This is a genomic window from Janibacter limosus NBRC 16128 (assembly GCF_001570985.1).
GTDB classification, from domain to species: domain Bacteria; phylum Actinomycetota; class Actinomycetes; order Actinomycetales; family Dermatophilaceae; genus Janibacter; species Janibacter limosus.
The window spans coordinates 1-114,079 of the sequence record NZ_BCSS01000002.1 but is presented as its reverse complement, the minus strand read 5'-3'; the positions used below and the strand labels follow the sequence as shown (position 1 = coordinate 114,079).

General features: G+C 69.5%; 104 protein-coding genes and 1 pseudogene. 48 read left to right on the top strand and 57 right to left on the bottom strand.

Annotation, left to right across the window (positions count from 1 at the left end; all coding sequences use genetic code 11):
- Positions 1-28: 28 nt before the first annotated feature.
- Positions 29-2,917 carry an aminomethyl-transferring glycine dehydrogenase gene (gene gcvP / locus JLI01S_RS01330; protein ID WP_068258796.1) on the top strand — a complete coding sequence of 963 codons (2,889 nt, stop codon included), beginning with the start codon at positions 29-31 and terminating at the stop codon, positions 2,915-2,917.
- 115 nt (positions 2,918-3,032) lie between these two features.
- Here gcvP and JLI01S_RS01325 read toward each other — a convergent pair whose 3' ends face one another.
- Both JLI01S_RS01325 and JLI01S_RS01320 read right to left on the bottom strand, forming a co-directional pair.
- Positions 3,033-6,209: an AAA family ATPase gene (locus tag JLI01S_RS01325; protein ID WP_068258794.1), complete on the bottom strand. Its 3,177-nt coding sequence runs from the start codon at positions 6,207-6,209 to the stop codon at positions 3,033-3,035.
- Entirely contained in the window at positions 6,206-7,381 is a 1,176-nt protein-coding gene (locus JLI01S_RS01320; protein ID WP_068258792.1) for an exonuclease SbcCD subunit D, read from the bottom strand. Before JLI01S_RS01320 ends, JLI01S_RS01325 begins: the two co-directional genes overlap by 4 nt.
- A 390-nt stretch (positions 7,382-7,771) precedes the next feature.
- Between JLI01S_RS01320 and JLI01S_RS01310 the strand changes: the two genes are divergently transcribed.
- On the top strand, positions 7,772-9,253 hold the full coding sequence (locus JLI01S_RS01310; RefSeq protein ID WP_068258788.1) for a glutamate-cysteine ligase family protein: 1,482 nt from the start codon (positions 7,772-7,774) through the stop codon (positions 9,251-9,253).
- Between the two features lie 6 nt (positions 9,254-9,259).
- On the opposite strand, the gene JLI01S_RS01305 is transcribed toward JLI01S_RS01310, so the two are convergent.
- Positions 9,260-9,856: a histidine phosphatase family protein gene (locus JLI01S_RS01305; protein WP_068258786.1), complete on the bottom strand. Its 597-nt coding sequence runs from the start codon at positions 9,854-9,856 to the stop codon at positions 9,260-9,262.
- A gap of 82 nt (positions 9,857-9,938) precedes the next feature.
- On the opposite strand from JLI01S_RS01305, the gene JLI01S_RS01300 reads away from it, so the two are divergent.
- From JLI01S_RS01300 to JLI01S_RS01290, 3 genes are read left to right on the top strand one after another with little or no spacing between them, the layout of a single operon-like run.
- Positions 9,939-10,394 carry an OsmC family protein gene (locus JLI01S_RS01300; protein ID WP_068258784.1) on the top strand — a complete coding sequence of 152 codons (456 nt, stop codon included), beginning with the start codon at positions 9,939-9,941 and terminating at the stop codon, positions 10,392-10,394.
- A gap of 6 nt (positions 10,395-10,400) precedes the next feature.
- Positions 10,401-11,453: an ArsO family NAD(P)H-dependent flavin-containing monooxygenase gene (locus tag JLI01S_RS01295; RefSeq protein ID WP_068258782.1), complete on the top strand. Its 1,053-nt coding sequence runs from the start codon at positions 10,401-10,403 to the stop codon at positions 11,451-11,453.
- 18 nt (positions 11,454-11,471) lie between these two features.
- Positions 11,472-12,092 (top strand): L-threonylcarbamoyladenylate synthase, encoded by a 621-nt coding sequence (locus JLI01S_RS01290; protein ID WP_068258780.1) that lies wholly within the window; start codon positions 11,472-11,474, stop codon positions 12,090-12,092.
- Positions 12,093-12,113: 21 nt separating this feature from the next.
- Here JLI01S_RS01290 and JLI01S_RS01285 read toward each other — a convergent pair whose 3' ends face one another.
- Positions 12,114-13,307 carry a glycine C-acetyltransferase gene (locus JLI01S_RS01285; protein WP_068258777.1) on the bottom strand — a complete coding sequence of 398 codons (1,194 nt, stop codon included), beginning with the start codon at positions 13,305-13,307 and terminating at the stop codon, positions 12,114-12,116.
- Positions 13,308-13,310: 3 nt separating this feature from the next.
- On the bottom strand, positions 13,311-14,351 hold the full coding sequence (gene tdh / locus JLI01S_RS01280; protein WP_068258775.1) for an L-threonine 3-dehydrogenase: 1,041 nt from the start codon (positions 14,349-14,351) through the stop codon (positions 13,311-13,313).
- A 298-nt stretch (positions 14,352-14,649) separates the two neighbouring features.
- Here tdh and JLI01S_RS01275 point away from each other — a divergent pair, with 298 nt between their 5' ends.
- From JLI01S_RS01275 to JLI01S_RS01265, 3 genes are read left to right on the top strand one after another with little or no spacing between them, the layout of a single operon-like run.
- Entirely contained in the window at positions 14,650-14,853 is a 204-nt protein-coding gene (locus JLI01S_RS01275; protein WP_068258773.1) for a hypothetical protein, read from the top strand.
- Positions 14,854-14,865: 12 nt separating this feature from the next.
- Complete coding sequence (locus JLI01S_RS01270) at positions 14,866-15,186, top strand: DUF4190 domain-containing protein (protein WP_068258771.1); 321 nt, start codon at positions 14,866-14,868, stop codon at positions 15,184-15,186.
- Positions 15,187-15,237: 51 nt separating this feature from the next.
- A complete protein-coding gene (locus tag JLI01S_RS01265; RefSeq protein ID WP_084349092.1) occupies positions 15,238-16,410 on the top strand; it encodes a glycerophosphodiester phosphodiesterase family protein in 1,173 nt (390 codons plus the stop codon).
- Here JLI01S_RS01265 and JLI01S_RS01260 read toward each other — a convergent pair.
- A complete protein-coding gene (locus tag JLI01S_RS01260; RefSeq protein ID WP_068258769.1) occupies positions 16,407-17,531 on the bottom strand; it encodes a methyltransferase domain-containing protein in 1,125 nt (374 codons plus the stop codon). The genes JLI01S_RS01265 and JLI01S_RS01260 overlap by 4 nt on opposite strands.
- Before the next feature lie 147 nt (positions 17,532-17,678).
- Between JLI01S_RS01260 and JLI01S_RS01255 the strand changes: the two genes are divergently transcribed.
- The gene (locus JLI01S_RS01255) at positions 17,679-19,010 is read left to right on the top strand and encodes a mechanosensitive ion channel (protein WP_068258766.1); all 1,332 of its coding nucleotides are present in this window, start codon (positions 17,679-17,681) and stop codon (positions 19,008-19,010) included.
- A gap of 66 nt (positions 19,011-19,076) precedes the next feature.
- On the opposite strand, the gene JLI01S_RS01250 is transcribed toward JLI01S_RS01255, so the two are convergent.
- The 4 genes from JLI01S_RS01250 to JLI01S_RS01235 all read right to left on the bottom strand — a co-directional run bounded on the left by JLI01S_RS01250 (position 19,077) and on the right by JLI01S_RS01235 (position 26,163).
- Positions 19,077-20,705: an AMP-binding protein gene (locus JLI01S_RS01250; RefSeq protein ID WP_068258764.1), complete on the bottom strand. Its 1,629-nt coding sequence runs from the start codon at positions 20,703-20,705 to the stop codon at positions 19,077-19,079.
- Between the two features lie 144 nt (positions 20,706-20,849).
- Positions 20,850-22,865, bottom strand: coding sequence for a choline BCCT transporter BetT (gene betT, locus JLI01S_RS01245; protein WP_068258882.1), 2,016 nt, complete (start codon positions 22,863-22,865; stop codon positions 20,850-20,852).
- A complete protein-coding gene (gene betA, locus JLI01S_RS01240) occupies positions 22,862-24,622 on the bottom strand; it encodes a choline dehydrogenase (protein WP_068258762.1) in 1,761 nt (586 codons plus the stop codon). The genes betT and betA overlap by 4 nt, the downstream gene beginning before the upstream one ends.
- A 47-nt stretch (positions 24,623-24,669) precedes the next feature.
- Positions 24,670-26,163: an aldehyde dehydrogenase family protein gene (locus JLI01S_RS01235; protein ID WP_068258761.1), complete on the bottom strand. Its 1,494-nt coding sequence runs from the start codon at positions 26,161-26,163 to the stop codon at positions 24,670-24,672.
- Positions 26,164-26,251: 88 nt separating this feature from the next.
- On the opposite strand from JLI01S_RS01235, the gene JLI01S_RS01230 reads away from it, so the two are divergent.
- Positions 26,252-26,836: a TetR/AcrR family transcriptional regulator gene (locus JLI01S_RS01230; RefSeq protein WP_068258758.1), complete on the top strand. Its 585-nt coding sequence runs from the start codon at positions 26,252-26,254 to the stop codon at positions 26,834-26,836.
- Positions 26,837-26,904: 68 nt separating this feature from the next.
- A complete protein-coding gene (locus JLI01S_RS01225) occupies positions 26,905-29,262 on the top strand; it encodes an ATP-binding cassette domain-containing protein (protein WP_068258756.1) in 2,358 nt (785 codons plus the stop codon).
- Here the strand turns inward: JLI01S_RS01225 and JLI01S_RS01220 are convergent.
- The 4 genes from JLI01S_RS01220 to JLI01S_RS01205 all read right to left on the bottom strand — a co-directional run bounded on the left by JLI01S_RS01220 (position 29,225) and on the right by JLI01S_RS01205 (position 33,810).
- On the bottom strand, positions 29,225-30,094 hold the full coding sequence (locus JLI01S_RS01220; protein ID WP_068258754.1) for an SDR family oxidoreductase: 870 nt from the start codon (positions 30,092-30,094) through the stop codon (positions 29,225-29,227). The genes JLI01S_RS01225 and JLI01S_RS01220 overlap by 38 nt on opposite strands.
- Positions 30,091-31,224, bottom strand: a complete 1,134-nt coding sequence (locus JLI01S_RS01215; RefSeq protein WP_068258752.1) for an MBL fold metallo-hydrolase — start codon at positions 31,222-31,224, stop codon at positions 30,091-30,093. The genes JLI01S_RS01220 and JLI01S_RS01215 overlap by 4 nt, the downstream gene beginning before the upstream one ends.
- Positions 31,225-31,298: 74 nt before the next feature.
- Positions 31,299-32,351: an AraC family transcriptional regulator gene (locus JLI01S_RS01210; protein ID WP_068258750.1), complete on the bottom strand. Its 1,053-nt coding sequence runs from the start codon at positions 32,349-32,351 to the stop codon at positions 31,299-31,301.
- 43 nt (positions 32,352-32,394) lie between these two features.
- On the bottom strand, positions 32,395-33,810 hold the full coding sequence (locus tag JLI01S_RS01205; RefSeq protein ID WP_068258748.1) for an FAD-binding oxidoreductase: 1,416 nt from the start codon (positions 33,808-33,810) through the stop codon (positions 32,395-32,397).
- A 172-nt stretch (positions 33,811-33,982) separates the two neighbouring features.
- Here JLI01S_RS01205 and JLI01S_RS01200 point away from each other — a divergent pair, with 172 nt between their 5' ends.
- Positions 33,983-34,315 (top strand): single-stranded DNA-binding protein, encoded by a 333-nt coding sequence (locus tag JLI01S_RS01200; protein WP_068258746.1) that lies wholly within the window; start codon positions 33,983-33,985, stop codon positions 34,313-34,315.
- A gap of 15 nt (positions 34,316-34,330) precedes the next feature.
- On the opposite strand, the gene JLI01S_RS01195 is transcribed toward JLI01S_RS01200, so the two are convergent.
- Positions 34,331-35,506 (bottom strand): cytochrome P450, encoded by a 1,176-nt coding sequence (locus JLI01S_RS01195; protein ID WP_068258744.1) that lies wholly within the window; start codon positions 35,504-35,506, stop codon positions 34,331-34,333.
- A gap of 84 nt (positions 35,507-35,590) precedes the next feature.
- Between JLI01S_RS01195 and JLI01S_RS01190 the strand changes: the two genes are divergently transcribed.
- From JLI01S_RS01190 to JLI01S_RS01170, 5 genes are all read left to right on the top strand, one after another.
- A complete protein-coding gene (locus tag JLI01S_RS01190; RefSeq protein ID WP_068258742.1) occupies positions 35,591-36,109 on the top strand; it encodes a putative immunity protein in 519 nt (172 codons plus the stop codon).
- A 55-nt stretch (positions 36,110-36,164) separates the two neighbouring features.
- A complete protein-coding gene (locus JLI01S_RS01185; RefSeq protein WP_068258740.1) occupies positions 36,165-37,028 on the top strand; it encodes a GNAT family N-acetyltransferase in 864 nt (287 codons plus the stop codon).
- A gap of 52 nt (positions 37,029-37,080) precedes the next feature.
- Positions 37,081-37,317, top strand: a complete 237-nt coding sequence (locus JLI01S_RS01180; RefSeq protein ID WP_130629261.1) for a FitA-like ribbon-helix-helix domain-containing protein — start codon at positions 37,081-37,083, stop codon at positions 37,315-37,317.
- A 160-nt stretch (positions 37,318-37,477) separates the two neighbouring features.
- Entirely contained in the window at positions 37,478-37,873 is a 396-nt protein-coding gene (locus JLI01S_RS01175; protein ID WP_068258880.1) for a VOC family protein, read from the top strand.
- Between the two features lie 383 nt (positions 37,874-38,256).
- The gene (locus tag JLI01S_RS01170; protein WP_068258736.1) at positions 38,257-38,460 is read left to right on the top strand and encodes a hypothetical protein; all 204 of its coding nucleotides are present in this window, start codon (positions 38,257-38,259) and stop codon (positions 38,458-38,460) included.
- A 12-nt stretch (positions 38,461-38,472) separates the two neighbouring features.
- Here the strand turns inward: JLI01S_RS01170 and JLI01S_RS01165 are convergent, their stop codons facing one another.
- From JLI01S_RS01165 to JLI01S_RS01155, 3 genes are all read right to left on the bottom strand, one after another.
- Positions 38,473-38,934: a DUF8821 family protein gene (locus JLI01S_RS01165; protein WP_068258734.1), complete on the bottom strand. Its 462-nt coding sequence runs from the start codon at positions 38,932-38,934 to the stop codon at positions 38,473-38,475.
- Between the two features lie 606 nt (positions 38,935-39,540).
- Complete coding sequence (locus JLI01S_RS01160; protein ID WP_068258731.1) at positions 39,541-40,245, bottom strand: 4a-hydroxytetrahydrobiopterin dehydratase; 705 nt, start codon at positions 40,243-40,245, stop codon at positions 39,541-39,543.
- 30 nt (positions 40,246-40,275) lie between these two features.
- Positions 40,276-41,319, bottom strand: coding sequence for an FUSC family protein (locus JLI01S_RS01155; RefSeq protein WP_068258729.1), 1,044 nt, complete (start codon positions 41,317-41,319; stop codon positions 40,276-40,278).
- A 185-nt stretch (positions 41,320-41,504) separates the two neighbouring features.
- Between JLI01S_RS01155 and JLI01S_RS01150 the strand changes: the two genes are divergently transcribed.
- A complete protein-coding gene (locus tag JLI01S_RS01150; protein WP_157074772.1) occupies positions 41,505-42,410 on the top strand; it encodes a ketopantoate reductase family protein in 906 nt (301 codons plus the stop codon).
- Here the strand turns inward: JLI01S_RS01150 and JLI01S_RS16825 are convergent.
- The gene (locus JLI01S_RS16825) at positions 42,377-42,769 is read right to left on the bottom strand and encodes a hypothetical protein (protein ID WP_157074771.1); all 393 of its coding nucleotides are present in this window, start codon (positions 42,767-42,769) and stop codon (positions 42,377-42,379) included. The two genes, JLI01S_RS01150 and JLI01S_RS16825, sit on opposite strands and share 34 nt — an antisense overlap.
- An 80-nt stretch (positions 42,770-42,849) precedes the next feature.
- Between JLI01S_RS16825 and arfB the strand changes: the two genes are divergently transcribed.
- The 6 genes from arfB to JLI01S_RS01115 all read left to right on the top strand — a co-directional run bounded on the left by arfB (position 42,850) and on the right by JLI01S_RS01115 (position 48,379).
- Positions 42,850-43,296: an alternative ribosome rescue aminoacyl-tRNA hydrolase ArfB gene (arfB, locus tag JLI01S_RS01140; RefSeq protein ID WP_068258725.1), complete on the top strand. Its 447-nt coding sequence runs from the start codon at positions 42,850-42,852 to the stop codon at positions 43,294-43,296.
- Between the two features lie 130 nt (positions 43,297-43,426).
- Positions 43,427-44,803, top strand: coding sequence for an APC family permease (locus JLI01S_RS01135; protein ID WP_068258723.1), 1,377 nt, complete (start codon positions 43,427-43,429; stop codon positions 44,801-44,803).
- 1 nt (position 44,804) lies between these two features.
- Positions 44,805-45,284, top strand: a complete 480-nt coding sequence (locus tag JLI01S_RS01130; protein ID WP_068258721.1) for a universal stress protein — start codon at positions 44,805-44,807, stop codon at positions 45,282-45,284.
- A 1-nt stretch (position 45,285) separates the two neighbouring features.
- The gene (locus JLI01S_RS01125) at positions 45,286-46,029 is read left to right on the top strand and encodes an SDR family oxidoreductase (RefSeq protein WP_068258719.1); all 744 of its coding nucleotides are present in this window, start codon (positions 45,286-45,288) and stop codon (positions 46,027-46,029) included.
- Between the two features lie 30 nt (positions 46,030-46,059).
- Entirely contained in the window at positions 46,060-46,914 is an 855-nt protein-coding gene (locus JLI01S_RS01120; protein ID WP_068258717.1) for an NYN domain-containing protein, read from the top strand.
- A gap of 106 nt (positions 46,915-47,020) precedes the next feature.
- Complete coding sequence (locus JLI01S_RS01115) at positions 47,021-48,379, top strand: M15 family metallopeptidase (RefSeq protein WP_068258715.1); 1,359 nt, start codon at positions 47,021-47,023, stop codon at positions 48,377-48,379.
- 1 nt (position 48,380) lies between these two features.
- On the opposite strand, the gene JLI01S_RS01110 is transcribed toward JLI01S_RS01115, so the two are convergent.
- On the bottom strand, positions 48,381-49,736 hold the full coding sequence (locus tag JLI01S_RS01110) for an MFS transporter (protein WP_245634481.1): 1,356 nt from the start codon (positions 49,734-49,736) through the stop codon (positions 48,381-48,383).
- Positions 49,737-49,986: 250 nt separating this feature from the next.
- On the opposite strand from JLI01S_RS01110, the gene JLI01S_RS01105 reads away from it, so the two are divergent.
- A complete protein-coding gene (locus tag JLI01S_RS01105) occupies positions 49,987-50,343 on the top strand; it encodes an RNA polymerase-binding protein RbpA (RefSeq protein WP_068258713.1) in 357 nt (118 codons plus the stop codon).
- A 115-nt stretch (positions 50,344-50,458) separates the two neighbouring features.
- On the opposite strand, the gene JLI01S_RS01100 is transcribed toward JLI01S_RS01105, so the two are convergent.
- Genes JLI01S_RS01100 through JLI01S_RS01085 form a run of 4 tightly spaced genes read right to left on the bottom strand, consistent with a single transcriptional unit; the run spans position 50,459 to position 53,733 of the window.
- Positions 50,459-50,914 carry an FxsA family protein gene (locus JLI01S_RS01100; protein ID WP_245634480.1) on the bottom strand — a complete coding sequence of 152 codons (456 nt, stop codon included), beginning with the start codon at positions 50,912-50,914 and terminating at the stop codon, positions 50,459-50,461.
- A gap of 44 nt (positions 50,915-50,958) precedes the next feature.
- Complete coding sequence (locus tag JLI01S_RS01095; protein WP_068258709.1) at positions 50,959-51,744, bottom strand: polyprenol monophosphomannose synthase; 786 nt, start codon at positions 51,742-51,744, stop codon at positions 50,959-50,961.
- Positions 51,737-53,302, bottom strand: a complete 1,566-nt coding sequence (lnt, locus tag JLI01S_RS01090; RefSeq protein WP_245634479.1) for an apolipoprotein N-acyltransferase — start codon at positions 53,300-53,302, stop codon at positions 51,737-51,739. Before lnt ends, JLI01S_RS01095 begins: the two co-directional genes overlap by 8 nt.
- 8 nt (positions 53,303-53,310) lie before the next feature.
- Positions 53,311-53,733: an Lrp/AsnC family transcriptional regulator gene (locus JLI01S_RS01085; protein ID WP_068258705.1), complete on the bottom strand. Its 423-nt coding sequence runs from the start codon at positions 53,731-53,733 to the stop codon at positions 53,311-53,313.
- A gap of 38 nt (positions 53,734-53,771) precedes the next feature.
- On the opposite strand from JLI01S_RS01085, the gene JLI01S_RS01080 reads away from it, so the two are divergent.
- Positions 53,772-54,707: a 5'-3' exonuclease gene (locus tag JLI01S_RS01080; protein ID WP_068258703.1), complete on the top strand. Its 936-nt coding sequence runs from the start codon at positions 53,772-53,774 to the stop codon at positions 54,705-54,707.
- Positions 54,708-54,716: 9 nt separating this feature from the next.
- Here the strand turns inward: JLI01S_RS01080 and JLI01S_RS01075 are convergent, their stop codons facing one another.
- The 5 genes from JLI01S_RS01075 to JLI01S_RS01055 all read right to left on the bottom strand — a co-directional run bounded on the left by JLI01S_RS01075 (position 54,717) and on the right by JLI01S_RS01055 (position 60,775).
- Positions 54,717-57,563 (bottom strand): DEAD/DEAH box helicase, encoded by a 2,847-nt coding sequence (locus tag JLI01S_RS01075; protein WP_068258700.1) that lies wholly within the window; start codon positions 57,561-57,563, stop codon positions 54,717-54,719.
- A gap of 40 nt (positions 57,564-57,603) precedes the next feature.
- Entirely contained in the window at positions 57,604-58,461 is an 858-nt protein-coding gene (tatC, locus tag JLI01S_RS01070) for a twin-arginine translocase subunit TatC (RefSeq protein WP_245634478.1), read from the bottom strand.
- A gap of 25 nt (positions 58,462-58,486) precedes the next feature.
- A complete protein-coding gene (tatA, locus tag JLI01S_RS01065; protein ID WP_068258874.1) occupies positions 58,487-58,738 on the bottom strand; it encodes a Sec-independent protein translocase subunit TatA in 252 nt (83 codons plus the stop codon).
- Positions 58,739-58,826: 88 nt separating this feature from the next.
- Positions 58,827-59,789 (bottom strand): helix-turn-helix transcriptional regulator, encoded by a 963-nt coding sequence (locus JLI01S_RS01060; RefSeq protein ID WP_068258696.1) that lies wholly within the window; start codon positions 59,787-59,789, stop codon positions 58,827-58,829.
- A complete protein-coding gene (locus tag JLI01S_RS01055; protein WP_068258694.1) occupies positions 59,786-60,775 on the bottom strand; it encodes a helix-turn-helix transcriptional regulator in 990 nt (329 codons plus the stop codon). Before JLI01S_RS01055 ends, JLI01S_RS01060 begins: the two co-directional genes overlap by 4 nt.
- 38 nt (positions 60,776-60,813) lie before the next feature.
- Here JLI01S_RS01055 and JLI01S_RS01050 point away from each other — a divergent pair, with 38 nt between their 5' ends.
- Complete coding sequence (locus tag JLI01S_RS01050) at positions 60,814-61,911, top strand: DUF3866 family protein (protein WP_068258692.1); 1,098 nt, start codon at positions 60,814-60,816, stop codon at positions 61,909-61,911.
- A 3-nt stretch (positions 61,912-61,914) separates the two neighbouring features.
- On the opposite strand, the gene JLI01S_RS01045 is transcribed toward JLI01S_RS01050, so the two are convergent.
- The 7 genes from JLI01S_RS01045 to dop form a co-directional block, all read right to left on the bottom strand.
- A complete protein-coding gene (locus JLI01S_RS01045; RefSeq protein WP_068258690.1) occupies positions 61,915-62,301 on the bottom strand; it encodes an FKBP-type peptidyl-prolyl cis-trans isomerase in 387 nt (128 codons plus the stop codon).
- A gap of 35 nt (positions 62,302-62,336) precedes the next feature.
- Entirely contained in the window at positions 62,337-63,380 is a 1,044-nt protein-coding gene (locus JLI01S_RS01040; protein WP_068258688.1) for an FKBP-type peptidyl-prolyl cis-trans isomerase, read from the bottom strand.
- Between the two features lie 70 nt (positions 63,381-63,450).
- A complete protein-coding gene (gene pafA / locus JLI01S_RS01035; RefSeq protein ID WP_068258686.1) occupies positions 63,451-64,842 on the bottom strand; it encodes a Pup--protein ligase in 1,392 nt (463 codons plus the stop codon).
- 9 nt (positions 64,843-64,851) lie between these two features.
- Positions 64,852-65,547, bottom strand: a complete 696-nt coding sequence (gene prcA / locus JLI01S_RS01030; RefSeq protein WP_084349087.1) for a proteasome subunit alpha — start codon at positions 65,545-65,547, stop codon at positions 64,852-64,854.
- Entirely contained in the window at positions 65,544-66,368 is an 825-nt protein-coding gene (gene prcB / locus JLI01S_RS01025; RefSeq protein WP_068258684.1) for a proteasome subunit beta, read from the bottom strand. The genes prcA and prcB overlap by 4 nt, the downstream gene beginning before the upstream one ends.
- Positions 66,365-66,562 carry a ubiquitin-like protein Pup gene (locus JLI01S_RS01020; protein WP_068258682.1) on the bottom strand — a complete coding sequence of 66 codons (198 nt, stop codon included), beginning with the start codon at positions 66,560-66,562 and terminating at the stop codon, positions 66,365-66,367. Before JLI01S_RS01020 ends, prcB begins: the two co-directional genes overlap by 4 nt.
- 34 nt (positions 66,563-66,596) lie before the next feature.
- Positions 66,597-68,093: a depupylase/deamidase Dop gene (gene dop / locus JLI01S_RS01015; RefSeq protein ID WP_068258680.1), complete on the bottom strand. Its 1,497-nt coding sequence runs from the start codon at positions 68,091-68,093 to the stop codon at positions 66,597-66,599.
- Between the two features lie 161 nt (positions 68,094-68,254).
- Between dop and JLI01S_RS01010 the strand changes: the two genes are divergently transcribed.
- The 4 genes from JLI01S_RS01010 to JLI01S_RS00995 all read left to right on the top strand — a co-directional run bounded on the left by JLI01S_RS01010 (position 68,255) and on the right by JLI01S_RS00995 (position 71,273).
- The gene (locus tag JLI01S_RS01010; protein WP_157074770.1) at positions 68,255-69,226 is read left to right on the top strand and encodes an alpha/beta hydrolase; all 972 of its coding nucleotides are present in this window, start codon (positions 68,255-68,257) and stop codon (positions 69,224-69,226) included.
- Positions 69,223-70,218, top strand: a complete 996-nt coding sequence (locus tag JLI01S_RS01005; protein ID WP_068258677.1) for an alpha/beta hydrolase — start codon at positions 69,223-69,225, stop codon at positions 70,216-70,218. The genes JLI01S_RS01010 and JLI01S_RS01005 overlap by 4 nt, the downstream gene beginning before the upstream one ends.
- A 1-nt stretch (position 70,219) precedes the next feature.
- Complete coding sequence (locus JLI01S_RS16540) at positions 70,220-70,819, top strand: DUF3054 domain-containing protein (protein ID WP_169797267.1); 600 nt, start codon at positions 70,220-70,222, stop codon at positions 70,817-70,819.
- A 70-nt stretch (positions 70,820-70,889) separates the two neighbouring features.
- Positions 70,890-71,273 carry a hypothetical protein gene (locus JLI01S_RS00995; protein WP_068258675.1) on the top strand — a complete coding sequence of 128 codons (384 nt, stop codon included), beginning with the start codon at positions 70,890-70,892 and terminating at the stop codon, positions 71,271-71,273.
- 339 nt (positions 71,274-71,612) lie between these two features.
- Here the strand turns inward: JLI01S_RS00995 and arc are convergent, their stop codons facing one another.
- Genes arc through JLI01S_RS00975 form a run of 3 tightly spaced genes read right to left on the bottom strand, consistent with a single transcriptional unit; the run spans position 71,613 to position 75,477 of the window.
- On the bottom strand, positions 71,613-73,274 hold the full coding sequence (gene arc, locus JLI01S_RS00985; protein WP_068258671.1) for a proteasome ATPase: 1,662 nt from the start codon (positions 73,272-73,274) through the stop codon (positions 71,613-71,615).
- Positions 73,275-73,333: 59 nt separating this feature from the next.
- Entirely contained in the window at positions 73,334-74,356 is a 1,023-nt protein-coding gene (locus JLI01S_RS00980) for a tRNA (adenine-N1)-methyltransferase (RefSeq protein ID WP_068258668.1), read from the bottom strand.
- Positions 74,357-74,367: 11 nt separating this feature from the next.
- Entirely contained in the window at positions 74,368-75,477 is a 1,110-nt protein-coding gene (locus JLI01S_RS00975; protein WP_068258666.1) for a site-2 protease family protein, read from the bottom strand.
- Positions 75,478-75,513: 36 nt separating this feature from the next.
- Here JLI01S_RS00975 and metH point away from each other — a divergent pair, with 36 nt between their 5' ends.
- Positions 75,514-79,275 carry a methionine synthase gene (metH, locus tag JLI01S_RS00970; protein ID WP_068258664.1) on the top strand — a complete coding sequence of 1,254 codons (3,762 nt, stop codon included), beginning with the start codon at positions 75,514-75,516 and terminating at the stop codon, positions 79,273-79,275.
- Positions 79,272-80,111 (top strand): RecB family exonuclease, encoded by an 840-nt coding sequence (locus JLI01S_RS00965; protein WP_068258662.1) that lies wholly within the window; start codon positions 79,272-79,274, stop codon positions 80,109-80,111. The genes metH and JLI01S_RS00965 overlap by 4 nt, the downstream gene beginning before the upstream one ends.
- Here JLI01S_RS00965 and JLI01S_RS00960 read toward each other — a convergent pair.
- Complete coding sequence (locus tag JLI01S_RS00960) at positions 80,108-80,812, bottom strand: HAD family hydrolase (RefSeq protein WP_068258660.1); 705 nt, start codon at positions 80,810-80,812, stop codon at positions 80,108-80,110. The two genes, JLI01S_RS00965 and JLI01S_RS00960, sit on opposite strands and share 4 nt — an antisense overlap.
- Before the next feature lie 35 nt (positions 80,813-80,847).
- Here JLI01S_RS00960 and JLI01S_RS00955 point away from each other — a divergent pair, with 35 nt between their 5' ends.
- On the top strand, positions 80,848-81,705 hold the full coding sequence (locus JLI01S_RS00955; RefSeq protein WP_068258658.1) for a PAC2 family protein: 858 nt from the start codon (positions 80,848-80,850) through the stop codon (positions 81,703-81,705).
- A gap of 30 nt (positions 81,706-81,735) precedes the next feature.
- On the opposite strand, the gene mshC is transcribed toward JLI01S_RS00955, so the two are convergent.
- From mshC to JLI01S_RS00935, 4 genes are read right to left on the bottom strand one after another with little or no spacing between them, the layout of a single operon-like run.
- A complete protein-coding gene (gene mshC, locus JLI01S_RS00950) occupies positions 81,736-82,977 on the bottom strand; it encodes a cysteine--1-D-myo-inosityl 2-amino-2-deoxy-alpha-D-glucopyranoside ligase (protein ID WP_068258656.1) in 1,242 nt (413 codons plus the stop codon).
- A gap of 23 nt (positions 82,978-83,000) precedes the next feature.
- Positions 83,001-83,789: an SCO1664 family protein gene (locus JLI01S_RS00945; protein ID WP_068258654.1), complete on the bottom strand. Its 789-nt coding sequence runs from the start codon at positions 83,787-83,789 to the stop codon at positions 83,001-83,003.
- A 3-nt stretch (positions 83,790-83,792) separates the two neighbouring features.
- Complete coding sequence (locus tag JLI01S_RS00940; RefSeq protein ID WP_068258652.1) at positions 83,793-84,320, bottom strand: DUF3090 domain-containing protein; 528 nt, start codon at positions 84,318-84,320, stop codon at positions 83,793-83,795.
- Positions 84,317-85,033 (bottom strand): MSMEG_4193 family putative phosphomutase, encoded by a 717-nt coding sequence (locus tag JLI01S_RS00935; protein ID WP_068258650.1) that lies wholly within the window; start codon positions 85,031-85,033, stop codon positions 84,317-84,319. The genes JLI01S_RS00940 and JLI01S_RS00935 overlap by 4 nt, the downstream gene beginning before the upstream one ends.
- A gap of 50 nt (positions 85,034-85,083) precedes the next feature.
- Here JLI01S_RS00935 and JLI01S_RS00930 point away from each other — a divergent pair, with 50 nt between their 5' ends.
- Positions 85,084-86,088: a magnesium and cobalt transport protein CorA gene (locus JLI01S_RS00930; RefSeq protein WP_068258648.1), complete on the top strand. Its 1,005-nt coding sequence runs from the start codon at positions 85,084-85,086 to the stop codon at positions 86,086-86,088.
- A 10-nt stretch (positions 86,089-86,098) separates the two neighbouring features.
- On the opposite strand, the gene JLI01S_RS00925 is transcribed toward JLI01S_RS00930, so the two are convergent.
- A complete protein-coding gene (locus tag JLI01S_RS00925) occupies positions 86,099-86,422 on the bottom strand; it encodes a primosomal protein (protein ID WP_068258646.1) in 324 nt (107 codons plus the stop codon).
- Between the two features lie 38 nt (positions 86,423-86,460).
- Between JLI01S_RS00925 and JLI01S_RS00920 the strand changes: the two genes are divergently transcribed.
- Positions 86,461-86,661 carry a DUF5703 family protein gene (locus JLI01S_RS00920; RefSeq protein ID WP_439645557.1) on the top strand — a complete coding sequence of 67 codons (201 nt, stop codon included), beginning with the start codon at positions 86,461-86,463 and terminating at the stop codon, positions 86,659-86,661.
- Between the two features lie 6 nt (positions 86,662-86,667).
- Here the strand turns inward: JLI01S_RS00920 and JLI01S_RS00915 are convergent, their stop codons facing one another.
- Positions 86,668-87,993, bottom strand: coding sequence for a M20/M25/M40 family metallo-hydrolase (locus JLI01S_RS00915; RefSeq protein WP_068258642.1), 1,326 nt, complete (start codon positions 87,991-87,993; stop codon positions 86,668-86,670).
- Positions 87,994-88,027: 34 nt separating this feature from the next.
- On the opposite strand from JLI01S_RS00915, the gene JLI01S_RS00910 reads away from it, so the two are divergent.
- A complete protein-coding gene (locus tag JLI01S_RS00910; RefSeq protein ID WP_068258640.1) occupies positions 88,028-88,762 on the top strand; it encodes an MOSC domain-containing protein in 735 nt (244 codons plus the stop codon).
- Here the strand turns inward: JLI01S_RS00910 and JLI01S_RS00905 are convergent.
- Entirely contained in the window at positions 88,735-89,100 is a 366-nt protein-coding gene (locus tag JLI01S_RS00905) for a VOC family protein (RefSeq protein ID WP_068258870.1), read from the bottom strand. The two genes, JLI01S_RS00910 and JLI01S_RS00905, sit on opposite strands and share 28 nt — an antisense overlap.
- Positions 89,101-89,169: 69 nt before the next feature.
- Between JLI01S_RS00905 and JLI01S_RS17265 the strand changes: the two genes are divergently transcribed.
- The gene (locus tag JLI01S_RS17265) at positions 89,170-90,450 is read left to right on the top strand and encodes an MFS transporter (protein WP_068258638.1); all 1,281 of its coding nucleotides are present in this window, start codon (positions 89,170-89,172) and stop codon (positions 90,448-90,450) included.
- A 9-nt stretch (positions 90,451-90,459) separates the two neighbouring features.
- Positions 90,460-91,842, top strand: coding sequence for a GH1 family beta-glucosidase (locus tag JLI01S_RS17260; protein ID WP_068258636.1), 1,383 nt, complete (start codon positions 90,460-90,462; stop codon positions 91,840-91,842).
- 89 nt (positions 91,843-91,931) lie between these two features.
- Here the strand turns inward: JLI01S_RS17260 and JLI01S_RS00890 are convergent, their stop codons facing one another.
- Genes JLI01S_RS00890 through JLI01S_RS00880 form a run of 3 tightly spaced genes read right to left on the bottom strand, consistent with a single transcriptional unit; the run spans position 91,932 to position 95,435 of the window.
- Positions 91,932-92,777: a MaoC/PaaZ C-terminal domain-containing protein gene (locus JLI01S_RS00890; protein WP_068258634.1), complete on the bottom strand. Its 846-nt coding sequence runs from the start codon at positions 92,775-92,777 to the stop codon at positions 91,932-91,934.
- Positions 92,777-94,114, bottom strand: a complete 1,338-nt coding sequence (locus JLI01S_RS00885; RefSeq protein ID WP_068258632.1) for a 3-oxoacyl-ACP reductase — start codon at positions 94,112-94,114, stop codon at positions 92,777-92,779. The genes JLI01S_RS00890 and JLI01S_RS00885 overlap by 1 nt, the downstream gene beginning before the upstream one ends.
- Positions 94,115-94,145: 31 nt before the next feature.
- Complete coding sequence (locus JLI01S_RS00880) at positions 94,146-95,435, bottom strand: acetyl-CoA C-acetyltransferase (RefSeq protein ID WP_068258868.1); 1,290 nt, start codon at positions 95,433-95,435, stop codon at positions 94,146-94,148.
- A gap of 126 nt (positions 95,436-95,561) precedes the next feature.
- On the opposite strand from JLI01S_RS00880, the gene JLI01S_RS00875 reads away from it, so the two are divergent.
- The 3 genes from JLI01S_RS00875 to JLI01S_RS00865 are packed head-to-tail and all read left to right on the top strand — an operon-like array spanning position 95,562 to position 99,051.
- Entirely contained in the window at positions 95,562-96,236 is a 675-nt protein-coding gene (locus JLI01S_RS00875) for a TetR/AcrR family transcriptional regulator (RefSeq protein ID WP_068258630.1), read from the top strand.
- Positions 96,237-96,259: 23 nt separating this feature from the next.
- Positions 96,260-97,636, top strand: a complete 1,377-nt coding sequence (locus tag JLI01S_RS00870) for a M20/M25/M40 family metallo-hydrolase (RefSeq protein WP_068258627.1) — start codon at positions 96,260-96,262, stop codon at positions 97,634-97,636.
- On the top strand, positions 97,633-99,051 hold the full coding sequence (locus JLI01S_RS00865; RefSeq protein ID WP_068258625.1) for an MFS transporter: 1,419 nt from the start codon (positions 97,633-97,635) through the stop codon (positions 99,049-99,051). The genes JLI01S_RS00870 and JLI01S_RS00865 overlap by 4 nt, the downstream gene beginning before the upstream one ends.
- An 18-nt stretch (positions 99,052-99,069) precedes the next feature.
- Here the strand turns inward: JLI01S_RS00865 and JLI01S_RS00860 are convergent, their stop codons facing one another.
- A complete protein-coding gene (locus JLI01S_RS00860; protein WP_218005438.1) occupies positions 99,070-99,933 on the bottom strand; it encodes a TetR-type transcription factor C-terminal domain-containing protein in 864 nt (287 codons plus the stop codon).
- 178 nt (positions 99,934-100,111) lie between these two features.
- Between JLI01S_RS00860 and JLI01S_RS00855 the strand changes: the two genes are divergently transcribed.
- The 5 genes from JLI01S_RS00855 (at position 100,112) to JLI01S_RS00835 (ending at position 107,034) form a co-directional block, all read left to right on the top strand.
- The gene (locus JLI01S_RS00855) at positions 100,112-101,068 is read left to right on the top strand and encodes a cyclase family protein (RefSeq protein ID WP_068258621.1); all 957 of its coding nucleotides are present in this window, start codon (positions 100,112-100,114) and stop codon (positions 101,066-101,068) included.
- Between the two features lie 7 nt (positions 101,069-101,075).
- Positions 101,076-102,722 carry a class I adenylate-forming enzyme family protein gene (locus JLI01S_RS00850; RefSeq protein WP_068258619.1) on the top strand — a complete coding sequence of 549 codons (1,647 nt, stop codon included), beginning with the start codon at positions 101,076-101,078 and terminating at the stop codon, positions 102,720-102,722.
- Entirely contained in the window at positions 102,715-103,767 is a 1,053-nt protein-coding gene (locus JLI01S_RS00845; RefSeq protein ID WP_068258617.1) for a phosphotransferase family protein, read from the top strand. The genes JLI01S_RS00850 and JLI01S_RS00845 overlap by 8 nt, the downstream gene beginning before the upstream one ends.
- 8 nt (positions 103,768-103,775) lie before the next feature.
- Entirely contained in the window at positions 103,776-105,023 is a 1,248-nt protein-coding gene (locus JLI01S_RS00840) for an acyl-CoA dehydrogenase family protein (RefSeq protein WP_068258615.1), read from the top strand.
- A 76-nt stretch (positions 105,024-105,099) separates the two neighbouring features.
- The gene (locus JLI01S_RS00835; RefSeq protein WP_068258613.1) at positions 105,100-107,034 is read left to right on the top strand and encodes an acyl-CoA dehydrogenase family protein; all 1,935 of its coding nucleotides are present in this window, start codon (positions 105,100-105,102) and stop codon (positions 107,032-107,034) included.
- Between the two features lie 41 nt (positions 107,035-107,075).
- Here the strand turns inward: JLI01S_RS00835 and JLI01S_RS00830 are convergent, their stop codons facing one another.
- From JLI01S_RS00830 to JLI01S_RS00820, 3 genes are all read right to left on the bottom strand, one after another.
- Positions 107,076-108,761 (bottom strand): ABC-F family ATP-binding cassette domain-containing protein, encoded by a 1,686-nt coding sequence (locus JLI01S_RS00830; protein WP_068258612.1) that lies wholly within the window; start codon positions 108,759-108,761, stop codon positions 107,076-107,078.
- A gap of 166 nt (positions 108,762-108,927) precedes the next feature.
- Positions 108,928-109,161 (bottom strand): superinfection immunity protein, encoded by a 234-nt coding sequence (locus tag JLI01S_RS00825; RefSeq protein WP_068258611.1) that lies wholly within the window; start codon positions 109,159-109,161, stop codon positions 108,928-108,930.
- Between the two features lie 16 nt (positions 109,162-109,177).
- Positions 109,178-110,017, bottom strand: coding sequence for a PhzF family phenazine biosynthesis protein (locus JLI01S_RS00820; RefSeq protein WP_068258610.1), 840 nt, complete (start codon positions 110,015-110,017; stop codon positions 109,178-109,180).
- 31 nt (positions 110,018-110,048) lie between these two features.
- On the opposite strand from JLI01S_RS00820, the gene JLI01S_RS00815 reads away from it, so the two are divergent.
- The gene (locus JLI01S_RS00815; protein ID WP_068258609.1) at positions 110,049-111,173 is read left to right on the top strand and encodes a cysteine desulfurase family protein; all 1,125 of its coding nucleotides are present in this window, start codon (positions 110,049-110,051) and stop codon (positions 111,171-111,173) included.
- A gap of 100 nt (positions 111,174-111,273) precedes the next feature.
- On the opposite strand, the gene mgtE is transcribed toward JLI01S_RS00815, so the two are convergent.
- From mgtE to JLI01S_RS17325, 3 genes and pseudogenes are all read right to left on the bottom strand, one after another.
- Positions 111,274-112,629: a magnesium transporter gene (mgtE, locus tag JLI01S_RS00810; protein ID WP_068258608.1), complete on the bottom strand. Its 1,356-nt coding sequence runs from the start codon at positions 112,627-112,629 to the stop codon at positions 111,274-111,276.
- Positions 112,630-112,631: 2 nt separating this feature from the next.
- Complete coding sequence (locus JLI01S_RS00805) at positions 112,632-113,756, bottom strand: methyltransferase (RefSeq protein WP_068258607.1); 1,125 nt, start codon at positions 113,754-113,756, stop codon at positions 112,632-112,634.
- 78 nt (positions 113,757-113,834) lie between these two features.
- A pseudogene (locus tag JLI01S_RS17325) lies at positions 113,835-114,079 on the bottom strand (hypothetical protein); the annotation flags it as partial.

The window sequence follows — 114,079 nt, the reverse complement described above, 5'->3', positions numbered from 1 at the left end:
TGTGTCCACCCACGCCCAAGGGAGCCTCATGAGCGCCTCATCCCCCCTGTCCGAGTTCGTCGGTCGCCATATCGGTCCCCGTGAGGACGATGTCGAGCAGATGCTGACCGAGATCGGGCAGCCCGGTCTCGACGCACTGTGCGATGCGGCCGTCCCGGGAGCCATCCGCCAGACCCAGGCCCTCGAGATCGAGGCCGCAGCGAGCGAGCTCGCCGTCCTGGAGGAGCTGCGCGGCTTGGCCGACAAGAACACCGTGCTGACCTCGATGATCGGGCTGGGCTACTACGGCACGATCACGCCGTCGGTCATCCAGCGCAATGTCCTGGAGAACCCTGCGTGGTACACGGCGTACACGCCCTACCAGCCGGAGATCAGCCAGGGCCGCCTCGAGGCACTGCTCAACTTCCAGACGGTGGTTGCCGACCTCACCGGCCTGAAGACGTCCGGCTCATCCCTCCTCGACGAGGGCACCGCCGCCGCCGAGGCGATGACGGTGATGCGCCGTTCGAGCAAGGTGGCCAAGGACGCCGTCCTGCTCCTGGACGCCAACACCTTCCCCCAGACCCGCGCCGTCATCACCACACGCGCCGTGCCCCTCGGCCTGGATGTCGTCGTCGCTGACCTGACCGCGGTCACCACGGCGGACGAGCTGCGTGCCGCTGCGGGTGACCGAGAGGTCTTCGGAGTCCTCGTCCAGTACCCCGGTGCGGACGGCATCGTCACCGACTGGCGCGCCCTGGCCGAGGCGGCGCACGAGGTGGGAGCGCTCGTGACCGCTGCCGCCGACCTGCTGGCGCTGACCCTGCTGACCTCTCCGGGGGAGTGGGGCGCGGATGTCGCCGTCGGGACCACTCAGCGTTTCGGCGTGCCCATGGCCTTTGGTGGGCCGCACGCCGGCTACATGTCGGTGCGGGCTGGGCTCGAGCGGACCCTGCCGGGCCGACTGGTGGGGGTGTCGGTCGACGCGGCCGGAGGCCCTGCCTACCGCCTGGCCCTGCAGACACGAGAGCAGCACATCCGTCGCGACAAGGCGACCTCCAACATCTGCACGGCCCAGGTTCTCCTGGCTGTCATGGCGTCGATGTACGCGGTCTACCACGGCCCCCAGGGTCTGAAGGCCATCGCCGAGCGCGTGCACGGTACCGCTGTGGGCCTCGCCGAGCGGCTGCGCGGTGCCGGCATCGAGGTCGCCGACGGCCCGTGGTTCGACACGCTGCGGATCAGCCTCCCGGGCGGTGCCGATGCGGCTGTGTCTGCTGCCGTGGCTGCCGGGGTCAACATCTGGAAGGCCGACGAGGACACTGTCCTGGTCTCCGTCGACGAGACGACTGACTCCAGTGAGGTTGCAGCGGTCGCCCGCGCCCTCGGTGCGCAGGACGCACCTGAGCCCGACTCCGCGCACGCCTCGCAGGTCTCCCCGAGCTGGCCGCCGGCATTGCTGCGCACCAGTGAGTACCTCACCCACCCCGTCTTCCACTCCCACCGGAGCGAGACCGCGATGCTGCGGTACCTCCGCCGCCTGTCCGACCGGGACTTCGCGCTGGATCGTGGCATGATCCCGCTCGGTTCGTGCACGATGAAGCTCAACGCCACGACCGAGATGGCGGCCATCACCTGGCCGGAGTTCGCCGCGCTGCACCCCTTCGCTCCGGATGACCAGACCGTCGGCATCCGCGAGCTCGTGGGCCAGCTGAGCACCTGGTTGAGCGAGATCACCGGCTACCACTCCGTCTCGCTGCAGCCCAACGCCGGCTCCCAGGGTGAGCTCGCCGGACTGCTCGCCATCCGCGCCCATCACGCCGCACAGGGCCAGGAGCAGCGCCGTGTCTGCCTCATCCCTGCCAGCGCGCACGGCACCAACGCTGCGTCCGCGGTCATGGCCGGGATGAAGGTCGTCGTCGTCAAGACCGCCGAGGGCGGTGACGTCGACATGGAGGACCTGCGGGCCAAGGTCGAGCAGCACAAGGACGACCTCGCGGCGATCATGGTCACCTACCCGAGCACGCACGGGGTCTTCGAGGACACGATCAGCGACCTGTGCGCGCTCGTGCACGATGCCGGCGGCCAGGTCTACGTCGACGGGGCCAACCTCAACGCTCTGGTCGGCCTCGCCCAGCCGGGCAAGTTCGGCGCCGACGTCAGCCACCTCAACCTGCACAAGACCTTCTGCATCCCGCACGGTGGCGGCGGCCCGGGTGTCGGGCCGGTCGCCGTGCGCGAGCACCTGGCTCCCTACCTGCCGAACCACCCGCTGGCCGAGGCAGCAGGCCCCGCGACCGGGGTCGGACCGATCAGCGCCGCGCCGTACGGCTCGGCCGGCATCCTGCCGATCTCCTGGGCCTATGTCCGGCTCATGGGCGGGGCGGGCCTGTCCCGCGCCACGCAGATCGCGGTGCTCAACGCCAACTACATCGCGCACCGGCTGGGTGAGCACTACCCGGTTCTGTACGCCGGCCCCGGCGGGATCGTCGCGCACGAGTGCATCATTGACCTGCGCGGCCTGACCAAGGACTCCGGGGTGACCGTCGACGACGTCGCCAAGCGGCTCATCGACTACGGCTTCCACGCCCCGACGATGAGCTTCCCCGTGGCGGGCACCTTCATGGTCGAGCCGACCGAGTCCGAGGACAAGGGCGAGATCGACCGCTTCTGCGACGCGATGATCGCCATCCGGAGGGAGATCGACGAGGTGACGGCGAGCGGAGACGTCGACTCCTCCGTGCTGCGTCATGCCCCCCACACCGCGGCGGAACTGGCAGGGGAGTGGACGCACTCCTACGAGCGCGCGACGGCCGTCTTCCCGGTCGGCGTGGACGCTGCCGACAAGTACTGGCCGCCGGTGTCCCGCATCGACGGTGCCTTCGGTGACCGCAACCTCGTCTGCTCCTGCCCCTCGCCGGAGGCCTTCGAGGACTGACCGTCCACCGTCAGGTGGCTCCCGTTCTCTCGGGTCACCCGATGGACCGCCCCTTCGCACGAGTTCATCCTCGTGCGGAGGGGCGGATCTCTTGTCGAGCGGAGAAGGGCGGAGCTCAGGCCACGTCGGTCTCAGGGCCGGCGGCGCCTTCGACATGGACCGTCGACCCGTGCTGGCTCTTGTCGATGCGCACCCGCGTGGTGATCCGGGTGCGCATCTCGGCGACGTGGCTGACGACACCGACTGCTCGGCCGCCATCACGCAACCGGTCGAGCACATCGAGCACCTGCTCGAGGCTGTCCTGGTCCAGGCTGCCGAAGCCCTCGTCGACGAAGAGCGTGCCGAACTCCTGGCCTCCGGACTCCTCTCGGATCGCGTCTGCCAGGCCGAGCGCCAGCGCGAGCGAGGCGGTGAAGGACTCTCCACCCGAGAGCGTGGTCGTGGGGCGACATCGACCGGTCCACAGGTCCTGCACCAAGAGGCCGAGGCCGCCGCGGCGTTGTCCGCGTGCTGACGAGTCATCGTGGGCGAGCTCGTAGCGTCCATCGGCCATGACGGCCAGCCGGTCATTGGCCAGCTCGACGATCCGCTCCAGGCGAGCAGCGAGGACATAGGTCGACAGCCGCATCCGCTTGTCGTTGTCGCTACTCGTGCCGGTGACCAGGTCGGCCATCCGTCGCACCACTGCGGCCTCCTCGGCCGCCGGTCCGAGAGTGGCGCACTCGACCCGGATGTGACCGGCGATGCCAGCGAACTGTCGCTGGGTGGCCGCAGCCGTCGCCTGCCGCTGCCCCGCCTCGTCGGCCCGGGTCCGCGCCGACCGGGCCGCTGCGGTCAAGGCCTCGACATCCGGGGCTTCTTCGGTGAGGGCCGTGACGACATCGTCCTCCTCGAGGACGGCCGTGGCGGCGCTCAGACGACGTTGGTGGTCCTCGACCTGCGCCTGGAGATCGGTGACCTCGCGTCGGGTCCGTGCGGCGGCCAGGACGGACTCGACGTCGGCGAAGTCGTGCCCGCACAATGCCGTCTCGAGCAGGGACGCCGCCTCGTCACGAGTCGAGGTCGCGCGGGTCACCTGACTCGTGGCGGTGACAAGTCGCTCGACGAGCGCGACAACCTCATGGTGGTGACGCGTGGTGGCCGTCAGCGCACGGGACACCGTGTCGGAGGCATCGTCAGCATCCGGATCGGTCAGCCCGCTCTGGGACAGCGCCTCGTCAGGGGAGCCGAGGAGCTCCATGCATGGACAGCCGGCTGCGTGCTCACCCAGCAGCCCACGGAGCCGCTCGAGGGTGGTGGCCCGATGGTCGCCGAGCTGCTCGTCACGGGCGCGCAGGGCGGTGAGTCTCGCCTCGATGGCGCGGACAGCCTCCTCGGTCTGCTCGACGGCTGCGGCGCGTGCCGTGACGTGACGGGCGACCTCATCGGCTCGAGCCGTCACCCGGGAGAGATCCGCCTGCTCCTGCGTGAGAGCCGCGTGCTGCACCACCTCGCGCGCGGACACCGTCTCGTCGTCGACCGCCGCGGCAGCGTCGGGCGCGGCTGGTCCCTCGGGGTCCTCGGTCATGTGCTCGTCGAGCAGCTGGGCGATCTCAGCACGCACGACGTCGAGCCGGGAGGTGGCCTCTGCACGCGCCTGTGCGGCACGCTCGTACTCCGAGGCCATTGCCGATGCCGCCTGCTCGGCCGCGCCGATCTCCTCGGGCGTGACCACACGGGCGGCTCGTGCCGGTTGGGGGTGCTCCGTGGACCCGCACACCGCGCAGGCGTCACCGTCGTGCAGCTGTGCGGCAAGCTCACCGGCCATGTTGTCCAGACGCGCTGTCACGAGATCCTGGACTGCCGCGCGCAGATCCTGGACGCGCTCGCGCAGCGACTGTGCGGAGTCGGTCGCCTCGTGCACCTCGATGGCGGCATGACGCAGTCGGGTACGCGACTCGATGACCTGGGTGAGGGTGCGCAGTCTGGGCGTCAGCTCGTCCAGCCGGGCTCGGGAACGGTCGATCTCGATCTGCTGCAGGGCTGCCTGCTGCGCCTGCTGACCAGCGGAGAGGGCGGCGTGCTGCGCACCCTCGAGGAGCTCGACCTGCTCGGTGATCTGCTGGGCGACTCCACGAGACTCGGATCCCAGCCGGGTCAGGGCCTCAGCGTCGTGCTGGGACCGGGTGAGCAGTACATCGTGCTCCCGAGCCGTCGCCACCCACTCGTCGGGCTCGATCTCACGCAGCGGCGCAGGCAGCGCGGCGAGGATGTCGGCCCGCTCGGCGACGGCAGCAGCGTGGGCAGTCGCTGACCGGGTGTGGGCCTCGATCAGGGGGAGGACCTCTGCCGCGGACTGAGCCCGCCCCAGGGTCGCCCGTCGCGCCTCGTGCTGTGGCGTCGCCTCCTCGAGCGTCGCCAGTGCTTGGCGCGCCACCGTCCCGCGGGTGCGCAGGTCGATGACGCGACGGGCCTGCGTCAGTGCGGAGGCCGCTCGGCCATCGGCCTGCTGGGCCTCGTCGACCCGGGTCATCACCTCGGTCGCATGGGCGTCGAAGACGGCGGCGATGCCCTCCAGGGCGAGGATGAGGGGCGCGGGGGCGAGCTGCGACCACTGGAGGTCCGGCTCCGGCAGCGCGAGGTCCACCGAGGAGAGCAGCTCGACGAGATGGGCCACGTGGCTGCCCAAGCGGGTCCGCGACTCCTTGAGCGAGCTCTCGATCCGCTGTCGACGCTCGACCAGGTGCGCCTCGATGCCGGTGTACTCCGTGATGTCGAAGAGTCGCTCGAGGACCTCACGGCGCTCCTCGTCGCTGGCCCGGAGGAAGGCCGAGAAGTCACCCTGGGGGAGCATCACGACCCGCCTGAACTGGTCCAGTCCCATGCCCAGGAGGTCGTCCAGGATCTGCGCGCTCTCGTCGATGCGGGTACTCACCGTGGTCCAGGAGTGCCCGATGAGCTCCTCGAGCTGGACGCCCGCGGGCTCCGTCGTGGTCCCCGTGCCTCGCTTCTTGGGGCGGTCGTGTGCCGGGTGACGGCGGATGCGCAGTCGACGGGCTGCCAGGGTCAGCTCGAGCTCGACGCGGGTCGGTGCCGACTCCGCGGCGTGCTGGCTGCGCAGGCTGGTGGACAGGCGCTCTCCTGGGACATTGGCATAGAGGGCGAAGCAGATCGCGTCGAGCAGGCTCGTCTTGCCCGAACCCGTCGCGCCGTGGATGAGGAAGAGACCTGCGGAGCTGATCTCCTCCAGATCGAGGTCTATGGTCCCCCCGAAGGGGCCGAAGGCGGTGGCCGTCAGCCGGTGCAGCCTCATGCAGCACCCCGGCGCCGGGTGCGCCCGCGGTCCTCGGCGCGGTCCTGCTCCCGCCGACCGGCCTCGAGCGCGCTGCGCAGCAGCTCGTGCTCGGCCTCGTCGACCTCGGCGCCGTGGCGCACATCGCTGACGAAGTCGCAGCAGACCTCGAGCGGCTCACGTCGGTCGACCCGTGAGGCGTAGCTGCGCACCGGCCGCACCATGCCGGTCGGCTCGAACCGCAGCTGGAGCAGGTGGGGGAAACGGGCACGGAGTCGCTCGAGCGCACCGATGGGCCTGACAGGGTCGGTCAGCGTGATCTGGACCCAGCTCGACTCGGCGCCGGCGTGCTCGCGGCCGCCGAGGACGTCGTCGAGGTCGCCCCGCAGGACGGCCAGCTCGCGGTGGACCGGAGCGGCCACCTGCTCGGTGTGGACCCTGCCGTCGGGCTCGAGGGTCAGCAGCAAGGAGCCCTTGGTGTGGGCCGTCTCGCTGAAGGACATCGCCACGGGGGAGCCGCTGTAGCGCACGGTCCCGCTCACCCGCTGAGGACGGTGCAGATGACCCAGCGCCGTGTAGGCCACGCCGTCGAAGGTGCTGGCCGGAACCATCGCCACTCCGCCGGTCGTGATGTCTCGCTCGGAGTCGCTGGCGGTGCTCCCGCTGGCGAAGCAGTGGGCCATGACCACGGTGCGCGGACCCCGTCCAGCCGCGTCGACCCGGACACGCTCCATCGCCGCACCGAGGACGGCCGTGTGGGAGCGCTCGGTGACGTCCAGGGCGTCGGTGACCGAGGTCGAGGCCGGCTCGAGGTAGGGGATCGGGTAGATCGCCGTGTCGTCGATGACGACGGGCTGGCCGATGGTCCGGGCGTCGGACCTGATGTGCAGCCCGGCACGCGAGAGCAGGTCCGACGCGAAGCCCAGCCGGATGGCCGAGTCATGGTTGCCGCTGGAGAGGATCACCTGGGCTCCGGCGTCGATGAGTCGTGTCGCCGCCTCGGAGAGCAGGCGGACGGCGTCGGGAGGAGGTAGCGCCCGGTCGTAGACATCGCCCGAGACGAGCACCGCGTCGACTGCCTCCTCGCGCACCGTCTGCACCAGGTGATCCACGTACTCCGCCTGCGCATCCAGCAGCCCCACCCCGTGGAAGGAGCGGCCCAGGTGCCAGTCGGAGGTGTGGATCAACTTCATGCACCCCACGCTATGAGGGGACGCTGACAACGCGACGGTGCGACACCCCCTTCGCACGACGAAGGGGTGGGACGGCTCCCCGCACCGTCCCACCTGATCGTGACCCGAACACTCCACGGCGAGGAGATTCGGGGGCAGCGGACGGCTGGTCGCGAGGAGCTGCAGGACGTGGCCCGCCGCGACGAGAGCGAAGAGCACCCACAGCCCGAGCACGAGGACCGCGTCGACGAGAGCTCGGTGCCTGCGCAACCAGCCCTTCACCCGGGCGAAGGGGGCCGGGGGCGAAGTCGGGGTCAGCGCTGCGCGCATCAGACCGTGGTCTGATCCTCGTCACGGGCCCGCACCGTGGGTAGATTCGTCGTCACCAGCCGCTCGGCAAGAGGTGGAGACATGGGCAAGGAAGTCACTGCGCAGAGCTACTCGCGCGAGGAACGCCAGCGCTACCGCGAAAAGGTCCGCCAGAACCTCGACGTCTTCGAGCGCATGCTCAGTGAGAGGGCCTTCGACGACGATGTGCCGCTGACCGGTCTGGAGATCGAGCTCAACCTCATCGACGAGGACCAGCAGCCCGCCTTCGTCAACGACGAGGTGCTCGAGGCCATCGCCGACGCCGAGTACCAGACCGAGCTCGCGCAGTTCAACATCGAGCTCAACGTCGCACCGCGTCCGCTGCCGGGCGACTCCGCGCTCCAGCTCGAGGAGAGTCTGCGCACCTCCCTCAACCGCGCCGAGGGCAAGGCGCGCGAAGCGGGCGCGAGCATCCTGCAGATCGGGATCCTGCCGACGATCCGCCCTGAGCACTTCCAAGGGGAGTGGATCAGCGCCAACAACCGGTACACGGCACTCAACGACTCGATCTTCGTCGCCCGGGGCGAGGACATCGTCATCGACATCGAGGGGCCGACGGGGGAGCGGCTGCACACCTTCGCCGACTCGATCGCACCCGAGTCGGCGTGCACCTCGGTCCAGCTCCATCTCCAGGTCGGACCCGGCCAGTTCGCCGACCACTGGAATGCCGCACAGATCATCTCCGCCCCGCAGATCGCGCTCGCCGCCAACTCGCCCTTCTTCTTCGGGCGGCGGCTGCACGCCGAGACGCGGATCGCACTCTTCTCCCAGGCGACCGACACGCGCCCGATCGAGCTGAAGAACCAGGGCGTGCGGCCTCGGGTCTTCTTCGGCGAGCGGTGGATCACCTCGATTTTCGACCTCTTCGAAGAAAACGTGCGCTACTTCCCGGCACTCCTTGCAGAGACCACCGAGGAGGACCCCGTCGCGGTGCTCGGCGCCGGTGGCACCCCCGAGCTCGGCGAGCTCAACCTGCACAACGGCACCGTGTACCGCTGGAATCGGCCCATCTACGACCCGGGCAACGGTCGCCCGCACGTCCGGGTTGAAAATCGGGTGCTCCCCGCGGGGCCCACGATCATCGACACCTTGGCCAATGCCGCCTTCTACTACGGCTGCGTGCGCACCCTCGCCAACGAGGACCGCCCGATCTGGACGCAGATGTCCTTCCCCGCGGCGCAGGCCAACTTCGAGGCGGCCGCCCGCGACGGCATCAACGCCCGCTTGTACTGGCCGGGGCTCGGCGAGCTCGGTGCCGATGAGCTGACCGTGCGCCACCTGCTCCCGCTGGCCCGCCGGGGTCTGGAGGACTGGGGCGTCTCGGACGCAGTCATCACGCGGTATCTCAACGTCATCGAGGGCCGGTGCACGAGCGGTGTCAATGGCGCGGTGTGGCAGACCGAGTGTGTCCGGCGGCTCGAGGAGGGCGGGCTCGACCGCTCTGCGGCGCTGGCCGAGATGACTCGGCTGTATTCGGAGCACATGCACCGCAACGACCCCGTGCACACGTGGCCGCTGCCTTGAGCGGCCTCAGCAGTTCCAGCTGATGATGCACGGGTCCTCGCGGTGGTGACCCAGCACCGACAGGTGCGCCGCGTCGAAGGTGAGCTGCGCAGCCAGCCGAGGTGAGGTCCTCAGCCACACCGTCGCGAGGATGCGAGAGGTGTGCCCGTGCCCGACGAGGACGACGTCCCCCTGATCGAGATGGGGCCGGACCCGCATGAGCACCCGTGAGGCTCGTGCCGCCACCTCCACGACGGTCTCGCCGGGTGTCTCCCCGGCGACGACGCCGTCGCCGAAGACATCCCAGTCGGTACCGGTGGACTCACGGATCTGCGCGGTGGAGCGCCCTTCGTACCCGCCGTAGTCCCACTCGTGCAGCTCCGGGTCGACTTGCGCGCTCAGCCCGGCGAGCTCGGCCGTGTCCCGTGCGCGCTGCAGGTCCGAGGAGAGCACGTGCACCGGGTCGATCCCCAGCTCCACCAGGCGCTGCCCGGATGCCCGTGCCTGGGACCGCCCGACATCGGTCAGCGGCAGGTCGGTCAGCCCGGTGTGGAGACCATCGCGGCTCCACTGCGTCTCACCGTGGCGAAGGAGGATGAGTCGTCCGGAGGGGATCACAGGCATGCGTTGAGACTAGTCGGGCACGGTCTGCGAGGATCGGACCGAGTGTTCGCAGAGGGACCCTCACCCCAATCTGGAGGTAGGCATGACGAGCGACGAGACGACGGGCGGCACCGGGCCCGGGCACCGCAGCGTGGAGCTGACGCGGCTGGCTCTGGGCAGCTACGAGCTGCGCAATGCGCGCGGTGGCACGATCACCATCGGCGACGGCTCGACCGACGACTTCACCCCGGTCGAGCTCCTGCTCGCGGCGCTGGCCGGGTGCAGCTCGGTCGACGTGGACCACATCACCTCCCGTCGGGCCGAGCCGGACTCCTTCGTCGTCGTCGCCGAGGGGACCAAGGCCTCGACGCCGGAGGACGGCAACCACATGACCGACCTCGAGGTCACCTTCCGGATCGGCTTCCCCGAGGGCGAAGGGGGCGACGCAGCTCGCGCCGCCTTCCCGCGATCGGTGGCCCAGTCGCGCGATCGCCTGTGCACCGTCTCGCGCACCGTGCAGATCGGGACACCGGTCGAGATGACCGCAGAGGACGCCTGAGCCTGTATGCGCCGTGACGTCGACGTCGCGATCGTCGGGGGTGGTCAGGCGGGGCTCGTGACTGCCTATCACCTGCGGCGGCTCGGCATCGAGCACGTCGTCCTCGACGAGCAGCGCGAGCCGGGTGGCGCTTGGCAGGCGACCTGGCCCTCCCTTCGTCTCTTCTCGCCGGCGGCGTACTCCTCGCTCCACGGGTGGCCCATGCCACCTCACCCGGACACCTTCCCGCCCGTCGATCATGTGATCGCCTACCTGCGCGCCTACGAGGAGCACTACGACCTGGCGGTGGAGCGTCCCGTGACCGTCCGCGATGTGCGCGCGGCGCCCGATGGGCTCACGGTGGTCACCGATCGTGGCGACGTGCGCGCGAGACATGTGGTCAGTGCCACCGGCACGTGGTCGGCACCCTTCGTACCCCTCGTCGAAGGACAGGCCAGCTTCGCCGGTCGCCAGCTGCACAGTGCCCACTACCGCGGTCCCGCAGACTTCGCCGGCCAGCGAGTCGCCGTCGTGGGCGGCGGCAACTCCGGGGTCCAGATCACCGCAGACCTCCTTGGTACCGCAGAGCGCGTCTCGCTGGTCTCGGCCCGACGGCTGCGTTTCCTCCCTGACGACGTCGACGGGAGGCACCTCTTCGACCGGGCCACCGCCCGGCAGCACGCCGTGGACCCCGAGACGATGGAGGCGGAGTTCGTCGGCAACATCGTCGCCTTGCCCCGGGTGCGCGAGGCCCGGGCCCAGGGTGCCCTTCGGGTCCGGGCGATGTTCGACCGGATCGTCCCCGACGGAGCCGTCATCGGCCGCGACCTGCTCGAACTCGACGCGATCATCTGGTGCACCGGGTACCGCCCGGCGCTGCGCCACCTGCGGTCGCTGCGGCTGCGCACCTCCGACGGCCACCCGGAGGTCGTGGACAACCGGGCGGTGAGGGATCCGCGGGTGTCCTTCGTGGGGTACGGCGACTGGACGGGTCCAGCGTCCGCGACCCTCATCGGCGTGGGCCGGACCGCCAAGAGGTTGGCGGCACAGTTGTCGCAGGAGCTGGGCACAGCGGCCTGAGGGTCCTAGGGTGGCGCCATGGCCACCTTCGTCGAAGTCCACCCCGACAATCCCCAGCCCCGCACCGTCGGCCAGGTCGTCGAGCGAGTGCGAGAGGGCGACCTCGTCGCCTTCCCGACCGACTCCGGCTATGCCCTCGGTGGGCGACTGGACGACCAGGCGATCAAGGACCGCATCCGCGACATCCGCCAGCTGGACGACAAGCACCACTACACGCTGCTGTGCGCGGACTTCGCCCAGCTCGGACAGCTCGTCCTCATCGACAACTCGATCTTCCGGGCCATCAAGTCCGCGACTCCCGGGCCGTACACCTTCATCCTCCCGGCGACCAAGGAGGTGCCCAAGCGGCTGCTCCACGCGAAGAAGAAGACGGTGGGTGTGCGCATCCCCAGCCATCCGCTGTCGCGGGCTCTGCTCGACGGCCTCGGAGACCCCATGCTCATCTCCACCCTGATCCTGCCGGGGGAGGATCAGACCCCGACCTTCGGGTGGGACGTCAAGGAGGCCCTCGACCACCAGGTCGACATCGTCGTCGACGCCGGTGAGGTGAGCACCGAGCCGACGACCGTCGTCGACCTGTCCTCGGGCGAGGCCGTCATCGCGCGGTACGGAGCAGGCGACCCGGCCCCCTTCGAGTGAGGAGCCGGACCACCGCTGCCGTCAGTCCGTGCCCAGGACCTCGGAGCGCGCCGCGATGAAGGCCCGCACACACGTGCGCACGTCCTCCTCGCTGTGGGCCGCAGAGAGCTGCACCCGGATCCTGGCCTGGCCCTGGGGGACCACCGGATAGCTGAAGGCGATGACGTAGACGCCGTGCTCGAGCATCACGTCCGCGATCTGCGCGGCCTGACGGGCACCGTCCTCCCCGGGAAACATGACGGGGGTGATCGGGTGGGTGCCCGGCAGGAGGTCGAAGCCGGCCTCGGTCATCAGCTCGCGAAACATCGACGTGTTGCGCCGCAAGGCCGCGCGGCCGTCATCGGCATCGCGAGCGATCTCGATCGCCTTGAGCGAGCCTGCTGCCACGACGGGAGCGACCGCGTTGGAGAAGAGGTACGGACGTGACCGCTGCCGCAGCAGTGCCACCACCTCGGCGGGACCGGTGACGTAGCCGCCGCTGGCACCGCCCAGGGCCTTGCCGAGGGTGCCCGTGATGAGGTCGACGCGGTCCATGACGCCACACGCCTCGGGTGTGCCGCGCCCGCCGTCGCCGACGAAGCCCACGGCGTGCGAGTCGTCGACGAGCACCATGGCGCCGTACTCCTCGGCGAGGTCGCAGATCTGCTCCAGGGGGGCGAGGTAGCCGTCCATCGAGAAGACGCCGTCGGTGACGATGACGGTGCGGCGTGCCCCCTGGGCCGCCTCGAGCTGCAGGCGCAGATCGTCCATGTCGGCATTGGCGTAGCGGTACCGGGAGGCCTTGGACAGGCGGATGCCATCGATCAACGAGGCGTGGTTGAGCGCGTCGGAGATGATCGCGTCACCCTCGCCGAAGAGCACCTCGAAGACGCCGCCGTTGGCGTCGAAACAGCTCGAGTAGAGGATCGTCTCCTCCCTCTGCAGGAAGTCGGAGATGCTCGCCTCCAGACGGGTGTGCAGCTCTTGGGTGCCGCAGATGAAGCGCACGCTCGCCATGCCGAAGCCCCACTCCTGCAAGGCTGCCGACGCAGCATCCCGGACGTCGGGGTGGTCGGCGAGCCCGAGGTAGTTGTTGGCGCAGAAGTTGATGGCCTGCGCCTTGGTCGTCGTGATGTGGGCCTGCTGGGGGCTGGTGAGCTCTCGCTCGGCCTTCCACAGGCCCGCGTCGCGGATCTCCTGCAGGGTGGCCGTGAGGTCGTCCTTGATCGTGTACATGCGTCAGCTCCAGTCCATGATGACCTTGCCGCACTCTCCCGAGGCGGCTGTGGTGAAGGCGTCCTGCCATTGCTCCGCCGGAAATCGGTGGGTGATGACCGCGGAGATCGCCTCGCGCAGCGCCGGCGAGGTCGAGAGCATCGAGCTCATCGTGTACCAGGTGTCGTACATCTCCCGTCCGTAGATGCCCTTGATGGTGATCATGTGGGTGATGACCTTGCCCCAGTCGATCGAGTAGGGGTCCTTGGGCAGGCCCAGCATGGCGATGCGGCCGCCGTGGTTGAGGTGGTCGAGCATGTCCGCCACGGCCGGCGGAGCACCTGACATCTCGAGCCCGACGTCGAAGCCCTCCTTCATCCCCAGCTCACGCATCGCCTCGCCGAGGTTGGACCGGCCGGCATTGACGAGCAGGTCGGCACCGGCGCTTTGCGCCAGCTCGAGACGGGTGTCGGACAGGTCGGTGACCGCGATGTAGCGGGCTCCGACGTGGCGTGCGACGGCTGCGGCCATGACGCCGATCGGTCCGGCTCCGGTGATGACCACGTCCTCGCCCGCGAGGGGGAAGGACAGCGTCGTGTGGACGGCATTGCCCAGCGGGTCGAAGACGGCACCCAGGTCCGGGCCGATGTCGTCGTGATGCACCCAGGTGTTGTCCGCGGGGATGACGACGTAGTCGGCGAAGGCGCCGTCGCGGTTGACCCCGACGCCGATGGTGTTGATGCACAGGTGGCGTCGCCCGGCGCGGCAGTTGCGGCAGCTGCTGCACACGAGGTGGCCCTCACCGGAGACCCGGTCACCGATGGCGACGGAGGTGACGCCGGGACCCGCCTCGTCGACCTCGCCGTAGAACTCGTGACCGATGACCTGTGGAGTGCTCGGGACCGCTCCGGCAGCCCAGTCGTCCCATCCGTGCAGGTGGAGGTCGGTGCCACAGAGACCTGCCCGGAGGACCCGGATCCTCACCTCGCCGTCCCCGGCATGTGGCTCGGGGACATCGACCAGCTCGAGGCCGGGTCCCGGTCGGGGTTTGACCAGTGCGCGCATCAACTACTCCTGTCGAGAGGGGTGCGGGGGTGACCGCGGTCACGACAGTATCGACCCGTGGCCGGGAGGGCAGTCCTCCCCATGTGCGTCTCTGCCTCGCCCGCCTACGCTGAGCAGCATCATGAGCATGCCGCCCCTCCCTCCGTCGTCGGGATACCAGCCTCCGCCTCCTGGGTATCACGCTCCGTACGCGGGTCAGCCGTCTCCATACGGGGGACCGCCGAACCCTCATGCATGGACACCCCCGATCAGCCATCCCCGAGCCACGACCGCGTTCACGCTGGCGCTCATCGGCTTCATGCTCTGCGTCTTCACCTGCCCCGTGGCCTGGTACATGGGCCACACGGCAGGGCGGGACATGGACGCCCAGCCGGGTGTGTTCTGGGCCAACCGGGACCACGCCAAGATCGGCAAGATCCTCGGGATGGTCGGGACCCTCTTCTTTGGCGGCCTCTTCGTGCTGTGGTCGGGCGCGATGATCCTGAGCATCGTCGCCAGCTAGCGTGGTCGCATCATGACGCAGCCTCCTCAGCTCCCACCCCCGTCGCCCTTCCCCGTCCAGCGCAGCCACGGCAATGCCACGGCAGCCATGGTGCTGGGCATCGTCGGCCTGACGCTCGTGCCGGGCGTCGGCATCGTCGCGTGGGTCCTCGGGGCCAAGGCGCTGGAGGAGATCGACGCACACCCGGAGGCAGGCTGGACCAACCGGGACCACGCCAAGGTCGGCAAGATCACCGGGATCGTCGGCACGGTCTACTTCGTCGGGCTGGTGCTCTTCGTCTGCTGCTACTTCGGATTCCTGATCTCCATGGTCGGCTGGTCCTCCACCTCCTGAGCCCGGCCCGCACCCTGTCGCGGAACCCGTTGACTCGCTAGGGTCACGAGGGTGCGCACAGCCATCGTCGCCTCGTTGTCCACCCTCCTCCTCGCCGTGGGCACGACCACGGCCGCATCCGCGCCCGCCACGGACAACCCGTGGCTCGGTCAACGGGTCATGGACATGGCGCACTCCGGTGGTGAGGACGAGGCACCGATGAACACCATGTACGCCTTCGAGCGAGCCGAGTCCCTCGGCGCCGACATGCTCGAACTCGACGTGCAGGTGACTGCGGACGACGACCTGGCGGTCATCCACGACGCGACGGTCGATGACTCGACGGACCACACGGGGCGCGTCGACTCCTACACGATGGACCAGCAGCGGGCGATGGACGCAGCCCACTGGTTCGTCCCCGGCCGCAGCACCGTGCACGACGACCCATCGGCGACGTACCCCCTGCGCGGCGCGCGACACGGCGATGTGGTCGTTGACGGCCACGAGCCAGCTGACTTCGGCATCGCCTCGCTCTCAGATGTCCTCGAGCGCTTCCCCGCCACACCGGTCAACATCGAGATCAAAGGCACGGGGACTCCGCAGTCCTTCCTCGACACGGCGCAGGTGCTCGGCGAGCGGCTGCAGGGCACGGACCGACGTGACCTCATCGTGGGCTCCTTCTCCGACGATGCCTTGATGCGCTTCCACGAGCTGGCCCCGGCCATCGACATGTCGGCGGGGCAGGACGCGATGATCGGCTACTACCTGTCGGGCACTCCGCTGCCCGAGGGCGTCGTCGCGCTGCAGGTGCCCATCACCTACTCCGGCATCCGGGTGGTCAACCGTGACTTCGTCGATCGCGCCCACCGCGACGGCTACGCCGTCCACGCATGGTTCAGCGGCAGCGCGCCGGATGATGCCGCGACCTACGCGCAGGTGATCGGCACCTGCGTCGACGCCCTCATGCCGGCCCGACCGTCCGTGCTCGAGGAGGTCTTCAACGACCTGGGGACGGAGCGCCCGGCACCGGGTGGCACGGCGCCTCGAGCAGAGTGCGCACCGGACACGGATCCCGAGCCCACGGATCCTGAGCCAACCACCCCCGAGCCGAGCTCACCGTCGCCCACGACACCGACATCCACGCCGCCGCCCGCCACGGATCCCGGCGACGACACCCCCTCGACGGTTGCACCGCAGGAGCCGGAGCGCCCCGCGATCGTGCAGACCGATGGATGGGTGCTCTAGGTCCTCTCGAGCAGCACCATGACCTCGTGGTGTCGCGTCTGCGGAAACATGTCGAAGAAGCGGGCTCGGGTCACCCGGTAGCCGGGGAGCTCGGACAGGTCGCGCGCGAGGCTCACCGCATTGCAGCTGGAGTAGACGAGGTGGTCGGGTGCGGCGGACTCGATGGCCGCGCACAGGTCACTGCCGACGCCCCGCCGGGGTGGGTTGAGCACCACCAGCTCGTGGTCGAGGGCGCTCAGCCCTCTCGCGTCTGCCGCCTCGAAGTCGACGTCCACGCCGAGCTCGCTCGCGGAGCGTCGGGCGCTGGCGACGGCGTCGGCGGACACCTCCACCCCGTGGACCCGTCGGTCGCGCCCGGGCGCCAGTGCTGCGGTGAGTGCGAACCCGCCCACCCCGCAGTACAGGTCGAGGACGCTCGCCGGGTCGATCTCGGTGATCCAGCCGCGGGCCTGCCGGTACAGACCGGTGGCGACGAAGGTGTTGGTCTGGAAGAAGCTGCGTGGACGCAGGTGCAGGGTGATGTCGTCCAGCCGCATGGGCAGCGTCTCGTGCTCGGTGAGGACGATCTCCTCCTCACCCTCCAGGACCGCCTTGTGCTCGGGCTGGATGTTGACCGAGACCACGCGCAGACCGGGGACGGCAGCATGCAGGTCGTCGAGCCCCCGCCGAACACGGGGCAGCTGGCCGGGCGAGCGCAGCACGAAGCGCACCATGACCTCGCCGTCGGGTGACCCGGTGACGATCAGGTGCTTGAGCTCACCCTGCCGAGCCGGGACGTCGAAGGGGGCCAGGCCCAACTCCGCGACTACCGGCAGCAAGCTGTCCAGCGCGTCCGCGAGCGCCGGTGTGTACAGCCCGCACTCGGGGAGGGGTACTCCCCTCAGGTCGGCGTCGAGGATGCCGAAGGTCGGCGCCTCCTTCGTCCCGCCGACCGCGAGCTTGGCCTTGTTGCGGAAGCCGGACGCCGGACCGACCAGGGGAGTGGACCACTGCTCGTGGGTCACGTGGTCGGCCAACCGGTCAGCGACCTCAGCGGCCAGCTCGTCGACCTGGGTCGCATAGGGGACTCCCATGAGGGTGCATGAGCCGCACTCGCCGGCGTCGAAGTGTGGGCAGTTCACCGCTCAGCCACTCCCTCCGCCTGTGTCCCAGTGCATGTGATCACCCTAACCATCGGGAAACGGTGACTTCCTCACCCGGCGCACGGCGCCGAAGGTCGTTACGGTCGCAGGGTAGGAAGTACTTCAGAACGTCAATGGGAGGACATCATGCAAGCGCAGAACTTCCTCAACGACATCGAGTGGGCGGGGTTGCTGGGCAAGGCCCTGTCTGCCCTGGCCATCCTTGTCGTCACGTGGTTGGTGGCGATGATCGTCAAGTCGCTGTTCACCAAGCTCTCCAGCAAGGTTCCCGCCCTCCAGCGGGCCGGCTCGGACGGTGCCAGCGTCGGCACGACGCTCGGCTCCATCGGGTCGCTCATCGTCTGGATGCTCGGACTCGTCGCGATCCTCCAGGTCCTGGGTCTCAACCAGGTCCTCGCGCCCATCCAGGGCATGGTCGACGGGGTCCTCGGCTTCCTGCCCAACCTCATCGGCGCGGGCATCGTCTTCTTCGTCGGTGCACTGCTGGCCAAGGTGGTCCGTCAGCTCGTCCAGACGGCCCTGGCCGCACTGCCCTTCGACAAGTGGCTCAAGACGGCTGGCTCCAAGGCCGGCTCGATCCCCGGTGCTCCGGCAACAGCCCCTGCCGGACCGCCCCCGCCGCCCCCGGGCCAGCCCGCCGCGCCGCACGCGCAGCACCAGGGCCAGCCGCAGCCGCCCGCCGGTTACGGCGCCGTGCCTGCCGGTGCTCAGGGTGCTGGCACGTCGATCCCCAAGACGGTCGCCACCGTCATCTACGCGCTCATCATGATCGTCGTGACCATCGCCGCCCTGCAGATCCTGGGCATCGAGTCGATCTCCCGTCCGGCGGAGCAGATGCTCCAGTCGATCTTCGACGCGATCCCGCTGATCATCGCGGCCGGCCTCATGCTGGCGCTGGGCATCTTCATCGCCAAGTTCGCCGGTGACATCATCGAGCAGATCCTCGACGGTGTCGGGGTGGATCGTCAGCTCGCCGAGCTGGACGTGCTGCCCGCCGGCACCAAGGTGGTCCCGGTCATCGCCAAGGTGGCGCAGATCGCGATCGTGCTCTTCTTCGCGGTCATGGCAGCGCAGTTGCTGAACTTCCCGCAGATCACGAGGTTCCTCAGCGAGGTCCTCAGCCTCGGTGGCAAGGTCATCTTCGGTGCAGCGATCATCGCTGCCGGCTTCTTCGTCGCCAACCTGCTGGCGAAGATGCTGTCCGGTGTCGGGGCGACGATCGTCAAGTACGCCACGATCGTGCTCTTCGTCGCGATGGGCCTGAAGTACATGGGCATCGCGGACTCGATCATCGAGCTCGGCTTCGGTGCCCTCGTCGTCGGTGGCGCGGCAGCAGCCGCCCTCGCCTTCGGCCTCGGTGGTCGCGACGCGGCCGCCCGTCAGCTGGACCGCCTCTCGGCCAAGGCCGAGGCGCAGCCCACACAGGCTCCGCAGCAGGGTGACACCCAGCAGCTCTGACCAGCCGCTGGACCACATGACGAAGGGTGGTACTCCCGATCGGGGGTACCACCCTTCGTCATGTGGTCACGAACCGAGCAGCTGCTGGGCCTGCTCTCGCATCTCGATCTTGCGCACCTTGCCGGTGACGGTCATCGGGAAGGCGTCCGTGACGTGCACGTACTTCGGGATCTTGTAGTGGGCGAGCTTGCCGGACGCGAACTCCCGCACGTCGTCGGCGGTCAGCGCCGCAGCGCCCTCGCGGAGCACGACCCAGGCCATGAGCTCTTCGCCGTACTTGTCGTCCGGGACGCCGATGACCTGGACGTCCGCGATGTCGGGGTGGCTGTAGAGGAACTCCTCGACCTCGCGCGGGTAGATGTTTTCGCCGCCACGGATGACGAGGTCCTTGATCCGACCGACGATGTTGACGTACCCGTCCTCGTCCATCGTCGCCAGGTCACCGGTGTGCATCCAGCGGGCAGCATCGATCGCCTCCGTGGTCTTGTCCGGCTGGTCCCAGTAACCCAGCATCACGCTGTAGCCGCGGGTGCACAGCTCGCCGGTCTCGCCGCGGGGGAGGGGGACGCCCGAAAGCGGATCGACGACCTTGGACTCGATGTGCGGCATCGAGCGCCCGACGGTCTCGGTGCGCCGGGCCAGGTCGTCATCGGTGCGGGTCATCGTCGACACCGGTGAGGTCTCGGTCATGCCATAGCTGATGGCGACCTCGGTCATGTTCATCTGCGCCACCACGCGCTTCATCACCTCGACCGGGCAGATGGAGCCGGCCATGATGCCGGTGCGCAGCGTGCTCAGGTCGTGGTCGGCGAAGTCGGGAAGGTCGAGCTCGGCGATGAACATCGTCGGGACGCCGTAGAGCGAAGTGCAGCGCTCCTGCGCGACCGCTCGCAGCGTGGCACCCGGGTCGAAGGACGGCGCCGGGATGACCATGCAGGCCCCGTGCGAGGTGGCCGCGAGATTGCCCATGACCATGCCGAAGCAGTGGTAGAAGGGCACCGGGATGCAGATGCGGTCCGCCTCGGTGTAGTCGATCATCTCGCCGACGAAGTAGCCGTTGTTGAGGATGTTGTGGTGGCTGAGCGTCGCCCCCTTGGGGAACCCCGTGGTGCCGGACGTGTACTGGATGTTGATCGGGTCGTCGGGCGTCAGGGAGGCGCCGCGCTCGGCGAGCTGCTCGTCGGTCACGGAGGCGTCGCCCGCGGCGAGCGCGTCCCACGTCGGGTCCCCGACGTAGACGACCTCGCTCAGGCCGGGAGTCTCCGAGCGGGCTTCCTCCACCATCGCGCGGTAGTCGGAGGTCTTGTGCGACACCGCGCTCACGAGCATCCGCATCCCCGACTGGTTGACCACATAGGTCAGCTCGTGCGTGCGGTAGGCCGGGTTGACGTTGACGAGGATCGCGCCGATCCGCGCGGTGGCGTACTGCAGGATCGTCCACTCGGGGCAGTTGGGCGCCCAGATGCCGATGCGGTCGCCAGCGGCCACCCCCTTCGCCATCAGTGCCTTGGCCACGGAGTCCACGTCAGCGAGCAGCTCGCTGTAGGTCCACCGGCGTCCGCTCGGTACATCAACGAGAGCTTCACGCTGGCCGTGGAGCGCCACGGTGCGCTCGAGGTTGGCCCCGATCGTGTCTCCCAGCAGGGGTAGCTCGGAGGTTCCTGACGTGTACGAAGGGAGAGTGGCTGCGGTCATTCGGGTCCTCCTGGAGATCGCCTCATTGCGAGGTCTCCACGATGCCACGACTCTGGCGATCGGACACCGGCTGGGGACGGGCCCGCCCACGTGAGTGGACGGGCCTGCGCCATCGGCTCGACGGGAGTCGACCCCGTTGACCGCTCAGGGGTGCTCAGCAAGCACCTCTGCGCTGGACCACCTCTCGAAGTGGTCGAGGACGTCGTGACAGACCTCTTCAGCGCTGTAGCCGAAGACGTCGTAGCCGCCGCCGGTCGGCAGGGCCACCTCGAGCCTGGTCGTGCGGTCGTCGGCTTCGATCATCCGGGTGCCGTAGCTGGGTGCGGCCACCCGGTGGGCCCGCACCGACCAGGTGAAGGGCGCCGGACCCTTACCCACGACGAGACGGGCTGAACCAGGCACCGTGGCACCGCCGTCGCCCACCTCGACGCGAGCCGTACGGCCCTCGCTCTCCATGGCCTCGGCCACCTCGTGGAGCGCCGGTACGACCACGGAGGTGAGTCGCTCGTTGGCCCGCTTGAGGCTGACGGTCCCGAAGGTGGTGGCCACGCGGCGGCGCCACGACCCCTGGTGACCGCTCTCCCGGCCAGCGAGATGGCTCGTCAGCGAGAGGCGTGCGGCACTGACCTGGGTGCGTTCGGCCTCGAGTGCCTTGTACAGCCCGATCATGACCAGGACCATGACGACGGCGAAGGGGAGACCCATGACGATCGTCGCGTACTGCAGTGCCACGATCCCCCCGACCAGAAGCATCGCGATGGTGAGCACCCCTGTCGCGGCAGCCCACCCGATGCGCAGCCAAGGACTGGCGTCGGTCTCGCTGTCGGGCAGGTCGGAGCTGAGGTTGGCCATGACGAGCGCACCCGAGTCGGCTGACGTCACGTAGAAGAGCAGTCCGACGAAGGTCGCCAGACCAACCAGGAACCACGCACCCGGGTACTGCTGGAGCAGGCTGTAGAAGCCCTGCTCCGGGGCGCTGGTCGCGAGCTCGCCGAAGGCCTTGTCCCCGTCGGCGATCTGCTTGACCGCGGAGTTGCCGAAGATCGAGACCCACATGACGATGTAGGTGAAGGGGATCGTCAGGGTGCCGAGCATGAACTGGCCGATGGTGCGCCCCTTGGAGATGCGCGCGAGGAACATGCCCACGAAGGATGCCCACGCGATCCACCACGCCCAGAAGAAGAGCGTCCACAGGCTCATCCACTCCGTCGGGTGGTCGAAGGCCATCGTGTCGAGGGTCATCCCGGGGAACATCGAGACGAAGTCACCGACATTCATCGTGATGGCGCGCAGGAGGAAGGCCGTGTCTCCGGTGACGAGGACCCACAGCGCGAGGAGGATCGCGAGGAGCACGTTGAGCTGGCTGAGCAGGCGGATGCCCCGGTCCACACCGGTCGTGGCCGAGGTGGCAGCGACCGCGACCGCGAGGACCACGAGAGCGACCTGGGCCGGGATGCCCTGCGGGACATCGAACATGACGCCCAAACCGACGTTGAGCATGACGACGCCGATGCCGAGTGACGTCGCGACACCGAAGATCGTGCCGAGCACAGTCGCGATGTCGACGGCGTCACCGATCGGACCTCGGATGCGCTTGCCGAAGATCGGGTAGAGCGCGGAGCGGACGGCCAGCGGCAACTTCTTGCGGTGGGCGAAGTAGCCCAGGGCAACGCCCATGAGGGCGTACATGCCCCAGCCGGTGATCCCGTAGTGGAAGAGCGTCCAGACGGTGGCCTCGCGGGCTGCCTCGACGGACCCGCCCTGTCCCTGCGGCGGAGCCAGGTACTGGCTCGCCGGCTCGGCGACGGCGAAGAACATCACATCGGTGCCGATGCCTGCTGCGAAGAGCATCGACGCCCAGGCGAAGGTGGAGAACTCCGGCCGGTCCTCGTCGTCCCCGAGGCGCACTCTGGCGTACCGGACCCCCACGTAGATGACGAAGACGAGGACGATCGTGGCGAGGGCGATGTAGAACCACCCGAACCAGTTGGAGATCCAGCCGACGAGGTCAGCGAGAGTCGCCTCGGCCCTCGCCGGCGCGATCAGGGCCCACGCCGCGACGATCATCGTCACAGCACCGGAGACGAGCAGGACGGAGACCTTGACGCGCGGCCTCGCCGGACGCTCGTCGACCTGGCGGGGGTCGATGTCGGTGCTCACCGGCCGGCCCCCTTCGCCTCGGCGTCCCGCAGGACGCGCGACGCGCTCGGCAGGTCGGTCCGCGCGTCCCACGCAGCATTGCGTGGGTCACCCTCCGGGTAGAGCGGCATGCCCTGACCAGCGCGGTACAGGGGCGGGCTCTCGGGGGCCAGCGGAGTGTTGCCGGCGATGAGATCGGCGGCCTTCTCCGCCACCATCATCACGGGCGCGTAGATGTTGCCGTTGGTGATGGTCGGGAAGACGGACGCATCGACGACCCGTAGACCCTCTGTCCCGTGGACCCGCATGGAGGCGGGATCGACGACCGACATCGCGTCGGTGCCCATCTTGGCCGAGCAGGAGGGGTGCAGGGCCGTCTCGGCGTCCTTGGCGACCCAGTCGAGGATCTCCTGGTCGGTCTGGACGCTCGGACCGGGCGAGGTCTCACCACCGTCGAAGGGGGCGAAGGCCGGCTGGTCGAGGATGTGTCGCGCTGCGCGCACGACCTCGATCCACTCGCGGCGATCCCTCTCGGTGGACAGGTAGTTGAAGCGGATCGCTGGCTTGTTGAAGGGATCGGCATCCTTGATCCTCAGGCTGCCGCGCACATCGGAGTTCATCGGCCCGATGTGCACCTGGTAGCCGTGCTTGCCCTCAGACGGGGTGCCGTCGTAGCGCACGGCGATCGGGAGGAAGTGGAACATCAGGTTGGGGTAGGCGACCTCGTCGTTGGTGCGGATGAAGCCACCGCCCTCGAAGTGGTTGGAGGCACCGACACCACGGTTGAGGAAGAGCCACTCGGCCCCGATGTACGGCGCCTTCCACTTCTTCAGCCACGGAGCGATGGACACGGGCTGCAGGCTGACGTGCTGCAGGTAGACCTCCAGGTGGTCCTGCAGGTTCTCGCCGACGCCCGGCAGCTCGATGTGCGGCGTGACCCCGGCGGTGCGCAGCGTCTCCGGGTCGCCGACACCAGCGAGCTGGAGCAGCTGCGGGGAGTTGAAGGCTCCACCACAGAGGATGACCTCGCCGGCATCGACGGAGTGCTTGCGCTTGTTGGCGCGGACGTAGTCGACGCCCGTCACGCGGTTGCCCTGCCACCGCAGACCGGTCACGGTCGCCAGTGTGGTGATGTGCAGGTTCTTGCGGTCTCGGATGGGACGCAGGTACGCCCGTGAGGCGGACATCCGGCTGCCCTTGTAGACATTGCGGTCGAAGGGGGCGAAGCCCTCTTGTCGATAGCCGTTGACGTCGTCCGTGCGCGCGAAGCCCGCCTGGGTGGTGGCCTCGAAGAAGGCCTGGAAGAGCGGGCTCTCGGCGGGGCCACGCTCGAGCTTGAGGGGACCGGCCCCACCACGCCATGCATCCGCGCCTGCCGTCGTGGTCTCCATGCGCTTGAAGTAGGGAAGGCAGTGCGCGTAGTCCCACTGGTCCATCCCGTCGAAGGAGGCCCAGGCGTCGTAGTCACCGGGATTGCCCCGCTGGAAGATCATGCCGTTGATGCTCGAGCTGCCCCCGAGGACCTTGCCTCGCGCGTGCTTGACGCGGCGGCCGTCCAGGTAGGGCTCCGGCTCGCTCTCGTAGGCCCAGTCGTAGAGGGGGTTGCCCGCCGGAAACATCAGCGCGGCGGGCATGTGGATCAAGGGATCGGCGATGAAGTCGGCCCGACCGGCCTCGAGGACGAGCACGGTCGTGCTCGCGTCGCTGCTGAGTCGGTTGGCCAGCGCCGAGCCGGCAGATCCTCCGCCGACGATGACGTAGTCGTAGCGCTTTGTCATGGTGGTGTCTCTCTCCCCGTTGTGTGTGTATGTGCGCTGGATGGCGCTCAGCCCTGCGGGTCGTGGAACCATCCCGCCCGGGCGGGCCGCGTGTTGTGCCAGATGTGCTTGGTCTCCTGGTACTCGTGCAGGCCGGCAGTGCCCAGCTCGCGGCCGATGCCCGACTGCTTCATCCCACCCCACTCGGCGGCGGGCACGTAGGGGTGGAAGTCGTTGATCCACACCGTGCCGTGACGCAGTCGTCGGGCCATCCGCTCGGCCCGGCCGGCGTCCTGGGTCCAGACGGCACCGGTCAACCCGTAGATCGTGTCGTTGGCGATGGCGATGGCCGCGTCCTCGGCAGCGTCGCGGGTCTCACCGGAGAAGGTCTCGACGGTGAGCACCGGACCGAAGGACTCCTCCTGCACGCACGTCATGTCACTCGTGCAGCCGTCGAGGATCGTCGGCGGGTAGTAGCTGCCCTTGGACAGGGCACCGCCGGGGCGCTCGCCGCCGCACCGCAGGACGGCACCCTCGGCGACCGCGGCCGCCACATGGGCCTCGACCTTGTCGCGATGGCCGTCGCTGATGAGCGGGCCGGTCTCGGCGCTCTCGTCGAAGGGGCCGCCCATCCGGATCGCCGGGGCGCGACGGACCAGCTCGTCGACGACCTGGTCGTGGATGGACTCCTCGACGACCAGGCGCGAGCCGGCGGAGCACACCTGTCCGGAGTCGAGGAAGATCGCCGTCAGGGCGTTGTCGATCGCTGCGTCGAGGTCGGCGTCGGCGAAGATGATGTTGGGGTTCTTGCCGCCGAGCTCGAGGGCGATCTTCTTCACGGTGCCAGCGGCGGCAGCCATGATCGTCCGGCCGGTCTCGAGACCACCGGTGAACGAGACGAGGTCCACCTCGGGGGCGCTCGTCATCGCCGCTCCGACCGTGGCTCCGGGGCCGAGCACCAGGTTGGCGACGCCCGCCGGCAGCCCTTCCTCGGTGAGGGCGCGCACGAGCCAGATCGCCGTCTGCGGGGTCAGCTCGCTCGGCTTGAGGACGAAGGTGTTGCCGGCAGCCAGGGCCGGCGCCACCTTCCACGCGGTCTGCAGGAGGGGGAAGTTCCACGGGGTGATGAGTGCGCAGACACCAACCGGCTCCGTGACGACCCGCGAGGAGATGTCGGGCATCCCCGCGTCGATGACCCGGCCCGCCTCTGCCTGGGCCAGGGAGGCGAAGTGCCGGAAGACGGCAACGATGTCCTGCATGTCCAGACGCGCCTCGACCATCCGCTTGCCGGTGTCGAGCGCCTCGAGACGCGCGACGTCCTCGAGCTCACGCTCGAGACGGTCTGCGATGCGGGTGAGCAGGGCGGCGCGTTCGGGGGTGGGGGTGCTCGGCCACGGGCCCTCGTCGAAGGCCCGGCGTGCGGCACGGACCGCCTCGAGGGCATCGGCGACGCCCCCTTCGTCCACGGTCACGACCACGGACCGGTCCGCTGGACAGGTGATCTCTCGCGTCTCTCCGGAGGCGGCGGCTCGCCATTCTCCGGCGATGTGCAGCGTTGTCATGGGGCTCCTTGGCTGGGGGCGGGGTGCCACCGACCGTAACGCACGTTTCACCCTTATGTGAAACGAGCGTTACGGTTAGGCTGACCCCATGACGACCGCACCCCGCAAGCGCCCCGCCAGGGAGCGGCTCCTTGCCGCAGCCGACGAGCTGATGTTCGTCGACGGTGTCGTCCTCACGCCGGTCGACGTGATCCTGCGCCGAGCCGGTGCGTCGCCGGCGACCCTCTACTCCAACTTCGGCAACAAGGACGGTCTCATCGCGGCCGCCCTCGAGCGCCGGCTCGAGGACTGGACGCAGGCGTGGGACGCGGCCATCGCCGCCGCGGACTCTCCGACCGGACGCCTCTTCGCGATCTTCCCGGCCCTGCGTGACTACCAGCGCGAGCGGCTGCAGGAACGGTGGTGCGCCTTCAGCGGGACGGCCGCCGCGATGGGCGACCCTGCGCCGGCGATCGCGCGCATGTTGGCCGCCGAGGACGAGCTCCTGCACTCGAGGTTGCTCGAGTTCGCAGCCGAGGTCGCCGGGCCGGAGCGCGCTGCAGACCTGGCCGACCAGGTGGCCGTCGCCTATCTCGGGACCCTCGCCGGGATGCTGCGGGGGGACCAGGAGATCGCCATCGCCCGTGGCGAGCTCGTGGCGCGGACCCTCGTCGCCTCCCTGGTGGGGGAGTGAACGGTGCGTCCTGTGCCGAGGATCTGCTTGGATCGTCAGGTCCCTCCCGACCACCCACAGGAGCGCCGATGCCGCACGACGCCGACAGCCACGACCTCATCCGCGTGCAAGGAGCGAGGGAGAACAACCTCAAGGACATCAGCGTCGACCTGCCCAAGCGGCGCCTGACGGTCTTCACCGGGGTGTCGGGCTCGGGCAAGAGCTCGCTGGTCTTCGGCACGATCGCGGCCGAGTCACGACGTCTGATCGACGAGACCTACAGCGCCTTCCTCCAGGGCTTCATGCCGTCCCTGTCCCGACCCGACGTCGACCACCTCGAGGGCCTGACGACGGCGATCATCGTCGACCAGGAACGCATGGGTGCCAACCCGCGCTCGACCGTGGGCACCGCGACGGACGCCAACGCGATGCTGCGGATCCTCTACTCCCGCCTCGGCCAGCCGCACGTCGGTCCGCCGACCGCCTACTCGTTCAATGTCCCGACCCGCAAGGCAAGTGGGTCGATGACGACCGACAAGGGCACCCACACCGAGCGCAAGACGGTCAAGCAGCAGGTCTACCTCGGAGGCATGTGCCCGCGTTGCGAGGGCATGGGGCAGGTCAGCGACATCGACCTCACCGCTCTCTACGACGACAGCAAGACGCTGCTTGAGGGCGCGCTCACCGTGCCCGGCTACTCGATGGACGGCTGGTACGGCCGCCTCTTCGAGGGCATGGGCCTGCCGATGGACAAGCCCATCGCGAAGTTCACCACGAAGCAGCTCGAGACGATGCTGTACGCCGAGCCGACCCGGATCAAGGTCGAGGGCGTCAACCTCACCTTCGAGGGGATCATCCCCAAGATCCAGAAGTCGATGCTGTCCAAGGACCCCGAGGCGATGCAGCCACACGTGCGCCGCTTCGTCGAGCGGGCCGTGACCTTCCAGACCTGCCCCGAGTGCGCAGGGACGCGCCTGACGCCCGAGGCCCGGTCCTCGAAGATCAACGGCCAGAGCATCGCCGACCTGTGCGCCATGCAGATCAACGACCTCGCCGCGTGGGTGCGCGAGCTCGACGAGCCCGGCTTCGAGCCGCTGCTGAAGGGGCTGCAGCACCTCCTCGACTCCTTCACCGAGATCGGCCTGGGCTACCTCTCGCTCGACCGACCCGCCGGGACCCTGTCCGGGGGAGAGGCGCAGCGGGCCAAGATGATCCGCCACCTGGGCTCCTCGCTCACCGATGTCACCTACGTCTTCGACGAGCCGACGATCGGGCTGCACCCGCACGACATCGCCCGGATGAACGACCTGCTCCTGCGGCTGCGCGACAAGGGCAACACCGTCCTCGTCGTCGAGCACAAGCCCGAGACGATCGCCATCGCCGACCACGCCGTCGACCTCGGTCCGCTGGCAGGGTCGAAGGGAGGCGAGATCGTCTTCGAGGGCACCGTCGAGGAGCTGCGGGCGAGTGACACCCTTACCGGCCGTCACCTCGACCACCGGGCTCACCTCAAGGACGAGGTGCGTTCTGCAGCAGGGAGGCTCGAGATCCGGGGCGCCGACACCCACAACCTCAAGGACGTCGACGTCGACATCCCGCTCGGGGTGCTCGCGGTCGTGACAGGTGTGGCCGGCTCCGGCAAGAGCTCGCTCGTCCACGGGGGCCTCGACCACCGAGACGAGGTCGTCGTCGTCGACCAGGCGGCGATCAAGGGCTCGCGTCGCAGCAACCCCGCGACCTACACCGGTCTGCTCGAGCCGGTCCGCAAGGCCTTCGCCAAGGCCAACGGCGTCAAGCCCGCGCTCTTCAGCTCCAACTCCGAGGGTGCCTGCCCGACGTGCAACGGCGCGGGCGTGATCTTCACCGAGCTCGGTGTCATGGCGACGGTCGAGTCGCCCTGCGAGGACTGCGAGGGGCGCCGGTTCCAGGACGCCGTGCTCGAGTACGAGCTCGCCGGCAAGAACATCGCTGATGTCCTCGAGATGTCGATGAGCGACGCGCTGGACTTCTTCGCCACGGACGGTCCGGCCAGCCTGCCGGCCGCGCACAAGATCCTCGCCCGCCTCGTCGACGTCGGTCTGGGCTACCTCACGCTCGGACAGCCGCTCACGGCACTGTCCGGCGGTGAGCGCCAGCGTCTCAAGCTCGCCGTGCACATGGGCGACAAGGGGGAGGTCTTCGTCCTCGACGAGCCCACCACCGGCCTGCACCTGGCCGACGTCGACAACCTCCTCGGCCTCCTCGACCGGCTCGTCGACTCCGGCAAGTCGGTCATCGTCATCGAGCACCACCAGGCCGTCATGGCCCACGCCGACTGGATCATCGACCTCGGTCCAGGGGCGGGCTACGAGGGCGGCGAGGTGGTCTTCGAGGGCACACCTACCGACCTCGTGGCGAAGGGAGCCACCCTCACCGCCCAGCACCTCGCCGACTACGTCGGGGGCTGACAGCTCGCTTCTTGAGCATCTTCTTCTGCACCCGCCGGCCCTGGGCCGTGACGAGTGGGAGTGCGGCCATCCCCACGGACGGGAAGACGTCGCCCAGCCGGCACACAGCGCCCCGCCAGCCGGGAACGGCGGTGACCAGTCGCGGGTTGTCGAGCACCTTGGCGACGGCCTCCACGACGTCCTCGGGCTGGAGCAGCTTCCCGGAGAAGGACAGGGCGGCTCCGGGGTCGTCGAGCTTGTCGTGCAGCATCGGTGTCCAGATCCCGTCCGGGCAGATGCAGGAGATGTCGATGTCCTTGACCTTGGCCGCCCGCAGGTCGGCGATGGTGCTGAGGCTGAACCCCATGACGGCGTGCTTGGAGGCCGCGTACACACTCTCACCCGGCACCGCCGAGATGCCGGCGAGCGAGGCGATGTTGACGACGTGGCCGCCTCCGGAGGACCGCATGGCGTCCACGGCCGCGAGCGTGCCGTTCATGGTGCCGAGCGCGTTGACCTCGAGGGTCAGTCGTCGCTGCTGCTCGTCGTGCTCCCAGACGGGTCCGGTGAAGAGGACACCGGCGTTGTTGACCCAGACGTCGAGGCGACCGGCCCACTCCACGACGCGGTCCCGGGCGGCGAGCACGGCGGCCTCGTCACGGACGTCGACCACCATGGCCTGCGCGCGCTCGCCGAGCTCGGCGGCTGCCGTCTCAGCGGCGTCCCCGTCGACGTCGGTGACCAGGACCTGGTACTGGCGCTTCACGAGCAGCTCGGCGATCTGCCGGCCAAGGCCACGACCTGCCCCGGTGACGACCGCGCCTGCAGGCCAACGGTGCTCCGGCGCGCTCATCGACGGCCGCCTGTGATCGTGCCGTAGTCGATGCCGCCGTGGTTGTAGGTGGGCACGACGGGCCAGAAGCGCTTCCAGGGGGCGAGCTCGCTGGAAGGGAGGATCTGCAGCCAGCGGGGGTCGTCCTTGCACGGGTCGGCCAAGGTCTTCTCCTTGATCATCGAGTCGTACTGGTCGAGCGAGTCCTCGAGGGTGTTGCCGTTGGGGCAGATCTCGCGACCGTACTGCTGGTGGTAGATCTTCACGCCGGGGATCTTCGACTGCTCGGGCTGCCAGTTGTCCAGGGCGATGCCGTTCTCGGAGGAGACCCACACGCCATCAGGGGTGTTGACCACGAGGGAGTGGTTGCCGTCGGTGTGGCCCGGGGTCCACAGCAGCGCGACGCCGGGGCCCAGCTCGATGTCACCCTCGAAGGTCGCGAACTTCGACAGGTCGACGCCCTCGAGGCTGCCCTCGACGTACCAAGCCCATTGCATCGGGTGCAGCGACTGCAGGGTCGCGAGCTCGCGGGAGTTCACGAGCATCTTCGCGTCGCCGAAGATCGGCTGGCGCGGAGCGCGCTCGCCGGGGATGGTCGCCGAGGAGCCCAGGATCATCCTCGGGTCCTGCACGTGCAGGTGGTCGAAGGCGCAGTAGTCGATGTCCTGCGCCGTCAGCCCGAGCTGGCGCAGCACGTCGTCGGGCTCGTTGTAGTAGTTGACGATGAACTTCTCGGCCCGGTTGGCGTAGGGGATCTTGTTGGTCAGCTTCTGCAGCTTGGCGAAGAAGGGCGCCTGGGCCGACCCCTCTGGCACGGTGGGTTCGAAGACGAGGGTGCGGGCGTTCCCGTCCCAGTCGTCGTACTGGACGACGACCATCCGGTTGAGGATCGGGATGAGGGGGCTGTGGGGCCCGATGACCGCGGTGTTGAAGCCGTACTTGACCGGGTAGGGGGCCGAGGCGATGTCGACCGACTTCACGGCCTTGACCTGGCCCTCGGCCTTGAACCGCGCCTTGTAGGCGAGCGCCGCCTCACGCACAGCAGCGAGCCGGTCTCCCCGCGGCCAGACGTCGTGCACGCCCTCGAACTCGGGGATGGTGCGGGCGCCGATCGTCTCGACGGGTGTGGTGCTCGTGCTGGTCGTCGTCACGTTGAGCCTCCTTGATCTCGGTGAATGGTTGGGCTGGGTCCAGCATCCCTTGATGACCGCCCCGACAACTTGACTCAGCGCGACATCGTGGCGGGGATCTCATCGGTGGCTCGCAGCTCGCGAGGGGACCTGCCGGTCCAGCGCCGCACCGCCCGACTCAGCGTGCTCTGGGCGGAGAAGCCGACCACGGTCGCGATCTGCGTCAGTCGCAGGTCGGTCGTGGTGATGAGGCGAAGGGCGGTGACGCGCCGGACGTCGTCGAGCACGAGCTCGTAGGAGGTCCCCTCGGCAGCGAGCGCTCGTTGCAGGGTCCGAGGATGGGTCCCCATGAGGCGAGCGACGTCGTGCAGGGCATGGCCGGTCGTCCCCACGAGCTCGGTGAGGAGGCGTCGCGTCCGGACGGAGACCATCTCGGCCGGGTCGCGGTGGTGCCGGGCGAGGTGGGCGATGGCCAGCCCGCGGATGGCGCTGTCGGCACCCTCGAAGCGCAGATCCATCGCGTGCCGGTCCATCCGCAGTGCGGCGACCTTGGTGTGGAAGCGCACCGGCGTGCCGAAGACCTCGTCGTACCTGTCGATGGGCGACATCGGCGCGTGGGGCAGGTCGATCGACCTCAGTCCGACGTCCGTGCCGACGAGAGTCGTGGCGATGCGCAAGAGCAGCCCCATCCCGAGCTCCATCGCCTGCGGGGAGTAGGGCGACTCCTGCAGCTCCTTGCGATAGGTGATGGCGACGACGCCCCGGACACCGCTCGGGTCGTCCTCGACCGCGATCCGCAGGGCCGGGCTGTGCACGAAGAGGAACCGGCTGGCGCACTCCAGGGCGGCGCTGACAGTGGGGGAGGACTCGATGGCGAGCGCCAGCGGGCCGAGGATGCTCAGGTCCTGCGCCCCTGAGAGCCGCAGCCCGAGGTCGGGGCAGCCCAGCTCCCTTCCCGCGGCGTCGAGCATGAGGTCGTGCGCCGTGATGGGGATGAGTCCGTCATCGTCGTGCAGGACCTGCGGGTCGAGCCCGAAGCGTCGCAGGAGCGCGTCAGGGTCACCACCCAGGCCCCGGACCAAGGGGCCAAATCCTCGCAGGCTGGCCGCCCGGATGACGGAGACATCACTGGGGGCCGACCGCTGCATCCGCCCAGTCTGGCCCAGACCCTGGTCCGTGGAGGATCGAGTCTCAGTGCAGGATCGAGTCCGGGTCGTAGCGGCGACGAGCTGCAGCGAGCTTGTCGTAGTTGCCGGCGAAGTACCGCCTCTGCGACTGGCCCGACTCGACGTAGCCGTAGTACCCGCCCCTGCTGTGGCTGCTGACGAGGTCGTGCGCGTGGGCGATCCACTCCTCGGCGGGGGTGTACCCGCTGGACGAGGCGACGCCCACGTACCATTGGACGCTCGCGACGTGGTTGCGCCAGGGGAAGGCGGTGGCGGCCAATGCCGGTGCGGCCATGGCACCGTCGAGAGGGTCGAGGATCGCCGACGCGGCCAGCCCCCGGGATGCTGCCGATCGCACCGCGCCCTCCACGGTCTGCGCAGCATCCGAGGTCATGGTGCGCACGATGTCCGACCCCGCGGAGAACCGCGTGCGCGGCGTGGTCGACCCGCCGCCCAGGTACCTGATGCCAGCCATGTGCGTCCGTGTCGTGGTGCTCGTGCTCAGCGGGGTGACGCCGACGGCTCGACGCAAAGAGGCCGCGCGGGTCGCCTCGAGCCCGACGGGGGTGACGCCGAAGACGCGCACCGAGATCGACGACCCTGCGGTGTCGACGTGCGCGTTGGCCCAGGTGTCCCTCGGCTGGTCGGCCATCCAGGCGGCCCATTGGCGCAGGACCGTCGCGGTGGAGCTTGCCGGGAAGGTGACGTTGAAGAAGCCCATCGACGTGGCGGGGATCGTGCGGTAGGTGAAGTCGGCGACCATCGCGGCTCCGGACCCGCCGCCACGCAGCGCCCAGAAGAGGTCGGGGTCGCGGTTGGCGTCGACCTTGCGGATGACGCCTCGCCCGTCGATGACGGTGGCGGACACCAGTCGGTCGACGGTCAGGCCGTACCGGCGGCTGTCGACGCCCAGTCCTCCGACGAGGGTGAGCCCAGAGGACCCCACTGTCGGGCAGGTACCTGTCGGGATGGACCGTCCGTAGCGGGAGATGCTGTCGTGCACGGAGTACAGATCTGCTCCGGACTGCACGGTGACCTGCGACCGGTCCGCAGTGGCGTAGACCTTGGTGTACGACCGGGTGTCGATGACCAGCGCGCCCGCCATCCTCGAGGCCCCGATGTACGAGTGGCCGCCGGAGCGGCCGGTGATCGTCAGGCCGTGGTCACGGGCGAAGGCGATGCAGGTGGAGATGTCCTGTCGGGAGAGGATCCGGGCCAGCGCTGCGGGCCGGCGGTAGTCCCATCTCGGGTCGAAGAGGGGGACCCGGCTCTCGTACCGCGTCGATCCAGGGAGCGACGCGCTCCCGGCCAGGGTGCGGTCGAGGTCGGCCCAGTCCCCGGGGCTGGGGCCGGTGACCGTGGGTGCCGCGAAGGCACTGCTGGCGGCGGCCAGGGGCAGCGCTGCCCCGGCGCCGATGACGGCTCGGCGGGAGATGTCCATGCGGAGTCAGACGTCTGCAGGGTGCACATGGTTGGGACCGTGACTCAGTCGTGACCTCCACCGTGTCCACACCCTCGGGATGCTGGCGACAGCCACCCACAGGCAGGAGCCGCACCCCGCGCAGCCTCGTTGTCGCGTCCAGTCTGGGACCACGACGACGAAGGGGGACGACGTGGCTGACACGACCACGGACGAGCCGGTGCTCGAGACCAACCAGGTCGAGATCACCGGGCGGGTGAGCGGCGACCCGACCGTGCGGGAGTTGCCCAGCGGTGACGAGCTGGTCACGCTGCGCGTGGTGGTGAGCAGGGGAGAGGGCCAGCCGGTCGACACCATCGACTGCGCCTGCTGGAGTGCCGGTGCCAGACGTGCCGCGCTCCGCCAGGTCGACGGCACGCGCGTGAGGGTCGAAGGGAGCTTGCGTCGCCGCTTCTTCCGCACACCCGGCGGGGCCGCCAGCCGCTACGAGGTCGAGGTCGCGCGGCTGGTGCGGGATCGACGGTGACGACGCGACCCGGGCTCAGGCCGACGGACGCGCCGGGATGCGGGAGGCATCGAAGCGCAGTGGACCTCTGCGGTGCGGTAGATCGGCCAGCTCTCGCACGAGGACGTCAAGGACCTCCACGACGGCCGGCTCGCCGGGGCACCGGTGACCGCGCTCGACGTTGCCGCCACCCTGTGGCACGAACTCGTAGGGTGCCGGCTCATAGCCAAGGAACCGCTCGGGTCGGAACGACCACGGGTGGTCCCACCGGGCGGGGTCATGGTTGGTCGCCACGACGTGCAGGAGCACCCGCTGGCCCCTGCGGACGTGGTGGCCGTGCCAGGAGAGGTCCTCGCGAGCCCGGGCGGCAAGCATCGGGACAAAGGGGTAGTGGCGACGGATCTCGTGGCCGAAGGCGCGGCACGACAGCGCGTCCCCGCCCGACCCCACACGCTCCACCCAGTCGGGACGTGTCCGCAGGGCCAAGGGCACGAAGGCACCGAAGTACGCCACCGCAACCTGCGGTCGGATCAGGTTGAGCAGCTCGACGGCCGCCACCTCGACCGGCAGGAGGCAACCCTGATCATCGACGGCCGAGGCGACGACGTCCACCGGAGCCGAGCCCTCGACTCCGCGACGCGCGGCTCGCACCGCGTCCGCCGCCCACGCCTCGCACCGTCGACGGGCCAGCCGGCCCCTCAGGTACCGAGTCGGGCTGCCCAGCCCTTCCACGATGGCCGTCAGGTCACGGCTGCGACGGATGGCCTCAACATCACCCAGACCAGCCCATCGCAGAGCCGCCACGCCGAGCACCTCGGACAAGCTGCCGAAGAGTTGCTCCGGAACCTGCTCGCCGTCCCGGTCTATCCGCTCGCGCCACGACCGGACGACCTGCTCCCGGACCGCCACCACACCGGCATCGTCCAGCGACTGCAGGTGGATCGCCTTGCGGTGCCGGTGGGCCGAACCGTCCAGGCCGTGGATGGTGCCGACGCCGAAGATCTCGTCCGACAACGTCGCAGGGACAGCTCCCTGCCTGCTCATGAGCTCCGTGTCGTAGAACAACCGCGCACCCTCGTCCCCGGCCACGAGCAGCGCGGGACGACCGAGGACCCGCACCCTGCGCGCCGCAGGACGTTCGGAGCTCTCAGCCATGAGGGGTTCGGCCAAGTACCCACGGGTGAGCAGCTGCCACGAGATCTCCGGCGTCATCTGCTGTGCCTACCCCCCACCACAAACCCAAAACGCGGGGCTCGTGCTTCCGCAGCAGTTGCCGGTGAACCTAGTGTGGAGAGCATGATCCTGCCCACGCTCCGGGACACACGGCTCGTCACCATTCGGCGCGGCGGGACGCTCACCGACACCGACCACCAGCTGCTGGCTCGGTGGGCCGCCGACTGCGCCGAGCACGTGCTCGCGCTCTTCGAGCAGGACCGGCCGGACGACTCTCGCCTTCGGGAGGCCGTTGCCGCCACGCGTGCCTGGGCCGCAGGTGGTCTGCCGATGATGCAGGCACGGGCCGTTGGTGGGCACGCCATGGGAGCCGCCCGGGACCTGTCCGGGCCAGCACGATTCGCTGCCTACGCAGCCGGTCAGGCAGCCTGCGTCGGCCACGTCGCCGAGCACGATCTCGGCGCTGCCGCGTACGCCATCAAGGCCGCCGTCGCAGCCGCCCCGCACGGCGAAGGGGAGTCCGTCCGCCTCGACGAGAACGCCTGGCAGCGGGCCAGGCTCCCCGAGGCCGTGCGAGACCTGGTCCTCGAGGACCAGCGCCGACGCAACGACATCTGCTGGTCCGTCTTCGACGTCACCTGACCGACGCTCTCGAAAATGGGTGGCGACGATCACGCGCCACTGCTGGACTCGCTGCATGAGCATCCTCCTGCGCACCCCCTCGGCCGGCGAGCTCGCCGCGATCACCGAAGAGGTGGGGGAGTGGCACACCGACTCAACCCCCTTCCAGCTGCACCCCGGCGACATCGGGTGGTTCGGTTGGCGTGGGGACGAGGTGACCGCCGCGGCCCTGCGGACCTGGTGGCGTGACGGGCGGCTGGTCGCAGCTGGGCTGCTCGACGGACCGGGGTTGCTCCGGCTGGCCGTGGCGCCGGCTGCCATGACGGACCCGTACGTGGCCGACGCCGTGGCGAGTGACATCGTCCATGAGGACGGTCGGGCACTACCCGCCGGCGAGGCCGACGTGGAGGCTCCGTCCGGTGCCACCCTCCGGGATGCACTCGTCACCCGCGGCTGGACATCGGGTGACGAGTGGACCCACCTTCGTCGGGATCTCTCGAGGCCGATCACCGTGCCCACCGACCTGCGGATCGAGGCCGTCGACGCGCGAAATGCGCACCTCCGCACGGACGTCCATCGCGCAGCCTTCGTCAGCGAGGCCTTCACCGACGAGCGGTGGCGTTCCGTCGCCGCCACACCCGCCTACCGCAGCGCGCGGTGTCTCGTCGGACTCGTCGGGGAAGTGCCGGCCACCGCGATCACGGTCTGGTCGGCGGGAGAGGGGCGCCCGGGGATCATCGAGCCGATGGGCGTGAACCCGGCACAGCGCGGGCACGGCCACGGAGTCGCCATCACCCTGGCCGGTGCTGCTGCCCTCCGGGACATGGGGTGCTCCAGCGCGCGGGTCGGGACGCCATCGACCAACACGGCGGCGGTGGCCACCTATGTGGCTGCCGGCTTCGAGGCGTGGGCAACCGTCGACGACCTGCGGCGCGCGTAGAGACACCGCCCACCGGCTCGAGTACCTTGGGTGGCGAAGGGGTGTGATCCAGATGACATTCACCATCCGCAACCTCGACTCCGGTGTCGAGACCCGGCTGACGGAGCTCGCGACCAGCCATGGCCGCACGATGGAGGCCGAGGCAGCCGAGATCCTCACCGCTGCGACCCGAGGGGATGCCCCGGACAGCAGTGCCGTCATGGGGCTCTACGTCTCGGCCCGGCGCGTCGTCTCCAAGGAGGCCCTGGCCCCGCCGACGCAGGTCGACTTCTGCCCTGACGGGTTCTGAGGCCGTCCGTTCTGCGCGTGTGTCGTGAGCACGCGCGTTGTCCGCAGGCCCTTGCGTCCGCTGGGCCCGAGGAGAATGCTTGGCCCACCAGTCGTCGCCGGCGTCCGCCTGCCCGATCCCCTCGCATCACGGACCCGACCTGGTGCTCACGGAGGTCGCCATGCCGTTCCCTGCCCTGACCCACGTCGCCATCACCGTCACGGACCTGGAGGCCAGCACCAGCTGGTACAGCCAGCTCTTCGGCGCCGATCCCGTCCTCGACGAGGACGAGGAGTCGGGCGCCTTCCACCATGCGGTCTTCGCTCTTGGTGGCGGCACTCTCTTCGGGATCCACACCCACACCGGTTCTACCGCCACGGGCTCTTTCGACGAGAAGCAGACCGGGCTGGACCACATCGCCTTCGCGATCGAGCGCAGCGAGCTCGAGACCTGGGTGTCCACGCTCGACCGCCTGGGCATCGCCCACAGCGGGGTCAGGGACGCGTCCTACGGGTCGGGCATCTCCTTCCGTGACCCGGACAACATCGCCCTGGAGCTCTTCGCGCCGCCGGCCTGAGCGAAGGACCATGATGGGCGGATGACTCGACAGGGGAGTGGTCTGCGGACAGCGCTCGTCGTGGAGGTGCCCGAGGTCGAGCCGGCCGTGGGCGACATCCGACGCGATCTGGACCCGATGGCGGGCAGGGGAGTGCCGCCCCACGTGACGGTGCTCTTCCGTTCGTCCCGCTCGACGAGCTCGATACCACGATCGTGGCCCGGCTCGAGTCCGTCTTCCGGCAGGCAGCACCCTTCGAGCACTGCTTTGTCGGGACCCGATGGTGTGGCGACGAGGTCCTGTGGCTCGCCTCCGATGCGGACGTGTAGCTGCGCGGCCTCACCGACCTCGTCGTTGTCGAGTTCCCCGCGTGTCAGCCCTACGGTGGTGAGCACGCAGAGGTCGTGCCGCACCTGACGATCGCGGACCACGCACCACTCGATGCCATGCGCTTCGCAGCGGCCGAGGTGGGCCCACGGCTGCCGATCTGCGTGGTCACCACGTCGATCTCGCTGCTGGCCGAGCGACCGTCGGGCGACTGGACCATGGAGCGGCGCTTCGATCTAGGACGGGGCGCCGCCCAGCCCGTCGACCCGCTCGTCGACTGAAGCGGCTCACGGTCAGTAATCGCCCTTGATGACGAAATAGGTGCCGCGGATCGTGCCGGCCAGCTTCGACTTCTGGCGGGCCCACTTGAAGGCCGCGAGCTCCTCGGGCGCGTCCATGCCCTCCGAGAGCTTGAAGCCGACAGCACGCTTGCCGCCCTCGGCGAGCGTGTAGAGGACATTGACCGCCAGGCCGCACTCGTAGAAGACGTGCGCCCACCGGATCCCGTCGACCTCGGCCAGGCTGGCCTCGAGGGCGGGGGAGGAGATGACGATGTCACGCTCCTCGCGCAGGATCCGGGTCACCCATTCGACGATCTCCGTGGCCTGTGCTGCGGACTCGACCGTGAAGGCGTGGTCGTACTTGTTCTTGAAGTAGCGAGCCTCGTTGGCGCGCAGACCAGCGAGCGCGTCAGCCACCGGCGAGCTCTCGAGGCCTGAGGTGGAGACATCCTTGAAGTCGACGGTGTGAGCCATGCGGTCAGCATGCTCAGCCCTGCTCGTCGCGGCAACTGCGCTCGTGCGTTATGTCAGGTTGTGTGCTCGTCCGTCTAGTGGAAGCACAAGAGACCTGAGCAGGGAGGCGAGGCCAGGTCCAGGTCGCGGGACGGGCGGCACCATTTTGCCCGGACACACCTGCGTCGCTGATGCGCGTCATTCACCAGCGGCCTGCGCGTGGAGTGCAATCGTCGGCAACGGCTCTCAGAGGCAACCATGAGTGCGGCCGCGGGGCCCAAGGAGGGGGCCAGACGCACATCTCCTCACATCGCCGATAATCCACATTATGTCACTTCACGTCGTGAAGTGACACCTGCAGAGCGGCCGGGACCTGTCCCCTGCCGCACGATTCACACACGCTTGGCGACGAGCTCGACGAGTGTGCCGTCCGGGTCGCGCGCCATGGCGAGCGTCATTCCCGGTGTCCTGAGGTGGGCGTGTGTGCGGGAGTGTCCCGCCGGACCAGCGACTCGAAGGTCATGTCGAGGTCGTCTACCCAAAACACAAGACTCATCGCGGCAGCACCGACCTAGGCGTCGAGACCATGGCACCCGACGAGCGGCATCAGCGCTGCTGATGCGCGCCTCAACCCTGTGCCGACGAGGTGTCGGCGCAGACAATGCCTCGGTTGCCGTCCTGGTCGGCGATCACGGTCAGGCCCGGGGACTGGCTGTCGTCGACGACGATGCCGCCTGCTGCGACGGCTGCGGCGACCCGCTGCTCGACCACCTCGGGTGCCACGTAGACCTCGACGTGGAAGGACCGTGGCGCGCTGCCCCCTTCGTCAGCCTCGCCGAACCACAGGTTGGGTACCCGTCCCGTCACGTCGCGAATCTCGTCGCTCGGCGAACCGTGCCCTTGGGCATCGGCGTCACCGGTCAGCAGAGCCGCCCACACGGGCGCGACCGCGGCGGAGTCGGACGTGTCCAGACCGAGCTCGACATGGCTGACCGACGCTGGGTCGGCTGCCAGTCCCTGCTCAGCCGCGAGCTGCGTGATCCGCCGCGCGAGGTCGACGTCCTGCTGGGTCACCCACTCGAAGACGAGCTCGTTGCCGTCGTCATCGCGGTACACGGCGTCCGCGGAGATGAGCCTCAGGTCCACGAACCCGGGCCCCATCGACACCCTGGGATGGTGACCGATCGAGTCGCCCCCCTCCCCCACTGCCGCAACGAATCTCGCGCTCGTTGTGAAGTCATCTGCCAGATATCGGGCGTGCAGGCCCTGCGCCAGCTTGCGCCAGTCGGTCAGGCCGGCGCGGGCGATCTGCTCCCCCATGAGTGCGTCCATGACACTCGAGGCTAGCGCCGAGCCACGCCCTCAGGTGCTTTGTGCCCCGAGCTCGTGCCGGATCCGACGGAGGTCCTCCATGAGGGACCCGATGAGGATCCAACGCATTCCGTGGGGTGCGCTGACGTCCAGGGGCGCTGTGAGGGCCGGAGCCGTGTCGTCGAGGTGCTCGGCCCGTAGCGCTGGCACCGCCAGGCGCAGGTGCAGCCGGGTGTCGTGCGCGGCTCGCAGGAGCTCCTCGGCGATACCGGCGACGACCGGCTCCTCACGCACCTCGTCGTCGTAGTGGTCGACATAGGCACGGGTCATCCCCCGCACCTGGGTGCCGATCTTGGTCAGGAGGTCGAGACTCTCTCGCATGAGGGCGAGCTCACCGCGATAACGACGGGCCCTGGGGTTGAGGTGCAAGGAGTCATCCGCATCGTCCAGGGCCTCCAGCGCCTCGTCGAGCAGCGGGTGCAACCGTCGGGCATCGTGGAGCAGCAGGAGCCTCCCCGGCCGCGTCTTGCGTGCCACGAGCGCGTCGGCCAGCCGCTCGAGCGATTGGGCTGTCTCCTCCCCCAGCTCGTCGAGCGCCGCTCGAGCCGGCTCGAGCGCCACGGGCGGGACGAGAGCCAGATGGATGACGACGCCGATCACGGCGCCGATGATCGTCTCGATGACACGCACGAAGGCGTAGTCCGGGGTCGATGCCCCGATGGCGAGCACGAGGAGTGCGCTGATCGCGACCTGGTTGGCAGACCCGCTCGTCAGTCGCAGCGCCCACGAGATCGCCAGGGCCGCCGACACGGCGACGAGGACCACCCACGACGCGCTGCCGAAGGCCATCCCGAGACCCGTGGCGAGCATGACACCTGCGATGACGCCGGCGCTGCGCTCCACTCCCTTCGTCAACGACTGGTTGAGGCTCGGCTGGACGACGAGCATGGCGGCGATCGCGGCGAAGACCGGCGGCGGACCATCGGGGATGATCAGATCGGACACGACCCAGGCAAGGATCGTGGCGAGGGCCGTCTTGACCATCTGGAGAAGGGGGTCGCGATTCGTGGCGCGCACGGCTCCGGTCAGAGGCATGGACCTACCGTAGGGCGCGAGAGCGACATCGCGGCGGTGCCGGTCAGGTGCTGGTGAGTCCGGCCTCCGTGGCCTCGACCATCGGCTGCTTGTCGGTGGTCGGGCTCGTCGGTCGCCGTGACCGCGGGCCGCAGCGCGAGGAACGCCCATCGGCGGGGTGCCTTCCGTGACATACCTTGGGCCGTGTGAGCACGAGAGAGATCCAGTCAGTGGCCGTCGTCGGTGCCGGGGCCATGGGGGCCATGTACGCGGCGCACTTCGTCGAAGGGGGCGTGGAGACAGTCCTCGTCGCATCTGGTGAGCGTGCAGATCGGTTGCGGCGCAACGGCTTGACCGTCAACGGGACTGCCCTGTCCGCGGAGGTTGCCGACCCGGCACGTGATGAGCTGCCGCCCGTCGACCTGGCCATCGTGGCCGTCAAGCACCACGACCTTGCCGATGCGCTGGCCGATCTCACCCCCTTCGTCGGTCCTGACACCCTCTTCGTCTCCGTGCTCAACGGTCTCGACAGCGAGGAGGTCATCGCTGCCCGCTTCGGAGCCGGCCAGGTCCTGCTGTGCATCGCGCTCGGCATGGCCGCGGGGCGTGAGGGCAACGCGGTCACCTACCTCTCACCCGGCCGACTCGTCATCGGCACCTCAGACGGGCTGGCGCCCGGGTCCGCCGTCGATGCCGTGGGAGCCGCCCTCGGCCGGGCCGGGCTCGCCTGGGACGCACCCGAGGACATGCAGCACGAGATGTGGTGGAAGTTCATGGTCAACACCTGCATCAACCAAGCGTCAGCAGTGCTGCGACTGCCCTACGAGGAATTCACCCACGATGGCGCCCCCCGCTCCCTGATGGTCGCCCTGCGCGAAGAGGTCATCGACGTCGCCAACGCCGAAGGGGTCGCCCTCGGGGACGACGACCGCGAGCGCTGGGACCGGGTTCTGCTGGGACTCCCAGGCAGTGGCCAGACCTCGATGCTCCAGGACGTCCTGGCCGGGCGGCCGACCGAGGTGGCGCTCTTCGCAGACCGGGTCGTCGCGCTCGGCGAGCGCCATGGCCTCGAGACCCCCTACAACCAGACGATGTCCTGGATCTTGTCCTGACGCGCACGCCAGGACAGCGCCGCGGTCAGGCCGGCCACCGGCGTCCAGATGGCGCGCTCGACCGGCGAGCGGGAGGCGCCGTTTGCCAGAGTGCCCATGCACATGAGCGCCGTCAGTCCGGTGAACCCGGCGGCCCGGGTCCGCGGTGAACCGACCTCGCTGAGGACGAGCGCGGCAGCGCCGGTGTACCCGACACAGGCCACCGCGCTCACCCTGCGTAGATGTGTCGGGAGCCGACCATGGCGGGCTCCCCCGAAGGCCGCCCTGCCCCAGGGCGCACCCGCCACGAGCGCCATCTGGAAGGCGCCGACCCCCAGCAGCAGTCCGGCTGTCCCTCGTTCGGATCGGTTGAGAGTCATGTCCTCAGCATGGCGCACTGCGTGATCCGCCATGCCCACGTGGCGAGACGACCTTCCTCCACGCCTGACATCCTGAGGTGGTGAACGAGCTGCGCGTCCCTCCCGGTCCGGGGATCCCAGATGGACTGTTGATCCCCGGACCGGAGTTGTCCGAGCAGTTCAGCCGCTCCAGCGGTCCCGGCGGCCAGGGCGTCAACACGACCGACTCGCGCGTACAGCTCTCCCTCGACCTCGCCACGACCACAGCGCTCACCGACCGGCAGCGGGAGCGCGCTCTCGAGCGCCTAACCCCGAGGCTCGTGGGCACGATCCTGACCGTCGACGCGTCCGAGTTCAGGTCCCAGCGACGCAACCGTAGCGCTGCGCGTGAGCGGATGGCCTCCCTTCTGCGCGAAGCACTCTCACCTCCTCCCCCACCCCGGCGCGCCACCAAGCGCACCCGTGGTTCGCAGCGTCGGCGGCTCGAGGCCAAGTCCCAGCGTGGCCAGATCAAGCGTGGCCGCACGCGTCCGGCGGACGACGCCTAGTCCGGCGCAGGACGCGTCCGACGACACGCCGGCGCCCGCTTCCAGTTGACAGCGGCGCGCATCCGTTGTGATCTGGGTCACGGGAACCACGGCGCCACAACGGTGGCGCACCCGGGAGGAAGGCCCGCTCATGTCGGTCGACACAGCCAGCCCCGGGGGTGGCGCCCATGTCAACGAGGACTCCGAGCTCAAGCAAGGTGTCACCGGCCGCCTGCTCTACTTCTACGTCCTGGGCGACGTCCTCGGGTCCGGTATCTATGTCCTCATCGGTCTGGTCGCCGGCGCCGTCGGGGGCGCCTTCTGGGCGGCCTTCGCCGTGGGTGTCACGGTCGCGACGATCACCGGCCTGGCCTACGCGGAGCTCGTGACCAAGTACCCCCAGGCTGCGGGCGCCGCGCTCTACGTCAACAAGGCCTTCAAGAACAAGACGCTCACCTTCTTCATCACCTTCTGCATGCTCTCCGCGAGCTATGCCGCGGCCGGGTCTCTCGCCACGGGATTCGCGCAGTACTTCGGCGAGGTGTGGGCGGCAGCGCCGGCCCTCGTGGTGGCCCTGGCCTTCATCGTCGGACTGGCGATCATCAACTTCGTCGGCATCACCGAGTCGGTCGTGGCCAACATGATCATGACCTTCATCGAGATCACTGGTCTGGTCATCGTGCTCATCATCGGTGTCGTGGCCACCGTCCAGGGCAAGGTCGACTTCTCCCGGATCACCGAGTTCTCCACCGAGAGCAACCCCGCGCTCGGGTTGCTCGCCGGTGTCGCCCTGGCCTTCTTCGCCATGACCGGCTTCGAGAATGCGGCCAACTTGGCCGAAGAGACGCAGAACCCGCGTCGCGACTTCCCGCGAGCCCTCATCGGTGGCATGGCCACCGCCGGGGTCCTCTACGTCCTCATCGCGGTCACGGCGGCGATCACCGTCCCGATCGAGCAGCTGGCCCAGTCCGACGCCGCGCTGCTCGAGGTCGTCAAGGTGGGCATCCTACCCTTGTCCGTGGCCGTCCTGACGATCATCTTCGCCATCATCGCCATGGTCGCCATCACCAACACCTGTCTCGTCTGCCTCGTGACCGAGTCGCGCATCCTGTACGGCATGGCCCGCGAGGACGTCGTCCCCGCTCCCTTCGCCAAGGTGAGCAGTCGTCAGGTGCCGTGGCTGGCGATCCTCTTCTCCGTCCTGGTCATCGCGGGGCTGCTCGTCTCGGGCGCGGACCTGGCCCAGCTGGCCAATGTCACGGTCGTCTTCACCCTCCTGATCTACGCCCTGGTCATCATCTCCGCGGTCAAGCTGGACCAGCACGACCGGACCGAGGAGGCCTTCCGCGCATCACGTCCCTTGCTCGCCATCGGGGTGGTCGCCAACTTCCTCATCCTCGGCTACGTCATCTACGACGACCCGGGGTCGCTCATCTACTGCGCCGCCCTGCTGGCCGTCGGCGTCGTCCTCTTCATCGTCGAACGCCTCGTCGGCGGTCGACGCCCCTCGACCAACCTGGAGAGCTGACATGCACGTCCTCATCGCCACCGACGGTTCGCGCCAGTCCTTGCGCGCCGCCCGCCACTTCAAGTCCTTCGCCGATCCGAGCAAGGTCACGGGGATCCTCGTGCTCGCCGTGACGCGGCCGCTGGCCAGCGTCTCCTTCGTCGACGAGATCTCCGCCGACGCCAAGGCGCCCAAGCCCTTGCTCAGCAGCTCCTTCAAGGCAGAGGCCGAGGCGGCCGTTGCCGTCATCGCTGCCGAGTTCGACGACTGGTCGGAGACCACGGTGCGCACGCGGGTCCGCAGTGGCACGCCCTCGAGCGAGATCAACCGGGCGGCCAAGGTGTCCAACATCGAGCTGATCGTGCTCGCGAGCGGCAGCCGCGGCCTCACCGACACCGTCCTCATCGGCAGCACCGCGCAGCGTGTGCAGGCGACGGCACCATGTCCCGTGCTCGTCGTCCGGCCCGTCCCGCGAGCCCGACGCGGCAAGAAGACGTCCTGAGGTGCGCCTTGCCGTCGCCGGTGGCACCGGCGTCGTGGGTCGGACCATCGTCGCGGCCGCCGAGCGGCGCGGTCACGAGGTCGTCGTCCTCTCCCGTGCGAAGGGGGTGGACCTCACCTCGTCGTCCGGGTTGGAGCAGCACCTCGCCGGGGTCGATGCGGTCATCGATGTGACCTCCGTGCTCACGATGTCAGGTCCGAAGTCGGTCGCCTTCTTCGAGCGCGTGACAGGCAACCTGCTGTCGGCCGGCCGCGCAGCAGGAGTGCGCCACCACGTCGCGCTGTCGATCATCGGCGCACCCGAGATCGACTCGGGGTACTACGGCGGCAAGCGGGCCCAGGAGCTGGTCGTGCTCGCGGACCCCACCGGCACGGTGGTGCGAGCCGCACAGTTCCACGAGTTCGGTCTCCAGACGCTGGAGCGCACCCGCCTCGGCCCCATCGCCATGGTCCCGAGGATCCGGTCCCAGCCCGTCTCGACGTCCGAAGTGGCGCAGCTGCTCCTCGACGTCGCCGAGGGCGAGCCCCGGGGCGAGGGGCCTTCCATCGCCGGACCCGAGGTGATGACCGTCGCCGAGATGGCTCGCCTGGTCCTGGCAGTGCGGCGCGAGCGGGTCCGCGTCATCGAGTTCCCGATGCCCGGCGCCTTCGGACGCGGACTGCGAGGGGATCTGCTGCTCGCTCGAGCCGACAGCCACATCGGTGGGGTGACCCACGACCAGTGGCTCGCGGAGGAGCAGGCGTGATGTGCTCCACCGACAGGTAGGTTGCCGACCATGGACGCCCTCACCAGCACCTCCACCCGCATCGCCGTGCTCATCGACTGCGACAACGTCTCGGCCAAGCACACGGCGGCAGTCCTCGAGGAGCTCGCCAAGTACGGCACGCCGACGGTCAAGCGGGCCTACGGCGACTGGACGACCACCCAGTTGGGCGGCTGGAAGCCCGAGCTGCACCGCAATGCCATCCAGCCCGTGCAGCAGTTCGCCTACACCGTCGGCAAGAACTCCACCGACTCTGCCCTGATCATCGACGCGATGGACCTGCTCTGGCAGGGCAATGTCGAGGCCTTCGCCCTTGTCTCCTCCGACTCCGACTTCACTCGGCTGGCCACCCGGCTGCGTGAGTCGGGCAAGCGTGTCTACGGGCTGGGTCTGCGCAAGACGCCGGAGTCGCTGCGTCGCGCGGTCGACCAGTTCATCTTCCTCGAGCTGCTCCAGGAGCAGGCCCGAGACGAGGACGACAGCAAGGACGAAGGGGGTCGCGCCGAGGAGTCGGTGGAGGCTCCCGAGGCCACGGTCAACCTGCAGTCCGCGTTGACCAAGGCGATCAACGCGACCTCCGGGGATGACGGCTGGAGCACGCTCGGCACCGTCGGACAGCACCTGAGTCGCGCCCAGGCAGACTTCGACCCACGGGCCTTCGGCCACCAAAAGCTCTCCACGCTGGTCGAGGAGCAGCCCTACCTCGAGACCCGCGCCGAGGGCTCCCTGCGCCAGGTGCGGTTGCGGACCAAGGCCCGCAAGGTGGCCGCTCGGTCGACCGACTCCTCCACCACCCGAGCGACCCAGAAGTCCGCGACCAAGAAGGCCACGTCGAAGAAGGCAACGAGCGGCACCCGAGGGGGCTGATCCTCCGTGGCCGTGGGCTGCGTGCACGCGGTCCTGATCACAGGGCATGTACGCCAGTCCCCCATCGGGCCTAAGATGACCCCGGTCTGCTTTCAGGAGAACATCAATGCGTCGTGGCATCCGCCGTCCCAACGGCACCACTCGGGCTGTGCTCGCGCTCTGCCTCGCGAGCGGGATCGCACTCTCGCCATCGGCTGGCGCCGAGCCCACCATTCCCCCGACGGACACGACGACTGAACCCACCTCGGACACCACGACTGAGCCCACCGCCGACACGACTGATGACCCCAGCGTCGCGTGGACACCCGATGCCACGTCACCCGTCGGTGACACCAACGACACGCCTCTGGGCGGTGATGACCTCGACGCGCAGATCGCCGAGGCCGATCGGCTCACGGCCGACCTCGTCAAGGACAACAAGGACATCGCGGCAGCGGTGAAGTCCTTGAAGTCCTACTCCAAGAAGGCCAACAAGCTCCTCCAGAAGAAGGCGGAGGCTCGCGACGAGTACAACACCGCCAAGGACGAGGCGGACACGGCTCAGACCGAGCTCGACACCTACAAGAGTCGCCTCTCGGAGGGGCGTCAGGACCTGCGTGACTGGGCCTTCAACACCTACACGCAGGGCGGCTACTCCGACACGGTCACCATGCTGGGGACGATCACCAGCGGTTCACAGACCTCGGGCAACTCCGCCGGCGACCTCAGCTACCTGACGGACGAGCGGATCCGTTCGGTCGACCTCGTACGCGAGGACACCGTCACCCAGGCCTCGCTGACCAAGAAGAAGAACACGGCGCTGGCCAAGGCCGCCAAGGCCAAGAAGCGCGCCGACACGGCCAAGTCGCGCGCGGACAAGGTGCTCAAGGAGCGCAAGAGCGAGCTGGAGACATTGCGTCGCAAGCACTCCGAGGAGCTGCAAAAGGCCGGACCCGTCGTCAACGCGCTCATCGGCAGCCCCGACGACAAGGCCCAGGGCGCGAGCGACCGGCTGACCTCTGCGCTCAAGGAGCTGGGGCAGGACGTCACCCAGTTCGAGGACGCCAAGCCATGCTCGACCAACAGCGACACCTTCCCCAACGGTCAGATCCCGCCGAGCGCCATGTGTCCCCTCCTGGGCGGACCGGGTGAGTCCCTGCGGCCGCAGGCTGCGGCCGCCTTCAACGCGATGAGCAAGGCCTACCAACGCGACACCGGCAACCTGATCTGCGTCACCGACAGCTACCGCTCCTACGCAGAGCAGGTCGTGACCAAGCAAAACAGGGGCGGCTGGGCCGCGGCACCCGGCACGAGCAACCACGGCCTGGGCAAGGCCCTCGACCTGTGCGGTGGCATCAACAACTTCGGTCACCCTGCGCACGCCTGGATGCAGCAGAACGCGCCCCTGTACGGCTGGTTCCACCCCTCGTGGGCAGCGGCGGGCGGCACACTGCCGGAGCCGTGGCACTGGGAGTACTCGGGCTGAGTCAGCCGGCCTGCGGACCCACCTGCTCCTGCGGGGTCTTGACGGGGATGAGGACGGCCAGCCCGGCGACGAGGACGAGGGCGATCCCGAGGATCCCCCAGTACTGCGTGTTGTCGTCGTCGGTCACGACCGAGCCCACCCAGATGAAGAAGGCGAAAGCTGCAGGCGACAAGAACGACACGACCCGGCCTGTCGTCGCGTAGAGGCCGAAGATCTCGCCCCCCTGCCCCTCCGGGATGACGCGCGCGAGGAAGCTGCGTGCAGAGGCCTGCGCAGGCCCCACGAAGGCGGTCATCGCGAGCCCCATCGTCCAGAAGACGGTCTTGCCACCGTCGTGGAAGATGAAGATGCCGAGGCCGAGGACCGTCAGGGCGACGAGTGAGATGAGGATGACGCGCTTGGGCCCCAACACGTCGTCGAGCAGACCGAAGAGCATGGTCGCGATGCCTGCGACGATGTTGGCGACCGCGCCGAAGATGACGACCTCGCCGGCCGACATGCCGAAGGTCCCGGCAGCCAGGATCGCGCCGAAGGCGAAGACGCCGGCCAGTCCGTCACGGAAGAGGGCTGAGGCGCCGAGGAAGTAGACGGTGTGGCGCGACTGTCCCCACAGGCGACGCAGCGAGTCCCACACGAGCTTGTAGGAGTCGACGATGCCGACGCGCGGCGCCGCCTCCTTGGGGGTGTCCTTGAGCACCGCGAAGGCCGGCAAGGTGAAGAGCAGGATCCACAGACCGCACACGAGCATGGACACACGGATGTCGAGTCCGTCGGCGTCAGTGACCCCGAAGAGGCCCACGTCGGGCTGGATGAACAGGAAGTAGATGAGCAGCAGGACGAGGATGCCGCCGAGATAGCCCATGCCCCAGCCGAAGCCGGAGACACGGCCGATGTTGCGCGGCGAGGCGACCTGCTCGATCGACGCGTTGTAGTTGACGCTGGCGATCTCGGAGATGATCGAGCCAGCGCCGAGCAGGACCAGGCCCAGGACGAGGAAGCCAGGCTCGGGCTTGATGAAGAACAGGGCCGCCGACAGTGCGGCCAGGACCCACGTCTGGACGCGCAGGTTGCGCACGCCCTTGCCCGAGCGGTCCGAGTTCTGTCCCAGCACCGGTGCCAGCAGAGCGACGAGCAGCCCCGAGATGGCGGTCGCGATCGCCAGCGCTGTCGAGGTCGTGTTGGTGGAGCCGAAGCTCTCACTCGTCAGGTAGACCGCGAAGACGAAGGTGGTGATCACCGTGTTGAAGGGCTGGGCGCCCCAGTCCCACATGGCCCAGCCGAAGATGCGGCCGCGGCCTCCCTTGGGCTCGGCACGCAGGGCGGTGGTCGGCTCCGCAGGCCTCGTCGCGTCGGTCACGAGGCGAGGCTATCGCCCCGATCCGGCACAAGGTGCGCGACACGACCAAGACGCGCTATCCTGTGGGGTCGCCCCACCCGTTGACCCGTGAGGATCGCGGTTCGTCCGCTCACACGCAGGTCTGGCAGGGGCGCTGCGACGCAATGACGCGAGCAGCAGGAACATCCAACGCATCCACAGCGTTATGGGACATGAGACGTCTGCGCACGCAGGGGCGCAGACGTCGCGAGAGCACCAGGAGACACGCAACATGGCAGAGCGCACACTGCGCGGGACGCGCATGGTCAGTTTCAGCATGGAGACGACGGACAATGTCGTCCCCAGCGACCGTCAGATCACGGGCTATGTCTGCGACGACGGCCACAAGACCGAGTTGCCCTTCTCCGTCGAGGCCGACATCCCCAGCACCTGGGAGTGCCGCTGCGGCAAGCTCGGCAAGTTGATCGACGGTCCGGAGCCGGAGCTCAAGCCCGCCAAGCACGTGCGTACCCACTGGGACATGCTGCTCGAGCGTCGCTCCATCCCCGAGCTCGAGGAGCTCCTCGAGGAGCGTCTGGCGCTGCTGCGCGCCAAGCGTGGCGAGAAGCCGCGCAAGCGCACCGCCTGATCATCACGTAGGCATCGAAGAACCCGCACGACCGGATGGTCGTGCGGGTTTCTTCGTGCGCACTCATCGCACCTTTTGCTCCCTGAGGAGGTCGCGAAGCAACCGCCTCAAAGGGTCACTCGTCGACGATCTCGCCCTCCACGACGTCGCCGTCACCCTCGTCACGGTCACGTGTGCGACGCACCCGCGCCTCCCCGGGAGCCACCGACATCCCCGCGGCCAGCAACCGTCGGGCGACGAGTGTCTCGAGCCCGATGCGGGCGACCGGGCGGGTGAACGGCAGCACGAAGACCAGGCCGACGATGCCGGAGACGAAGCCGGGCAGGGTGAGCAGCACGCCGCCGACGAAGACGAGCACGGCGTCCGCGATCTCTCGACTGGGCATCTGGCCGCTGCGCAGTGCCGTCCGCAGCGACTGCCAGGTCTTGCGGCCCTCGCGACGCAGGAGCCAGGCGCCGAGCGCGGAGAGCACGATGACGAGGAGCAGCGTCGGCCAGAAGCCGATCCAGCGACCGACCGCGATGAGGACGGCCACCTCGAGGATCACCCAGAGCACCAGGGCAAGGGGCACCAGCGCCAGTCGGCGGCGGCGCCGTGTCGGTGCAGGTCCGTGGATCACAGTCGGTGCCAGGTCGGCTCTCGGTCGAGGAGTCGCAGCAGCTGTCCTCGGCGATGGGCCAGGCCCCAGCGCGTGATGCGCGCCATCGACTCGCGGACCACGTCCCCGTCCATCTTGGAGTCGCCGATCTCACGCTCGATGAAGGTGATCGGGACCTCGACGACCGTGAGTCCGGCACGCACGGTCCGCACCGTCAGATCGGTCTGGAAGACATAGCCCGCGCTCTCGACCTTGTCCAGACCGATCGTGCGCAGCGTCTCGGCGCGGTAGACGCGATAACCGGCCGTCGCGTCGTTGACCGGCATCCCGAGGATGGCCTTGATGTAGATGTTGCCGGCCATGCTGATCGCCTTGCGATCCAGCGGCCAGTTGACGATCTTGCCTCCGCGCACATAGCGCGAGCCGATGACCAGGTCGGCGTCTGCCGCGACCTCGAGCATGGTGGGCAGGTGCTCCGGGCGGTGGGACCCGTCAGCGTCCATCTCGACGACGGCGTCGTACCCCCGCTCGAGCGCCCACGCGAAGCCGGCGAGGTAGGCAGCACCCAAGCCCTCCTTGCCCTGGCGGTGGAGGACCTTGACGTGATCGTCGCCGGCCGCCAATGCATCGGCGACCTCGCCGGTGCCGTCAGGAGAGTTGTCGTCGAGGACCACGACATCGGCGGTCGGCACCGCGGCCCGCACCCGCTCGACGACGAGCGGCAGGTTGTCGCGTTCGTTGTAGGTGGGGATGAGCACGGCGACCCGCTCGATCGGCGGACGCGGCTGGAGGGAGTCAGGCACCGGTGGAGGCTTCCTCGATCTGGACGGTGGAGCGGTCGTCGGTCGACCGGGACTCGACCCTACCCGTCCGGGATCGGCGCAGTCGCCACGCCACGGCCAGGAGCAGCACGAGGCCGCTCCCCCACTCGACCCACGGTCCGAGACGGTCCGAGATCGTCAGACCACTGCGCAGGACGACGTCATCGACGGGCTGGGCCGCGGTGAAGAGCTCCGTGGTCGGGGTGCTCGACCCGTCGGGGTTGATGAACCCGGAGACCCCGACGGTGGAGACGTGCGCCACGCTGCGGCCGTGCTCGATGGCCCGGATCCGCGAGATGGCGTACTGCTGCGTCGACTCGGCGGAGTACCCGAAGGTCGCGTTGTTGGTCTGCACGACGAGGAGGCTGGGCTTCCCCTTCGCCTCGGCGTCCTTGACCGCCGAGCGCATCAGACCGTCGTAGGCCACCTCGAAGCAGATGGTCGGTACTGCGGTGAAGTCACCGTCTCGGCCCTGAATGGGGAAGGCGACATTGCGGTCGCCCTTGGCGAAGCCGTCCCGCACCAGGTCCACCTTGGAGCTGAAGAGCCGGTAGAACTCACGGTGGGGCACGTACTCGGCGAAGGGGACGGGGTGCTGCTTGACGTAGCGCTGCGGCTCTCCCCCGCCCGGCACGTACAGCAGCGAGGCGTTGGACACCGCCGGCGCCGGCTCGTCGAGGATCGCCCCGACGATGATGGGTGTGTCGACCGCGTCCAGGGCACGCTGGACCTGCTCCTTGGCGTCAACATTGCGCAGCGGGTCGATGTCGGAGGAGTTTTCCGGCCAGATGACCAGGTCGAGGTCCTCGTGCCGCTCCGCGAGGATCTCCGTGCCGGCGACGTGGTTGTCCAGGACCTGGCGCCGCTCCGCGTTGAAGTCCAACCCGGCCCGGGGCACATTGCCCTGCACGAGACCGACCCGCGCGCTCGACTCGCCGCTCGTGGGCACGGGAACGACGAAGGCCGCGAGCCCCGCCACGACGGCGAGCGCGACCGCGACGACAGGGACCCGTCGAGTGACGACGACGAGTACGACGGGCACGGCGATCAGTGCCACGACGAAGGTGATCAGGGGCGCTCCCCCGATGGCGGCCCACCGGGCGAAGGGGGTGTCCGCCTGGGAGAAGGCGATGCGCGCCCACGGGAAACCGCCGTACGGCAGGGTTCCGCGCAGCCATTCCTGCAGCACCCAGAGCACGGGGACGAGCAGTGCCGCAGGCAGGAGCCGACCGGCACGGATGAGCGGGCGTTGGACCGCGGCGAGGACCGCGCCCATCGCGGCGAGGTAGAGCCCCTCCGTGATGGCCAGGGCGAACCACGGGAACTTGCCGACGAAGATTCCCGACCAGCTGAGCGTCGGGACGAAGCAGGCGACACCGGCAACCAGACCCAGCAGCGCTCCCGTGCGCGGCCGTACGTCCCACATCGCGATCCCCACGAGGGCGACCCCGACGATCGCGAGGTACCCGAGGTCGTGGTCGGGGAATGACAGCCACAGGCACAGCCCGCCGGCGAGCGCCAGGAGGAGTCGCGCGGGCAAGGCCGTGATCACTCCCACGAGGTGCTGAGGACGACGGTGGTGCGGGTCGACACTCCCCCGCGGTTGCGGATCCTGCCCAGCAGCTCCTCGAGGGCCTGCGGTGTGCTCACCCGCACCCGGAGGAGGTAGTTGGCGTCCCCGGCGACGGAGTAGCACGCGTCGATCTCCTCGATGCCCTGCAGCCGATCGGGCACATCGTCCGGGGCGCTGGGGTCCAGCGGCGCGACCGAGATGAAGGCGGTGAGCGGCGTGCCCAGCGCGGAGGCGTCGACGACGGCGGTGTAGCCGGTGATGGCGCCGCGCTCCTCGAGCCGGCGCACCCGCTGGTGCACCGCGGAGGTGGACAACCCGATCGCCTTGCCCAGGTCGGTGTAGCTCATCCGCCCGTCGGCGCGCAGGAGGTCGATGATGCGTCGATCGGCCGCTTCCATGGGTGAACCATAGGCGAGGGACCCGTAGGGTCGGGGCCATGTCCGACTCGGCGCGTGACCGCCTGCTCCTGCTCGACTCCGCCTCGCTGTACTTCCGTGCCTTCTACGGGGTGCCTGAGCGGGCACCGGTCCCATCGGGTCTGCCGACCAATGCGGTCGCCGGCTTCCTCGACATGGTCGCGACCCTGATCACCCGCTACCGGCCCACGCACGTCGTCGCCTGCTGGGACGACGACTGGCGGCCACAGTGGCGGGTCGACGCGATCCCCACCTACAAGGCCCACCGGGTCTCCGAGGACGCCGCCGACGGCGAGGACGTCCCGGACGAGCTGTCCCCCCAGGTCCCGCTCATCGTGGCCGCCCTCGAGTCGATCGGCATCGCCCGCGTGGGTGCTGCCCACTACGAGGCCGACGACGTCATCGGCACCTATGCCATGCGCTACCGCGATGTCATGCCGATCGACATCGTCACCGGCGACCGCGACCTCTTCCAGCTCGTCGACGATGCCTCGTCCACCCGGGTCCTCTACACCGCACGCGGCGGGGTGCGCGACCCCGATGTCATCACCCAGGCCTTCCTCGAGGGCAAGTACGGCGTGAGCACGGGCGACGCCTATGCGGACATGGCCGCTCTGCGTGGGGACACCAGCGACGGGCTCCCGGGCGTCAAGGGGATCGGCGACAAGACGGCCGCGACCCTCATCCGGGACTTCGGCTCTCTCGCCGGGGTGCGCGAGGCACTCGCGGCTGGCGACCCGACGATCAAGGGTGCCCGACGGCTGCGGCTCGAGGAGGCCAGCGACTACCTCGACGTCGCCCCGCTCGTCGTGCGCGTCGCGCATGACGTCCCGGTCGGCGACGTGGACATCCACCTGCCGGCGGACATCGTCGACCCGGCAGCGATGAGCCGGCTGGCCGTCGAGCACGGCCTGACCTCAGCCTTCGACCGAGTCGCCACCGCGCTGCGTCAGTGAGTCACTGAGTCAGTCCAGCCGGTCGGCGGCGACGACGCCACGCATCACCTTGTCGACGGCGGTGCGGGCCACGCCGCGCAGGTGCGGCTCGGGTGCGGCATCGCCCACCTGGTCGAGCAGGTCGACGACCTGCTTGCAGCGACGCACGAAGTCGCCAGCCGTGAGCTCCGACCCCGACAGCACCTCGTCGAGGCGTCGGCCGCTGGCCCACCGGTGGATGGCCCAGGCCAGTCCCCCGTCGGGCTCCCCGGTCTGCTGCAGCGCATGCACACCCTCCAGGTCCTCGAGCTCGCTCCAGCGCCGGACCATGTCCAGCCACGCGTCGGAGACGCCGTCCGTGGGCATCCGGGGGAAGGCCTCGTGCTCGTCGCGCCGTGGCTCGTGCACGAGCATCGAGACGACGGCAGCCAGCTCGGCGGGGTCGAGCCTCGTCCACGCCCCACCGCGCAGGCACTCGGCCGCGAGCAGGTCCTTCTCCGTGTAGAGCCGACGCAGCCTGCTGCCGAGCTCGGTGACGCTCTCACCGTCCTCGCCCAGGTAGCCCAGCTGCACGAGCACCGTGCAGATCCGCTCGAAGGTCTGCGCCACCGAGTTGGTGCGCATCTCCACCTTGCGCTGCAGGGCGGAGTTGTCCCGCTTGAGCTTCCACCAGCGGGCCGCCCACCGGGCGTGGTCCTCCCGCTCCGGGCACTGGTGGCAGGGGTGCGACTTCAGCTCCCGCCGCAGCTGCTCGAGGCGCTCGTCCTCCCCCTGCGCGCTCTCCTTGGCGTGCCGCCGCACACTCGGGGCGTCCTCGTGGGGCGCCTTGATCCGCAGCGTCGCGGCGAGGTCGGAGCGCTGCTTGACCGACTTGGGGTTGAACCCCTTGGGCACCGCGAGTCGGCCGAAGGGAGTGAGCGGTCGATCGAGGTCCGTGGCGGTCAGGCGGCGGACCTGCTTGTCCTCCGTGAGGACGGTGGGCGCTGACATCTCTCCCTTGTACGAGCGCGGCGGCGCGATGACGAGCGCGACACCGGCCCGTCGTCCACCGAGGCGCACGATGTCACCGACGCGCAGGGCTTCGAGCGACACGGCGATCTCCGCGCGACGATTGACATTGCGCTTGCGCGAGCCCTCCTTCTCCAGATCCGTGATCCGGCGGCGCAGCGCCGCGTACTCGCGGAAGTCACCGACGTGGCAGTGCATCGCCTCGGCGTACGCCTGCAGGGACTCCTGCTGGTCGCGCACCTGGGTCGCGATCCCCACGACGGACCGATCGGCCTGGAACTGGGCGAAGGAGGTCTCCAGCACCTCCTTGGCCGTCTGCCGGCCCACCTGGGCGACGAGGTTGACGGCCATGTTGTAGGTCGGCTTGAAGCTGGAGCGAAGGGGATAGGTCCGGGTCTGCGCGAGACCGGCCACCGCCATCGGGTCCATCCCGCGCGACCACACGACCAGGGCGTGCCCCTCGACGTCGATGCCACGACGACCCGCGCGTCCGGTCAGCTGGGTGTACTCCGCAGGGGTGATCTCGACATGCGACTCGCCGTTGAACTTCACCAGCTTCTCGAGGACCACGGTGCGGGCGGGCATGTTGATGCCCAGTGCCAGGGTCTCCGTGGCAAAGACCGCACGGATGCGTCCGGCTGTGAAGAGCTCCTCGACGACCTCGCGGAAGAGTGGGAGCATCCCGGCGTGGTGGGCGGCGAATCCGCGCGAGATGCCCTCGACGAACTGGTGGTAGCCCAGGACGTCCAGGTCCTCCCCCTCGAGGGACGCGGTGCGCTCCTCGACGGTGCGCCGGTTGCGCTCGCCCTCGCGCTCGGAGACCAGGCGAACGTCGTTGCCCAGCAGCTGGCCCACCGCGCCGTCGCACCCGGCGCGGCTGAAGATGAAGGTGATCGCCGGGAGCAAACCGTCACGGTCGAGCTCGCGGATGACCTCGGTGCGCGAGGCTGCGCCACCGAAGCGGCCCCCACCCCCGCGCGGGCCCGGGGCGCTGTGGCCACCACGGCCTCGCGAGTCCCTGGTGTCACGACCGCCGCGGCGGTCCCGTCCTCCACGGCCACCGTGCCCCCCTCGACCCGGGCGCCCGTCCCTGCCACCGTGCGACGGACCGTCGCCACCTCCGGAGCGGACCTTGTCGCGGATGGCGTCGAGCAGCTCGGGGTTGACCTTGGCAGGCGAACCCTGCGCGGCACTCTCCTCGTCGACGAAGAGGTCGTGCACATCGCGCCCCACCTGCATGTGCTGCCACAGCGGGACCGGACGCACCTCGGAGACGACGACCTCGGTGCCGCCTCGGACCTCCGCGAGCCAGTCGCCGAACTCCTCGGCATTGCTCACGGTCGCGGACAGCGAGATCACCTGGACCGACCTCGGCAGGTGGATGATCACCTCTTCCCAGACCGCTCCACGGAATCGGTCGGCGAGGTAGTGCACCTCGTCCATGACGACGAAGGCGAGCGTGTCGAGCGTCGTGGACCCGGCGTAGATCATGTTGCGCAGGACCTCGGTCGTCATGACGACGACCGGCGCCTCGCCGTTGACGGAGGTGTCGCCGGTCAGCAGCCCGACGTTGTCGTGGCCGTGCCGCTCGGCGAGCTCGTGGTACTTCTGGTTGCTCAGCGCCTTGATCGGCGTGGTGTAGAAGGCCTTCTGCCCGCGGGCCAGCGCCATGTGGACCGCGAACTCACCGACGATCGTCTTGCCGGCACCGGTGGGGGCGGCCACGAGCACCCCGTGGCCCGCCTCGACCGCCTCGCAGGCCTCGATCTGGAAGGGGTCGAGCTCGAAGCCGACGGACGCGGCGAAGGCGGTCAGCTCCGCACCGCTGCGTCGACGGGCAGCGGCGTAACGGTCGGCGGGAGAGGACATGCCCCCACGCTATGCCAGCGAGTGCGACTCCTGCGCCCGGTCAGGTCAGCGGGGAGGCCTCGTCGTCGGACAGGTCCGACCAGTCGGGCTCCGCGCCCGACTGCACACGTCGTCTGTCGATGACCAGGCAGATGGCGAGGGCGATGAAGTACAGCGCGCACAGCGGACCCGCCAGGAGGAACATCGTGAAGGGGTCCGGTGTCGGGGTGATGACCGCCGACGCGATGAAGATGAGCAGGATCGCCATCCGCCAGGACTTCTTCAGGGTCCTGCCCGAGAGGATCCCCATCGCGCACAAGCCGACGAGGAAGACCGGCAGGAGCCACGCCAGGCCGAAGGCGAGGATGAAGCGGGTGATGAAGGTGAAGTAGTCGCTCGCCTGCTGGATGTTGCTCGACTTGTCGTCGTCGGGGGTGAACCCGAAGAGGATGAGCAGGGCCTTGGGCAGAGTCTGGTAGGCGAAGAAGCACCCGGCGAGGAAGAGCGGCAGGGCCGTGCCGAAGACCCCCAGCGAGAGGCGCCGCTCCTTCTTGGTCAGACCCGGGAGGATGAAGGCCCAGATCTGCCAGACCCAGATGGGGCTGGAGATGATCACACCCGTGAAGAGCGACAGGCCGAGCTGGGTGGTGAAGGCCGAGGTCGCGTTGCCGAAGTTCAGCGTGACGACACTGTCGGGATTGGTCGCCTTGTACTCGTCGAAGGGGTACGTCAGTTGGTCGTACACCCCTGCATACGTGAAGGAACCGATGTGCACTGGGTTGTAGATGATCCAGCCGACGACGGCACCGACGACGATCGCGAGGGCAGCCTTGATCAGCCGGTTGCGGAACTCGAGCAGGTGCGCCTTGAGCGGCATCCGCCCCTCAGGGTCCTTGGGCGTGCGCTCGCGTCTGGTCATGCGTGAAGGGGCGAAGGGGGCTGGCTCAGGCAACCGGGCCGGACTGGTCGTCCGTGCGGGGCTTGGCCTCGTCGATGGAGGGCCTGTCGTCGGCGGTGGGCGTGGCGCCGCTCTCGCGCGACTTCTTGGCCTCCTCGCGCTGGCGGTCCTCTTCCTTCATCTCGTTGACCTCGGACTTGAAGACCCGAGCGGACTTGCCGACGCTGCGCGCGGCATCCGGAAGCTTCTTGAAGCCGAAGAGCAGCAGAATGACGACGAGGATGAGGATGATTTCCATGGGGCCCAGATTGGGCATGGCAGAACCTTTCGGATGGCGACCAACGAATTCAGTGTATGCCTCGTCCCTGTGCGTCAGGGGACGACGCTCAGGGCGTGCCGTATGCCGACAGTGCCTCGCTCGCGTGGAGGACGACGGCCTCGCGCAGTGAACCGGGCCCGGTGACCTCGGCAGAACCCCCCAACCTCAGCACCAGGCGGCGCAGGAAACCCTCGTTGCTCGTGGGCAGGGTGACGACGAGGTCTTCGCCGGATGTTTCCCGAGAGGTCACCGGGTAGTACTCCGCGACCCAGTGGGCAGCCGGGCTCAGCCGCAGCGTGACGGCTACATCACCAGCGCCCTGCTGGTAGGCCCCGGCACTCAGGTCGCGTCGGGCCACGCCCTCCGGCGGCGTCGCTGCCTCGTCGAGGACCTCGACGGCCTCGATCCGGTCCGCGCGGAAGAGGCGCACGTCCTGGGCTCGATGGCACCAGCCCTCGAGGTACCAGTGCCCCTCGACGTGGGCCAGCCGCATCGGGTCGACATCGCGCTCGGTGCGCTCGTCGCGGCTCGGGACGACATAGGTCAGATGCACTCTGCGGGCGGCCGCCAGCGAGTCACGCAGCACGGCCGTCGTCTGCCCGACCTGCGTGTCGTCCTCGACGACGACCACGCGCTCCATCCCGGGGATGGATCCGGTGGCCTCCTCGAGCTTGGTCAGGGCGCGCTCGACAGCACTGCTCTCCCCCGCACCGCTCGCGGCCAAGGACCTCAGCCCGACGATGAGCGAGATCGCCTCGTCGACGCTCAGGCGCAGCGGGCGGGCGATCGCGTCGGCGTTGGTGACGAAGATCCGACCGCCCTCATAGCTGGCCTCGATCATCTCGTCGGGCATCTGCCCGTAGCCGCACATGAAGAGCAGGTCGAGGTCGGCGACGAGCTGCTGCTCGGTGATGCCCAGGCCGGCCGCGGCCTCCTCGATCTCGATGCCCTGACGGCTGACGAGCCACGGGACCATCGTCAGCAGACGCTGGACGCGGCTCGTCGCGGACTCCACGCTCGGACGACTCATCGCACGCTCCCTTGGTGCACCTCGACGACCGCGCGCAGGTGGTCGATGACCGCCTCCCGCAGATCGGCGGGTTCTTCGACGACGACATCAGCGCCGTGGCTGGCGATCTCGCTGGCGAAGCCATGCAGGCCGGCGTGCTGCAGGTGCACCCGGTCCCACTGCTCGTCGATCGGCTCGACCCGATCGGCTCGGCGGCGCAGCCAGTGACCGGCGTCGGTGCGCATGCGCAGCACGGCGGGCGACTGGGAGGGCTCACGGCCATCGATCGCGGCGATCATGCGCACCGGGTCGATGTCGTCGGGGATCGCCACAGTGATCGGGTCGCGTGTGACGGTCACGGCGGAGGTGACGCGCGAGAGCCGGAAGACACGGGTCGCTGCGCGGTCGAGGTCGTGCCCGACGAGGTACCAGCGACCGTGCCACGCGGTGAGGTACCAGGGCTCGACCCGGCGAGGGGCGGCCCCTTCGGTCCCGGGGCGGGCGTAGTCGAAGCGGACCGACGTCCCCGACAGGACGGCGTCCTTGAGCGGCTCGAAGGCCGGCTCGGCGCCTCCGAGCTGTGGCTCCAGACCGGCGAAGGGGTCCTCCCCCACCTCGTCGCTCGCAGCCACCTTGCGCCAGGCGGTCGCTGCCGTGCCGGCCATCGTCGCGTGCGCCCACGCACGGCTGGCGAGGCCGACGACGGCGCGCTCGTCCGCGGCGAGCTCGACGGGCGGCAGCGCGTACTCGCGCTGGTCGATGCGATAGCCCTGCTCGTCCTCGAAGATCCCGATGTCCTCGGTGACCAGCGGGATGCCCATGGCACGCAGGTCCTCCTTGTCGCGCTCGAACATCCGGTCGAAGGCCTCGTCGGACTCCACGAGCTGGTAGGCCTCGACCATGCGTCGGATCCGCTGCTTGGGTACCGGGATCCGCGACGAGAGCAGGCTCATCGTCAGGTTGAGCAGGCGCTCGGTCTTCGCGGCGGGCGTGTTGGGTGCAGCCACATCGCTCCCTTCGTCACGCTGAGGCTAACCTGCCGGACATGATCCACTGGCGCAGCGGCGTGGTCCGCGAGATCACCGGCTCCCGTCAGGGAGCCACTCGGCTGCGCGTCGAGGTCGACGGGAGCGACACGCCCGCCCTCGCCCTCACCGGTCTCGTGGGCTCGCCCCAGGTCGGCGACACGGTCCTGCTCAACATCTCGGCGTTGCGCCGGCGCCTTGGCACCGGGGGTCACGCGCTCGTCGTGGCCAACCGCTCGCAGCTCCCGACGGACCCGGCGGAGGCTCCCGGCCACATCGTCAAGGCTCGGTACACACCGCTGCAGGAAATGGTGCTGGCCCTCGAGGAGCAGGAGTCTGCGCACCACGAGGCGATGCGCGACCATCCCGACATCGCCGCCGGCGACCTGCACGGGATGCCGGTCGTCGTCGCGGAGCTGCACTCCACCCTTCCGGCCGTGCTCGCCGGGATCCGCTCGGTCGCGCCCGACGCCCGCGTGGCGTACGTGATGACGGACTCGGCGGCCCTCCCCTTCGCCCTGTCGGACAGCGCTGCAGAGCTCGTCGACGCCGGGTGGCTGGCCACGACGATCACCGCCGGTCAGGCCTTCGGTGGGGAGCACGAGGCGATCACCGTCCACTCGGCCCTGCTGGCCGCACGGCATGTCCTGGGGTGCGACCTCGTGGTCATGGCCCAGGGCCCGGGCAATGCCGGCTCGTCGACGACCTGGGGATGGTCGGGGCTGTCCACCGGCGACGCGCTCAACGCCGTCCACGTGCTGCGCGGCCACGCCATCGCGGTCCCGCGCGTGTCGGGCAGCGACCCTCGCCCTCGGCACCTCGGGCTGTCGCACCACACGACCACGGTGATCACGCGCGCGCTGCTCGGCCGTGCCGATGTCGTCGTGCCGGACAGCGATCAGGCGCCGTGGCCCCGGGTGCGCGAGCAGGTGACGACGGCGATGGCGTCTACCGCGGGATTCCCTCGGCTGGTGGTCCTGCCCCCTGACGGGGTCGCCGAGGCGCTCTCGAGCAGCCCGGTTCCCCTCGTGAGCATGGGCAGGGCCGCGGCGGAGGACATGACGCCCTTCCTCACCGCGGCCCTGGCCGGCCGTCATGCGGCCTCGCTGCTGTCCTGAGAGTCAGCCGACCTGCACGAGGTCGACGACGAAGATCAGGGTCTCGCCACCCTTGATGGCTGCGCCCGCGCCGCGGTCGCCGTAGCCCAGGTGCGGCGGGATGGTGATCTTGCGGCGACCACCCTCCTTCATGCCGAGGAGGCCGTCGTCCCAGCCCTTGATGACCTGTCCGATGCCTGCGGTGAAGGCGAGGGGGGCCCCGCGGTTCCAGGAGGCGTCGAACTCCTCGCCGGTCGAGTGGGCGACACCGACGTAGTGGGCTTGGATGGGCGACCCGGGGGTCACCTCGGCGCCGTCACCGACGGCGATGTCCTCGACGACGAGCTCGGTGGGCGCCTCGCCCTCCGGGAAGTCGATCTCGGGCTTGGTCGTGCTGGGGTCAAAGGGCATGTGCGTCTCCTTGTGGGTGTGGCGGGTGGGTGGGATCAGTAGGCGCCGAGGATGTCCACGACGAAGACCAGGTCCTTGTTGGGCTTGATGGTGCCATCCGGAGAGCCCTCCTTGCCATAGCCCTCCTTGGATGGCACGACGAGCAGCAGTCGGTCACCGACCGTGGCGCCCACGAGGGACTTGTCCCAGGCCGGGATGGAGGGCTCCACACCCAGACCGAAGGCGTAGGTGCCGCGCCCCTCCTTGAAGGTGGTGTCGAAGATCTTGCCGTCGTCCAAGGTCACGCCGGTGTAGTTGACGTAGACCTGATCGCCCTTCTTGAGCGTCTTGCCCTTGCCCTCGATGAGCTTTTGCTGGACCAGCTTCTTGGGCTTCTTGACGTCCTTGGGGATCGTGATGTCAGCAGGAGCGTCCTTGTTGACCTTGACCGTGGGCAGGCCCTTGGGCGGGGTCACCGTGGTGCCCTCGGCCTCGGTCGGCATGACACCACGCACGTCGTAGACGAGGACGAGGCTGTCCTTGCCGTCGACGCCGTACTGCGGCGCGCCCTGCTCACCGAAGACATCCTTGGGCGGCATGACGGAGACGCCGTGCGAGCCGACCTTTTGGTCCTTGATCGACTTGATCAGCCCCGGCAGAGCTCCCTGGGTCTCCATGGCGAGCACGATCGGTCCGCTCGAGTAGGTCTCCGAGTCGGCGATCATCTTGCCGTCCTTGCCGGAGTACATCGCCAGGTCGACCTCGACGAAGCCGGTGTCGGGCACGTCCTCGCCCGTGCCCTCGTCCAGGATCGTGCGGGTCGTCTCGCTGACCTTGAGCGGCTTGTCCTTGATCGAGATCTTGGGTGCCTTCTTGTCCGAGGCCTGTGTGACCTTGATGTCCTTGACCGCCTTGGCGTCCTCCGGCTTGGGATCAGCCAGGGTGACCGGCGACGGCTCGGACGACGAGGCCGATGCCGACGGATCGCTCGCCGCACTCGTGGGGTCTGACTCGGAGTCGCCGCCGCAGGCGCTCAGCGTGAGCAGCGCAGCGACGGACGCCGCGACGGCTGCGGTCAGACGGGTGGCCTTCTGGGGCACGATCAACCTCGATGGTTCGGGGACACTCTGGCCGGATCACCCTAACCACGGAGTCTGGACATCGCCTGACTCAGGGTCCGCGCGGACCTCGTGGTGCGGAGAGGATCTCCAGCAGCCGGTCCACCCGCTCGTCCACCGCGGCAAAGGGGTCCTTGCACAGGACGGTGCGCTGCGCCTCGTCGTTGATCTTCAGGTGCACCCAGTCGACCGTGACATCGCGGCCGTGCTCCCGGGCCGTGCGCACGAACTCGCCGCGCAGCCGCGCCCGAGTCGTCTGCGGCGGCGTGTCGACGGCTGCGGCGATGTCCTCGTCGGTCACGACCCGCGCGACCTTGCCCGCCCTCTGGAGCAGGTGGTGGACCCCCCGGCGAGGGTCGATGTCGTGGTAGGCGAGGTCGAGCTGGGCCAGTCGCGGGTCGGCGATGTCGAGACCGTGCTTGGCGGCATAGGCGTCGAGCAGCCGGTACTTGATGACCCAGTCGATCTCGGTGCCGACCGAGGCCAGGTGGTCGGCGGTGATGGCGTCCAGCGTGCGCTCCCACAGGTCGAGCACCTGCACGCTCACGGCGTCGTCGATGCCCTCGCGAGCGGCGTGGTCCTTGGCCCGGGACAGGTACTCGCCCTGGATCTCCAGGGCGCTCATCCGCCGACCGTCGGCGAGCTTGACCCGCGCGCGGCCGGTGCGGTCGAGGCTGATGTCGCGGATCGCCCGGATCGGGTTGTCCAGCGCCATGTCCGGCAGGGCCACCCCGTCCTCGAGCATCCGCAGCACGAGGTGGGCAGAGCCGACCTTGAGCAGCGTGGTGGTCTCGGTCATCGTCGAGTCGCCGACGATGACGTGCATCCGGCGGTAGTGCTCGGCGTCCGCGTGGGGCTCGTCCCGCGTGTTGATGATCGGGCGTGAGCGGGTCGTCGCCGACGAGACGCCCTCCCAGATGTGGTCGGCTCGCTGGCTGACGGAAAACGTGGCCCCGCCGCGTCCGTTGGCCATGAGCTTGCCAGTGCCCGCGATCAGCTGACGGGTGATGAGGAAGGGCAGCAGCCGCTCGGTCACCTCGCCGAAGTTGGACGTGCGCGCGACGAGGAAGTTTTCGTGGCAGCCGTAGGAGTTGCCTGCGGAGTCGACATTGTTCTTGAAGACATAGATCTCGCCGGCGACCTCGTCCTCCTTCAGCCGTGCCTGCGCGTCATCGACGAGGTCCTGGACGATCAGCTCGCCCGCGCGGTCGTGCGCGATGAGGGTGACCAGGTCGTCGCACTCGGCGGTCGCGTACTCGGGGTGGCTACCCACGTCGAGATAGAGACGGGAGCCGTTGGGCAGGAAGACATTGCTCGATCGCCCCCACGTGACGACCTTGCGGAAGAGATAGCGCGCCACCTCGTCCGGCGTCAGCCGTCGTTGCCCGTCGGTGACGGCGGTGATGCCGAACTCGGTCTCGATCCCGAAGATGCGTCGTTCCACGTCGGCAGGCTATCCGTCTGCGCGAAGGGGGGCACTGACCCGACGGAAGCAGCGTCGTGTCCGGTGTCGCTCCAGCACAGCCATCTCGAGGGCCTCGTCCGCGATCCGTTCGGCCGGGTCACCCCCTTCGGAGGGGAGGGAGAGCACGTCCACCGCCAGCGCGAAGGCGTCCTGCAGGTCCATGCCCGGGCGCCAGCGCTCACCGAGCGCCTCGTTGAGCCGCGTGCTGTCCCCGCCGACCGCCACCCATCCGTGCTCGTCAGCGACGGACCCGTCGTAGGTGAGGCGGTAGATGCGGTCATCGGCCAGGACCGCGCCCACCTCGGCGACGACGATCTCGACCTCGTAGGGCTTCTGGTCCTGCGTGAAGACGGTGCCGAGCGTCTGCGCGTAGGCATTGGCCAGACCGCGCGCCGTGACATCGGAGCGGTCGTAGGAGTAGCCGCGCAGGTCGGCGTAGCGGATGCCGGCCACCCGCAGGTTTTCGAACTCGTTGTACTTGCCGACGCCCGCAAAGGCGATGCGGTCGTAGATCTCGCCGATCTTGTTGAGCGAGCGGCTGCTCGGGTTGTCGGCGACGAGCAGGATGCCGTCGTCATAGCCCAGGACGACGACGGAGCGACCGCGGGCGATCCCGGCGCGGGCGAAGTCGGCCCGGTCGGCCATCACCTGCTCGGGCGAGACGTAGAAGGGAGGTTGGGTCACCGCGCTCCCCTCCCCTCGCGGCGGTCGGCGAGGATCGTGGCGACGATGCTCTCGCACTCGGCCTCGTCGACGAAGGTCACGCCCGCCGCGTCGACGACGCCGACCATCGGCCAGATGCGGCGGTGCACGTCGGGGCCACCGGTCGCCGAGTCGTCGTCGGCCGCGTCGTAGAGCGCCTCCAGGGCGACGCGGATCGCGCCAGCCCGGTCGAGGTCGGGCTGCCAGAGCTTTTTGAGGGCACCGCGGGCGAAGAGCGAGCCCGAGCCGATGCTGTGGTGCTCCTGCTCCTCGTAGCAGCCACCGGTGACGTCATAGGAAAAGATCCGTCCCGCGGCCCGACCGGCGTCATAGCCACCGAGGACCGGGAGGACGGACAGCCCCTGCATGGCCAGACCGAGGTTGCCCCGCAGCATCGCGGCGAGGCGGTTGGACCTGCCCTCGAGGGACATCAGGGTGCCCTCGACCTTGGCGTAGTGCTCGAGCTCGACCTGAAAGAGGCGCACCATCTCGATCGCCGGGCCGGCCGCGCCGGCGATGCCGACGAGGCTGTGGTCGTCGGCGGCGAAGACCTTGCGCATGTCGCGGTTGGCGATGAGGCTGCCCATCGTCGCCCGGCGGTCCCCCGCCATGACGAGCCCACCGGAGCAGGTCAGGGTGACGATCGTCGTGCCGTGCGGGACGTCGATCATCGGCGTGGCCGGCACCGCGCGCCCGCCGGGCAGCAGGTCCGGGTCGTGCTGACTCACGAACTCCGTGAAGGATGAGCCGCCGGCGGCGAGGAAGGCCGCCGGCAGTCGTCCCTGCGCGGGGTCTCGGCTCACTGACCGCCCTTTTGCACGAAGCCCTTGACGAACTCCTCGGCGTTGGACTCCAGGACACCGTCGATCTCGTCGAGCACCGAGTCGATGTCCTCGTCGCGGGCCGCGTTGGTCGCGCCCACCTGACCGAAGCCGTCCTCGGGCTGCGCGTCATCGCCGCCACCGTTGGACTGGGGTCGGATCTGCTCCTGCGCCATCGCTGCTCCTATCCGAAGGGGGTCTGCCCCGAGCCTATGCCCCGAGGGTCGCCACGAGGTCGTCGATGTCGCCTGCCGACACGAGCGCCTCGGTCGCCTCGCGTCCGTAGGCCAGCGGATCAAGCATCGACAGGCGCGCCACGCGACCGGCACCCGGCAGCCGCAGGACGACGGAGTCCCACGAGGCCGAGATGACCTGCGGCCCAAAGGCCTCGACGATGCGCCCACGCAGCCAGGCGCGGGTGTCGGCCGGCGGCGTGCTCACCGCGGCCGCCACGTCCTCCTCGGAGGTCAGCCGGGTGATCCGTCCGCCCGCCTCGAGTTTGTGGAAGATGCCCTTGTCGGGGCGCACGTCGGACCACTGGATGTCGATCGCGCGCAGTCGGTGGTCGTCCCACGCGAGTCCGTCGCGGTCCCGGTAGCGCTGCAGGAGAGCGAGCTTGGCGACCCAGTCGATGTCGGCGGCCGCGTCCATCGGGTCGCCGGCGAGGAGGCCGACGAGCCGCTCCCAGTGGTGCAGGACCTCGTCGGTGGCGGGGTCGCTCCCTTCGCGCTCGACGAAGGAGGTCGCCATCTCGAGGTACTCGGTGAGGATCTGCACGGCGGTGAGGTCGCGACCGTCGCGCAGCCGGACGGTGGCCCGGCACGTGGGGTCGTGCGAGATCACCTTGAGCGACTCGACCGGGTGGAGGATCTCCAGGTCGCGGTCGATCGCGCCGGCCTCGATCAGGCGCAGCACGAGCGAGGTCGAGCCAAGCTTGACGAGGTTGGCGACATCCGCCTGGTTGGCGTCACCGATGATCACGTGCAGCCGACGCCACTGGTCGGGGTCGGCGTGGGGCTCGTCGCGAGTATTGATGATCGGCCGCTTGAAGGTCGTCTCCAGGCCCACGGTCGCCTCGAAGAAGTCGCTGCGGGAGGCGATCTGGTACCCAGCGTGCTCGCTCTCCTGCCCGATCCCGACGCGCCCGGCACCGCACATCACCTGGCGGGCGACGAAGAAGGGCGTGAGCCCCGAGACGATGCGGTCGAAGGGGGTCACCCGGCTCACGAGGTAGTTCTCATGGGTCCCGTAGGACGCGCCCTTGCCGTCGGTGTTGTTCTTGTAGAGGTTGATCCCCGGCTCGCGCTGGGCCAGCCGCGCGACGATCTCGCGCATGACCAGCTCGCCCGCCCGGTCCCAGACGATGGCATCGCGCGGGGAGGTCACCTCCGGCGAGGAGTACTCCGGGTGCGCGTGGTCGACGTAGAGGCGGGCGCCGTTGGCGAGGACCACGTTGGCCAACGAGGGGTCCTCGGCGTCGGTCAGCTGCGAGATGTCGGCCCGCGCCCTCGGCATCTCGAACCCGCGCGCGTCGACCAGCGGGTGCTCGTCGCTGTAGTCCCACGCGCCGTGCCCCGCCCGTAGCCCATGTGCCCGGGCATAGGTCGTCACGACCTCACCCGATGCCGCCATCGGGTTGGCCCAGGGCTGCCCCGGCACCGCGATCCCGTACTCCGTCTCGATGCCCATGACCCGACGCACGCTCATGCCCTCACCCTAGGCGCGGTGGAGGTATACCCGCCGACCCTTCATCCGCGCGTATACCTCCACTGGGAAGACCGAGCCGCCGCGGTGGAGGTAGACCCGCCGACCTTTCGTCTGCGCGCACACCTCCACCAGAAGGGGTGCGGACATGCTGGAATGGGCGCGTGACGAGACCCTGGATGCCCTGGCGCACGCGGTTGCTGGACCGGCTGACCCGGTCGGCGGCGATCGCGGAGGAGATGACCCCTGCGGAGCTGTCGCGGATGCGCGGCAGCCTGCCGATGCGGCGGCCGTACACGTGGATCCTCGGCACACCCACCTCCGGAGTCACCTCGACATCGCAGCGGATCACCACCCGCGACGGGTACGAGCTCAAGGTCCGGGTGCACCGACCCGATGGCGCGAGCGGTCCCCTTCCGCTGCTCGTGCACTTCCACGGGGGCGGCTTCGTCATCGGCAACATCGGCGTCTACGACCCGTGGTGCACCGCCGTCGCGGCGCGGGCGCAGGTCGTCGTGGTCACGGTCGCTTACCGGATGGCGCCCGAGCACCGCGCTCCCCTGGCCGTCCACGACTGCCTCGACGCGACCCACTGGGCGATCGAGCACGCAGCCGAGCTGGGGGCACGGGCGGACTCCGTCGGGGTCACCGGGGACTCGGCCGGCGGAAACCTCGCCGCTGCGGTGGCGCAGCAGCTGCGCGACGAGGGCTTCGCCGGACTGCGGCACCAGGCCCTGGTCTACCCCGCACCGGACCTCACCGAGCGTGAGGTCGAGGCGCTCCAGGGGGCCGACCGACGCTTCGTCCTGCTGACGCCCGACATGATGCGGTCCTTCCGCAGCCTCTACCTCGGCGACGAGGGCGACGAGCGCAACCCGCTGCTCTCCCCCGCCCTCGGCGAGCTCACCGGCCTGCCACCGGCGCTCGTCCAGACGGCCGAGCACGACCCCCTTCGGCCTGACGGGTTGGCCTACGCCGCCGCCCTGCAGGACGCCGGCGTCGAGGTGCGCGCGACGACTTATCGCGGTGCGCCGCACGGCTTCATCACCTTCCCGGGGTTCGCTCCGGCCGCCCACGCGGCACTCGACGAGCTCGTCGCCGAGGTCACCCACCACCTGCACCAGGAGCACCCGTGAAGCGTCCCTACCCCGGCCTGGCCCCCCTGGTGGGTCTGGTGACCACCTTCCTCGACAACGTCGGGCGAGTATCGATCGTCGACGCCACCCTGGAGGACATCGAGGCGGCCAGGGTCAAGGTGTACCCGAGGTCGGCCCCCTTCTCCTGGATCACCGGTCGGGTGCGCGCAGACGTGGCCATCGACGAGGGCAGCGCTCCCGCCCGTGACGGTGCGTCGATCCCCCTTCGCTGGTACACGCCGTCAGGACGAAGGGAGGGACGCGCCCTCGTCGTGTACTTCCACGGCGGTGGCTGGGTGCAGGGCTCCACACCCATGTACGACCCGCTGTGCACCCACCTCGCGGCCGAGCTCGATGCGGTGGTCGTGAGCGTCGACTACCGGATGGCACCCGAGCACCGTGCTCCCACCGCCGCTTTCGACGCGATCGACGTCACGCAGTGGTTGCACGAGCACGCCGACCACGGCGTCGACCGGGAGCGGATCGCGCTGTGCGGGGACTCTGCCGGGGGCAACCTCTCAGCGGTCGTCGCGCAGCAGCTGCGGGACCTGCGCACGACGGACGGGGAGCCGGTCATCCGCCACCAGGCGTTGCTCTACCCGGCGACCGACCTGACGATGGCCTCGCCGTCCATCAAGGAGCACTCCGAGGGGGCGATCCTCACCGAGGCCAAGATCCTCGCCTTCCGCGCGCACTACATCGGTGACGCGGCCGATGCCGTCTCGCTGACCGACCCCCTCGTCTCGCCCCTCTTCGGCGATGTCGCAGGGGTGGCCCCCGCGCTCATCCAGACCGCCGACCTCGACCCGATCCGCGACGACGGGCTGCGGTACGGAGAGGCGCTGCGTGAGGCCGGGGTCCCAGTGCGGGTCACCAACTACGTGGGGCTGCCGCACGGCTTCGCCAGCTTCTCCGGAGTGACGCGGGCCGGTGCCCAGCACCGGGCCGAGCTCGTCGACGAGCTGCGCCGGCACCTGGCGCAGGGAGCCTGACATGGCTGGTGTCCGCGACGAGCTGCTGACCTCTCCCGGTCGCCGCACCGCGATCGCGGCCGGGCTCGACGTCCTCGTCGTCGCCGTCTTCACCCTCATCGGGCGACGCACCCACGCCGAGCCGCTCGACCCCGCCGGCTGGTGGGAGACGGCCTGGCCCTTCCTCGCCGGCCTGGCCATCGGGTGGACCGTCGTCGCCCTGTCGAGCCGCACCTGGCCGACCCGGCTGTGGCATGGGGCGACTGTGTGGATCGCCACCGTCTTCGGCGGGATGGCCCTGCGGGACATGGTCGGTCAGGGCACGGCCCTCCCCTTCGTCATCGTGGCCACGCTCTTCCTGGGCGTGACCCTCGTCGGCTGGCGGCTCGTGCTGTGGGCGCTCGACCGACGTCGACCGGACGCGCAGCGGCCCACGGGCTCGGGGCGCGGGCGCGTGCACCCGCCCGTGGAGCACACCCAGGTCGGTGATCCGCTCGGACTGGAGGACCTGCGGGGACCCGATGATCACACCCCCGGGCGCGGAGTCGTGCCGCCCGCCGAGCGCGGTCGGGTCGTCGGCGAGCTGGGGATCCGACAGCCCCGTCAGCCCGAGGGCGACTGACAGCGTGCTGATCAGTGTCGCTGTGCCCGAGCCGTCGCTGTGCCCCTGTCGCAAGCACTAGGCTTCGGACATGAACGCGACCGTCGCCCACGCAGGCGGCTCCCGATGCGCCCGCGCTGCGGTCTCGAGCTCCGTCACGCTGCTCTGGTTCGTCGTCACCGTCCCACTGGTGTGCGTCGCCCTCGTCGGCCTCACCCTGGCGCCGGGCGTGCAGACCCCGGGAGACCTCATCCCGGCAGCCACGACCGCGATCAGCTGGGCATGGGTCCCCGCCTTCTTCGTCGTCCCGTGTGCGGCCCTCGGGCTCATCGTCTCGCTGGTCGTCACGACAGCCACGGTGCACGGGGACCACATGCCCGGGCGCAGCACGATGGCCGTGGGGTCTGTCGGCGCCGCCATCGGCATGGGATTCGCGGCGATCATCCCCCTGCTGGTGGCCGTCGTACAGGTGTAGCCACTGGCGTTCCTCCTCGTGCGAACTGGCGCTCAGGGGTGAGCAGCACGCAGCAGTCGGCCATCTTCGCGCTGGTGTGAGCCCGCAGCCGCGCCAGTCGGAGGCCAGCGTCATCCGGCAAAGCGGTGGTCTCGACCCTCAGTGCCTGGAGATCGGCCAGCATCTGCTGGTCCCGGTTCTCCTGCGCCGCTCGGGCCAGCACCTCGGTCTGCTTGACGGGGCCGATGGTCATGGGCTCCGTCGGGTTGGCCGCGAACAGCGCCCCTGCGTCCAGCGCGACCACTCGGACCACTCCGCCCGCAGGTCTTCGAGGCCGGGCTCGTACAGGCCCGTGTAGGTCTAGAGGTACTGACCCGTCCGTGACCCCGTGTCGATCGAGCGACCCGGCTCGGCCCCGCCGGACTTGCCGCCGATGAGCGTGCGGATGTAGACGATCCGCTCGCCCTTCTTGCCCGAGATCTTGGCCCAGTCGTCGGGGTTGGTCGTGTTGGGCAGGTCCTCGTTCTCCTTGAACTCCGCGATGCACGCGTCGAGGACGTGGCCGACGCGCACCCCTTCGATGCCCGTGGTGAGGAAGTCCTTGATCGCGGCCTTCTTGGACCGGTCGACGATGTTTTGGATCATCGCGCCGGAGTTGAAGTCCTTGAAGTACAGGATCTCCTTGTCGCCACCCTGGTAGGTGACCTCGAGGAACTGGTTGGCGTCCGACTCCGCGTACATGTGCTCGACCGCGGCGTCGATCATCCCGTCCACCGTGGCCTGGCGGTCGCCGTCGTGCTCCTCGAGATCCTCGGGGTGCAGCGGCAGGTCGGCGGTGAGGTACTTGCTGAAGATGTCGCGCGAGCCCTCAGCATCGGGCCGCTCGATCTTGATCTTCACGTCGAGGCGCCCGGGACGCAGGATCGCGGGGTCGATCATGTCCTCACGGTTGGTCGCGCCGATGACGATGACATTGTCCAGGCCCTCGACGCCGTCGATCTCGGCGAGCAGCTGCGGCACGATCGTCGTCTCGACGTCGGAGGAGACGCCCGAGCCGCGGGTGCGGAAGAGGCTGTCCATCTCGTCGAAGAAGACGACCACGGGCGTGCCGTCGCTGGCCTTCTCCCGGGCGCGGTGAAAGATCACCCGGATGTGTCGCTCGGTCTCCCCGACGTACTTGTTGAGCAGCTCGGGGCCCTTGATGTTGAGGAAGTACGCCGTCGCGCTCTCCTGCCCGGTGCGCTCGGCGACCTTGCGCGCCAACGACGCCGCGACCGCCTTGGCGATCATCGTCTTGCCGTTGCCGGGAGGACCGTAGAGCAGGACCCCCTTGGGTGCCTTGAGCTGGTGGCGCTCGTAGAGGTCGGCGTGCAGGTAGGGCAGCTCGACGCTGTCGCGGATCGCCTCGATCTGCGCGCTGAGCCCACCGATGTCGTCGTAGTCGAGGTCGGGCACCTCCTCGAGGACGAGGTCGGCCACCTCCGCCCGGGGGATCCGCTCAACCGCGATGTTGCTGCGCTGGTCGACGAGCACGGCATCACCGACGCGCACCTGCTTGTCGGTGACCCGGCTGCCGCGGCGCACGACCCGCTCCTCGTCCTGGCGCATGAGCACGAGCAGGCGGTCCTCGTCGAGGACCTCCTTGACGACCACGACCTCGCCGGCGACGTCCTCGGCGTGGACGGAGACGACATTCATCGCCTCGTTGAGCCGCACCTCGCGGCCGACGCCGAGCTCGCTCAGCTCCACCGCCGGGGAGACGGCCACGTGCATCTTGCGTCCGCCGGAGAGCACGTCGACCGTCTTGTCGTCCTCGTGGACGTCGACGATCACGGCATAGGACGAAGGGGGCTGGGCCAGGCGCTCGATCTCCTCACGCAGGGAGACGATCTGCTGGCGGGCATCCTTGAGCGTGCGCACGAGGCGCTCGTTCTGCGAGGCGACGGTGGACATCTGCGACTGCTGGTGCGTCAGCTTGTCCTGCAGTGCCCGCACGTCCTGGGGGGTGGGGTCGGTGGTCATGGACTTGTGCTCCCTTCCCGCCGTGGTGACGGCGCTCCCTGCCAGTCTCTCGCGTCTGCTCAGCGTGGGGTCGGGGGGACCACTCCGCGAGTCAACTTGCGCATCTTCTTCTCCGACGCGATCCGCTCCCCCAGTGCCTCGGGGGTCCACTCGGCGTCGTCGGCACCCGGTGCCGGCTCGACCTGGGGGGCCTCGGTCTCGCTGCCCTCCTCCTGTGCGGCGTAGCCCTTGCCGGGGCGACGCTTGCGTGCGGGCGGGGTCACGCCGGGGGCCAGTCGACGGGTCGTGATCAGGAACCCGGTGTGCCCGTGCATGCGGTGCTGCGGACGGACGGCCAGGCCCTCGAGGTGCCAGCCGCGCAGCAGGGTCTCGAAGGCCTCCGGCTCGGTGAAGGTCCCGAAGTCGCGCATCGCCTCGGCGACCTTGCTCAGCTGGGTGGCCGTGGCGACGTAGCAGATGAGGACCCCACCGGGCACGAGCGCGTCAGCGACGACCTCGAGGCACTCCCACGGGGCGAGCATGTCGAGGACGACCCGGTCGACAGTGCCGGGCTCGACCGCATCCGGGAGCGACTCGACGAGGTCGCCCACGGTGACGGTCCACGCGGGGTGGTCCTCACCGAAGAAGGCCCGGGCGTTGGCCGTGGCGATCTCCGCGAAGTCGGCGCGCCGCTCGAAGGAGTGCACCGAGCCGGTGTCCCCCACCGCACGCAGCAGCGACATCGACAGGGCGCCCGAGCCCACGCCGGCCTCGACGACGCTCGCGCCGGGGAAGACATCGGCCATGGTGACGATCTGGCCGGCGTCCTTGGGGTAGACGACGGCCGCGCCACGCGGCATCGACATGACGTAGTCGGACAGCAGCGGGCGCAGCGCGAGGTACTCGGTACCGGCGGTGTTGGTGACCGTCGTCCCGTCAGGCGCGCCGATGAGGTCGTCGTGCTTGACGTGCCCCCGGTGGGTGTGGAACTCCTTGCCCGGCGTCAGGGAGATGGTGTGCAGCCGCCCCTTGGGGTCGGTCAGCTGGACGCGGTCCCCCTCACGGAAGGGGCCGCGACGGTAGGCAGATCCGGTGGCGCTCATGGTGCGCGAGTCTAGTTGCGCGTGAGGGCTGCGTTGACCCGCTCGACCCGCACGACGCCCCGCAGGACTCCCCCTTCGCTCACCGCGACGATCCGCGAGCGCGACTCCTGGAAGGCGGTGACCAGCTCGATCGCCTCCCGGCCCGGGGTGAGGTCGACGGCCCAGCCGTCGGGTGCATTGGCGAGGACGGCGGAGACCGGGGTGGAGTCCACCGCCTGCGGCGGCACGCTCCGCAGGGCGTCGTGGTCGATGAGGCCGAGCGGCGCCCCGGCAGCGTCGACGACGACCGGCAGGGCGCGAAGGGAGGTCAGCTCGCCGACCGGACGGTCGTGGGCGATGCCCGCGGCCGGCTCGAGGATCGCCCGGACGTCCAGCCCGGAGAGGGTACCGAGCGCCTTGCCGTGGCCGATGGCCTGCGTCGCGCCGGACCACAGGAAGGCCGCGACGAGGAGGGTCCAGAGCAGGGTCGAGGTGCTCGGCGAGCGTCCCTCGAGCAGCGGGACACCGATGACCGCCATGACGATGACGATGACCATGCCCCGGCCCAGGTAGCCCGCGACCACCCGGGCGCGCCCCTGGTCCTTGGTGATCCCCCACACAACCGCTTCGACGATCTGGCCGCCGTCCAGCGGGAGCCCGGGCAGCATGTTGAGCACCGCGAGCGCGCCGTTGACGAAGGCAATGCCGCCCAGGACCATCGCCGGGACCCCTGTGCCGAGCACCGTGGCGATCACCAGACAGATGATGGCGATCACGGCATTGGTGAGCGGACCCACGACCGCGATCGCAGCCGAGGTCATCGGGGTGGCTCGTGAGGCCTCGAATGCGGTGTGCCCGCCCCACAGGTCAGCAACGACGCGGTGGACGGTGTGTCCGAAGGACCTGGCCGTGACCGCATGGGCGGCCTCGTGGGCCAGCACGCTCAGCAGCAGCGCGAGGGCGTAGATCACCGCGACGGAGTAGCCGACGCTCGTGCCGTGGACCTGTGCGGTGGACGGACCGACGAGGAAGACGATGAGGCCGCCCATCAGCAACCAGGACCAGCCGAGGTAGACGGGCACGGAGCCGATCGTGGCCAGACGGATGCCGCGAGGAGGGTGGTCGTCCGGGGGCGCTGCCATGGACCTGACCTTAGGCGAGAGGCCCGGATGGGGATAATGAAGACGCACTCCGCCCCCTTCGACAGGATCTTCACGGTGACTGACACCGATCTGCGCCCCGACGCCACCGACCAGCTGAGGGAGACGCTGAGTCAGCGCATCCTCCTCATGGACGGCGGTATGGGAACCATGATCCAGCGTCAGGGGTTGTCTGAGGCCGACTTCCGCGGGGAGCGCTTCGCCGACTGGGCCAGTGACCTGCAGGGCAACAATGACCTGCTGTGCCTCACCCAGCCCGAGATCATCGCGGACCTGCACCGGCAGTACCTCGAGGCGGGCGCCGACCTGATCGAGACCAACACCTTCAACGCGCAACGCGTCTCGATGGGCGACTACGGCATGCAGGAGCTGGCGCGGGAGATCAATGTCGCCGCCGCGCGGCTGGCCCGCCAGGCCGCCGACGAGTTCACCGCCCGCGACCCGCAGCGCCCGCGGTGGGTCATGGGTGCCCTCGGCCCGACGGTGCGGACCGCGTCGATCTCCCCCGACGTCAACGACCCGGCCATCCGCAACATCACCTTCGACCAGCTCGTCGAGGCCTACCTCGAGCAGGCCAGCGGCCTCGTCGAGGGCGGGGTCGACATCCTGCTCGTCGAGACGATCTTCGACACACTCAACGCCAAGGCGGCGATCTTCGCCCTCGAGACCCTCTTCGAGCAGCACGGCCGTCGGTGGCCGGTCATCATCTCCGGCACGATCACCGACGCCTCCGGCCGCACGCTGACCGGGCAGACGACCGAGGCCTTCTGGAATTCCGTCCGCCACGCCCAGCCACTGGCCGTGGGGCTCAACTGCGCGCTCGGTGCCGAGGAGCTGCGTCAGTACGTCGTCGAGCTCGGCCGCGTCGCCGACACCTACATCTCCGCCTACCCCAACGCCGGGCTGCCCAATGCCTTCGGTGAGTACGACCAGGACCCGGCCTACATGGCCACCCTCGTCGCGGAGTTCGCCACCTCCGGGCTGGTCAACATCGTCGGCGGCTGCTGCGGCACCACGCCCGAGCACATCGCCGAGATCGCGAAGGGGGTGGGCTCCGCCGCCCCGCACGTCCCGGTCGAGGTCGAGCCGGCACTGCGGCTCTCCGGTCTGGAGGCCTTCAACGTCACCGCGGACTCCCTCTTCGTCAACGTCGGCGAGCGGACCAATGTCACCGGCTCGGCGAAGTTCCGCAAGCTCATCGAGGCCAACGACTACCCGGCCGCTTTGGCCGTCGCCGCCCAGCAGGTCGAGAGCGGCGCGCAGGTCATCGACATCAACATGGACGAGGGGATGCTCGACGGCGTCTCCGCCATGGGCACCTTCGTCAACCTCGTCGGCTCCGAGCCGGACATCTCCCGTGTCCCGCTGATGATCGACTCCTCCAAGTGGGAGGTCATCGAGACCGGCCTGCAGCGCACGCAGGGCAAGGCGATCGTCAACTCGATCTCCATGAAGGAAGGCGTCGAGCCCTTCATCGAGCAGGCCAGGCTGTGCCGCAAGTACGGCGCGGCGATCGTGGTGATGGGCTTCGACGAGGACGGTCAGGCCGACAACCTGCAGCGGCGCAAGGAGATCGCCCAGCGGGCGTACACGATCCTCACCGAGGACGTCGGGTTCCCCGCCGAGGACATCGTCTTCGACCCCAACATCTTCGCGCTGGCCACCGGCATCGAGGAGCACGCCGAGTACGGCACCGACTACATCGAGGGCGTGCGCTGGATCAAGGACAACCTGCCGGGCGTGCTCGTCTCCGGCGGCGTCTCCAATGTCTCCTTCAGCTTCCGCGGCAACAACCCGGTGCGCGAGGCGATCCACGCGGTCTTCCTCTTCCACGCGATCAACGCCGGCATGGACATGGGGATCGTCAACGCCGGGGCCCTCGTCCCCTACGACACGATCGACCCGGACCTGCGCGAGCGGATCGAGGACGTCGTCCTCAACCGTCGGGAGGACTCGACCGAGCGCCTGCTCGAGGTCGCGGAGAAGCACCGTGGCTCCGGGGCCAAGGAGGAGGAGGCCACGCAGGAGTGGCGCGAGTACCCCCTGCGCGAGCGGATCACGCACTCCCTGGTCAAGGGCATCGACACGTGGGTCGTCGAGGACACCGAGGCGCTGCGGGTCGAGATCGAGCAGGCCGGCGGCCAGCCGATCGAGGTCATCGAGGGTCCGCTCATGGACGGCATGGGCGTCGTCGGCGACCTCTTCGGCGCCGGCAAGATGTTCCTCCCCCAGGTCGTGAAGTCCGCCCGCGTGATGAAGAAGGCCGTCGCACACCTGATCCCGTACATCGAGGCCGCCAAGAAGCCGGGCGACGCCTCCCGCTCCAACGGGCTGATCGTCATGGCGACGGTCAAGGGCGATGTGCACGACATCGGCAAGAACATCGTCGGCGTCGTCCTCCAGTGCAACAACTACGACGTCATCGACCTGGGCGTCATGGTCCCGACGCAAAAGATCCTCGAGACGGCCCGCGAGCACGACGCCGACGTCATCGGGCTGTCCGGTCTCATCACGCCCTCGCTCGACGAGATGGTCGGCGTGGCCTCCGAGATGCAGCGCCAGGGCTTCGAGATCCCGCTGCTCATCGGTGGCGCGACGACCTCGCGCGCCCACACCGCAGTCAAGGTCGACCAGCAGTACGACGGGCCGGTCGTCTGGGTCAAGGACGCCTCGCGCTCCGTCCCGGTCGTCAGCCAGCTGCTCCACGAGACCCACAAGGCGGCGTTGCTCGACGAGGTGGCGGCCGACTACGAGGCGCTGCGCACCCGGCACGCGTCCAAGAACAACGAGCGCCCGATGCTCACCTACGAGCAGGCGCAGGAGGCTCGTACCCCGATCGACTGGGGCGCCGAGCAGCCGCACCTGGCCGGCGTGACGCCGACGCGCGTGGTCTTCGAGGACTACGACCTGGCCGAGCTGCGCGAGTACTTCGACTGGCAGCCCTTCTTCAACGCCTGGGAGCTCAAGGGCTCCTTCCCGGACATCCTCAACAACCCGGCCACTGGTGAGGTCGCCCGCAAGCTCTACGACGAGGCCCAGGAGATGCTCGACCAGATCATCGAGCACAAGTGGCTGACGGCCAAGGGGGTCATCGGCCTCTTCCCCGCCAACGCGGTGGGCGACGACATCGAGATCTACACCGATGAGTCGCGGACCGAGGTGGCGCACACGCTGCACATGCTGCGCCAGCAGGGCAAGCACCGCGCGGGCGTGCCCAACCGCAGCCTCGCGGACTTCGTCGCGCCCAAGGACACTGGCGTGCAGGACTGGATCGGCGCCTTCGCGGTCACCGGTGGCATCGGTGCCGCCGACAAGATCATGGAGTTCAAGGCCGAGCACGACGACTACAACGCGATCCTGCTCGAGGCGCTGGCCGACCGCTTCGCCGAGGCCTTCGCCGAGCGGCTCCACGAGCGCGTCCGCAAGGAGTTCTGGGGTTACGCGCCCGATGAGTCGCTCGACAACAAGGAACTCATCAAGGAGGCCTACGACGGCATCCGCCCGGCGCCGGGCTACCCGGCGTGCCCCGACCACACCGAGAAGAAGACCCTCTGGTCGCTGCTCGATGTCGACGAGATCGGCATCGAGCTGACCGAGGGGATGGCGATGTGGCCGGGAGCCGCCGTCTCCGGCTGGTACCTCGGTCACCCGGACAGCCAGTACTTCGTCGTGGGACGCCTGGCCAAGGACCAGGTCGAGGACTACGCGGAGCGCAAGGGTTGGACGATGCGGGAGGCCGAGCGCTGGCTCGGGCCCAACCTCGGGTACTCCCCCGAGTGAGGGCCGCGCTCTCCCCCTCTCGCGCAGCCGACTTCAAGCAGTGCCCGCTGAAGTTCCGCTTCCGCACGATCGACCGCCTCGAGGAGGCACCGTCACCGGCAGCGGCTCGTGGGACGCTCGTGCACGCCGTGCTCGAGGAGATCTTCGACCTGCCCGCAGCCGAGCGCACCCCCGAGGCCGCCCGGGCACTGGTGCCGGGTCAGTGGGCCGCCCTGGTCGCCGAACGACCCGAGCTGGCCGAGATGCTGGCCGACGACGCCTCGCTCAGCGAGCAGTCGTGGTTCCTCGCGGCTGAGAAGCTCGTCGACCGATGGTTCACCCTCGAGGACCCATCGAGACTCGAGCCCTCTCAACGTGAGGTCAAGGTCGAGACCGAGGTCGACGGGCTCGTCCTGCGCGGCATCATCGACCGGCTGGACGTCGCCCTCACCGGGGAGGTGCGGGTCGTCGACTACAAGACGGGGCGCACGCCCGCGGCGGGCTTCGAGGGCAAGGCGCTCTTCCAGATGAAGTTCTACGGGCTGGTCATCTGGCGTCGCACGGGTCGGGTCCCCGACCTGCTGCAGCTGGTCTACCTCAAGGACGGCACGGTCATCCGCTATGTCCCGGACGAGGCCGACCTCCTGGCCCTGGAGCGCAATGTCCGGGCGGTCTGGTCAGCGATCGAGCAGGCGGTGGCGGCGCGGGACTTCCGCCCCAACCCGACGAAGCTGTGCGGCTGGTGCGACTTCAAGCCGCTCTGCCCCGCCTTCGGCGGCACTCCCCCCGACCTGCCCGAGACGATCGAGATCATCACCCCCGAAGCCGAGACGCCCCCTTCGCCCGCTCGCCCTTAAGGTCGTGCGGGCTGCTGGGCACCGGTGGCCAACGCCATGAGGTCGAAGGGGGTGACCCCCACCAGCGTGGTCAGCGGCACCGCACCGTCGATGGCCGGGACCTCGACGACGTGCGGGACGGCCAGGGTCGGCACACCAGCGGCGACGGCCGAGCGGACGCCGGTCGGCGAGTCCTCGATGGCGACGCAGGCGGCGGGATCGACGCCCAGCCGGGCGGCAGCCGTGAGGTACGGCTCGGGGTGCGGCTTGCCCTGCGTGACGATGTCACCTGTCACCACGAGGCCGAAGGAGCCCGGCTCCGTCGCGTCGACGACGGCCTGCGCCAGGTCCGTCCACGACATCGTGACCAGGGCCGACGGGAGGTCCGCCTCCCGGCACGCGGCGAGCAGCTCGCGTGCACCCGGCCGCCACGGGATCTCGTGCGCGATCTGCTCGATGACCCGCGACTGGAGCCGGTGCACGACCTCCTCGGGTGAGAGGTCGACGGGTGAGTTCTCGAGGATGAACCTCGCCGAGACGAGCAGCGGGTTGCCGACGAGCTGGAGCGCCAGCTCGTGGGTCCACGTGCCGCCGAACTCCTCGACGAGCTCGTGCTCGGCGCGCATCCAGTAGGGCTCGGTGTCGACGAGGGTGCCGTCCATGTCCCACAGGACGGCAGCGGGCAGATCGCGCGACGCAGGCGCGGGGATCACAGTGCTCACAGGGCGACACGGTAGCCCGACGTAGGCTGGTGCAGGTGATCGAGATCGAGGACCTGCCCGAGCTGCACGACCCGGTGATGATCTGTGCCTTCGAGGGCTGGAACGACGCCGGCGAGGCCGCCTCCCGTGTCATCGAGCACCTGGGCGACCTCTGGGACGCCGAGACCGTGGCGGCGATCGACCCCGAGGACTACTACGACTTCCAGGTCACCCGGCCCCGGGTCATCAACCAGGGACAGGGGCGAGGCCTCCACTGGAACACCACCCGCATCCTGCTCGCCTCTCCGGACAGCCTCGGTCGGGACGTACTGCTCGTGACCGGGATCGAGCCCTCCTTCCGCTGGCGGGCCTTCACGGCCGAGATCCTCGACCTCGCCGCCTCCCACGGCGTGTCGACGGTGATCACCCTCGGTGCCCTGCTCGCCGATGTCGCGCACTCGCGTCCGATCCCCGTCACCTGCTCCAGCGAGGACGAGCCCACCGCCTACCGTCACGAGCTGGAGCCGTCCCGTTACGAGGGCCCGACCGGCATCACCGGCGTCGTCGCGGACGGGGCCCACCAGGCCGAGATGGTCTCGATCTCCGCGTGGGCGGCTGTCCCCCACTACGCCTCGCAGGTCCCCTGCCCCAAGGCATCCCTGGCGCTGCTCGCGCAGCTGGAGGACCTCCTCGACACGGTCATCGAGCACGGTGAGCTCGAGGACGAGGCCCGCGCGTGGGAGCGCGGCGTCGACGAGCTCGCCAACACCGACGAGGACGTCGCCGAGTACGTCTCCGCGCTGGAGAGCGCGCAGGACACCTCGGAGCTGCCGGAGGCCAGCGGCGATGCGATCGCCAAGGAGTTCGAGCGGTACCTGCGTCGCCGGGGCGAGGACACCGCCGGCCCCGGCTGATCCACGGGCTTGTCCGCGGGCGTCAGCGCCTCAGAGGCGGATGCCCAGCAGCGCGTCGATCGCCCGAGCGAGCTCACCGGGCGCCGAGCGCACGTCGCCGCTGGCACTGAGCGAGCGCTCGACCCACGCGTCGACCGCGGCCAGCGCCGCCGGGGTGTCGAGGTCATCCGCCAGGGCCGCGCGCACCGCGGCGACTGTCTCGCTCGCGTCTGGACCGCCATCCGTGGACAGGCCCGAGCGCCAGCGCTCCAGACGTGCCTGCGCCTGGGTCAGGTCCGCGTCGGTCCACTCCCACTCGCCGCGGTAGTGGTGCGCCAGGAGCACGAGCCGGATCGCCATCGGGTCCACGCCCTCCCCGCGCAGCGTCGAGACCCGCACGAGGTTGCCCTTGGACTTGCTCATCTTTTCGCCGTCGTAGGCGACCATCGCCTGGTGCGTCGTGTGCGCGGCGAAGGGCCGCTCCCCCGTGAGCGCCTCGGCCTGCACGACCGACATCTCGTGGTGGGGGAAGACGAGGTCCGTGCCGCCACCCTGCACGTCGATCCGGTCACCGAGGTGCGCCATCGCGATGGCCGTGCACTCGATGTGCCAGCCGGGTCGGCCGCGGCCGAGCGCGCCTGCGTCCCAGGCGGGCTCGCCGTCACGCTCGCCGCGCCACAGCATCGGGTCGAGGGGGTCGCGCTTGCCGGGGCGCTGCGGATCGCCGCCACGCTCGGCAGAGAACTCGAGCATCGTCTCCCGGCTCAGGTGGCTCAGCTCCCCGAGGCCGCCGGCAGCGGCGAGGTCGAGATAGGTGTCCCGGATGCCGCCCTCGACGACCTCATAGGTCATGCCACGAGCGACGAGTCCCTGCACGGCGTCGATGATCGCGGGCATCGACTCCATGACACCCATGAAGTGATCCGGGGGGATCACACCGAGCGCGGTCATGTCCTCGAGGAAGAGCGCGATCTGGTCCTGTCCCAGGTCCCGCCAGTCGATGCCGTCACGTGCAGCGCGCTCGAAGAGCGGGTCGTCGACATCGGTGACATTTTGTACGTACGTGACCGCTCGGTCGCCGTCACGCAGCGCGCGGCCCACGAGGTCGAAGGTCACGTAGGTCGCGGCGTGACCCATGTGGGTGGTGTCGTAGGGCGTCACGCCACAGACGTAGAGGCGGGCGGGGTCGGCCGCCTCGACCGGCGCCACCTCACCGCGCGCCACATCGTGCAGGCGAAGGGAGATGGGCTCTCCGGGGACGACGGGCAGGTGGGGGGACGGCCAGGCTCTCACGCGGACAGCCTACGAGGTCGGGGTCACAGCGGTGGCCACGGGATGGATGGCCACTCCCCTGAGGGTTCCGGGTGGGTGCCTGCGGTCAGCAGCCACTCCACCCGAGCGCCCAGGGCATCGACCTCCAGGCGGGTGAGCAGGACCGTGAGCTCGGCGACCACGTCCTCGCGCCCCAGGGCCTCGACCAGGTGCGTGAGGCGGTCCCGGTCCTCCTGCGGGATCGGCTCGCCGGCCCACCCCCACAGCACGGTGCGCAGCTTGGGCTCGGCACCCAGCCCCACCCCGTGGTCGATCCCCCACAAGCGGTCGTCGTGGGACAGGATGTGCCCGCCCTTGCGGTCGGAGTTGTTGATGACCGCGTCCAGCACGGCCATCGACCTCAGCCGGGGGTCATCGGGGTGCGACAGGAGCAGGGGGCGGCCCCCTTCGTCCTCGCCCTCCAGGACCACGAGATTGCCGTCGGGGACCGCGTCGGGCGGCGTCACCGCCACCGGGGTCGGGCACAGGCTGGTCACCTCACCGATCCAGCGCTGCACCGCTCCGGGGCCGAGCGGCCCGTCGCGCCAGACCGTCTCGGGCACGAGGCCGAAGCGGCCCCAGGCGTCGATGCGCGAGGCAGCGACCTCACGGGCCGCGAGGGTGCCGTCGGGGTAGTCCCACAGCGGACGTTCGCCGTCCACCGGCTTGTAGGCGACCGTCACGGCGGGAGCGTCCGCTCGTCGCACCTCAGCGACGAGCACGAGATTGCTGGCGAGCGGGTGACGGCCCAGGACGACGAGCTCACCGTCGGTGAGCGAAGGGGGTGTACCCACGGGTCAGCGCTTGTAGCCGTTGGCTCGGGGACAGATGTGGCCACCCTCGTCGACCGGTCCGCCGCAGAAGGGGCAGGGCGGACGACCGGCGCGCACGACGGTCTCGCACCGGCGGGCGAAGGCCCTGGCCTGGGCCGGGTGCAACGAGACCCGCAGGCTGTTGAGCTGCGTGAGCGGGTCGAGCTCGTCGACCTCGTCCGGGTCGTGGTCGTGCGCCTCGATGAGCACCATGTGCCGGTCGTCGTCCCACGACAGCGCGAGGGCGCTGACCCGGAAGTCCTCGTCGATCGGGGTGTCGAGAGGGGCATTGTCGGCTGCGGCCGCGGCCGCGGCGATGGTCGCCTCGCGCCCGGCGACCTGGTCGAGGAGCTCACCGATCCGCTCCGCGAGCACCTGGGCATGCAGCTTCTCCAGGGCAACCTGCACCCGGCGGGTGCCATCGCTCGCCTGGAGGAAGAAGGTGCGCTGCCCGGGCGCGCCCACGGTGCCCAGCACGAAGCGCTCCGGAGGGTCGAACTCGACGACGGTCATGACTCAGACCCTAGTCCTGCGCCTCCGCCGACCGCCGCGTCCCCACTCACCGGGGTGTCCTGCTGGGGAGCCGGCGGTCGCAGGGCGGAGCTGCCCGTGTCATTGCTGCGCAGCAGCATGGGTCGCGTGTCGGTGTAGTGGATGACCGAGATCGAGGCCGGGTCGACGTGCACCCGCTGGAAGTCGTCGAGGGGGGTCCCCACCGCGTCGGCGATGATCGCCTTGATGACGTCCCCGTGGCTCACCGCGGCCCACACGGCATGCGCTCCGTGCGCGCTGCTGACCTCGGCGTCGATCTCACGGATCGCGGCCACGGCCCGCTCGGCCATCGCCGAGATCGACTCACCCGGGTAGGACTCGCCATCGGGGAAGACAGCCTGGCTCGGCTGGTCCTGCACGGTGCGCCACAGCGGCTCGTCGACGAGCTCCTTGAGCGGACGTCCGGTCCATGCCCCGTACCGGCACTCCCCCAGCCCGTCATGGACCTGGGCGTCGAGGTCGTAGGCACCGAGCAGCGGCTGGGCGGTCTCCCGACAACGCTGCAGCGGGGAGGTCGCGAGGTGCACCAGCGGTGTGCCCTGCAGCCGCTCGACGAGCGCCTGCGCCTGCTCGACCCCGGTCTCGTCGAGAGCGACCCCCTCCGTCCAGCCCGCGAGGACTCCTTGGGTGTTGGCGGTCGACCGCCCGTGCCGGATGAGGATGCAGTACGCCACGCCACCCACCTTAGGCGCCGCGCGCGGGCACCTCCTGAGACGATGCCGGGATGATCGTGGACCAAGCCCGCTACAGCGCAGGACGCCGCCTGCCGTGCGAGGACATCGGGCAGACCTTGGCGCAGGTCCGCGAGAGCGACGGCGACGACTTCCTGTGGATCGGCATGCGCGATCCCTCCCGACGGACCTTCGCCGAGGTCTCCGAGCAGCTGGGGCTGCACCCGCTCGCCATCGAGGACTCCGTCAAGGGTGACCAGCGCCCCAAGATCGAGCGTTACGGCGACGTGCACTTCGTCGTGCTGCGGCCACTGCGCTATGTCGAGGAGACCTCGGACGTCGAGTCCGGGGAGATCATGGTCTTCGTCGGTCCCGACTACATCGTCACCGTGCGACGTGGCGGGGCCAGCCCGCTCGCGGGTCTGCGCACCCGGCTGGAGGACCATGGCCATGACGCGCTCCGGCTGGGGCCGTGGGGCGTCTTCCACGCCATCATCGACTTCGTCGTCGACCAGTACCTGGAGATCGAGGACGAGCTGCAGGCCGACCTCGACGACATCGAGGCCGCAGTCTTCTCCCCCGGCCGCACCGTCGACACCGGGGAGATCTACGCGCTCAAGCGCGAGGTCCTGGAGTTCAAGCGGGCCTCCCTACCCCTGGCGCGACCACTGTCCCAGCTCGTCGGCGCCGTGTCGCCGGTGCCGAGCGAGGAGCTGCGGTTGCTCTTCCGCGATGTCTTCGACCACCTGTCCCTGGTCAACGACAACACCGAGTCCCAGGACCGGCTGCTCTCGGACGTGCTGAGCGCCCACCTCGCCCAGGTCGGAGTGCAGCAGAACCAGGACATGCGCAAGATCTCCGCGTGGGCGGCCATGGCGGCCATGGCGACGATGGTCGCTGGGATCTACGGCATGAACTTCGAGGGCATGCCCGAGCTGTCACTGAGCGTGCACGTCGGCGACGGCGAGTTCTACTACGGCTACCCGCTCGCCCTGCTCGCCATGGCGCTGCTGTGCTTCGGGCTGTACCGCCTCTTCAAGCGGTCCGGCTGGCTCTGACCCCGGCCGGTCAGGCTCCGCTCTTGGACTCCTCGGCGTCGTAGTCCTCGCCGTCGAGACCGGAGTAGGACTGGTCGTCCTCGTCATCGTCGTAGTCGTCGGAGTCATCATCGTCGTCGTCGTCGACCATGAACTGCTCGTCGACGACCACGAGGGGCGTCATCTCTCCGGTCGCGTCATGGAGGGCGTCGTCGTAGGCCTCGAAGGCGTCGGCGAGGTCCTCGTAGGCGGCGACAACCGTCGGGTCGTCCTCGCCACGACGCTGGGAAGAGGCCTCGAGGTGGCGCTCGAAGGCGGCGATCAGCTGATTGAGTGCGGGGCGCGGGTCGCTCATGGGCCTGACGCTACAGCCCTTGGGCCACAATGGCACCGATGCCCGAGTACGAGTTCCGCACCGTCCAGTTCCCCAGGGGCGCTGGGCGCGCTGCCATCCGCCAAGAGCTGACCGATCACGCCGAGTACGGGCACTGGGAGCTGCACCGCACCGTCGTCTACCTGAGCGGGGTCCAGAGGGCCTGGCTGCGGCGCAAGATCATCCGTGTCCCGCGTCCGCCGGCCCGCCCGTCACGCTGAGCCCTGTCAGCAGTCCTCGACGAGGCGCCACAGGACCTTGGCCCCGAACTCCAGGGACTCCAGCGGCACCCGCTCGTCGATCCCGTGGAACATCGGCGCGAAGTCCAGGTCCGCGGGCAGCCGCAGCGGTGCAAAGCCGTAGCCGGTCACGCCGATCGTCGACAGCGCCTTGTTGTCCGTGCCGCCGGAGAGGCAGTACGGCAGGATCGACGCCTCGGGATCCTCCGCCAGCAGGGCTGCCCGCATACGGTCCACGAGGTCGCCCTCGAAGGGAGAGTCCAGCGAGATGTCCTTGTGGTCGACGACGACCTCGACGTGCTCACCGGCGAGCTCACGGATGGTCGCCATGAGGTCCTCCTCGTGGCCGGGGAGGAATCGGCAGTCCAGCGCGGCGGACGCCGTCTGAGGGATCACGTTGTGCTTGTAGCCGGCGTCGAGCATGGTCACATTGGCCGTGTCCTGCAGGGCGCCTCTGACAAAGCCGGCGGCCGGGCCGATGCGCTCGAGCAGTGCCTCGGCGTCCTCGTCGCTGTAGCCGACGCCGGTGATCTCGGAGAGCCCGTCGAGCAGGCCACGCACGGAGACGATGAACTCCCGTGGCCACTTGTGGGCGTCGATCCGAGAGATCGCCTCGGCGAGGTGGACGATCGGGTTGTCCGATGTCGGGACCGAGCCGTGGCCGGCTGTCCCCTTGGCCTCGAGGTGGAGCCAGGCGATCCCCTTCTCAGCGGTCTGGAGCAGGTAGGCACGGTGCGGCTGCCCCTGCGCGTCCTCGACGGTGACGCTGTAGCCACCGACCTCGCTGATCGCCTCGGTGACCCCCTCGAAGACCTCTGGGTGTTCCTTGACCATGAACTGGCTGCCGAGGACTCCACCGGCCTCCTCGTCCGCGAAGAAGACGAAGAGCAGGTCCCGCGGCGGCACGGTGCTGGTGCGCGCCAGCTGCCGCACGCACGCGAGCATCATCGCGACCATGTCCTTCATGTCGACGGCGCCGCGCCCCCAGAGGCAGCCGTCCTGCTCCACCCCGTCGAAGGGGGGAACGCTCCAGTCCTGCGCATCGGCCGGGACGACATCGAGGTGGCCGTGGATGCACAGTGCGCCGCGCTCGCGGTCGGCGCCCGGGATGCGGATGGAGACGGTGGTGCGACCGGGCTCGGACTCGAAGACCTGTGGCTCCAGCCCCACCTCTCGCAGCTGGGCGACGACGTAGTCGGCCGCCTCTCGCTCCCCCGGCCCGTCCTGACCTGGGCCGTAGTTGCTCGTGTCGATGCGCAGCAGGTCGCGGCAGATGCGCACGACCTCCTGCTCGGGCGCGGTGATCTCGCTCATGCCCCGCAGCCTACGTGTGGCCGGTGGTTGACTGGTGGCCGTGCACATCACCCGGATCGGCCTCACCCCGCTCAAGGGCGCTCGGCACGCGGCCCTGACGCAGGTGCAGCTCGATCGCCGGGGCCCGGTGGGCGACCGAGTCTTCTGCCTCGTCGATGTCGACCGGGCCCGGGTGCTGCGCACGGTCGAGCACCCACGCATGGTGCTCGTCGACGCCAGGTGGGACGGCTCCTCGTTGGCCGTCTGCACGCCCGACGCGGGCTCGGTCACGGGCGCACCCGAGCCGACGGGCGAGACGCTCGTGAGCGACTACTGGGGCCGTGACGCGCGGCTGGAGATCATGGACTCACCGCATGCCGAGGTCATCGCTCGCCACCTCGGCCGCGAGGTGAGGTTGGCGCGCGTGGGCCGTCCCGGTGAGGTCGTCTACGGCGCGCCGGTCTCCATCGTCACGACGGGCGCGCTGGCCACGCTGGGCGAGCAGGACAGCTCCCGCTTCAGGGCGACCTTCACCATCAGCGCCGACCACGACCCCGAGCCCGGGACCGTCCTGGCCCTGGGTGATGCCGTCGTCCGGGTCCGCGGCGCCGTCCCGCGCTGCCGGGTCATCGACATCGCCCCCGCGAGCGGGCTCCTCGACCGGACGCACCTGCGGACGCTGGCCGATCAAGCGCACCCGAGCGGCGAGCTCCCCTTCGGCGTGGACGCCGAGGTCATTGTGCCCGGGCTCGTGCGCTCGGGTCAGCCGGTCTCGGTCGTCCCCTCGTAGAGGCCGATCGGGTTGCCGTCGGGGTCGGACAGGACGGCGAACCAGCTCGTCTCCGAGATGGGTGACTTGTCCATCAGGACCGAGCCCCCCGACTCGACCACCCTGGTGAGGGTCTCGTCGATCGAGTCGACCTCGACATAGGACCTCGGGTGCTCGAAGCCCTCGCCGCGAGGCGCCAGCCCGCCACCGCTGATCCTGTTGGGGGCCTGCCACATGGGATAGCCCTCGTAGCCGGGAGCCTCGGCGATCTGCCAGCCGAAGAGGCCGCTGTAGAAGCTCGTGGCCGCCGACAGGTCGGTGACCGGGATGTCGATGTGCGTGATGTCTCCGTGTGCCATGTCATCGAGCATGGCAGTCAGGTGTGACAGCCGCCACACTTTGTGACTACTCCTGAGTAGCATCTGGTCATGCAACCTCCCGAGGCCGTCACCGTCGACGGTCACGACCCCTTCGCCGAGCCCACGACCCCCGTGCCGATCGGGTGGATCGCCCGGCTCGGCCTGGCCGGCGTCGGGATGTGCGCCGGCTGGTTCGGGCCGATCCAGGTGCTCCTCGGGCTGCAGGCCGCTGCGCTGACGCCCGACCACAAGGAGGCCACGCTCTCGCTCGTCACCGGTGTCGGCGCCCTGATCTCGACGCTGGCCAACCCGCTCGCCGGCGCCCTGAGCGACCGCACGACCTCACGCTTCGGCCGGAGAGTCCCGTGGGTGGTCGGTGGCACGCTCGTCGGTTCGGTCGGGCTCGTCCTGCTCGCCCTCGCCGAGACGGTCCCGACGATGATGCTCGCGTGGTGCCTGGTGCAGGCAGGGCTCAACGGCACGCTGGCCGCGCTCACCGCGGCGGTCCCTGACCTCGTCCCCGTCGAGCAGCGCGGGCTGGTCAGCGGGGTCGTCGGGATGACCCAGACCCTGGGGATCGTCGCCGGCACCGCCGTCGCCACGCTGGTCGTCGGCGTGCAGGGTGCCTATCTCGTCCTGGCCGTCCTCGTCCTCGTGGCGGTCGCCCCCTTCGTCCTGCGGTCGCTGGACCGTCCGCTCCCCCGTGGCCTGCTCCCGACGATGGGTGTCGGCGCCTTCTTCCGCGGCTTCTGGATCTCGCCCCGGCGCCACCCGGACTTCGCCTGGGCGTGGGCCACCCGCTTCCTCGCGACGATCGCCAACTCCATCTGCACCCTCTACCTGCTCTTCTTCCTCACCGACGCCGTGCAGGTCGAGGACCCCGAGCTCGGCGTGCTCGTCCTCACCCTGCTCTACGCGAGCGTCCTCATCGTCTCGGCGATCGTCGCGGGCATCTGGTCCGACCGGCTGGGAGTGCGCAAGCCCTTCGTCATCGGCTCCGGGCTCGTGATGTCCTGTGCCGCGCTGCTGCTCGCCTTCGTCCAGACCTGGCCGGCGGCCCTGGTCGGAGCCGTCATCCTCGGGCTCGGGTACGGCATCTACCTCGCCGTCGACTTCGCCCTCATCACCCAGGTCCTGCCACGCGCTGGCGACCGAGCCCGCGACCTGGGCGTCATCAACATCGCCAACGCCCTCCCGCAGGTCCTTGCGCCCGCGATCGCCGGCCCGATCATCACGTGGTTCGCGGCGCACCAGACCCATGCCGCCGGGTACCGGGCGCTCTACCTGCTCGCCGCCGTCATCGGCATCGGCGCGGCCCTGCTCATCCGCAACATCAAGAGCGTCGACTAGGAGATCCCCATGCCCCTCCCGCACGACTTCGTCTTCGGTACGTCCACCGCCAGCTACCAGATCGAAGGGGGCGTCACCGCCGGTGGTCGTGGCCGCAGCATCTGGGACGACTTCTGCGACCGTCCCGGTGCGATCCGGGACGGCTCCTCCGGCGCGGTCGCCTGCGACAGCTACCACCGCTGGGACGAGGACGTCGACCTGCTGAGCGGCCTGGGCGTCGACGCCTACCGCTTCTCGATCGCCTGGCCCCGCATCCAGCCGACCGGGTCCGGGTCGGTGAACCCGGCCGGGCTCGACTTCTACGACCGCGGCGTGGACGCACTGTGCGAGGCGGGGATCGCTCCCTTCGTCACGCTGTACCACTGGGACCTGCCCTCGGCCCTCCAGGCGAAGGGAGGATGGATGACCCGTGAGACGGCCGAGCGTTTTGGTGAGTACGCAGCGATCGTCGGCGAACGGCTCGCGGACCGGGTCGCGATGTGGCTGCCGGTCAACGAACCGGTCGTCGTCACCCTCTTCGGGCATGCCCTCGGCCTCCACGCGCCCGGCGAGGCCCGCGGCTTCGAGGCGCTGGCTGCCGCCCACCACCTCCTGCTCGGCCACGGGCTGGCCACACGCGCACTGCGGGCTGCGGGCGTGCGCGTCGTGGGTACCGCCAACAACCACACCCCGGTGCACGCCGCCAGCGACGCGGACGAGGACGTCGCTGCGGCAGCGCTGTACGACACGATCCACAATCGCGCCTTCGCCGAGCCGATCCTCCTCGGGGAGTACCCCAACGGCATGGGCGAGGGCATGCTCGGCCCGGTCGCCGAGGACCTGGCGATCATCAGCGAGCCCCTCGACGCCTACGGGGTCAACTACTACAACCCGACCACGGTCGGCGCACCCGGCTCGGCCGCGGTCGTCGCCGCGTCGACCACCTCCCCCGGCGAGGAACCGCCGATCGAGATCCCGGAGGGCATCCCCTTCGCCCTCGTGCCCGTGGAAGCGGCCGAGCGGACGGCCTTCGGCTGGCCCGTCGTGCCCGAGGGCCTCACCGAGCTGCTCGTGCAGCTGCGGGAGCGCTACGGCGACCGGCTCCCCCCGATCTACATCACCGAGTCGGGCTGCTCGACCCACGACGTGGTCGAGGACGGAGCCGTGCACGACGACGCGCGCATCAGGTACCTCGATGCCCACCTCGATGCCGTGGCGGACGCGATCGATGCCGGCGTCGACGTGCGGGGCCACTTCGTGTGGTCGCTGCTCGACAACTTCGAGTGGGCCGAGGGATACACGCAACGCTTCGGTCTCGTGCGGGTGGGCATCGGGGAGGGAGAGGAGCGCACTCCCAAGGACAGCTATGCCTGGCTGCGCGGTCGGATCAGCCAGGTGCGGGCGTCATCGTGACCGGAAGAAGCGGATCCGGTGGCCAGAGGGACAGCTGACGAAGGCCCGTGCCCGCCGTTGCAGGACACGGGCCTTCGCTCGAGGGTGGATCAGCCCAGGGTGAGCACCAGGTGCTCGGTCTCGGGCTTGCGCGTGCTGCGCAGACCCGCGACGACCTGGTCGCCGCCCTTGTCGATCACGAAGTCGACCTTGCCCGGGAGGAGGACCGGCTTCTTGAACCACACGTGGCTCGTGCACGGCCCACTGGTGACCGGGCCGATGGCACCGAGGACACGGGCATAGGTCCACATGCCGTGCGCGATGGCCTTGGGGAAGCCCATCGCCTTGGCCGTGACCGCGCTCATGTGGATCGGGTTGATGTCGCCGGAGGCGAGGCCGTAGGTGCGACCCAGGTCGCCCGGCAGGCTCCACTTGGCGACGGCCGGGCCGGGCGGCATCGCCGGCGGCTGCTCGCCACGCTCTGCGTCCGCGTCACCGCGACCGCGTGCGAGATAGGTCGAGCGACCCTCCCACGCACGCTCCCCGTCGACGTCCACCTCGGTGACCAGATCGACGACCTTGCCCTTGGGGTGGGCGCGCAGGTTGTCCGCCGAGACCGTGATGTCGAGGACCTCGTCGAAGCGGATCTCACGGTGGACCGTGATGACGTTTTCGACGTGGACCAGTCCCATCAGGGGCAGGGGGAAGCCCTTGCCCGCCATGAGCTGCATCTGCAGCGGGAAACCGACGACGTGCGGGTAGGTGTGCGGCAGCACGTCGCTGTTGTTGAACCCGCAGATCCGCTGGTACTGCAGCAGGTCACTCCGGTCGACCGTGTGGCCGACCAGGCGCAGCTGCGTGTCCGGCAGCGTCGTGCCGGGCTTCTTGCCCGGCAGCGCTGCCTTGGCGTAGATCGGGCCCAGGGCCGGGATGCTCTTGACGGTCTGGACAGCCATCAGGCGCCCAGGATCATCTGACCGCACACGCGCACGGTGTTGCCCGTGACGGCGCGGTTGCTGTCCCACGCGAACCAGCCGATCGTCTCGGCGACGTCGACCGGCAGACCACCCTGCGAGAGGGAGTTGGTCAGACGGCCGATCTCGCGGGTCGCGAGCGGGATCTTGGCGGTCATCTCGGTCTCGATGAAGCCCGGGGCCACCGCGTTGACGGTGACGCCCTTGGCCAGGACCTGCGGGTCCTTGGCCAGGCTCGAGGTCATCCCGATGACACCGGCCTTGCTGGCGCCGTAGTTGGCCTGACCGCGGTTGCCCGCGATGCCTGCGATGGAGGAGACGTTGACGATGTGGCCGCCCTCGTTGATGGCCGGGACGAGTGCCTCGTTCATCTTCAGGATCGACAGCAGGTTGACGTTGAGGACGGAGCCCCAACGGTCGGCGTCGGTGTTGACCAGGAGCTTGTCCCGGGTGATGCCGGCGTTGTGCACGACGATGTCGAAGCCGCCGTGCAGCGAGGTGGCGTGCTCGACGATCTTGGTCCCGGCGTCCTCGGCCGTCACGTCGACCTGCAGCGCGGAGCCACCGATCGTGTTGGCGACCTCGGCGAGCGGACCGCCTGCGGCGGGGATGTCGACGCACACGACGGTCGCGCCGTCGCGGGCGAGGACCTGGGCGATCGCCGCGCCGATGCCGCGGGCGGCACCGGTGACGACAGCGACCTTGCCCTCGAGCGGGGCATCCCAGCTCTGCGGGAGATCGATGTCGGCGACGGAGTCACCGACGTGCACGACCTGCGCCGAGACGTACGCGGAGCGGCCGGAGAGGAAGAAGCGGACGGTGGCCTCGGCGTTGGCGTCAGCACCCTCCGCGACGTAGACCATGTTGGCCGTACCGCCGGCGCGCATCTCCTTGCCGACGGAGCGCACGATGCCCTCGAGGGCGCGGCGCGCCGCGGCCTCGGCGACATCGTCGGTGTCCGCGACCGGGCGGCCGATGACGATGACCCGGCCCGTGGGCGCGAGGGTCTTCAGTGCCGGCGCGAGGATCCCGCGCAGGGTCTCCAGGTCGGCCGGCGTCCTGGCCTGCGTCATGTCCACGATGACACCGGCGACCGAGGTCGACGGCGACGTGGCGATCTGCACGCCGTCGGCGGACAGGACCTCGGTCAGCGCAGCGGCGACAGGTGCGTCACCGTGGCCGGCGAGGAGCACCGCGCCGTTGATGAGCGGCGCGCCGGCCTTGTGGCGGCGCAGGGTGGTCGGTCGGGGCAGGCCGAGGGTGTTGGCGATCTGCTTGCCCAGACCGGAGCTGACGAACTTGCCGTACTCGAATCCCATGAGGGTTCTCCTTGAAAGAGGTCGGGAAGGCTCAGGCGCCTTCGAGGATGGCCACGACGCCCTGCCCACCTGCAGCGCAGATGGAGATCAGGCCGCGGCTGCCCGCGCCCTTGGCGTGGAGCATCTTCGACAGGGAGGCCACGATGCGACCGCCGGTGGCGGCGAAGGGGTGACCGGCGGCCAGCGAGGAGCCGTTGACGTTGAGCTTGTCGCGGTCGATGGAGCCGAGCGCTCCGTCACGGCCGAGCTTCTCGCGGCACCACTCGTCGTCCTCCCACGCCTTGAGCGTGGACAGGACGGTGGCAGCGAAGGCCTCGTGGATCTCGTAGTAGTCGAAGTCCTGGAGGGTGAGGCCCTGACGCTCGAGCATGCGCGGGATGGCGTAGGCGGGAGCCATGAGCAGACCCTCGGCACCGTGGACGTAGTCCACCGCGGCTGCCTGGCCGTCGACGAAGTAGGCGAGCGGGGTCAGACCCTGCTCGGCGGCCCACTCCTCGGAGCCCAGCAGCACGACGGACGCGCCGTCGGTCAGCGGGGTCGAGTTGCCGGCGGTCATCGTCGCGTCGTCGCCCTTGCCGAAGACCGGCTTGAGCTTCGCGAGCTTTTCCATCGAGGAGTCGGCGCGCAGGTTCTGGTCCTTGGACACACCCATGAAGCTGGTCATGAGGTCGTCCTGGAAGCCCTCGTCGTAGGCGCGCGCGAGGTTGTGGTGGCTCTTCATGGCCAGCTCGTCCTGCGCCTCGCGGGTGATGCCCCACTTCTTGGCCGTGATGGCCATGTGGTCACCCATGGACAGGCCGGTGCGCGGCTCCACATTGGCCGGGGTGGAGATGCCGATGTCGGTCGGGCGGATCCTGGCCAGGGCTAGGGCCTGGGCCTTGCCACCCTTGGCGCGGTTGACCTTGAGCAGCTTCTTGCGCAGGGACTCGGTCACCATGATCGGCGCGTCGGAGGCAGTGTCGACGCCACCGGCGATGCCGGCGTCGATCTGGCCGAGCTTGATCTTGTTGGAGACGAGGATCGCGGCCTCGAGACCGGTGCCGCACGCCTGCTGGAGGTCGTAGGCGCTGGTGGTCGGCGCGAGGGCGGAGCCGAGCACCGACTCACGGGTGAGGTTGAAGTCGCGGGAGTGCTTGATGACCGCTCCGCCGACGACCTCGTCGAGGTGCTTGCCACCGAGGTTGTAGCGGGCGACGAGGCCGTCCAGGGCAGCGGTGAACATGTCCTGGTTGGACGCCTCGGCGTACGGGCCGAACTGGCGGGCGAAGGGGATGCGGTTGCCACCGAGGACGGCGGCGCGACGCGGCTGGTTGTTAGCCACCACAGGTCTCCTGGTCGTGAGTTGGAGTCGGTTCGGGACCAGGGCGGCGTGCCCGTGATCCCATGTCTGCACTTATACGATACGGACGGTAGCAGGTACCGCAAGTACCTGCTACCGTCCTTCGTTGTGAGCACCACCACCGACGGCCGCAGCGCCCGCTGGGAGGCGCATCGCCAGGAGCGTCGCAAGACACTCGTCGAGTCGGCGATCCGCACCATCCGCACGCGGGGCGCTTCTGTGGGCATGGACGAGATCGCCTCCGAGGCAGGGACCTCCAAGACGGTCTTCTACCGGCACTTCTCCGACCGGCACGGTCTCTACCAGGCCGTGGCCGATCGCGTGGACGAGCTGATCCTGCGCGACATCGGCACCGTCCTGGGCAAGACCACCCAGGGTGGCGGGCTGGGCACCCTCGACCTGGATCCCGGATCGGTCATCCGCGCGGCGATCGACGCCTACCTGCAGCTCGTCGAGCGCGATCCCGAGCTCTACCGCTTCATCGTCTCGGCCCCCATCGTCGGTGCGGAGAAGTCGGGCAACGCCGCACAGGCCGTCGCCAGTGCCACGGGCAAGATGGCCGGACAGATCAGCGACCTCATCGCGGGCGCCCTCGTCGACCGCGGCAACGACCCTGCCCCCGCTCGCCTGTGGGGTCAGTCGCTCGTCGGCCTGGTCCGCGCCGGCGCGGATGCCTGGCTGGCCGGCCTCGCCGGCGACTTCACCCGCGAGGAGCTGAGCGAGCAGCTGAGCAACCTGGCCTGGTCCGGCATCAAGATCGCGTGGAAGCAGTCCTCCGACTGACTACTGACGAGTAGTGTCTGGTCATGTCCACGATCGAACACCCCAGCGTCACCGCGCTGCGCGACCTCCTGCGCCTGCACACCGTCGCCTCCGCGGACGGCGGCGACACCGACCCCGCACCCTTCGTCGAGCTGCATCGACTGCTGCGTGAGCACTTCCCCCTGACCCATGAGATCGGTGAGGTCGTCGACGTACCGCCACACGGGTTGCTGATCCGCGTGCCGGCCGATCCTGAGTCCCCCACCGCCTCGGCCGACCCGGTCGTCCTCATGGCGCACATGGACGTCGTGCCGCTCGGGGACGAGAGTCGCTGGACCCATCCACCGCTCGCCGCGGAGGTCGTCGACGGCGAGATCTGGGGGCGCGGGACGCTCGATGACAAGGGGCAGCTCGTGGCCGTCATCGCCGCGGTCGAGACGCTCCTGGCCGACGGGCAGCGCCCGGCCCGAGAGGTCTGGCTCTCCTTCGGCAGCGACGAGGAGGTCATGGGCACCTGCGCGCGCAATGCCGTCGAGATCCTGCGATCCCGCGGCGTGACGCCGTGGTTCGTGCTGGACGAAGGCGGCGCCGTCGCGTCCGGCGCCTTTCCCGGCGTCACCCGACCGCTCGGTGTCGTGGGCGTCTCGGAGAAGGGAGTCCTCTCCCTTCGCCTCACCGCCAGCGGACGAGGCGGACACGCGTCCCGACCGGCGAAGGGGGGTCCCGCCGCCCGCATCGCCGCCGCCATCACCCGGCTGGAGCGGCACCCCTTCCCCGCCCACCTCTCCCCCGCGACAGTGGAGATGCTGCGCCGCCTGGCCCCGCACCTGCCGGCCCCCGTCCGTCCGCTGGTCGAGCGCGCGGACCGGTTCTCGACCGCACTGGCACGGGTCCTCGTGGCGGCCGGTCCCGAGGCTGCGGCCCTGGCCCGGACGACGGTCGCCGTGACCACCCTCTCGGGGTCCCCGGCGATCAATGTCAGTCCGACCTCGGTGCATGCCGGCCTCAACCTGCGGATCGCCGTCGGCGAGAGCACCGCCGCCGCCACCGAGCGCATCCGACGCATCGTCGGCAAGGACATCGCCGTCGCGGTCGACGAGGCCCACGAGCCCAGCCCCCTGTCCCCCACCGACGACCCCGCCTTCGCGCTGCTGGAGCGCACGGTCACGCAGGTCTTCCCCGAGGCGGTCCCGGTCCCCTATGTCATGTACGCGGCGACCGACTCGCGGCACTTCACCCAGATCTGTCCTCGGGTCTACCGTTTCGCGCCCTTCCGGATGAGCGCCGAGCAGCGCGAGTCCATCCACAGCTACGACGAGCGACTCGGTGTCGAGGACTTCCTCGACGGGATCCGGTGGTACCGCGCCCTGCTCGACTCGCTGGGCGCCGCAACGGTCGCACCCGACGGCGCCACGCCATGAGTCCCACCATCTGGCGGATCGTCGGGTTCCTTGCCGCTGTCGAGATCGCCTCCGGCATCCTGCAGGGCTACTACACGCCGATCTACAGCGACATCGCCGAGCACCTCCACATCGCCGACGGCGACGTCAACTGGTTCGAGGCGGCCCAACTCATCGTGGCCGCACTCGCGGTCCCGGTCCTCTCGCGGCTCGGCGACCTCCACGGGCACCGCCGCATCCTGATCACCGCGACACTGATCACTGCGGCGGGAGGATGGCTCGTGGCCTTCGCCCCGGGCTTCTGGACCTTCCTCATCGGCTGGGCCCTGCAGGGGGCGTACACCGTGTGGCTGCCGATGGAGATCGCGATCCTGCACGAGCGCTCCCGGGATGCCCCGGATCGACCTGCGCTCGTGCGCCGGGGTGCAGCCCTGCTCGTGCTCGCACTCGAGGTCGGTGTCATCGCGGGCGCGCTGAGCGCCGGTGCGCTGCAACCGATCCTGGGCATGACTGGCCTGCTGGCGATCCCGGCTGCAGCGACGACCATCGCGCTCGTGGCCATCGTCCTCGGTGTACGGGACGAGTCCGCGCCGGCGACCGGCCGGCTCGACCTGCCGGGCACCGGGCTGCTCAGCCTGAGCCTGCTGCTCGTGCTCGGGGGCCTCGTCGTCGTCCGGCTCCAAGGGCTTGCGAGTCCCCTTGCCTGGGCGCTCGTCATCCTCGGGTGCGCGGTCCTCTACGCCTTCGTCCGGGTGGAGCAGAGCAGCGCGTCGCCACTCATCGACGTGCGAGCCCTCGCCGCACCCGGCATGTGGCCCGTCCAGCTGGCCGCCGCCCTCTTCGGCATGAGCGTGCTTGGTGCCCAGATCCCCCTGTCGACCTTCGCCCGCACCGACCCCGCGGAGGTCGGCTACGGACTCGGGGTGGACGCCGCGTCGATCGCCAACCTCATCGGTCTCTACGTCGTCTGCATGGCGATCGGTGCGCTGTTGTCCCCCTTCGCCGCTCGTCGTCTCGGGGTGCGCTGGATGCTCGTCGCGTCCGCCGTGCTCGTGGCCATCGGCTACGCGACCTTCATCCCCCTGCACGAGGCCTTGGTCCACGCGATGCTCGCCATGGGGATCGCCGGGCTGGGCTCCGGCGCCCTCGTCGCATCGCTCCCGGCGGCCGCGGCAGCCGTCGCGACCCACGGAGGTACCGCGGAGGCCGCCGGGCTGACCAATGCGACCAAGACCGTCGGCGGCTGCGTGGCCTCGGCGCTCTTCGCCGTCGCGCTGGCCTCGACCGGCAGCATCTCGGACCCGACCGCCGGGCACGCACCGATGTCGGGCTACGTCACGGTGTGGGGCATCTGCGCCGGGTCGGCGCTGCTCGCGGCGCTGGCCCTCTCCCGCCTCCCCGTCGCCGACAAGGAGCTCGACAGCAGCGTCACCTAGACGCCGACCGCCCGTGCCTCACTCCCACTGGGGCCGTCTGGACGGGTCGCACTGGACGAGGTCCAGCGCGAAGTCGACGTAGGAGTCGGCCACCTGCTCCGGCGATGAATCGCCACCGTGCCGGTACCACTGCGGGATGGCAGTGCACATCGTCACGACCGCCCGAGCAGCTTCACGCGGCCGTGGGGTACCAAACGCACCGGCCAGGCAGGCGGCGAGGACCTCTGCATCGATCGTGGCCTGCTCCTGCCGACGCAACCGAGCGATGCGCTCCCGCGCCGGCCTCGCGAGGCTGCGCATCTCCGTCGCTCCGATGAAGCCCAGCTCGCGTCGATGGCTGTGGAAGAGCGCCTGGCACTCCACGAGGAGCGCGAAGCGAGTCCAGGGATCGGTGGCTGCGGTGCCCGCTGCCGTGGTCCGACGCTGCAGCTCCTCCATGGTCCGATCGAGGATCGTCACGAGGAGCTGCTGCTTGCTCGAGTAGTAGTGGTACAGACCGGCAACCGACAGCCCGGCCCGCTCGGCCACGCCCCGCATCGTCGACCCGTGGTACCCGAACTCGAGGAAGCTCTCCAGCGCTCCCCGCAGGGCGGGGTCCAGCTCGAGGGGCTCGTAGTGACGCCAGTCCTCGGGGTCCTCCCGCCCGGCACCGGCAACGGCCGGACCCCAGCGCTCGTCCCGGATCGGGTCCGCGATGCCGACGAGCAAGCGGTCCGCGCGCACACCGAGCGCATCAGCCAGGGTCACCACCCGCTCCGACGAGGTACCCACGTGTCCGTTTTCGATGGCGCTGACCGTGCCGACGCTGACGCCGATCTGGGTCGCCAGCTGCCGCACCGTCAGGCCCCGCCGGCGCCGCAGCTCACGCACTGCCAGACCCATGGCTATCCTGTGGAGCGATGGCTCCGCGCTCTCCCGCATCCGGCTCCTAGCTTCTCCAAAGCGTTCAGTATTGCTGAACATGATCACCGTTGACAACGGTCTGGCTGGCTAGCACGGTGGTCATGTCACTGCTTGAACCTAGTGATTGTTCTGGAAGTCCAGCGCTCAAGGAGGAGCCATGACCGACACCGCACCCGACCTGACCGACCTGCTCAAGGACGCCCCGTCGAACTGGGGCAAGTGGGGACCCGATGACGAGGTCGGCAGCCTGAACTACCTCGGCGCGGAGCAGGTGATCGCCGCCGCCGGTCTCATCCGCAGTGGCAAGGTCTTCCCGATCCAGCGGCTCATCGGCGACCCCAAGGGAGACCCGGTCTGGCCCAGCCGCAAGGCTGCCGTGCGCACCCAGCTTCTCGACGAGTCGACCTGGGACTCCGACGACGCACCGGCCTTCCCCGGTGGTCTGCACTACGCCGACGACAAGATCGAGGCCTTCCTCCAGGGGTCCACCCAGTACGACGCCCTCGGTCACGTCTGGTACGACGGCAAGCTGTGGAACGGGTACGACGCCCGGACCACGGTCGGTGGCATGGACAAGGCGAGCGTGCGCCCCATCGCCGACCGGGGGGTCGTGGGCCGTGCGGTCCTGCTGGACATGGCCCGGTACCTCGGCAAGGACAACCTGGAGTCGGCCGAGACCTACACGCACGAGGACCTCATCGCCTGCGCCGAGAAGCAGGGCGTCGAGCTGCGCAAGCGCGACATCATCATCATCCGCACCAACTACCTCGCCCTCTTCTTCACGCTCGGTGACGCCTTCTACGAGGACTTCTGCGAGCCGGGTCTGCAGTACAGCCCGGAGCTGGTGCAGTGGTTCGCCGACATGGAGATCCCCAACCTCGTGACGGACACCATCGCCAACGAGGTCACCACGGACCCCGACAACGGTGTGGCCCTGACGCTGCACAACGCGCTCATGCGCAACCTCGGGATCGCCTTCACGGAGATCGTCGACCTGGAGGCACTCGCCGCGGACTGTGCCGAGGACGGCGTCTACGAGCTCTTCTACGCCGCCGCGCCGCTCAAGGTCGACAGGGGCAGCGGCTCGCCCGTGAACCCCATCGTCATCAAGTGAGGCGGAGATGACTGCGTACGACGACAAGCCGTGGCTCGGACTGTACGGAGACCAGACCGCCACGATCGAGCCCGAGCACACCTCCGCCCTGGACATGTTCAGGGCGGGGGTGCGGGCCGACCCCGACGGAGATGCCATCAGGTACTTCGACGGCGTCCTCAGCCGGCGTGAGCTGGACGAGCTGAGCGATGCGCTGGCCTGCGGCCTGCTGGCCGAAGGATTCGCACCCGGTGACCGACTGGCGGTCTACCTGCAGAACATCCCGCAGTTCGTCATCGCGATGATCGCCGCCTGGAAGGCCGGCGGGATGCTCGTCTCGATCAACCCGATGAGCAGGGAGAGGGAGCTGACGTACCTGCTGGAGGACTCCGGGGCCACCGTCCTGCTGTCCCAGGAGGGCCTCTACGACCAGTTCGCGCGCCACGTCGTCCCGGAGTCGACCGTGCGTCTGGTCCTGACGACGAGTGAGCTCGAGTACCAGACCGAGGCGGACGCGCGGCTCTTCACCGGCACCACCCGCGCCCGTCACGAGGGCACGACCGACCTGGCGGAGCTCATGGACCGCCACCGCGGTCAGTCGCCGCCGCCGGTCACCCCGACGGCGCAGGACATCGCCTTCCTCACCTACACCTCGGGCACCACGGGACAGCCGAAGGGGGCGATGAACACCCACGGCAATGTCGTCTTCACCGCAATGGTCTATCGAGACTGTGCGAAGTTCGCGCCCGGAGGCTCCGTGCTGGGCATCGCACCGCTCTTCCACATCACCGGTCTCATCGGGCACATCGCCGTCAGCCTGTTGGCGCCGATGCCCTTGGTGCTCGCCTACCGCTTCGAGCCCGGCGTCATTCTCGACGCCCTCACAAGGCACCGTCCGACGTGCACGATCGGGGCGATCACTGCCTTCAACGCACTGCTCGATCATCCCGAGGCCACGGCTGACCACTTCTCGTCGCTGCAGACGGTGTACTCGGGCGGAGCAGCGATCTCGCCCACGGCCGAGCGACGATTCAGGGAGGCGACGGGTCGCCAGGTGCACAACGCCTACGGACTCACGGAGACGACGAGCCCCATGACGCTCACCCCCTTCGGGGCAGCGTCACCGGTCGATCCAGCGTCGGGGGCCCTCTCGGTCGGGGCTCCGGTGCCGTCGACGATCGTGCGCATCCAGGACGACAACGGGGTCGACCTCCCTCTCGGCGAGATCGGCGAGATCGTCGCCGAGGGTCCGCAGATCGTGGCCGGGTACTGGCAGAAGCCGGCCGAGACCGCCGCGTCCCTGCCCGGTGGAGCACTCCACAGTGGCGATGTCGGGTTCATGAACGAGGACGGCTGGATCTTCATCGTCGACCGCAAGAAGGACATGATCAACGCTTCCGGCTACAAGGTCTGGCCGCGGGAGGTCGAGGACGTCCTGGCCGAGCACCCCGCGGTCCGCGAGGCAGCCGTCATCGGGGTGCCGGACGACAAGCGCGGCGAGACGGTCAAGGCCTTCGTCAGTCTGCGGGCGGGTCAGCAGGTGGAGCCGGACGAGATCATCGCCTTCTGCAAGGAGCGGATGGCGGCGTACAAGTACCCCCGCCAGCTCGAGATCATCGAAGAGCTCCCCAAGACGGTGACGGGCAAGATCCTGCGCAGGCAGCTTCGTGGCTGATCCGACGGTCCCACCGGCCGAAGGGGACCTGCCGGGGCTCCCCCTTCGCCGCCTGGGTCCGTACCTGGCCGAGCACCTGCCCGAGGTCGGCGATGGGGCGCTGCACGCATCGCTGATCTCGGGCGGCCGCTCCAACCTGACCTATCTCCTGACCGACGGAGATCGGCGCTGGGTCCTGCGCCGCCCACCGCTGGGGGCCGTCCTCGAGACCGCGCACGACATGGGGCGTGAGTACCGCATGATCGAGGCGCTCCACCCGAGCAGCGTCCCGGTCCCGCGACCGGTGCACCTGGCCGGCGCCGAGGGCGAGGCCATCCTGGGCGCCCCCTTCTTCATCATGGGCTTCGCCGAAGGGGAGGTCCTCAGGGAGCGCGACCAGCTCGCCCACGTGGCGGATCCGGACATCCTGGCCCGCCGCCTGATGCAGTGCCTGGCCGAGCTGCACGCCGTCGATCCCGACGAGGTGGGTCTGGGCGACCTCGGGCGTCCCGAGGGATACCTGGAGCGACAGATCGATCGGTGGTTGCGACAGGTGGGATCAATCGACTCCCCCCTCCTCCCCCGTTTCGACGAGGTCGCTGCCTCCCTTCGCGGCGATCTGCCCAGGACCCAGCGCACGCGACTCGTCCACGGTGACTACCGCCTCGACAATGTCGTCGTCGATCGTGGAGACACGATCGTCGCCATCCTCGACTGGGAGATGGCCACCCGCGGTGACCCACTGGCAGACGTCGCCAACACACTCGTGTGGTGGGACGGCCTGAAGGGACTGGACTCACCCATCGCCGCCCACCCGGGCGACCAGTCCGGCTACCCGGGACGTCAGGCCCTCGTGGACTCCTATGCGGAGATGTCCGACCTGGACCTGGACCGGCTCGACTGGTACCTCGCCTTCGCGTCCTACAAGATCGCCGCGATCTTCGAGGGCATCCGCCATCGTCATGACGAGGGGATGACCGTCGGCGAGGACTTCGAGCGGATCGGCCCGCTCGTCCCCCATCTGCTCGACTCCGCCACAGCCGCTCATGCCGGCTCACACCCCTGAGGACCACCATGGCCGTCCACACCGCCCGTCCACTGGCCCCGCCGTCCGAGCACGCCGAGGAGCTGCGCCTGCGGATGCGCGACTTCATGCGGGACGAGGTCCTCCCCGCGGAGGCGACCTACGCGAGACAGCGAGCTCACGGAGGACTCCACGACGCGCCGCCGGTACTGGAGGACCTGAAGTCCCGCGCCAAGGAGCGTGGTCTGTGGAACCTCTTCCTGCCCTCGGAGTCGGGTCTAACCCAGCTCGAGTACGCCCCCATCGCCGAGCTGTCGGGGTGGAGCCTCGAGATGGGTCCGGAAGCCATCAACGGAGCCGCGCCCGACACCGGCAACATGGAGCTGCTCCACCTCGTGGGGACACCGGAGCAGCGCGAGCAGTGGCTCGAGCCCCTGCTGGACGGCCGGATCCGATCGGCATTCGCGATGACCGAGCCGGACGTGGCGAGCAGTGATGCCACCAACATCCGCACCAGGATCGAGCGCGACGGCGACACCTACGTCATCAACGGCCGCAAGTGGTGGACGAGTGGTGCCATGGACCCGCGGTGCACGGTCCTCATCGTCATGGGCCGGACCGACCCCGACGCCGACGCGCATCGTCAGCAGTCCATGATCATCGTCCCCACCGACACCCCCGGTGTCGAGATCGTGCGCGACCTGCCCGTCTTCGGCCACCACGACCAGCACGGCCACGCCATCGTCACGTTCACCGACGTGCGCGTCCCGGTGACCAACCTCCTGGGCGACGCAGGGGGTGGCTTCGCCGCGGCCCAGCTGCGGCTCGGGCCGGGCCGCATCCACCACTGCATGCGTGCACTCGGTGCTGCCGAGCGAGCCCTGGCCCTCCTGGTGGCCCGCGCCAAGGACCGTGTGGCCTTCGGCGGCCCGCTCAGCGACCAAGGGGTCGTCCAGCAGCAGATCGCCGAGTCGCGACTGGAGATCACCCAGGCCCGGCTCATCTGCCACCAGGCCTGCCAGGTGATCGACACCGAAGGCAACCGGGCCGCACGAGACCTCGTCGCCATGGCCAAGGTGGCCGTGCCCCGCGCGGCCACGCAGGTCATCGACCGGGCCATCCAGGTCCACGGCGGGGCTGGCGTGACGGATGTGACGCCCTTGTCGGCGATGTACGCCTGGCACCGGGCGATGCGGCTCTTCGACGGCCCCGACGAGGTCCACCTGCGCTCGCTGGCCCGCACCGAGCTGCGCATCGAGCCCGAGCTGCCGCCGGGGGACATCAGCGTCCCGGAGTGACCGGGGCGAGGTGACCGGGTGGGGTCACCCAAGCGGGGTCTCCCCTGCGGCAGTGGGGTCTGCGAGGATGCGGGGCATGAGCGCCGAGCAGACCAAGGACCCCGTCGCCGAGCAGATCCGCATCGTCCTCGACGGTCGATGGGGGGCCATCAGGCAAGAGCTGCGTGCCGACCCACGCTTCCCCGTCGCTGTGCCCGATCTACGACTGGGACTGGACGAGCACCGTCAGCGCACCCTGGAGCTCGTCACCGCGTTGAGCACGACGGAGCTGGTGCGCGCCACCCTCCCGGAGTCCGTCGGTGGCACCGGCGACGTCGGCGCCTCGGTCACCGGTCTCGAGATGACCGGGCACGGTGACCTGTCGGTGTTCGTCAAGGCCGGAGTGCAGTTCGGGCTCTTCGGGGGCGCGATCGCCAACCTCGGCACCGAGCAGCACCATGAGCGCTACCTGCCGGGCATGGCGGACCTGTCCATCCCCGGGTGCTTCGCGATGACCGAGACGGGTCACGGCTCCGACGTGCAGTCGATCCTCACCACGGCCACCCACGACCCCGAGACGGACGAGCTGGTGATCCACTCCCCTTCGCCCGCTGCTCGCAAGGACTACATCGGGGGCGCCGCCAGGGACGCCCGTCTGGCCGCCGTCTTCGCCCAGCTCGTCGTCGGCGGCGAGAGCCAAGGCGTGCACTGCGTGCTGGTGCCGCTCCGTGATGAGGCGGGTCAGGCGATGCCCGGGGTCACCATCGGTGACTGCGGCTCCAAGATGGGTCTGCTGGGCGTCGACAACGGCCGGCTGATGTTCGACCAGGTCCGGGTGCCGCGCGCCAACCTGCTCAACAAGTACGGCGACATCGACGACGAAGGCCGCTACTCCTCCCCCATCGAGAGCATCAACCGGCGCTTCTTCACCATGCTCGGCACCCTCGTCCGCGGCCGGGTCACGGTCGCTGCCGGCGCAGGGGCGGCCGCCCGCAGCGCTCTGACGATCGCCGTCCGCTACGGCCTGCAGCGCACGCAGTTCCACTACCCCGACGGTGAGCACGAGGTCGTGGTCCTGGACTACCGCGCCCACCAGCGCAAGCTGCTCCCGCGCCTGGCGAAGTCCTACGCGCTAGCCCTCGCTCAGAACGCACTGGTGGAAAGGATGGCCGCCATCAACACCGGGGAGATCACCGACGAGTCCGCACAGCGCGAGCTCGAGGCACGGGCGGCCGGGCTCAAGGCGATCACGACCGAGCACGCGACGGACACCATCCAGGTCTGCCGTGAGGCCTGTGGTGGAGCCGGCTACATGACGCTCAACCGGTTCACCGACCTCAAGGCGGACACCGATGTCTTCACCACCTTCGAGGGTGACAACACGGTGCTCCTGCAGCTCGTGGCCAAGGGCATGCTCACCGAGTACAAGAGCGACTTCCAGGAGCTCGACACGCGTGGGGCCATCCTCTTCGGCGCCCGTCAGGTGACGACCTCGGTCATCGAGCGCACCATCGGTGGCTCGCTCATCCAGCGCCTGATCTCCGGCGCACCGGGCAAGGACGGGGATGACGCCCTGCTCGAGCGGGGTGGCCAGCTCGCCTTCTTCGAGGATCGCGAGTCGCACCTGACCGAGACCCTCGCCATGCGCCTGCGCGGGGCGGGCGACGAGGACGCCGACGCCTTCACGGTCTTCAACGAGGCGCAGGACCACCTGCTCGACGCGGCTCGGGCCCACGTCGACCGGATCATGCTCGAGGCCTTCGTCACCGCCATCGACGAGGCACCTCAGGGTCCTGGCCGAGACCTGCTCGACCTGGTCTGCGACCTCTTCGTCTTCAGCACCGTCGAGGCCAACCGGGCGTGGTTCATCGAGCACGGCCGACTCAGCTCCAGCCAGTCCAAGGGAGTCGTGGCGCGGGTCAACCAGCTGTGCGGCGAGCTGCGTCCGCATGCTGCCACCCTCGTCAATGGCTTCGGCATCCCCGACGCGTGGCTGACCACCGAGATGATGGCGGACCTCGCCGAGTTCTGAGGGTTGCCCCGACGCCGCGTGCGCCACGGGCCGGCCTGACGTCACCGGGCGCGGGTGACCCGCCCTTCGTCCCAGACGGGTTCGTCGGTCTCCCGCACGCGCCCGTCGGCGCCGTAGACGAGGTACCGGTCGAAGCCGCGGGCGAACCAGCGGTCGTGAGTGACCGCGAGGACGGTCCCCTCGAAGGCGTCCAGCCCCTCCTCGAGCGCCTCGGCGGACTCGACGTCGAGGTTGTCGGTCGGCTCGTCGAGCAGGAGCAGCGTGGCACCGGACAGCTCGAGGAGCAGGATCTGGAAGCGCGCCTGCTGACCGCCGGAGAGTGACTCGAAGACCTGCTCGCCCTGGTGGGCCAGCTCGTAGCGGTCGAGCACCCGGCTGGCCGCCTCACGCCCCAGCCCGGAGCGGTGGTCGTCACCGCGGTGCAGGATCGTCAGCAGCGTGCGACCGATCAGCTCGGGGTGCTCGTGCGTCTGCACGAACCAGCCCGGGCGCACGCGCGCGCCGAGCCTGGCCAGGCCGCTGTGGGCGACGGGAGCGATGACGGCCTCGCCGACCGGCAGGTTGTCGATCTCGGGGTCGCTCCCACCGGCCGCGAGCAGCCGCAGGAAGTGCGACTTGCCGGAGCCGTTGGACCCCAGCACGGCCACCCGCTCGCCGTACCAGACCTCGAGGTCGAAGGGCTGCATGAGATCGGTCAGCTCGAGCCGCTCGCAGACCACGGCACGCTTGCCCGTACGGCCACCGAGCAGGCGCATCGTGACCTTTTGCTCACGCGGCTGCTCGGACGGGGGGCCCTCGGCCTCGAAGCGCGCCAGCCGGGTCTGCGCCGACTGGTAGCGCGTGGCCATGTCGGAGTTGTACTTCGCCTTCTGCTTGTACATGAGGACGAGCGCCTTGAGCTTGACCCGCTCCTCGTCCCACCGCTTGCGCAGCTCCTCGAAGCGGGCGAAGCGCTCCTGCCGGGCCTCGTGGTAGCTCCCGAAGCCACCCGGGTGCGTCCACACCCGGTTGCCGGCGCTGCCGAGCTCCACGGTGACGACGCGCGTCGCGGTGTTGGCCAGGAGCTCGCGGTCGTGGCTGATGTAGAGGATCGTCTTGTCCGAGGCACGGATCTGCTCCTCCATCCAGATCTTGCCCGGCACGTCGAGATAGTTGTCCGGCTCGTCGAGCAGCAGCACCTCGTCGGGTCCGCGCAGCAGGTACTCGAGGACGAGCCGCTTCTGCTCGCCACCGGAGAGGGTCGACAGCTCCCGGTACTTGCATCGCTCGAAGGGGACAGCCAGCGCTGCGATCGTGCACACGTCCCAGACGACCTCTTGGTCGTAGCCTCCGGCATCGCCGTAGTCCGACAGCGCGGTCGCGTACTGCATCTGGGTGCGCTCGTCCTCGGTCTCCATCAGCCTCAGCTCGAGCCGATCGACCTCGGCGGCAGCGTCGCGGACGGCCTTGGGAGAGACCGACATCAGCAGGTCGGCGACCGTCGGCGCCTCCCCCAGCCCGGCTCCGACGTGCTGGCGCATGATCCCGAGCCCACCGGTGCGGGCGACCGCCCCGGCGTGCGGCGTGAGCTCGCCGGTGATGATGCGCATCAAGGTGGTCTTGCCGGCGCCGTTGGCGCCCACGAGCGCGACCTTGGCGCCCTCGCCGACGCGGAAGGAGACCTCGTCGAGCAGCACCCGTCCGTCCGAGAGCTCGTATCGGACTCCGGTCACGTCAACATGTCCCACGAAGGGGGATCCTCCCCGATATCTGGGGTGGGCACCACCGAGTTGCGCCCAGCACACTCCCTGCCCTTCGAGACGCTCGGCCGTGGGCGGCCTCGCTCCTCAGGAACCGTCTCCCGCTCCCTGAGGAGGTTGCGCAGCAACCGACTCGAAGGGCCGTCTCCAAGGGTCAGCGCACCTCGAGGATGCGGTGCTCCTTGATCGACATGACGAGCGCGATGATCCACCCGACGACGGTCCAGCCGAGCAGCAGGTTGATCCAGAAGACCGACCACGCGTTGCGGGTGCCCCGCACGGCGGCGATGGCCCACGGCAGCATGTAGCCGGCCGAGAGGATGGCGACGATGATCGCCACCGGAGCGCTGACGACTCGGGTCTTTTGATCAGTGACGATGCGTGCCATGCGTGTCAGCCTACGGTCAGAGGCTGATGGTTCCCCGGATGAGGGTGGTCGTGGCGCCACCGACCCAGACGGCCCCGTCATCGCCGACATCGATGGCGACGATGCCCTCTCGCCCGACCCGGGTCCCCTGTGTGGCGACGTAACGCTGCGGGGCCTCCCCTGCACCGACAAGCCACTGGGCGAGGCTCGCGTTGAGGCTGCCGGTGACCGGGTCCTCGACGGCCAGGTCGCCGACGAGGGCGCGGGTCTCGTACAACGCCTCGCTCCCCTGCGGGTGGAACCCGACGACACCCAGCTTGCGCCCGCTCAGCCGTGACCAGTCCGGCTCAAGCGCCAGGACGTCCTCGGCGCTGGCGAGCCGGATCGCGGCCCAGCCGGGTCCGTTGTCGACCCACTGGTGGGCCTCGACTGCGTCGCGTGCGATGCCGAACCCCTCGCAGATGTTGTCGAGCTCGACAGCGTCGAGGGGCCCCTCGCGCACGAGTGGTGGCGCCGCGAAGGCCAGGCCGGACTCCCCCCTGCGCACCTCGATCAGTCCCGCAGCGCACTCCTGCACGACACGGTCCTCTGCACGTGGACTGCCGCCGTGCTCCAGCCAGGCGTGGGCCGTGCCGAGCGTCGGGTGACCGGCGAAGGGAAGCTCCCGGGATGGCGTGAAGATGCGCACCCGGTAGTCCGCCGCGGTGGTCGTCGCAGGCAGGACGAAGGAGGTCTCCGAGAGATTGGTCCACAGGGCGAGGCGCTGCATCTGCTCGTCACTGAGCCCATCGGCGTCAAGCACCACGGCGAGCGGGTTGCCGCGGTATGGCTGGGAGCCGAAGACATCGACCTGGGCGAAGGGGCGGGTGCGGGGCATGCCCTCATCATCGCGCAGGCAGGATGGAGACATGAGCGACCACACGGATGTGTACCTCGACCACAACGCGACGACCCCGATCGCGCGGGAGGTCGCGGACGCCATGTGGCCCTACCTCACGGAGCACTTCGGCAACCCGTCGAGCGCCTCATCCCAGGGCCGCACGGCCCGCGCTGCCGTCGACCTGGCTCGTGAGCAGGTCGCCCAGCTCATCGCGGCGCATCCTGACGAGGTCGTCTTCACCTCCGGAGGAACGGAGTCCAACAACCTGGCGATCCGTGGCAGCGCTGCCGTCGCCACGCCCCACGTCGCTGTGACCTCGCAGATCGAGCACCCCGCGACCGTCGAGCCACTGGCCCACATCGCGACCCAGCACGGATGGGCTGTCCACGAGTTGCCGGTGGACACTGAGTGCCGAGTCCGCCTTGACGAATTCCCCTCAGGCAGAGTCGGGTTGGGCACGCTGATCCTGGCGCACAACGAGACGGGTGCGATCCAGCCGGTCGCAGAGTTTGCCGCACGCGTGCACTCGGCCGGTGGCGTCGTGAACGCAGACGCGGCGCAGAGCGTGGGCAAGATCCCGGTCGCGGTCGACGACCTCGACGTGGACCTGCTGTCGATCGCGGGGCACAAGCTCTACGGGCCGAAGGGCGTTGGCGCCCTCTACGTGCGACGTGGCACCGGGCTCACGCCCGTGATGCGTGGTGGCGGGCAGGAAGGGGGGATCCGGCCTGGCACCGAGGACGTCGCGAGCATCGTCGGGCTCGGCACGGCGGCCGAGCTCGCGGCCGGGCTGCTGGTGAGCGAGGCCGACCGGCAGAGCGACTTGCGGGACCTCCTGTGGGACCGGCTGGCTGCTGCGGTCGCGGGCCTGGTCCGGGTCTCCCCCGTCGAGGGCTGTCTGCCCAACACGCTCATGGTGGCCGTACCAGGGCGCTTGGGCGCGCAGCTCCTCGAGTCGATGTCGGGCCTGTCGGCCTCCACCGGCAGCGCCTGCCATGCCGGGACGCACACTCCCTCTGCGGCGCTGCTGGCGATGGGGATCGACCACGCCACCGCACTCGGGGCGCTGCGGCTGACCCTCGGGAGGGGGACGACGCGCGACGAGATCGACCATGCGGCCGCCGCGATCGTCGAGGCCGTCCGCGCCTCCTGAGTCCCGGGCCCACGGCGGCTGACGACCGCCGGGTGCCGGGTGCCGGAGCGATGACCTCGTTCGGCACACGCACGCTCCATCAGGCCCGGCGGCGCAGCGGTCACAGGCCCAGGATCGAGATGGCCACGAGGAAGTAGACGAGCAGGCCGCTGGCGTCGCAGAAGGTCGAGATGAACGGGGTGGAGAAGACCGCCGGGTCCACGCGACACGCTCTGGCCACGATGGGGACGACCCCGCCGACGGTGGCAGCGATCGGGCAGTTGACCACCAGGGTCAGGCCGATGACCGCACCGATCCCCGGCCCGTAGACCAGTGTCGCGATGGCGAAGGCGACCGTCGCCAGCAGCAGGCCGAGGCACACACCGATGCGCACCTCCTTGAAGGCGACGCTGGCAACGTCCCGCTTGCGGACCTCCTCCATGGCGAGTGCGCGGGTCACCGTCGTGGCCGCCTGCGACCCGGTGTTGCCACCGATGCCGGTGAGCAGGGGGATGAAGAGGGCCAAGGCCACCTGCTGCTCGAGGGTGGCCTCGAACATCTCCAGGACCTGCACGGTGAGCACCGCAGAGATCGCCAGGACGAAGAGCCAGACGACGCGGGCGCGGGCGATGACATGGATCGGTGTCAGGAGGTAGGGACGCCGCAGGGGCTCGGTGGCTCCGGCGCGCGCTTGGTCCTCTGCCACCGCCCTCTTGTCCAGGCGTGCGGCATCGGTGATGGGCAGCACCCCCACGAGCCGGCTCTCGAGGTCGACGACGGGCATGAGCAGCTGACCGGTGTCGAGGATCCGGCGAGCCGCGTGCTCGGCGTCGTCCTCGGTCATCACGGATCGTGGATCACGGTCCATGACGGCCCCGACCGTGGTCTCCCTCGGGTGCCGCAGCAGGTCCACCATGTCGACGCTCCCGAGCAGGGTGCGGCCACGGCTCGTCACGGGGATCACCGACACGACGTCTGCGTCGCCGTCGTGTCGTCCCACGGCGTCCAGCACCTCACCGAGGGTCTCGTCCTCCGTGGCCCGCACGGCCACCGATGACATCCGTCTGCCCACGGAGCCGACGGGGTAGCCCAGGAGCTCCATGGTGGCGTCGAGCTCGTGCTCGCCGAAGGCGCCCACGAGCCGGGTGGCCACCCGTGCCGGGAGCTCGTCGAGCAACCGGGCCTGCTCATCGGGGTCGAGTCCGGCGAAGACCATGGTGAGCGGGGCGTGGCCGAGGTGGCTGATCAGGTCCGCTTGGGTGGCTGTGTCCAGGTCGTCGAAGACGGCTGCCGCGAGGTCCTTGTCGAGCAACCGGAACATCACGGCCGAGTCGGAGATCGGCATCGACTCGATCCCCTCCACCAGCTGTCGCACCGACAGGGCGCGAGACCTCTCGGACAGGAGGGTGAGCTCACGCTCCTGGACGAGTCGGCGCACGCCGTCGATGTCGAGGTGCTCGGGCTCGGGCTCGGGCATTGCTACCCCACGCTGCTGATGACGGCCAGCCGCCACAGCGAGGTGACCTCACCGCGACGGGCCTCGTGGAGCGCGTCCTTTGCGTCGTCAGCGCGACCATGGCGCGGCACCGTCTCGAGCCGGTCGGTGACGCGCAGCCCGGCATCGACGATCCAGCCGAGCAGCTCCTCGCGGGTCCGCAGCCCGAGCCGCTCGGCCAGGTCCGACAGGACCAGCCATCCCTCACCTCCGGGCTCGAGGTGCTCGGCCAGCCCGGAGAGGAAGCGACGCAGCATGTCGGAGCCGGGGTCGTAGATGCCGGCCTCGAGCGCGGAGGTCGGCTCGCCCGGCAGCCACGGAGGGTTGCACACGACGAGGTCGGCGCGGCCCTCTGGGAAGAGGTCCGCCTCGAGCGCGGTCACCCGCTCGGAGACGCCGAGCCGGGCGATGTTGTCGGCGGCGCTGGCCACCGCGCGCGGGTTGATGTCGGTCGCGACCACGTGACCGATGCCCCTGCGCGCCAGCACCACGGCCAGGACGCCCGTGCCCGTGCCGAGGTCGAAGGCGGTCCGGGGAGGGGTGTCGCCCAGGGGCGCATTGACGACGAGGTCAACGTACTCGCCTCGCACGGGCGAGAAGACGCCATAGCCGGGGTGCACGCTCTCCCCCAGACCCGGGACGTGCACTCCCTTCGCCTGCCACTGGTGCGCGCCGATGACCCCGAGCAGCTCGGTGAGCGCGATGACCTTGCCGCTCGGCTCGCCGTAGGCGGCGGTGCACGCCTCGCGGACGTCCGGAGCGCGTCGCAGGTCGAGCGAGTGGTCGTCCTCGAGCTCGACGAGCAGGCGTCCGAGGAGGGTGGCGCGCTCGGTGCGCACGACTCGGTGGCTGGCGAAGGTCACCTCGCCGCGCTCACGCTTGGCGGTGCGTCGCTGGACGCGACGATCCAGCGCCTTCAGCAGCTGCCGAGCATTGTGATAATCGCCGCGCCAGAGGATCGCGGTCCCCGAGCGCACCATGCGCATGGCGGTGTCCGCAGTCAGTGCGTCATTGGCCACGACGACCTTGGTCGGAGCGGGGGCGCCGCTCTCGGAGTGCCACCCGGTCAGCCGATCGGCGCCGTCCTCGACCCAGCTGATGTTGTCCATGGTCCAGCGAGTCTAGGTGCTGGCCCCGGTTGCCACGTGCCACGTGCCGACACAAGAAGCTGGTTGGGGCGCAGCCCTCTACGCCGCGTCGAGCAGCACCTCGTAGTGGACCTCGATCGGTGAACGTGTCGTCTCGAAGGCACCCTCTCGATGCCATGTCTGCGTGCGGCACGACGGGTCGGGGTCACGCGATCGGCCATGCCCCAACAAGGGTGGCGCCACGCAGGAGTAGTCCGTGCCGGTCGGGGTCGTGAGGGCGACTTCGTGCGGTCCACCGCCGGGATCCAACCCGGTCGAGACAACCTGCGCCCGCCAGCCGGGTG

Bases quoted from the DNA above. Each gene is read 5' to 3' on its own strand.
- gcvP (WP_068258796.1), top strand. From the start codon at position 29: ATGAGCGCCTCATCCCCCCTGTCCGAGTTCGTCGGTCGCCATATCGGT.
- JLI01S_RS01325 (WP_068258794.1), bottom strand. From the start codon at position 6,209: ATGAGGCTGCACCGGCTGACGGCCACCGCCTTCGGCCCCTTCGGGGGG.
- JLI01S_RS01320 (WP_068258792.1), bottom strand. From the start codon at position 7,381: ATGAAGTTGATCCACACCTCCGACTGGCACCTGGGCCGCTCCTTCCAC.
- JLI01S_RS01310 (WP_068258788.1), top strand. From the start codon at position 7,772: ATGGGCAAGGAAGTCACTGCGCAGAGCTACTCGCGCGAGGAACGCCAG.
- JLI01S_RS01305 (WP_068258786.1), bottom strand. From the start codon at position 9,856: ATGCCTGTGATCCCCTCCGGACGACTCATCCTCCTTCGCCACGGTGAG.
- JLI01S_RS01300 (WP_068258784.1), top strand. From the start codon at position 9,939: ATGACGAGCGACGAGACGACGGGCGGCACCGGGCCCGGGCACCGCAGC.
- JLI01S_RS01295 (WP_068258782.1), top strand. From the start codon at position 10,401: ATGCGCCGTGACGTCGACGTCGCGATCGTCGGGGGTGGTCAGGCGGGG.
- JLI01S_RS01290 (WP_068258780.1), top strand. From the start codon at position 11,472: ATGGCCACCTTCGTCGAAGTCCACCCCGACAATCCCCAGCCCCGCACC.
- JLI01S_RS01285 (WP_068258777.1), bottom strand. From the start codon at position 13,307: ATGTACACGATCAAGGACGACCTCACGGCCACCCTGCAGGAGATCCGC.
- tdh (WP_068258775.1), bottom strand. From the start codon at position 14,351: ATGCGCGCACTGGTCAAACCCCGACCGGGACCCGGCCTCGAGCTGGTC.
- JLI01S_RS01275 (WP_068258773.1), top strand. From the start codon at position 14,650: ATGCTCTGCGTCTTCACCTGCCCCGTGGCCTGGTACATGGGCCACACG.
- JLI01S_RS01270 (WP_068258771.1), top strand. From the start codon at position 14,866: ATGACGCAGCCTCCTCAGCTCCCACCCCCGTCGCCCTTCCCCGTCCAG.
- JLI01S_RS01255 (WP_068258766.1), top strand. From the start codon at position 17,679: ATGCAAGCGCAGAACTTCCTCAACGACATCGAGTGGGCGGGGTTGCTG.
- JLI01S_RS01250 (WP_068258764.1), bottom strand. From the start codon at position 20,705: ATGACCGCAGCCACTCTCCCTTCGTACACGTCAGGAACCTCCGAGCTA.
- betA (WP_068258762.1), bottom strand. From the start codon at position 24,622: ATGACAAAGCGCTACGACTACGTCATCGTCGGCGGAGGATCTGCCGGC.
- JLI01S_RS01235 (WP_068258761.1), bottom strand. From the start codon at position 26,163: ATGACAACGCTGCACATCGCCGGAGAATGGCGAGCCGCCGCCTCCGGA.
- JLI01S_RS01230 (WP_068258758.1), top strand. From the start codon at position 26,252: ATGACGACCGCACCCCGCAAGCGCCCCGCCAGGGAGCGGCTCCTTGCC.
- JLI01S_RS01225 (WP_068258756.1), top strand. From the start codon at position 26,905: ATGCCGCACGACGCCGACAGCCACGACCTCATCCGCGTGCAAGGAGCG.
- JLI01S_RS01220 (WP_068258754.1), bottom strand. From the start codon at position 30,094: ATGAGCGCGCCGGAGCACCGTTGGCCTGCAGGCGCGGTCGTCACCGGG.
- JLI01S_RS01210 (WP_068258750.1), bottom strand. From the start codon at position 32,351: ATGCAGCGGTCGGCCCCCAGTGATGTCTCCGTCATCCGGGCGGCCAGC.
- JLI01S_RS01205 (WP_068258748.1), bottom strand. From the start codon at position 33,810: ATGGACATCTCCCGCCGAGCCGTCATCGGCGCCGGGGCAGCGCTGCCC.
- JLI01S_RS01195 (WP_068258744.1), bottom strand. From the start codon at position 35,506: ATGACGCCGGAGATCTCGTGGCAGCTGCTCACCCGTGGGTACTTGGCC.
- JLI01S_RS01190 (WP_068258742.1), top strand. From the start codon at position 35,591: ATGATCCTGCCCACGCTCCGGGACACACGGCTCGTCACCATTCGGCGC.
- JLI01S_RS01185 (WP_068258740.1), top strand. From the start codon at position 36,165: ATGAGCATCCTCCTGCGCACCCCCTCGGCCGGCGAGCTCGCCGCGATC.
- JLI01S_RS01180 (WP_130629261.1), top strand. From the start codon at position 37,081: ATGACATTCACCATCCGCAACCTCGACTCCGGTGTCGAGACCCGGCTG.
- JLI01S_RS01175 (WP_068258880.1), top strand. From the start codon at position 37,478: ATGCCGTTCCCTGCCCTGACCCACGTCGCCATCACCGTCACGGACCTG.
- JLI01S_RS01165 (WP_068258734.1), bottom strand. From the start codon at position 38,934: ATGGCTCACACCGTCGACTTCAAGGATGTCTCCACCTCAGGCCTCGAG.
- JLI01S_RS01160 (WP_068258731.1), bottom strand. From the start codon at position 40,245: ATGGACGCACTCATGGGGGAGCAGATCGCCCGCGCCGGCCTGACCGAC.
- JLI01S_RS01155 (WP_068258729.1), bottom strand. From the start codon at position 41,319: ATGCCTCTGACCGGAGCCGTGCGCGCCACGAATCGCGACCCCCTTCTC.
- JLI01S_RS16825 (WP_157074771.1), bottom strand. From the start codon at position 42,769: ATGACTCTCAACCGATCCGAACGAGGGACAGCCGGACTGCTGCTGGGG.
- JLI01S_RS01135 (WP_068258723.1), top strand. From the start codon at position 43,427: ATGTCGGTCGACACAGCCAGCCCCGGGGGTGGCGCCCATGTCAACGAG.
- JLI01S_RS01130 (WP_068258721.1), top strand. From the start codon at position 44,805: ATGCACGTCCTCATCGCCACCGACGGTTCGCGCCAGTCCTTGCGCGCC.
- JLI01S_RS01120 (WP_068258717.1), top strand. From the start codon at position 46,060: ATGGACGCCCTCACCAGCACCTCCACCCGCATCGCCGTGCTCATCGAC.
- JLI01S_RS01115 (WP_068258715.1), top strand. From the start codon at position 47,021: ATGCGTCGTGGCATCCGCCGTCCCAACGGCACCACTCGGGCTGTGCTC.
- JLI01S_RS01105 (WP_068258713.1), top strand. From the start codon at position 49,987: ATGGCAGAGCGCACACTGCGCGGGACGCGCATGGTCAGTTTCAGCATG.
- JLI01S_RS01085 (WP_068258705.1), bottom strand. From the start codon at position 53,733: ATGGAAGCGGCCGATCGACGCATCATCGACCTCCTGCGCGCCGACGGG.
- JLI01S_RS01080 (WP_068258703.1), top strand. From the start codon at position 53,772: ATGTCCGACTCGGCGCGTGACCGCCTGCTCCTGCTCGACTCCGCCTCG.
- JLI01S_RS01075 (WP_068258700.1), bottom strand. From the start codon at position 57,563: ATGTCCTCTCCCGCCGACCGTTACGCCGCTGCCCGTCGACGCAGCGGT.
- tatC (WP_245634478.1), bottom strand. From the start codon at position 58,461: ATGACCAGACGCGAGCGCACGCCCAAGGACCCTGAGGGGCGGATGCCG.
- tatA (WP_068258874.1), bottom strand. From the start codon at position 58,738: ATGGAAATCATCCTCATCCTCGTCGTCATTCTGCTGCTCTTCGGCTTC.
- JLI01S_RS01060 (WP_068258696.1), bottom strand. From the start codon at position 59,789: ATGAGTCGTCCGAGCGTGGAGTCCGCGACGAGCCGCGTCCAGCGTCTG.
- JLI01S_RS01050 (WP_068258692.1), top strand. From the start codon at position 60,814: ATGATCCACTGGCGCAGCGGCGTGGTCCGCGAGATCACCGGCTCCCGT.
- JLI01S_RS01045 (WP_068258690.1), bottom strand. From the start codon at position 62,301: ATGCCCTTTGACCCCAGCACGACCAAGCCCGAGATCGACTTCCCGGAG.
- JLI01S_RS01020 (WP_068258682.1), bottom strand. From the start codon at position 66,562: ATGGCGCAGGAGCAGATCCGACCCCAGTCCAACGGTGGCGGCGATGAC.
- dop (WP_068258680.1), bottom strand. From the start codon at position 68,093: ATGAGCGTGCGTCGGGTCATGGGCATCGAGACGGAGTACGGGATCGCG.
- JLI01S_RS16540 (WP_169797267.1), top strand. From the start codon at position 70,220: ATGGCTGGTGTCCGCGACGAGCTGCTGACCTCTCCCGGTCGCCGCACC.
- JLI01S_RS00995 (WP_068258675.1), top strand. From the start codon at position 70,890: ATGAACGCGACCGTCGCCCACGCAGGCGGCTCCCGATGCGCCCGCGCT.
- arc (WP_068258671.1), bottom strand. From the start codon at position 73,274: ATGACCACCGACCCCACCCCCCAGGACGTGCGGGCACTGCAGGACAAG.
- JLI01S_RS00980 (WP_068258668.1), bottom strand. From the start codon at position 74,356: ATGAGCGCCACCGGATCTGCCTACCGTCGCGGCCCCTTCCGTGAGGGG.
- JLI01S_RS00975 (WP_068258666.1), bottom strand. From the start codon at position 75,477: ATGGCAGCGCCCCCGGACGACCACCCTCCTCGCGGCATCCGTCTGGCC.
- metH (WP_068258664.1), top strand. From the start codon at position 75,514: ATGAAGACGCACTCCGCCCCCTTCGACAGGATCTTCACGGTGACTGAC.
- JLI01S_RS00940 (WP_068258652.1), bottom strand. From the start codon at position 84,320: ATGACCGTCGTCGAGTTCGACCCTCCGGAGCGCTTCGTGCTGGGCACC.
- JLI01S_RS00930 (WP_068258648.1), top strand. From the start codon at position 85,084: ATGATCGTGGACCAAGCCCGCTACAGCGCAGGACGCCGCCTGCCGTGC.
- JLI01S_RS00925 (WP_068258646.1), bottom strand. From the start codon at position 86,422: ATGAGCGACCCGCGCCCCGCACTCAATCAGCTGATCGCCGCCTTCGAG.
- JLI01S_RS00920 (WP_439645557.1), top strand. From the start codon at position 86,461: ATGCCCGAGTACGAGTTCCGCACCGTCCAGTTCCCCAGGGGCGCTGGG.
- JLI01S_RS00915 (WP_068258642.1), bottom strand. From the start codon at position 87,993: ATGAGCGAGATCACCGCGCCCGAGCAGGAGGTCGTGCGCATCTGCCGC.
- JLI01S_RS00905 (WP_068258870.1), bottom strand. From the start codon at position 89,100: ATGGCACACGGAGACATCACGCACATCGACATCCCGGTCACCGACCTG.
- JLI01S_RS17265 (WP_068258638.1), top strand. From the start codon at position 89,170: ATGCAACCTCCCGAGGCCGTCACCGTCGACGGTCACGACCCCTTCGCC.
- JLI01S_RS17260 (WP_068258636.1), top strand. From the start codon at position 90,460: ATGCCCCTCCCGCACGACTTCGTCTTCGGTACGTCCACCGCCAGCTAC.
- JLI01S_RS00890 (WP_068258634.1), bottom strand. From the start codon at position 92,777: ATGGCTGTCCAGACCGTCAAGAGCATCCCGGCCCTGGGCCCGATCTAC.
- JLI01S_RS00885 (WP_068258632.1), bottom strand. From the start codon at position 94,114: ATGGGATTCGAGTACGGCAAGTTCGTCAGCTCCGGTCTGGGCAAGCAG.
- JLI01S_RS00870 (WP_068258627.1), top strand. From the start codon at position 96,260: ATGTCCACGATCGAACACCCCAGCGTCACCGCGCTGCGCGACCTCCTG.
- JLI01S_RS00865 (WP_068258625.1), top strand. From the start codon at position 97,633: ATGAGTCCCACCATCTGGCGGATCGTCGGGTTCCTTGCCGCTGTCGAG.
- JLI01S_RS00860 (WP_218005438.1), bottom strand. From the start codon at position 99,933: ATGGGTCTGGCAGTGCGTGAGCTGCGGCGCCGGCGGGGCCTGACGGTG.
- JLI01S_RS00855 (WP_068258621.1), top strand. From the start codon at position 100,112: ATGACCGACACCGCACCCGACCTGACCGACCTGCTCAAGGACGCCCCG.
- JLI01S_RS00850 (WP_068258619.1), top strand. From the start codon at position 101,076: ATGACTGCGTACGACGACAAGCCGTGGCTCGGACTGTACGGAGACCAG.
- JLI01S_RS00840 (WP_068258615.1), top strand. From the start codon at position 103,776: ATGGCCGTCCACACCGCCCGTCCACTGGCCCCGCCGTCCGAGCACGCC.
- JLI01S_RS00835 (WP_068258613.1), top strand. From the start codon at position 105,100: ATGAGCGCCGAGCAGACCAAGGACCCCGTCGCCGAGCAGATCCGCATC.
- JLI01S_RS00825 (WP_068258611.1), bottom strand. From the start codon at position 109,161: ATGGCACGCATCGTCACTGATCAAAAGACCCGAGTCGTCAGCGCTCCG.
- JLI01S_RS00820 (WP_068258610.1), bottom strand. From the start codon at position 110,017: ATGCCCCGCACCCGCCCCTTCGCCCAGGTCGATGTCTTCGGCTCCCAG.
- JLI01S_RS00815 (WP_068258609.1), top strand. From the start codon at position 110,049: ATGAGCGACCACACGGATGTGTACCTCGACCACAACGCGACGACCCCG.
- mgtE (WP_068258608.1), bottom strand. From the start codon at position 112,629: ATGCCCGAGCCCGAGCCCGAGCACCTCGACATCGACGGCGTGCGCCGA.
- JLI01S_RS00805 (WP_068258607.1), bottom strand. From the start codon at position 113,756: ATGGACAACATCAGCTGGGTCGAGGACGGCGCCGATCGGCTGACCGGG.